Source organism: Kribbella sandramycini (assembly GCF_013131805.1).
Classification (GTDB): domain Bacteria; phylum Actinomycetota; class Actinomycetes; order Propionibacteriales; family Kribbellaceae; genus Kribbella; species Kribbella sandramycini.
In genome coordinates this window covers 861,824-975,323 of record NZ_JABJRC010000001.1, presented here as the reverse complement: position 1 = coordinate 975,323, position 113,500 = coordinate 861,824, and the positions used below count along the sequence as shown (strand labels likewise).

The 113,500-nt window shown below is 69.2% G+C and carries 103 protein-coding genes and 1 tRNA gene (1 of these 104 only partly in view); 59 read left to right on the top strand and 45 right to left on the bottom strand.

The window, feature by feature from the left end; genetic code table 11:
- The first annotated feature begins 40 nt into the window (after window positions 1-40).
- Together HPO96_RS04275 and HPO96_RS04270 are read left to right on the top strand one after the other, a co-directional pair.
- Window positions 41-763: a hypothetical protein gene (locus HPO96_RS04275; protein WP_171671157.1), complete on the top strand. Its 723-nt coding sequence runs from the start codon at window positions 41-43 to the stop codon at window positions 761-763.
- Between the two features lie 55 nt (window positions 764-818).
- The gene (locus HPO96_RS04270) at window positions 819-1,262 is read left to right on the top strand and encodes a carboxymuconolactone decarboxylase family protein (RefSeq protein ID WP_171671155.1); all 444 of its coding nucleotides are present in this window, start codon (window positions 819-821) and stop codon (window positions 1,260-1,262) included.
- 239 nt (window positions 1,263-1,501) lie between these two features.
- On the opposite strand, the gene HPO96_RS04265 is transcribed toward HPO96_RS04270, so the two are convergent.
- A complete protein-coding gene (locus tag HPO96_RS04265) occupies window positions 1,502-1,951 on the bottom strand; it encodes an Lrp/AsnC family transcriptional regulator (protein ID WP_171671154.1) in 450 nt (149 codons plus the stop codon).
- A 78-nt stretch (window positions 1,952-2,029) separates the two neighbouring features.
- Here HPO96_RS04265 and HPO96_RS04260 point away from each other — a divergent pair, with 78 nt between their 5' ends.
- From HPO96_RS04260 to HPO96_RS04240, 5 genes are read left to right on the top strand one after another with little or no spacing between them, the layout of a single operon-like run.
- The gene (locus HPO96_RS04260; RefSeq protein ID WP_171671152.1) at window positions 2,030-2,440 is read left to right on the top strand and encodes a DUF2000 family protein; all 411 of its coding nucleotides are present in this window, start codon (window positions 2,030-2,032) and stop codon (window positions 2,438-2,440) included.
- 11 nt (window positions 2,441-2,451) lie between these two features.
- Window positions 2,452-3,198 carry an alpha/beta fold hydrolase gene (locus tag HPO96_RS04255; protein ID WP_171671150.1) on the top strand — a complete coding sequence of 249 codons (747 nt, stop codon included), beginning with the start codon at window positions 2,452-2,454 and terminating at the stop codon, window positions 3,196-3,198.
- Window positions 3,199-3,208: 10 nt separating this feature from the next.
- Complete coding sequence (locus HPO96_RS04250) at window positions 3,209-3,742, top strand: hypothetical protein (RefSeq protein ID WP_171671148.1); 534 nt, start codon at window positions 3,209-3,211, stop codon at window positions 3,740-3,742.
- Window positions 3,739-4,191, top strand: a complete 453-nt coding sequence (locus tag HPO96_RS04245) for a hypothetical protein (RefSeq protein ID WP_171671147.1) — start codon at window positions 3,739-3,741, stop codon at window positions 4,189-4,191. Before HPO96_RS04250 ends, HPO96_RS04245 begins: the two co-directional genes overlap by 4 nt.
- Before the next feature lie 36 nt (window positions 4,192-4,227).
- Window positions 4,228-6,159 (top strand): TIGR03960 family B12-binding radical SAM protein, encoded by a 1,932-nt coding sequence (locus HPO96_RS04240; protein ID WP_171671145.1) that lies wholly within the window; start codon window positions 4,228-4,230, stop codon window positions 6,157-6,159.
- Window positions 6,160-6,191: 32 nt separating this feature from the next.
- Here the strand turns inward: HPO96_RS04240 and HPO96_RS04235 are convergent, their stop codons facing one another.
- The 7 genes from HPO96_RS04235 to HPO96_RS04205 all read right to left on the bottom strand — a co-directional run bounded on the left by HPO96_RS04235 (window position 6,192) and on the right by HPO96_RS04205 (window position 13,335).
- Complete coding sequence (locus HPO96_RS04235) at window positions 6,192-6,563, bottom strand: hypothetical protein (protein WP_171671143.1); 372 nt, start codon at window positions 6,561-6,563, stop codon at window positions 6,192-6,194.
- Between the two features lie 87 nt (window positions 6,564-6,650).
- Window positions 6,651-7,550 (bottom strand): M28 family metallopeptidase, encoded by a 900-nt coding sequence (locus HPO96_RS04230; RefSeq protein WP_171672365.1) that lies wholly within the window; start codon window positions 7,548-7,550, stop codon window positions 6,651-6,653.
- Window positions 7,551-7,881: 331 nt separating this feature from the next.
- Window positions 7,882-8,043, bottom strand: coding sequence for a hypothetical protein (locus HPO96_RS04225; protein WP_171671141.1), 162 nt, complete (start codon window positions 8,041-8,043; stop codon window positions 7,882-7,884).
- 110 nt (window positions 8,044-8,153) lie between these two features.
- On the bottom strand, window positions 8,154-10,361 hold the full coding sequence (locus tag HPO96_RS04220) for a DUF8189 domain-containing protein (protein WP_238354691.1): 2,208 nt from the start codon (window positions 10,359-10,361) through the stop codon (window positions 8,154-8,156).
- Between the two features lie 229 nt (window positions 10,362-10,590).
- The gene (locus HPO96_RS04215) at window positions 10,591-11,571 is read right to left on the bottom strand and encodes a GNAT family N-acetyltransferase (protein WP_171671140.1); all 981 of its coding nucleotides are present in this window, start codon (window positions 11,569-11,571) and stop codon (window positions 10,591-10,593) included.
- Between the two features lie 40 nt (window positions 11,572-11,611).
- On the bottom strand, window positions 11,612-12,490 hold the full coding sequence (locus HPO96_RS04210) for a prephenate dehydratase (RefSeq protein ID WP_171671138.1): 879 nt from the start codon (window positions 12,488-12,490) through the stop codon (window positions 11,612-11,614).
- A 38-nt stretch (window positions 12,491-12,528) separates the two neighbouring features.
- Window positions 12,529-13,335 (bottom strand): lysophospholipid acyltransferase family protein, encoded by an 807-nt coding sequence (locus HPO96_RS04205; protein ID WP_171671137.1) that lies wholly within the window; start codon window positions 13,333-13,335, stop codon window positions 12,529-12,531.
- 152 nt (window positions 13,336-13,487) lie between these two features.
- Between HPO96_RS04205 and HPO96_RS04200 the strand changes: the two genes are divergently transcribed.
- The 9 genes from HPO96_RS04200 (at window position 13,488) to HPO96_RS04160 (ending at window position 25,733) form a co-directional block, all read left to right on the top strand.
- Entirely contained in the window at window positions 13,488-15,734 is a 2,247-nt protein-coding gene (locus tag HPO96_RS04200) for a M64 family metallopeptidase (RefSeq protein ID WP_171671135.1), read from the top strand.
- A gap of 101 nt (window positions 15,735-15,835) precedes the next feature.
- Entirely contained in the window at window positions 15,836-16,333 is a 498-nt protein-coding gene (locus HPO96_RS04195) for an anthrone oxygenase family protein (protein ID WP_171671134.1), read from the top strand.
- Window positions 16,334-16,440: 107 nt separating this feature from the next.
- Window positions 16,441-17,265: a TIGR03936 family radical SAM-associated protein gene (locus HPO96_RS04190; RefSeq protein WP_337796503.1), complete on the top strand. Its 825-nt coding sequence runs from the start codon at window positions 16,441-16,443 to the stop codon at window positions 17,263-17,265.
- A 139-nt stretch (window positions 17,266-17,404) separates the two neighbouring features.
- Window positions 17,405-20,905: an Rne/Rng family ribonuclease gene (locus HPO96_RS04185; RefSeq protein ID WP_171671132.1), complete on the top strand. Its 3,501-nt coding sequence runs from the start codon at window positions 17,405-17,407 to the stop codon at window positions 20,903-20,905.
- 162 nt (window positions 20,906-21,067) lie between these two features.
- Window positions 21,068-21,382 (top strand): 50S ribosomal protein L21, encoded by a 315-nt coding sequence (gene rplU, locus HPO96_RS04180; RefSeq protein ID WP_171672361.1) that lies wholly within the window; start codon window positions 21,068-21,070, stop codon window positions 21,380-21,382.
- A 12-nt stretch (window positions 21,383-21,394) separates the two neighbouring features.
- A complete protein-coding gene (rpmA, locus tag HPO96_RS04175; RefSeq protein WP_171671131.1) occupies window positions 21,395-21,655 on the top strand; it encodes a 50S ribosomal protein L27 in 261 nt (86 codons plus the stop codon).
- A gap of 108 nt (window positions 21,656-21,763) precedes the next feature.
- Window positions 21,764-23,347, top strand: coding sequence for a GTPase ObgE (gene obgE / locus HPO96_RS04170; protein ID WP_171671129.1), 1,584 nt, complete (start codon window positions 21,764-21,766; stop codon window positions 23,345-23,347).
- Window positions 23,348-23,353: 6 nt separating this feature from the next.
- Window positions 23,354-24,466 (top strand): glutamate 5-kinase, encoded by a 1,113-nt coding sequence (gene proB / locus HPO96_RS04165; protein WP_171671127.1) that lies wholly within the window; start codon window positions 23,354-23,356, stop codon window positions 24,464-24,466.
- A gap of 22 nt (window positions 24,467-24,488) precedes the next feature.
- Complete coding sequence (locus HPO96_RS04160) at window positions 24,489-25,733, top strand: glutamate-5-semialdehyde dehydrogenase (protein WP_171671126.1); 1,245 nt, start codon at window positions 24,489-24,491, stop codon at window positions 25,731-25,733.
- Here the strand turns inward: HPO96_RS04160 and HPO96_RS04155 are convergent.
- Entirely contained in the window at window positions 25,718-26,380 is a 663-nt protein-coding gene (locus HPO96_RS04155) for a 4'-phosphopantetheinyl transferase family protein (RefSeq protein WP_171671124.1), read from the bottom strand. The two genes, HPO96_RS04160 and HPO96_RS04155, sit on opposite strands and share 16 nt — an antisense overlap.
- 5 nt (window positions 26,381-26,385) lie before the next feature.
- The gene (locus tag HPO96_RS04150) at window positions 26,386-26,838 is read right to left on the bottom strand and encodes an Lrp/AsnC family transcriptional regulator (RefSeq protein ID WP_171671123.1); all 453 of its coding nucleotides are present in this window, start codon (window positions 26,836-26,838) and stop codon (window positions 26,386-26,388) included.
- Between the two features lie 151 nt (window positions 26,839-26,989).
- Here HPO96_RS04150 and HPO96_RS38915 point away from each other — a divergent pair, with 151 nt between their 5' ends.
- The 6 genes from HPO96_RS38915 (at window position 26,990) to HPO96_RS04125 (ending at window position 29,598) form a co-directional block, all read left to right on the top strand.
- Window positions 26,990-27,115 carry a hypothetical protein gene (locus HPO96_RS38915; protein ID WP_272954507.1) on the top strand — a complete coding sequence of 42 codons (126 nt, stop codon included), beginning with the start codon at window positions 26,990-26,992 and terminating at the stop codon, window positions 27,113-27,115.
- Window positions 27,116-27,194: 79 nt separating this feature from the next.
- Window positions 27,195-27,350 carry a hypothetical protein gene (locus tag HPO96_RS04145; RefSeq protein WP_171671121.1) on the top strand — a complete coding sequence of 52 codons (156 nt, stop codon included), beginning with the start codon at window positions 27,195-27,197 and terminating at the stop codon, window positions 27,348-27,350.
- A 1-nt stretch (window position 27,351) separates the two neighbouring features.
- Window positions 27,352-27,963, top strand: a complete 612-nt coding sequence (nadD, locus tag HPO96_RS04140) for a nicotinate-nucleotide adenylyltransferase (RefSeq protein WP_171671119.1) — start codon at window positions 27,352-27,354, stop codon at window positions 27,961-27,963.
- A gap of 8 nt (window positions 27,964-27,971) precedes the next feature.
- Entirely contained in the window at window positions 27,972-28,367 is a 396-nt protein-coding gene (gene rsfS, locus HPO96_RS04135; protein WP_171671118.1) for a ribosome silencing factor, read from the top strand.
- Window positions 28,364-29,011 carry a histidine phosphatase family protein gene (locus HPO96_RS04130; protein WP_171671116.1) on the top strand — a complete coding sequence of 216 codons (648 nt, stop codon included), beginning with the start codon at window positions 28,364-28,366 and terminating at the stop codon, window positions 29,009-29,011. Before rsfS ends, HPO96_RS04130 begins: the two co-directional genes overlap by 4 nt.
- A 514-nt stretch (window positions 29,012-29,525) precedes the next feature.
- Window positions 29,526-29,598: transfer RNA gene (locus HPO96_RS04125), tRNA-Ala, on the top strand.
- A 415-nt stretch (window positions 29,599-30,013) separates the two neighbouring features.
- Here HPO96_RS04125 and HPO96_RS04120 read toward each other — a convergent pair.
- Complete coding sequence (locus tag HPO96_RS04120) at window positions 30,014-30,556, bottom strand: P-loop nucleotide/nucleoside kinase family protein (RefSeq protein WP_171671115.1); 543 nt, start codon at window positions 30,554-30,556, stop codon at window positions 30,014-30,016.
- A 102-nt stretch (window positions 30,557-30,658) separates the two neighbouring features.
- Between HPO96_RS04120 and HPO96_RS04115 the strand changes: the two genes are divergently transcribed.
- Window positions 30,659-31,321, top strand: a complete 663-nt coding sequence (locus HPO96_RS04115; RefSeq protein ID WP_171671113.1) for a DUF899 domain-containing protein — start codon at window positions 30,659-30,661, stop codon at window positions 31,319-31,321.
- Window positions 31,322-31,381: 60 nt separating this feature from the next.
- On the opposite strand, the gene HPO96_RS04110 is transcribed toward HPO96_RS04115, so the two are convergent.
- Together HPO96_RS04110 and HPO96_RS04105 are read right to left on the bottom strand one after the other, a co-directional pair.
- Window positions 31,382-31,900 (bottom strand): P-loop NTPase family protein, encoded by a 519-nt coding sequence (locus HPO96_RS04110; RefSeq protein WP_171671111.1) that lies wholly within the window; start codon window positions 31,898-31,900, stop codon window positions 31,382-31,384.
- On the bottom strand, window positions 31,897-32,640 hold the full coding sequence (locus HPO96_RS04105; RefSeq protein WP_171671110.1) for a phosphotransferase: 744 nt from the start codon (window positions 32,638-32,640) through the stop codon (window positions 31,897-31,899). Before HPO96_RS04105 ends, HPO96_RS04110 begins: the two co-directional genes overlap by 4 nt.
- A gap of 49 nt (window positions 32,641-32,689) precedes the next feature.
- Here HPO96_RS04105 and HPO96_RS04100 point away from each other — a divergent pair, with 49 nt between their 5' ends.
- Window positions 32,690-33,043 (top strand): DUF2200 domain-containing protein, encoded by a 354-nt coding sequence (locus tag HPO96_RS04100; protein WP_171671108.1) that lies wholly within the window; start codon window positions 32,690-32,692, stop codon window positions 33,041-33,043.
- On the opposite strand, the gene HPO96_RS04095 is transcribed toward HPO96_RS04100, so the two are convergent.
- Entirely contained in the window at window positions 33,034-33,414 is a 381-nt protein-coding gene (locus tag HPO96_RS04095) for a VOC family protein (RefSeq protein ID WP_171671107.1), read from the bottom strand. The two genes, HPO96_RS04100 and HPO96_RS04095, sit on opposite strands and share 10 nt — an antisense overlap.
- An 88-nt stretch (window positions 33,415-33,502) precedes the next feature.
- Between HPO96_RS04095 and HPO96_RS04090 the strand changes: the two genes are divergently transcribed.
- Both HPO96_RS04090 and HPO96_RS04085 read left to right on the top strand, forming a co-directional pair.
- Entirely contained in the window at window positions 33,503-34,435 is a 933-nt protein-coding gene (locus tag HPO96_RS04090) for an ATP-binding cassette domain-containing protein (protein ID WP_171671106.1), read from the top strand.
- Window positions 34,432-35,175: an ABC transporter permease gene (locus HPO96_RS04085; protein ID WP_171671104.1), complete on the top strand. Its 744-nt coding sequence runs from the start codon at window positions 34,432-34,434 to the stop codon at window positions 35,173-35,175. The genes HPO96_RS04090 and HPO96_RS04085 overlap by 4 nt, the downstream gene beginning before the upstream one ends.
- On the opposite strand, the gene HPO96_RS04080 is transcribed toward HPO96_RS04085, so the two are convergent.
- The 4 genes from HPO96_RS04080 to HPO96_RS04065 form a co-directional block, all read right to left on the bottom strand.
- Entirely contained in the window at window positions 35,159-38,245 is a 3,087-nt protein-coding gene (locus HPO96_RS04080) for a BTAD domain-containing putative transcriptional regulator (RefSeq protein WP_171671102.1), read from the bottom strand. The genes HPO96_RS04085 and HPO96_RS04080 overlap by 17 nt on opposite strands.
- A gap of 15 nt (window positions 38,246-38,260) precedes the next feature.
- Complete coding sequence (locus HPO96_RS04075; protein WP_171671100.1) at window positions 38,261-42,739, bottom strand: glycoside hydrolase family 2 TIM barrel-domain containing protein; 4,479 nt, start codon at window positions 42,737-42,739, stop codon at window positions 38,261-38,263.
- 63 nt (window positions 42,740-42,802) lie between these two features.
- Window positions 42,803-43,816 (bottom strand): acyltransferase domain-containing protein, encoded by a 1,014-nt coding sequence (locus HPO96_RS04070; protein ID WP_171671098.1) that lies wholly within the window; start codon window positions 43,814-43,816, stop codon window positions 42,803-42,805.
- 48 nt (window positions 43,817-43,864) lie between these two features.
- Entirely contained in the window at window positions 43,865-46,513 is a 2,649-nt protein-coding gene (locus HPO96_RS04065; protein ID WP_171671096.1) for a helix-turn-helix transcriptional regulator, read from the bottom strand.
- Between the two features lie 121 nt (window positions 46,514-46,634).
- On the opposite strand from HPO96_RS04065, the gene HPO96_RS04060 reads away from it, so the two are divergent.
- A complete protein-coding gene (locus HPO96_RS04060; RefSeq protein WP_171671095.1) occupies window positions 46,635-47,645 on the top strand; it encodes a medium chain dehydrogenase/reductase family protein in 1,011 nt (336 codons plus the stop codon).
- Window positions 47,646-47,659: 14 nt separating this feature from the next.
- Entirely contained in the window at window positions 47,660-48,208 is a 549-nt protein-coding gene (locus tag HPO96_RS04055; protein ID WP_171671093.1) for an ester cyclase, read from the top strand.
- On the opposite strand, the gene HPO96_RS04050 is transcribed toward HPO96_RS04055, so the two are convergent.
- Both HPO96_RS04050 and HPO96_RS04045 read right to left on the bottom strand, forming a co-directional pair.
- Window positions 48,186-48,587 carry a GNAT family N-acetyltransferase gene (locus HPO96_RS04050; RefSeq protein WP_171671091.1) on the bottom strand — a complete coding sequence of 134 codons (402 nt, stop codon included), beginning with the start codon at window positions 48,585-48,587 and terminating at the stop codon, window positions 48,186-48,188. The genes HPO96_RS04055 and HPO96_RS04050 overlap by 23 nt on opposite strands.
- 65 nt (window positions 48,588-48,652) lie before the next feature.
- Window positions 48,653-49,756, bottom strand: coding sequence for an NAD(P)/FAD-dependent oxidoreductase (locus HPO96_RS04045; protein ID WP_171671090.1), 1,104 nt, complete (start codon window positions 49,754-49,756; stop codon window positions 48,653-48,655).
- Between the two features lie 70 nt (window positions 49,757-49,826).
- On the opposite strand from HPO96_RS04045, the gene HPO96_RS04040 reads away from it, so the two are divergent.
- On the top strand, window positions 49,827-50,342 hold the full coding sequence (locus HPO96_RS04040; RefSeq protein ID WP_171671088.1) for an NUDIX domain-containing protein: 516 nt from the start codon (window positions 49,827-49,829) through the stop codon (window positions 50,340-50,342).
- Window positions 50,343-50,434: 92 nt separating this feature from the next.
- Here the strand turns inward: HPO96_RS04040 and HPO96_RS04035 are convergent, their stop codons facing one another.
- From HPO96_RS04035 to HPO96_RS04010, 6 genes are all read right to left on the bottom strand, one after another.
- Complete coding sequence (locus tag HPO96_RS04035) at window positions 50,435-52,495, bottom strand: PQQ-dependent sugar dehydrogenase (protein WP_171671087.1); 2,061 nt, start codon at window positions 52,493-52,495, stop codon at window positions 50,435-50,437.
- A gap of 145 nt (window positions 52,496-52,640) precedes the next feature.
- On the bottom strand, window positions 52,641-53,459 hold the full coding sequence (locus HPO96_RS04030) for a MauE/DoxX family redox-associated membrane protein (protein WP_171671085.1): 819 nt from the start codon (window positions 53,457-53,459) through the stop codon (window positions 52,641-52,643).
- A gap of 3 nt (window positions 53,460-53,462) precedes the next feature.
- Window positions 53,463-54,065 carry a cell wall protein gene (locus HPO96_RS04025; RefSeq protein WP_171671084.1) on the bottom strand — a complete coding sequence of 201 codons (603 nt, stop codon included), beginning with the start codon at window positions 54,063-54,065 and terminating at the stop codon, window positions 53,463-53,465.
- An 11-nt stretch (window positions 54,066-54,076) separates the two neighbouring features.
- On the bottom strand, window positions 54,077-54,385 hold the full coding sequence (locus HPO96_RS04020; protein ID WP_238354690.1) for a septal ring lytic transglycosylase RlpA family protein: 309 nt from the start codon (window positions 54,383-54,385) through the stop codon (window positions 54,077-54,079).
- Between the two features lie 212 nt (window positions 54,386-54,597).
- Window positions 54,598-55,065 carry an AAA family ATPase gene (locus HPO96_RS04015; protein ID WP_171671082.1) on the bottom strand — a complete coding sequence of 156 codons (468 nt, stop codon included), beginning with the start codon at window positions 55,063-55,065 and terminating at the stop codon, window positions 54,598-54,600.
- A 48-nt stretch (window positions 55,066-55,113) separates the two neighbouring features.
- Window positions 55,114-57,543 (bottom strand): glycoside hydrolase family 20 zincin-like fold domain-containing protein, encoded by a 2,430-nt coding sequence (locus HPO96_RS04010; protein WP_171671080.1) that lies wholly within the window; start codon window positions 57,541-57,543, stop codon window positions 55,114-55,116.
- Window positions 57,544-57,703: 160 nt separating this feature from the next.
- On the opposite strand from HPO96_RS04010, the gene HPO96_RS04005 reads away from it, so the two are divergent.
- The 3 genes from HPO96_RS04005 to HPO96_RS03995 are packed head-to-tail and all read left to right on the top strand — an operon-like array spanning window position 57,704 to window position 60,499.
- Entirely contained in the window at window positions 57,704-58,606 is a 903-nt protein-coding gene (locus HPO96_RS04005; protein ID WP_171671079.1) for an LLM class flavin-dependent oxidoreductase, read from the top strand.
- On the top strand, window positions 58,603-59,580 hold the full coding sequence (locus HPO96_RS04000; protein WP_171671077.1) for an NADPH:quinone reductase: 978 nt from the start codon (window positions 58,603-58,605) through the stop codon (window positions 59,578-59,580). The genes HPO96_RS04005 and HPO96_RS04000 overlap by 4 nt, the downstream gene beginning before the upstream one ends.
- 10 nt (window positions 59,581-59,590) lie before the next feature.
- On the top strand, window positions 59,591-60,499 hold the full coding sequence (locus HPO96_RS03995) for an SLAC1 family transporter (RefSeq protein ID WP_202885482.1): 909 nt from the start codon (window positions 59,591-59,593) through the stop codon (window positions 60,497-60,499).
- Here HPO96_RS03995 and HPO96_RS03990 read toward each other — a convergent pair.
- Complete coding sequence (locus HPO96_RS03990; protein ID WP_171671074.1) at window positions 60,492-60,938, bottom strand: MarR family winged helix-turn-helix transcriptional regulator; 447 nt, start codon at window positions 60,936-60,938, stop codon at window positions 60,492-60,494. The two genes, HPO96_RS03995 and HPO96_RS03990, sit on opposite strands and share 8 nt — an antisense overlap.
- A 55-nt stretch (window positions 60,939-60,993) precedes the next feature.
- Entirely contained in the window at window positions 60,994-61,611 is a 618-nt protein-coding gene (locus tag HPO96_RS03985; RefSeq protein WP_171671072.1) for a hypothetical protein, read from the bottom strand.
- A 77-nt stretch (window positions 61,612-61,688) separates the two neighbouring features.
- Here HPO96_RS03985 and HPO96_RS03980 point away from each other — a divergent pair, with 77 nt between their 5' ends.
- From HPO96_RS03980 to HPO96_RS03955, 6 genes are all read left to right on the top strand, one after another.
- Window positions 61,689-62,687, top strand: coding sequence for a TerC/Alx family metal homeostasis membrane protein (locus HPO96_RS03980; protein WP_202885481.1), 999 nt, complete (start codon window positions 61,689-61,691; stop codon window positions 62,685-62,687).
- Window positions 62,688-63,350: 663 nt separating this feature from the next.
- Entirely contained in the window at window positions 63,351-64,349 is a 999-nt protein-coding gene (locus HPO96_RS39505) for an ABC transporter permease subunit (protein ID WP_171671070.1), read from the top strand.
- Window positions 64,346-65,293, top strand: a complete 948-nt coding sequence (locus HPO96_RS03970; protein WP_238354689.1) for a carbohydrate ABC transporter permease — start codon at window positions 64,346-64,348, stop codon at window positions 65,291-65,293. Before HPO96_RS39505 ends, HPO96_RS03970 begins: the two co-directional genes overlap by 4 nt.
- 46 nt (window positions 65,294-65,339) lie before the next feature.
- Entirely contained in the window at window positions 65,340-67,001 is a 1,662-nt protein-coding gene (locus HPO96_RS03965; protein ID WP_171671068.1) for a type 2 periplasmic-binding domain-containing protein, read from the top strand.
- Between the two features lie 6 nt (window positions 67,002-67,007).
- Window positions 67,008-69,290 carry a glycoside hydrolase family 95 protein gene (locus HPO96_RS03960; protein ID WP_171671067.1) on the top strand — a complete coding sequence of 761 codons (2,283 nt, stop codon included), beginning with the start codon at window positions 67,008-67,010 and terminating at the stop codon, window positions 69,288-69,290.
- Window positions 69,291-69,322: 32 nt separating this feature from the next.
- Window positions 69,323-70,330 (top strand): ABC transporter substrate-binding protein, encoded by a 1,008-nt coding sequence (locus tag HPO96_RS03955; protein ID WP_171671065.1) that lies wholly within the window; start codon window positions 69,323-69,325, stop codon window positions 70,328-70,330.
- A 49-nt stretch (window positions 70,331-70,379) separates the two neighbouring features.
- Here the strand turns inward: HPO96_RS03955 and HPO96_RS03950 are convergent, their stop codons facing one another.
- Window positions 70,380-70,991, bottom strand: coding sequence for a hypothetical protein (locus tag HPO96_RS03950; RefSeq protein ID WP_171671063.1), 612 nt, complete (start codon window positions 70,989-70,991; stop codon window positions 70,380-70,382).
- A gap of 153 nt (window positions 70,992-71,144) precedes the next feature.
- On the opposite strand from HPO96_RS03950, the gene HPO96_RS03945 reads away from it, so the two are divergent.
- Complete coding sequence (locus tag HPO96_RS03945) at window positions 71,145-72,140, top strand: endonuclease/exonuclease/phosphatase family protein (RefSeq protein ID WP_171671061.1); 996 nt, start codon at window positions 71,145-71,147, stop codon at window positions 72,138-72,140.
- Here HPO96_RS03945 and HPO96_RS03940 read toward each other — a convergent pair.
- Genes HPO96_RS03940 through HPO96_RS03930 form a run of 3 tightly spaced genes read right to left on the bottom strand, consistent with a single transcriptional unit; the run spans window position 72,129 to window position 74,363 of the window.
- Window positions 72,129-72,770, bottom strand: a complete 642-nt coding sequence (locus HPO96_RS03940) for a response regulator (RefSeq protein ID WP_171671060.1) — start codon at window positions 72,768-72,770, stop codon at window positions 72,129-72,131. The two genes, HPO96_RS03945 and HPO96_RS03940, sit on opposite strands and share 12 nt — an antisense overlap.
- Window positions 72,763-73,881 (bottom strand): sensor histidine kinase, encoded by a 1,119-nt coding sequence (locus HPO96_RS03935; protein WP_202885480.1) that lies wholly within the window; start codon window positions 73,879-73,881, stop codon window positions 72,763-72,765. The genes HPO96_RS03940 and HPO96_RS03935 overlap by 8 nt, the downstream gene beginning before the upstream one ends.
- Window positions 73,878-74,363, bottom strand: coding sequence for a hypothetical protein (locus HPO96_RS03930; RefSeq protein WP_171671058.1), 486 nt, complete (start codon window positions 74,361-74,363; stop codon window positions 73,878-73,880). Before HPO96_RS03930 ends, HPO96_RS03935 begins: the two co-directional genes overlap by 4 nt.
- Before the next feature lie 156 nt (window positions 74,364-74,519).
- Here HPO96_RS03930 and HPO96_RS03925 point away from each other — a divergent pair, with 156 nt between their 5' ends.
- The 6 genes from HPO96_RS03925 to HPO96_RS03900 all read left to right on the top strand — a co-directional run bounded on the left by HPO96_RS03925 (window position 74,520) and on the right by HPO96_RS03900 (window position 81,018).
- Window positions 74,520-76,202 carry a sodium:solute symporter family protein gene (locus HPO96_RS03925; RefSeq protein ID WP_202885671.1) on the top strand — a complete coding sequence of 561 codons (1,683 nt, stop codon included), beginning with the start codon at window positions 74,520-74,522 and terminating at the stop codon, window positions 76,200-76,202.
- 10 nt (window positions 76,203-76,212) lie between these two features.
- Window positions 76,213-76,443, top strand: a complete 231-nt coding sequence (locus HPO96_RS03920) for a hypothetical protein (protein ID WP_171671055.1) — start codon at window positions 76,213-76,215, stop codon at window positions 76,441-76,443.
- Between the two features lie 64 nt (window positions 76,444-76,507).
- A complete protein-coding gene (locus tag HPO96_RS03915; protein WP_171671054.1) occupies window positions 76,508-77,401 on the top strand; it encodes a twin-arginine translocation signal domain-containing protein in 894 nt (297 codons plus the stop codon).
- Entirely contained in the window at window positions 77,401-79,176 is a 1,776-nt protein-coding gene (locus HPO96_RS03910; RefSeq protein WP_171671052.1) for a GMC family oxidoreductase N-terminal domain-containing protein, read from the top strand. Before HPO96_RS03915 ends, HPO96_RS03910 begins: the two co-directional genes overlap by 1 nt.
- Before the next feature lie 97 nt (window positions 79,177-79,273).
- Complete coding sequence (locus HPO96_RS03905; RefSeq protein WP_171671050.1) at window positions 79,274-80,041, top strand: phytanoyl-CoA dioxygenase family protein; 768 nt, start codon at window positions 79,274-79,276, stop codon at window positions 80,039-80,041.
- Window positions 80,038-81,018, top strand: coding sequence for a helix-turn-helix domain-containing protein (locus tag HPO96_RS03900; protein ID WP_171671049.1), 981 nt, complete (start codon window positions 80,038-80,040; stop codon window positions 81,016-81,018). The genes HPO96_RS03905 and HPO96_RS03900 overlap by 4 nt, the downstream gene beginning before the upstream one ends.
- Here HPO96_RS03900 and HPO96_RS03895 read toward each other — a convergent pair.
- Window positions 81,015-81,431 carry a DUF3574 domain-containing protein gene (locus HPO96_RS03895; RefSeq protein ID WP_171671047.1) on the bottom strand — a complete coding sequence of 139 codons (417 nt, stop codon included), beginning with the start codon at window positions 81,429-81,431 and terminating at the stop codon, window positions 81,015-81,017. The genes HPO96_RS03900 and HPO96_RS03895 overlap by 4 nt on opposite strands.
- Window positions 81,432-81,665: 234 nt before the next feature.
- Here HPO96_RS03895 and leuS point away from each other — a divergent pair, with 234 nt between their 5' ends.
- The 8 genes from leuS (at window position 81,666) to HPO96_RS03855 (ending at window position 93,027) form a co-directional block, all read left to right on the top strand.
- Window positions 81,666-84,146, top strand: coding sequence for a leucine--tRNA ligase (gene leuS / locus HPO96_RS03890; RefSeq protein WP_337796502.1), 2,481 nt, complete (start codon window positions 81,666-81,668; stop codon window positions 84,144-84,146).
- Window positions 84,146-84,550, top strand: coding sequence for a YjbQ family protein (locus HPO96_RS03885; protein ID WP_171671045.1), 405 nt, complete (start codon window positions 84,146-84,148; stop codon window positions 84,548-84,550). Before leuS ends, HPO96_RS03885 begins: the two co-directional genes overlap by 1 nt.
- Window positions 84,551-84,622: 72 nt before the next feature.
- A complete protein-coding gene (locus tag HPO96_RS03880) occupies window positions 84,623-84,811 on the top strand; it encodes a hypothetical protein (protein WP_171671044.1) in 189 nt (62 codons plus the stop codon).
- Window positions 84,812-84,938: 127 nt separating this feature from the next.
- On the top strand, window positions 84,939-87,497 hold the full coding sequence (locus HPO96_RS03875; protein WP_171671042.1) for a helix-turn-helix domain-containing protein: 2,559 nt from the start codon (window positions 84,939-84,941) through the stop codon (window positions 87,495-87,497).
- Between the two features lie 662 nt (window positions 87,498-88,159).
- Window positions 88,160-89,002 carry a DegV family protein gene (locus HPO96_RS03870; protein WP_171671040.1) on the top strand — a complete coding sequence of 281 codons (843 nt, stop codon included), beginning with the start codon at window positions 88,160-88,162 and terminating at the stop codon, window positions 89,000-89,002.
- A 97-nt stretch (window positions 89,003-89,099) separates the two neighbouring features.
- The gene (locus HPO96_RS03865) at window positions 89,100-89,741 is read left to right on the top strand and encodes a ComEA family DNA-binding protein (protein WP_171671038.1); all 642 of its coding nucleotides are present in this window, start codon (window positions 89,100-89,102) and stop codon (window positions 89,739-89,741) included.
- On the top strand, window positions 89,728-92,223 hold the full coding sequence (locus HPO96_RS38910; protein ID WP_171671036.1) for a ComEC/Rec2 family competence protein: 2,496 nt from the start codon (window positions 89,728-89,730) through the stop codon (window positions 92,221-92,223). Before HPO96_RS03865 ends, HPO96_RS38910 begins: the two co-directional genes overlap by 14 nt.
- Window positions 92,224-92,367: 144 nt before the next feature.
- Window positions 92,368-93,027 (top strand): hypothetical protein, encoded by a 660-nt coding sequence (locus HPO96_RS03855; RefSeq protein ID WP_171671035.1) that lies wholly within the window; start codon window positions 92,368-92,370, stop codon window positions 93,025-93,027.
- A gap of 176 nt (window positions 93,028-93,203) precedes the next feature.
- On the opposite strand, the gene HPO96_RS03850 is transcribed toward HPO96_RS03855, so the two are convergent.
- The 3 genes from HPO96_RS03850 to HPO96_RS03840 are packed head-to-tail and all read right to left on the bottom strand — an operon-like array spanning window position 93,204 to window position 95,378.
- A complete protein-coding gene (locus HPO96_RS03850; protein WP_171671033.1) occupies window positions 93,204-93,806 on the bottom strand; it encodes a Clp protease N-terminal domain-containing protein in 603 nt (200 codons plus the stop codon).
- Between the two features lie 13 nt (window positions 93,807-93,819).
- Window positions 93,820-94,806, bottom strand: a complete 987-nt coding sequence (locus tag HPO96_RS03845) for a DNA glycosylase AlkZ-like family protein (RefSeq protein ID WP_171671031.1) — start codon at window positions 94,804-94,806, stop codon at window positions 93,820-93,822.
- Window positions 94,803-95,378 (bottom strand): isochorismatase family protein, encoded by a 576-nt coding sequence (locus tag HPO96_RS03840; protein ID WP_171671030.1) that lies wholly within the window; start codon window positions 95,376-95,378, stop codon window positions 94,803-94,805. Before HPO96_RS03840 ends, HPO96_RS03845 begins: the two co-directional genes overlap by 4 nt.
- Before the next feature lie 73 nt (window positions 95,379-95,451).
- Here HPO96_RS03840 and holA point away from each other — a divergent pair, with 73 nt between their 5' ends.
- Window positions 95,452-96,435: a DNA polymerase III subunit delta gene (gene holA, locus HPO96_RS03835; protein ID WP_171671028.1), complete on the top strand. Its 984-nt coding sequence runs from the start codon at window positions 95,452-95,454 to the stop codon at window positions 96,433-96,435.
- A gap of 155 nt (window positions 96,436-96,590) precedes the next feature.
- Here holA and rpsT read toward each other — a convergent pair whose 3' ends face one another.
- Both rpsT and HPO96_RS03825 read right to left on the bottom strand, forming a co-directional pair.
- A complete protein-coding gene (gene rpsT / locus HPO96_RS03830; RefSeq protein ID WP_171671026.1) occupies window positions 96,591-96,851 on the bottom strand; it encodes a 30S ribosomal protein S20 in 261 nt (86 codons plus the stop codon).
- Between the two features lie 134 nt (window positions 96,852-96,985).
- Entirely contained in the window at window positions 96,986-97,450 is a 465-nt protein-coding gene (locus HPO96_RS03825; RefSeq protein WP_171671024.1) for an SRPBCC family protein, read from the bottom strand.
- A 149-nt stretch (window positions 97,451-97,599) separates the two neighbouring features.
- Between HPO96_RS03825 and HPO96_RS03820 the strand changes: the two genes are divergently transcribed.
- Window positions 97,600-100,581 carry a S8 family serine peptidase gene (locus HPO96_RS03820; protein ID WP_337796501.1) on the top strand — a complete coding sequence of 994 codons (2,982 nt, stop codon included), beginning with the start codon at window positions 97,600-97,602 and terminating at the stop codon, window positions 100,579-100,581.
- 55 nt (window positions 100,582-100,636) lie between these two features.
- On the opposite strand, the gene HPO96_RS03815 is transcribed toward HPO96_RS03820, so the two are convergent.
- Genes HPO96_RS03815 through HPO96_RS03805 form a run of 3 tightly spaced genes read right to left on the bottom strand, consistent with a single transcriptional unit; the run spans window position 100,637 to window position 103,260 of the window.
- Entirely contained in the window at window positions 100,637-101,788 is a 1,152-nt protein-coding gene (locus tag HPO96_RS03815; protein ID WP_171671023.1) for a TolB family protein, read from the bottom strand.
- A complete protein-coding gene (locus tag HPO96_RS03810) occupies window positions 101,785-102,312 on the bottom strand; it encodes an RNA polymerase sigma factor (protein ID WP_171671021.1) in 528 nt (175 codons plus the stop codon). Before HPO96_RS03810 ends, HPO96_RS03815 begins: the two co-directional genes overlap by 4 nt.
- A gap of 45 nt (window positions 102,313-102,357) precedes the next feature.
- Window positions 102,358-103,260, bottom strand: coding sequence for a phosphotransferase family protein (locus tag HPO96_RS03805; protein WP_171671019.1), 903 nt, complete (start codon window positions 103,258-103,260; stop codon window positions 102,358-102,360).
- Window positions 103,261-103,328: 68 nt separating this feature from the next.
- Here HPO96_RS03805 and lepA point away from each other — a divergent pair, with 68 nt between their 5' ends.
- The 3 genes from lepA to HPO96_RS03790 are packed head-to-tail and all read left to right on the top strand — an operon-like array spanning window position 103,329 to window position 106,826.
- Window positions 103,329-105,266: a translation elongation factor 4 gene (gene lepA, locus HPO96_RS03800; RefSeq protein ID WP_238358331.1), complete on the top strand. Its 1,938-nt coding sequence runs from the start codon at window positions 103,329-103,331 to the stop codon at window positions 105,264-105,266.
- Window positions 105,266-106,168 (top strand): aminoglycoside phosphotransferase family protein, encoded by a 903-nt coding sequence (locus tag HPO96_RS03795; protein WP_171671016.1) that lies wholly within the window; start codon window positions 105,266-105,268, stop codon window positions 106,166-106,168. Before lepA ends, HPO96_RS03795 begins: the two co-directional genes overlap by 1 nt.
- A 31-nt stretch (window positions 106,169-106,199) precedes the next feature.
- The gene (locus tag HPO96_RS03790) at window positions 106,200-106,826 is read left to right on the top strand and encodes an MOSC domain-containing protein (protein WP_171671014.1); all 627 of its coding nucleotides are present in this window, start codon (window positions 106,200-106,202) and stop codon (window positions 106,824-106,826) included.
- A 37-nt stretch (window positions 106,827-106,863) separates the two neighbouring features.
- On the opposite strand, the gene HPO96_RS03785 is transcribed toward HPO96_RS03790, so the two are convergent.
- The 4 genes from HPO96_RS03785 to kduI are packed head-to-tail and all read right to left on the bottom strand — an operon-like array spanning window position 106,864 to window position 112,312.
- Window positions 106,864-109,893 carry a glycosyl hydrolase 2 galactose-binding domain-containing protein gene (locus HPO96_RS03785; protein ID WP_171671013.1) on the bottom strand — a complete coding sequence of 1,010 codons (3,030 nt, stop codon included), beginning with the start codon at window positions 109,891-109,893 and terminating at the stop codon, window positions 106,864-106,866.
- 54 nt (window positions 109,894-109,947) lie between these two features.
- Window positions 109,948-110,697 (bottom strand): IclR family transcriptional regulator, encoded by a 750-nt coding sequence (locus HPO96_RS03780; RefSeq protein ID WP_171671011.1) that lies wholly within the window; start codon window positions 110,695-110,697, stop codon window positions 109,948-109,950.
- A gap of 20 nt (window positions 110,698-110,717) precedes the next feature.
- Complete coding sequence (locus HPO96_RS03775) at window positions 110,718-111,479, bottom strand: SDR family oxidoreductase (protein ID WP_171671009.1); 762 nt, start codon at window positions 111,477-111,479, stop codon at window positions 110,718-110,720.
- Window positions 111,476-112,312: a 5-dehydro-4-deoxy-D-glucuronate isomerase gene (gene kduI, locus HPO96_RS03770; RefSeq protein ID WP_171671008.1), complete on the bottom strand. Its 837-nt coding sequence runs from the start codon at window positions 112,310-112,312 to the stop codon at window positions 111,476-111,478. The genes HPO96_RS03775 and kduI overlap by 4 nt, the downstream gene beginning before the upstream one ends.
- A 162-nt stretch (window positions 112,313-112,474) precedes the next feature.
- On the opposite strand from kduI, the gene HPO96_RS03765 reads away from it, so the two are divergent.
- Window positions 112,475-113,500, top strand: partial view of a sodium:solute symporter family protein gene (locus HPO96_RS03765; RefSeq protein ID WP_171671006.1) — the 5' portion only. 486 nt of this gene lie beyond the right edge of the window; the window shows 1,026 of its 1,512 coding nt (coding positions 1-1,026); its start codon is at window positions 112,475-112,477; its stop codon lies off the right edge, out of view.

The window sequence follows — 113,500 nt, the reverse complement described above, 5'->3', positions numbered from 1 at the left end:
CTGTCCACGATGCGGGTGTTTCCGCCACCCAAGGAATTCCATGACCAGGTTCCTGTCGTTCCCCTTTGCGCTCACCGCCGCCCTGACGCTCACGCTGACCGCGTGCGGCGGCAGCGACTCCCCGGCGTCGACCGATTCGCCGCCGCCGTCCGTCGCGCCTTCCGATCCGACGCCCAGCGGCCCGGTCACCAGGTCCGAGGAGAGCCTCGCGAAAGGCCTGCTGGAGCTGAGCGACCTGCCGTCCGGCTTCACCCGCGAGGAGGACGACGAGCCGGACAGCGGCACCAAGCCGTTCGGCTCGTCGAGCAGCCGCTGCAAGCCGCTGGTCAAACTGATGAACGCGGCCGCGGCGCCGGCCGCGGACTTCACCGCCGGCCGGTCGTTCTCGGGCGGTCCCTCCGGCCCGTACCTGGACTTCAGCCTCGACGCGATGGGCACCGCCGAGGGCGTCGCGACGCTGCGGGCGAAGTACGCCGAGGCCGTGACCGACTGCCCGAAGATCTCGATGCGCTCCGAGGGCGGCGGCAGCACGGTGATGCAGATCGACCTGCTGACCGCCCCCGAGTTCGGCACCGAGCCGTTGGCGTTCCGGCTGATGGGCGTGGACGGGCCGCGCCGCGGTCTGGAGTACAACACGTTCCTGACCGGGATCGGCGATGTCGCGCTCTCGGTCGAGGTGATGGCCGGCGACGAGCAGATCCTGGCGACCGCCGCCGAGGCCGCCGTCGTCAAGGCGCAGTCCGGGCTCGGCTCCGGCCAGTGACCCAGGTCACCGCAGCGGCTGTCACATCCGGGCGGGCCCGTCCTGTCGAGTAGGTATGGAACAACGCATCGACATGACCAAGGCGATGCCCGGCGGCGTGAAGGCCGTCTACGGCATCGAGGGCTACCTGCAGGGCGTCCTCGACCACACCCTGCTGCACCTGATCAAGGTTCGCGCCTCGCTGATCAACGGCTGCGGCTTCTGTATCGACATGCACACCAAGGACGCCCTCAAGGAGGGCGAGACCACGCAGCGGCTGTTCGGCCTGGCCGCCTGGCGTGAGGTCTCGTTCTACGACGACCGCGAGCGGGCCGCGCTCGACCTCACCGACGTGGTGACCGAACTCGGCCCGCACGGCGTCCCGGACGACGTCTGGAACGCCGCCGTCCAGCAGTTCGGCGAGGAGGGCACGATGAACGTGCTGCTCGCCATCGGCACCATCAACCTCTGGAACCGGCTCGCGATCTCGACCCGCACCCAGCCCCCGGTCACCGCCTGACGGGATCGGGAGGATCCCGGGGACGCGCGGGGCACAGGGCGCGTCCCCGGGTATCCCGGCCACTGCGGGAGCCAGTCACCCTCGTTCCGGCCTGGACCGCTAAACTCGCACTCCCGGCTGTCAGGCACCATCGGCTCCGCTCCCAGCGAAGGAGCAGGGGTGACCTGATCGTGGCCTGCGCCTGATAGGCGTGGCTGCGGGGAGGGGTGGGCGTGTGGCGCGCCCACCCCGGCCGGGGATCAGAGCGGGAGCACCGTCGTCCGATGGTGATGCTCGAAGACCACGGAGCTGCGGATATCAGCGATCTCCTGCCGCTTGGCCAGGTCGAGAACCAGGTCGCGGAGCGCCTGGGTGTCCTTGACCGCAACATGCGCGAGGAAGTCGCTCCCGCCCGAGACCATGAACATGTCCAGCGTTTGCGGCAGCCGCACCACGTAGTCCTGGAACGCGGTCGCCTTGGCCATCGCCTGCGGCCGGAGCTTGATCGAGATAATCGCCTGGGTGGACCGGTCGATGGCCTGCAGGTCGACCGCGGCGTGGTACCCGCTGATCACCCCGCGCTCGCGCAGCCCGCGGATCCGTTCCAAGCAGGTGGACGGCGCGATACCCAGCTCGGCGGCCATCTCCCGATTGGTCCGGCGTGCGTCGTTCTGCAGGATCCGCAGCAGCGCCGTATCAAGTTCGTCCATGACCATGAGTTTCGCAGATCTGCCGAACGTCGTTCGGTTGGCCAGTGAGATCGCCGTACGCCGAGCTAGATTCTCCTCGTGCTGACGAACAAGATCGTGGTCGTGATCGCCGACACGGCACCCGTCGGGGTCGCCTTGAACACTGCCGCGCTGCTCGGCGTCGCGCTCGGCCGGCATCACGACGACACCGTCGGTGCGGATACCGCCGACGGTGCCGGTGAGCCGCATGCGGGGATGTCGGCGTACCCGATCCCGGTGTTACGCGCCTCCGCGGAGCGCCTCCACGAGCTGCGGGAGCAGGCCGCGGCGCGGGACGGTGTGACCGTGCACGACATGAATCAGGTCGCGCAGCAGGCGCGCTCGTACGACCAGTTCGCCGACACGCTGAGCGGCACCAAGCCGGCCGACATCGAGTACCTCGGTCTCGGTCTGTACGGCCCGCGCCAAGCCATCGACTCGCTGACCGGATCGCTCGCGCTCTACCGGTAATACTGGGTCGCATGCGACTCGCGTACTCCGAAACCGGTCCTGCCGACGCGCCCGTCGTCCTGTTGGGGTCGTCCCTCGGCGCGGCGAGCGGCATGTGGGCGCCGCAGCTCGACGCGTTGGGCGCGCACTTCCGGCTGATCGCATTCGATCACCGCGGCCACGGCGCCTCCGAGGCGCCACCGGGCCCGTACACGATCGACGACCTCGGCAACGACGTGATCGAACTGCTCGACACGCTCGGGGTCGAGCAGGCGTCGTACGTCGGGATCTCGCTCGGCGGCGCGGTCGGTCTCTGGCTCGCCCAGCATGCGCCGGCCCGATTCCACCGCTTCGCCATCTTCTGCCCGCCGGCCAACCTGGCGGCGAATCCACAGCCCTGGCGGGACCGGGCCGCCCAGGTCCGCGCCGACGGCACCCAGGCCATCACCGAGGCGACCTTGGGGCGCTGGTTCCGTCCCGACTTCACCGGTGAGATCGAGCCCATCCGCCAGATGCTGCTCAGCACGTCCGACGAGGGGTACGCCGCCTGCTGCGAGGCCCTCAGCGCGACGAACCTCGTCCCCGAGCTGCCGAGCATCACGGCGCCGGTCCTGCTCGTGACGACGGACTCCGACACCAGCGTCCCGCCCGAGACCGTCGTCCCGCTCGCCGCCCAGATCCCCGGCGCGCACCTCGAGATCATCGAGAACGCCGCCCATCTGGTCACCTACTCGCACCCCGACATCGTCAACCCGCTGCTGCGCACCCATCTCGGCTAGCGTTGACCGGGTGAACGCCCACCCAGCCACCCGCCCCCGCGGCAGCCTCCTCGGCCTCGCGCTGGCGGTCGGCATGTTCGCCTTCTTCATCGCTGACGGCAGCAACGCCGACGGCCCGGCCGCCTTCGTCATCGCGATCGCCGTCGTCCTCACGCTGTTCCTGCTGGCAGTCGCCGCCGCCACCGCCCGCCGGCGCGCGCTCGAAGCCCCGGCGCCTGAGGAGCGTGAGTACCGCCCGCGCAGCCTCGCAGCCGTGCCAGGCGCCAGGTCGGTGAAAGTCCCCTGGAGGCGCTCGCAGACCGACGACGACTTCCTGCGGGTGACGGACGCCTTCCTGGCGGCGATGAGCGCGGCGCCGGCATCCGAGCAACGATCCGCCGAGCGGCTCCTGCTGTCCGTGATGAGCGACCCAAAGCAGCGCGTCGCTCATCACGAAGCACAGATCCCTGAGCTGGCGGGGGTCGTCACCGCGGTCCGGAACGCGTCATCCGTGCAGCTCGGCTATTTTCGCGCCGTCCTCGAGGCACGGCAGGCGCTGCGGTGATCGACGATCTGGCGAAGGTGCTGGACCGGGTGTCCGCCCCTGGTGACCTCGCGGTGGTGCTGCTGGTCGGGCCGGTCGCGTATGCGCTGGATGCAGGGCTGGATGTGATCGGCTTCCTGCCCGCGGGGTACGTCGCGGCGGCGGCGTCGTGTCTCGGGCTGGGGGTGAAGAAGGTGGTCGATGTTCGCTGGGGCGCCAAGCGGGAGCGCGAGGCGGCTGAGCGGCGCCGTACGGAGCTGCAGACCCGCGGCCAGGACCTGTGGAAGCGCACGGTGAAGGCGGGCGGCTCGCGGTATCTCGCGATGCGGTTGAACGACGAAATGGAGCTGCACCGGGACGGGATCACCACCGATGAGCAGCTGGAGAGCGTGCTCGCGCAGTGCCTGGAGGAGTACCGCGCATGGCACCGCTCGACGCTCGATTCCGGGCTGGAGGAGTCGCGGGGCTAATCTGGTAGGCGCATCGTCGCCGACCGGAAGTGCCTGATGACTGTCGAATCGCTGTTCCCGCGCCTGGAGGCGCTGCTGCCGACCGTGCAGAAGCCGATCCAGTACGTCGGAGGTGAGCTGAACTCGGTCAGCAAGGAGTGGGACGCCGCCACCGTGCGGTGGGCGCTGATGTACCCGGATGCGTACGAGGTCGGCCTGCCGAACCAGGGCGTCCAGATCCTGTACGAAGTGCTGAACGAGCGCGAGCACCTGCTGGCCGAGCGGACGTACTCCGTCTGGCCGGACATGGAGGCCGTCATGCGTGAGCACGGCATCCCGCAGTTCACGCTGGACAGCCACCGCCCGGTGCGCGCGTTCGACGTGTTCGGGCTGTCGTTCTCGACCGAGCTCGGCTACACGAACATGCTGACCGCGCTCGATCTGGCCGGCATCCCGCTGTACGCCGTCGATCGCACCGACGAGGACCCGATCGTCCTGGCCGGCGGGCACGCGGCGTTCAACCCGGAGCCGGTCGCCGACTTCGTGGACGCCGCCGTCCTCGGCGACGGCGAGGAGATCGTGCTGGCCATCTCCGAGGTGATCCGGGAGTGGAAGGACGAGGGCAAGCCGGGCGGCCGCGACGAAGTGCTGCTGCGGCTGGCGAAGACCGGCGGGGTGTACATCCCGAAGTTCTTCACCGTCGAGTACCTGGCCGACGGGCGGATCCAGCGCGTGGTGCCGAACCGGCCCGGCGTCCCGTTCCGGACGGCGAAGCACACCGTGATGGATCTGGACGCCTGGCCGTACCCGAAGAAGCCGCTGGTGCCGCTCGCGGAGACCGTGCACGAGCGGTTCTCGGTGGAGATCTTCCGCGGCTGCACGCGTGGCTGCCGGTTCTGCCAGGCGGGCATGATCACCCGGCCGGTGCGCGAGCGCAGTATCACCACGATCGGCGACATGGTCGACAACGGCCTGAAGCAGACCGGGTTCGAGGAGGTCGGCCTGCTCAGCCTGTCGAGTGCCGACCACACCGAGATCGCCGATGTGGCCAAGGGGCTGGGCGACCGGTACGAGGGCAGCAACGTCTCGCTGTCGCTGCCGTCGACCCGGGTCGACGCGTTCAACATCACGCTGGCCAACGAGTTCTCCCGGAACGGCCGGCGCAGCGGGCTGACGTTCGCGCCCGAAGGCGGGTCGGACCGGATGCGCAAGGTGATCAACAAGATGGTCACCGAGGAAGACCTGATCCGCACGGTGGCGGCGGCATACAGCCACGGCTGGCGGCAGGTGAAGCTGTATTTCATGTGCGGGCTGCCGACCGAGACCGACGAGGACGTGCTCGCGATCGCGGAGCTCGCGAAGAAGGTCATCGCGACCGGCCGCGAGGCGTCGGGGCGGAACGACATCCGCTGCACGGTGTCGATCGGCGGGTTCGTGCCGAAACCGCACACGCCGTTCCAGTGGGCCTCGCAGCTCGGCGTCGAGGAGACCGACGCGCGGCTCGCGAAGCTGAACCAGGCCATCCGGTCGGACAAGAAGTACGCGAAGGCGATCGGCTTCCGGTACCACGACGGCAAGCCGGGCATCATTGAAGGGCTGCTGTCCCGCGGTGACCGCCGGGTCGGGCGGATCATCGAGGCGGTCTGGCGCGACGGCGGCCGCTTCGACGGCTGGAGCGAGCACTTCTCGTACGAGCGCTGGATCGACTGCGCGGACAAGGCGCTCGCCGACCACCCGGTCGACCTGGCCTGGTACACGACGCGCGAGCGCGAGTACGCCGAAGTCCTGCCCTGGGACCACCTGGACTCCGGCCTCGACCGCGACTGGCTGTGGGAGGACTGGCAGGACGCCCTCGAGGAGGACGGCGCCCTGGAGGTCGACGACTGCCGCTGGACGCCCTGCTTCGACTGCGGCGTCTGCCCGCAGATGAACACCGAGATCCAGATCGGCCCGACCGGCAAGAAGCTGCTCCCGCTGTCCGTCGTCTGAGCGCGGGGCCCGCCGCCCGCGGGCCCCTCGCCTCAGCTACAGCCGAAGTTCACGTCCGGAGTGGTCTCGGTCTGGCCCTGCCAGCGCGCCACGCCCTTCCAGTACCCGCAGTCCGTGCCCGGCCCGAACCACGCCGCGCCGCCGGAGTACGCGTACGCCTCGTCGAACTTACTGAACGGCCCACCAGCACTGTCGCTGCGATGCAGCTCGACCAACACCTCGGTCACGCTGGTCGAGCACCCATCCAGCGAAACCGCGACATACAGCATCCCCGCGCTGGAGTAGACGCCCTTCGCGATGTGCAGATCGCACGCCTGCGCGCCGGTCCCCGTGGCCTGCGCCGGCCCCGCAGCCAGCCCAACACCCGCCACCGCCGCGAGGACGGCCCCAAGAAGTTTCCTCATCCCCAGTCCCTTCGGTTAGAAAATAACAGAAGCCCTGCAGACTAGGTGATTTTATGCCTAAATTCGACCCTTTTCGCTCCGGCCGAATCAGCCGGTGGTGAAGATGTCGATCCGGCCGGGGCCCCAGGAGACGATCGGGCCGGCGGGGCGGGGGCGGGGGATGGGCTCGAGCCAGGTGGCGAGGGCGGCGGCGTTCATTCGGAGGATGTCGGCGGCGTAGGCCCAGTCGAGGTGGTTCAGGGTGTCGTTCGCGGTGTGGATGTTCGCGTTGGCGGAGTCGCCGCCCTCGATCGTCAGGACGGCGGGGATGCCGGCGTTGAGGAACGGGACGTGATCGCTGGCGAACGGGTGCAGGGAGGTCTCGACGGTCAGGCCGGTGTACGTCGCGGCCGCGTTCGCCAGGGTGGTGATGAGGCTCTGGGAGAGTGCGGCGCCTTCGAGGAGCACGGTCGGGGTGGTGGTGTTGCGGGTCGCGATCATGTCGAGGTTGAGGACGGCGCGGATTCTGTTCCGCTCGGCCGGTGGGAGGGCGGCGACGTACTGCTTGCTGCCGAACAGCCCTTGTTCCTCACCCCCGAACAGGATCAGCCGGACGCCGTGCCGCCAGCTCCCGCTCGCGAGCACCCGGCCCAGCTCCAGCACCCCCGCGGCCCCACTCGCGTTGTCGTCCGCCCCCGGCGCGGCCCCCGCCGGCCCACCCACATGGTTCACCGAATCCAGATGAGCCGTCACCAGCACCACCCCGTCGTCGGCGCCCGCGCGCTCCCCGATCACATTCTGCGAGCTCTTCGCCCCCACGCTGATCTGCTGCCGCCGCGTTTGGTAGCCCATAGCAACCATCCGCGCCGCGACCCGATCAACCGCCGTCCCGTACGCCGCACTCGTCGAATGCCGGGTCGGCAACCCTGCCAGCCACTCCACCTCCTCCCGAAACGCCGCCACATCCACCCGCTCCACCACCCCCGCATCCTCGCGCCGCCCCACCATCCCCGTCACCCGCTCAACCACCACCCCCGGCTTCAAAACCTCAACCCGCCAACAGTTGTTCGACCGCCGTCGCGGCCGATCTCCCGCCGAAATCACCAGGTGCCGCCCCCGCCGCACAATCGGCCGAACCCCCGGAAACTCCTCCTCAAAACTCCGCCCCACCTGAGTGACCAGCAACAACCCAGGCGCCGTCCTCGCCCCCCTCCCCACCCGAACCCCTTCCCCACCCCAAACCACCCCCGCCTCCCCAACCCGAGCCCAACAAACCCCTTCTTCTTCTGTAGAACTGCGGGTATGAGTGGGGATGAGGAGGTAGCGGATGGTGGGCATGTCAGGTCTCCCAGCGGATTTCCAGGCGGTCGGGGGTGGCGGTGACGATGTGGCCGTTGGTGAGGGTGCCGGTGTGGGTCCAGTGGCCGGCGGGGCTGGGGGTGGGGGTGTCGGCGGGGCCGATGGCGTAGGTGAGGAGGGTGCCGTCGGGGCGGAACTCCACCCCCCGCCGGCCGCGGGCCGGTGGGAAGGTGAAGTCGTCGCGGCGGTAGACGGTGAGTCCGTCGTGGTCCTCCTCGAAGGAGTGCGTCCACCGGCCGGGGACGTGGGTGGTCAGCTCAGGACCACCTCTCCGATCGAGAGCGGCTGTTCGGCGGGGATCTCGGTGGGGATGGTGAGTTTGAAGTCCGAGATCGTGCCGCCGAGAGCTTCGAATCCGGTCAGCGACGGGCCCCACGCCGTCCCGTCCCACCACTTGTGGAAGAGCTGTTTGTCGGTCCCGGTGACGAAGACGTCCAGCCGGTTCGGCCCCCAGGAGACGACCCGCGGCTCGTCGGTGCAGACGCCGCCCTGGTACTCCCAGCCCGACCATGTCGACCCGTCCCACCACTGGTGGTAGAGGGCCGAGTCCGTCCCGAGGACGAACACGTCGAGCCGGTTCGCGTCCCAGGAGACGACCGTGGGCGCCGTCGTACAGACGCCGCCGAGCGACTCCCAGCCGGACCACGCCGATCCGTCCCACCACTTGTGATACAGGGCCGAATCGGTCCCGATCACGAACAGATCCAAGCGGTTCGGCCCCCAAGCCACGGCACGCGGCGGCGAAGCGCAGACGCCGCCGAGCGACTCCCAGCCCGACCACACCGAGCCGTCCCACCACTGGTGGTAGACGGCGTTGTCCGTGCCGAGTACGAACACGTCCAACCGATCGGGGCCCCAGGCAACAACCTCCGGTGGGCTCATGCAGATTCCGCCCAGGTATTCGTACCCGGTTGCCGACGGTCCCCAGGCCGCGCCGTCCCACCACTTGTGGTAGAGCGCCCGGTCCGTCCCGAGGACGAACGCGTCCAGCCGGTTCGGGCCCCAGGTCGCCAGCCGCGGCGGGCTCATACACGTCCCGCCGAGGTACTCCCACCCGGTCACCGACGGTCCCCACGCGGCCCCGTCCCACCATTTGTGATAGACCGCGTGGTCGCTCCCGAGCACGAACGCGTCCAGCCGGTTCGGCCCCCACGACGCGACCTCGGGCGCGCTCATACAGATCCCGCCCATGTACTCGTACCCGGTCACCGACGGTCCCCAGGCCGTCCCGTCCCACCACTTGTGGTACGTCGCCAGATCCGTCCCGAGCACGAACGTGTCGAGCCGCCCGGAGCCCCACGACACCGTCGAGCCGGCCGGCTCCGGCGTACCGGACCCGCCGCCCGACACCGGCAGGCTGCCGCGCACCGTGTCCAGACAGGCCTCCATCCGGGCGACCTGGTCATGGGTGAACATCACCATCCCGCGGTCGTCGGTGTAGTCCATGTAGTTCACGAACAGATCGCCGTTCGGCCCGTTGCTGCACGACAGCTTCGGGAACGTCGGTACGCCGAAGTTCGGGCCGCCCTGGTTCGGGGTGTCGGCCACCTCGTCCGTCCCGCTGCAGCCCGTCCCGTCGTCACCCCAGATGTGGAACAGGTTCAGGTAGTGCCCGATCTCGTGCGTCGTCGTTCGCCCGAGGTTGAACGGCGCGGCCGCCGTCCCGTTCGTCCCGAACCCCGAGTGCAGGACGACGACGCCGTCGGTCTCGGCCGGCCCGCCGGGGAACTGCGCGTACCCGAGCAGGCCGCCGCCGAGCTGGCAGACCCAGATGTTCAGGTACCGGTCCGTCGGCCAGGGGTCGATCCCGCCGGACGCCGACGACTTCACCCCGTCGTCGGTGCCGAACGACGTCCGCGTGGTCTGCGTCCTGGTGATACCGGACGTCGGATTCCCGTTCGGGTCCTCGGTCGCCAGGAAGAACTCGATCCGGGCGTCCGCGACCAGCCCGCCGAACGGCGCCGGCACGATCCCGAGGTCGGCGTTCGTGGCCCGGAAGTCGTGGTTCAGCACGTCCAGCTGGCTGTCGATCTGCGCCTGCGAGATGTTCTGCGCGGGCGTCTTCCAGACCACGTGCACCACGCACGGGATCCGCGCGACGCCGCTGAACCGCTGCTGGCGGGACAGGTACAACGTGGTCGCGTTCTCCAGCGCCGACCGGGTCAGCGCGTACTCCGGTGAGTTCGTCAGCAGCCGCCGGTGCACGTCCATCACACCGCACTGCCGCCGCGTCGGGTACTCCGTGCGCCCCGGTCCAGTGCCGCTCATACCGGCGCTTCCGTCCATCCCGGCGCCGCCCGCCGCGCCGCCGCCGCTCATCGTGGTCGACCCGCCCGCCGGGCCCTTCATCGCATCGCCGCCGGACGCCGCGTTCATCCCCGCGGCGCCGCCGGTCGCACTGCTCATCCCCGTGTCCGGCGTGCCGTTCGCCGCTACCTTGCCGTTGGCCTTCCTCGGCATGTCCTTCCCCCTAACGCAGGGGGCACTCGATGCGGGCCCTGACCGTCGATCTCACCCCCAGCGCAAGCCCCGGCCGACGACGATCCCTAACCGTCGCCACCCACCGAACAGCCGGCCCCCAAGTCGCTGCTCTGCCTTCACCATCCTCCGCTCACGCCCCGCACACAACCCCTCGCGCACACTCCGTCAACTTCATCAAAACGCTTGCTGGGTTGACGATCCGGGCGATTCACCTGACGGCGAGTTCCCAGGTGGTGCGGATGTTGACCGGCCGGAAGCCCAAGCGGTCGTTGACCGCGATCATCGGCGCGTTCTCGGGTGCGTTCCAGGTGTGCAGGACCGCAGGGCGAGCGAGCCCTGCCTGCAGGGCGCGCAGATTGGGCGCCTTGACCGCCAGGCCCAGACCGTGCCCGCGATGGGACCGACGGACGTACGTGTCGTACTGACCGAGCCGATCGGGCGTCTCCGGCGTCCCGCCCATCTGCGTGTACGCCGCCAGCTCGCCGGATGCGCCATGGACGGCGGCGGTCGTGTAGGTGAAGCGTCCCTGGGCAAGGCGTCGCGCCTCGGCCTCGCGAATCAGCTGCGGCGTCCACAGCACGGGCTCCGTCGTCCGCTCACCGGCTGGGACGTCCTGACTCATCCCGGTCTGCAGGTCGGCGAACTGCTCGAGCCATTCCACCGGCGTGTGCTCCCGCCACTGCACCAGCTCATACCCAGGCACGGCACGTTCCTGGACGTCGATCGGCAGTTCGAGCACCTGGTGCAGTTCGGAGTGCTTCCGCACGAACCCGCGGGCCGCGGCGAACGCCGAACCAGGGCTGTCGCCCGTCACGGGATCGCCGGCCAGGTTCACCCCTGACAGCACCCGCCGGCCGGCAGACCTGGCCCAGTCGATGGCAACGTCCAGCAACCGCGTCGCAATCCCACGCCGCCGGTACGCCGGCGCGACCGCGAACTCGACGTCGACCGTGTCGGTGTTCCCCGCCAACCACCAGTCGAACCAGACGACCCCGGCCCAGACGTCCCCGTCGACCAGGCCGGCGCCGTCGGCCCGGACGTCGGTGTGCGTCCCCGCCATCAGGACGCGAGCCTCCTCGGCGCCGAGCCCGACCGGGAACTCGAGCTCCTCCTGCCGGACGGCGTACTTCACCGCGTAGAACTGCCGGAAGACCTCGGCGTCGCGCCCGTCGACGTTCACGATGTGCATTCCCGCACCCAATCAGGCGCGGCGAGCACTCGCGACAGGTTTAGTGGTGCGGGCGGAGGGCTCGGTTGGCGGCGGGTTCGGCGATCTGGGCGCGGAAGGGGTGGGCGGGGTAGACGCCGAGGAGGCGGACCTCGACGGAGAAGAAGGCGAGCTCTTCGAGGGCGAGGGCGACGTTCGGGTCTTCGGGATGGCCTTCGATATCGGCGTAGAACTGGGTGGCGAAGAACATGCCGCCGAGCTGGTAGGACTCCAGCTTGGTCATGTTGACGCTGTTGGTGGCGAAGCCGCCGAGGGCCTTGTAGAGCGCCGCGGAGACGTTGCGGACCCGGTAGATGAAGCTGGTGATGATCGGGCCGGAGCCGACCGCCGGTACGACGGGCTCGCGGGACAGGACCAGGAAGCGGGTCGTGTTGTGGTGCTCGTCCTCGACGTCGGTGGCCAGGGTCTGCAGGCCGTAGAGGTCGGCGGCGGCGCGCGGGGACAGCGAGGCGACGGTCGGGTCGTTCAGCTCGGCGACCTCGCGGGCCGAGCCGGCCGTGTCATCGGCGACGATCGTGGCCCAGCCGTGCTCGCGGATGATCTTGCGGCACTGACCGAGCGCGTGCACGTGACTGCGGACGGTCGTGATCTGGTCGATCGTCGCCCCGGGCACGGCCATCAGCTGGAAGTGGATCGGCAGGAAGTGCTCGCCGATGATGTGCAGCCCGGACTCCGGCAGCAGGTGGTGGATATCGGCCACCCGGCCGGCGATCGAGTTGTCGATCGGGATCATCGCCAGCCCGGCGCGGCCGCTGCTGACGGCGTCGAGGGCGTCCTCGAACGTCGTACAGGGCAGCTGCGCGCGTCCCGGGAACATCTCGGTGCAGGCCATCGCCGAGTTGGCGCCTGGCTCACCCTGATAAGCGATCGGTCCGTCCACGACTTCCAGACTAGACCCCGGTCATCTCAACCAGCGGATCAGGTGTCCGTCTTGCGGACCTTCTTCGGCGCTCCGGTGACCGCCCGGCCCTCCAGCGACTTCGCCTTGGTGGCGTACATGTCGAGGTACTCCTGGCCGGACAGCTCCATGATCTTGTACATGATCTCGTCGGTGACGGCGCGCAGGATCAGCCGGTCGCTCTCCATCCCCTCGTAGCGGGAGAAGTCCAGCGGCTCGCCGAACTTGACCGTCGGCGAGGCGAACGACGCCACCACCTTGCCGGGCGGGGCGACGACGTCCGTGCCGATCACGCCGCACGGGATCACCGGGACCTTGGCCTCCAGCGCCAGCCGGGCCACGCCCGTCCGGCCCTTGTAGAGCCGGCCGTCGTGCGAGCGGGTGCCCTCGGGGTAGATGCCGAACAGGTCGCCGCGCTCCAGCACCTTCATCCCGGCCCGCATCGCGCCCTCGGACGCCGAGCCGCCGGAGCGGTCGATCGGCACCTGGCCGGTGCCCTTGAAGAATCCGCGCTGGAACCGGCCCTTGATCCCGGCGCCGGTGAAGTAGTCCGATTTCGCGACGAACGTCACCCGCCGGCGCAGCGCCAGCGGCATGAAGATCCAGTCGGCGTACGAGAGGTGGTTGCTCGCGATGATCGCGGCCCCCTGCTCGGGCACGTGCTCGGCGCCGATCACGTTCGGCCGGAAGATCCGCTTCACCGGCGGTCCGACGATCACGTTCCGCAGCAACCAATAGATGCCCTTGCCGTCACCGTCGGCCGCGGCGTCGACGACCGGGTCTCCCCGGGTCGGTTCGGGCCGTGGCGACTGCGCCGGTTCCGTCATCGATGTCCTCTCCTCACAGTTCCCCGAGTGCTCATGATGCCGCACGCGGGCCCGGGATGGGCAGCAAGTCGGCACGCGGAAGGTCCTGACACAGGTCGGTGCGCGTTCGTAAGCTGCTCACGGCACAGTCGCCCGGGGCCAGGGGAGTGGGAATGCGCGCACGAGCATTGACGGCAGTGATCGGCGTTTTCGCGGCGGTCTTCGCCGGGGGAACCGTGGCCCGCGCCGAGGCGCCGCCCGGGGTCGAGGTCGTTCCGCTGCAGGTGACCGGGCCCACGGAGTCCCGGTTCAACCTGATCGTGATGGGCGACGGCTACACCGCGGCCGAGCTGCCGAAGTTCCGCGAGCAGCTCGACAAACACCTGAACGTCCTCTGGAGCATCGAGCCGTTCAAGTCGTACCGGAACTACATCAACGTCTACGCGGTCGAGATCCCGTCCCCGCAGAGCGGCGTCGACTGTGATCCGAACCTCACTTCGCCCAAGGTCGACACCCCGCTGCAGATGGGCTTCTGGGGCGGCTGCAACCCGGCCAGCGTCCAGCGCCTGCTGACGGTCAGCTCCACCGCCGCGATCCAGTACGCCGACCTGGTCGCCGGCAGCACCGCGGCCAACCGCCAGATTCTTGCTATCGGCAACAGCGACACGTACGGCGGCGCCGGGGGCACCTACGCGACGGCGTCCGGCGGTAACGCGCTCTCCGCCCTGATCACGCCGCACGAGCTCGGGCACTCACTCGGCGGCCTCCAGGACGAGTACGACTACTACGCCCGGGGCGACCGCGGCGCGCCGTACGTCGGTCCGGAGCCGGCCTCGATCCACCACAGCCTGCTCAGCACCCAGCAGATGCGCGATCAGCAGGTGAAGTGGTTCCGCTGGCTGGGGGAGCCGTCGGAGTCCGGCGGCGTGATCGGCCGCTACGAGGGCGGCATGTACGCCGGTTCCGGCGTCTGGCGGCCCAGCCGGCATTCGATGATGAAGACCCTGGGCTACTACTTCGACCAGCCCTCCCGGGAGCGGATGACGCAGCGGATCTCGTCTCGGGCCAGCCTGTTCCAGGCGAGTACACCGGCCGGTCAGGTCGCCCCGGATCAGGTCGTCTGGCTGCAGACCTTGCACCCGTCGAGTCACGAGCTCGACGTCACCTGGACGCTCGACGGCCGCGTCCTCCCGACCGCCAACCGCCGCGCGCTCGACCTGGCGACCCTCGATCTGACTGCCGGCCCGCACACGCTGACCGCGAAGATCGTCGACCCGACCGAGTTCGTCCGCGACCCCGCCGTCCGCCCGACCGCCTCCCGGAGCTGGACGGTCAACCCCGCGCTGAGCGCTCCGGCCGCGGACGCGCCGGCCACCTTCACCGGGTCGACCTCGACCGAGCATCCGGTGGCCGCCGATGAGGTCGTGTACGCCGAGACGACGCAGTCCGACGCCGAGCAGCCGGCGATCGAGTGGCGGGTCGACGGCGTAGCGGTGCCGAATTCGGGCAACGATCGTGATTTCGACCTCGAGCCGCTGCGGCTGACCGGCCGGCACACGCTGACCGCGACCGTCGGTTCGCAGACTCTGACCTGGCAGGTCGACGGCGTCGAGCCGACCGTGACGTCGATGCTCTCCAAGCCGCTGCTGACCGTGCAGAAGCCGACCGGGCCGGAGTACATCTACAACGACGCGTTCACGATGCAGCTGGCCGCGACCGACGACAGCACGGGGTACGTCGTCCCGGAGTTCCGGGTCAACGGCGACGGCTGGTTCAACTACTTCGGTTGGCCGACCGACGCCTCGGCGCCGTACAGGTTCACTGCGGAGGGGACGGCGATCGACCAGCTCGTCTACGGCAAACTCGGCGTCCCGCGGGTGGTGCCGTGGGACGACGTCCCGCCCGGCTACGGCCGGCATCAGGTCGAGTACCGGGCGATCGATGCCTCCGGCAACATTGGGACGCCGAACCGGTTCGCGGTCACCTTGTTGCGCCCGGCCCCGGCCTGTACGACGACGATCACGGACACCCGGAACGGCCCGCTGGCGGTTCGATCCGGCGTGACGTGCTTGACCGGGGCAACGATCAACGGCCCGGTCAACGTGTCGGCGGGTGCTGCGCTGGTCGCCACGGACAGCCGGATCGCCGGTCCGGTCCGGGGCGGCGACGTCCACCTGCTGCGCTCGACCGTGAGCGGGCCGGTCGTGCTGACCGGGGCCACGCAGAGCGCGGTGCTGGTGGGCAGCACGATCAACGGTCCGGTGTCGATCACGGGCGCGCGGACGGCGGAGCCCGTCGTCCTGGCCGGGAACGTCGTCCGTGGGCCGCTGGCCTGCACGCAGAACGCCGCCGTACCGACCGATCTGCAGGCGCCGAACCGCGTCGACGGGCCGCGGTCGGGGCAGTGCGCGCGGCTGTGAGTCGCCGGGACATGAAGCTGAGCCGCGGTGACATGTCCGTGACAGGCGGCGGGGCCTAGCTTTTTCGGTGCGGGGTGGTCCCGCCGTACTGGAGGAGCGACATGAACGGACTGCGGGTGGCGGCGCTGATGGCGGCCACGGTCACCACGGGGATGATGGCCGGGATCTACTTCGCGTACTCGAACGCGTTCATGCCGGGGCTGGCCAAGGTCGACGACAAGACCTTCGTCTCGACCTTCCAGGCGGTCGACCGGGCGATCATCAACCCGGTCTTCCTCGGCCTCGGGTTCGTCGGGGCGCTGCTGTTCACGGTGCTCGCGGGGCTGCTCAGCCTCAAGGAGAAGGCGCTGCCGTGGATCGCCGCCGCGCTCGTCCTCTACCTGATCACGATGGTGCTCACGGTCGCCGTCAACGTCCCGCTGAACGACGCGCTCAAGGCGGCCGGCGACCCGAACACGATCGACGTCGCCGCCGCCCGGGCCGCCTTCGACGAGGCCCGCTGGCGCACCTTCAACGGCGTCCGCGTCGTCCTCGACCTGATCGCCTTCGGCCTGCTCGGCTGGGCCCTCTACCTCACCGGCAAGGCCGCGCAGCCGTAACGACAGGAGGTGGTGGCCTGATCCGGCCCGCCGCCACCTGCGCTGAGCCTGCGCTGCCTGCGGCCGGGCCGGGTACCTCCTGTCGTTCGAGCTGGCAGAATGCGGGCGTGCCTGTTCAAGCTCCGCCGTCGCAGCAGCTGCCCGCGGTCCAGAAGCTGCGGATCCGGTTCGCCAAGCGCGGCCGGCTGCGATTCACCTCACACCGCGACTTCCAGCGCGCCTTCGAGCGGGCCGTCCGCCGGGCCGGGCTGCCGGTCGCCTTCTCGCACGGCTTCAGCCCGCACCCGAAGATCTCGTACGCCGGGGCCGCGCCGACCGGGGCCGCCTCGGAAGCGGAGTACTTGGAGATCTCGCTCACACACGAGCGGGACGCCGAACAGGTCCGCGCCGCGCTCGACGAGGCGCTGCCGCCCGGGCTGGACGTGCTGGAGACGGTCGTCGCCGGGCCGGGGTCGCTGGCCGACCAGCTGGAGGCCAGCGAGTGGCGGATCGCGCTCCCGGGCGTTGCCCCGGAGCAGGCGGACGCGGCGGTGGCGGCGTTCCTGGAGCGGGACGAAATCATGGTCGAGCGCATGACCAAGCGGGGGCTTCGCTCGTTCGACTGTCGAGCGGCCGTTCTGCGACTCACCGTAGCGCGCGAACCGGAGCCGGTTCCGACGTGTGCGATACTGCAAGTGGTGTTACGGCACGGAACCCCGGCCGTGAGACCCGACGACGTTCTCGCCGGCGTGCTCGAAGTAGCGACGCTTCCGGTGCCGGGCCCGGCTCTTCTGACCAGGCTCGCCCAGGGCCCGCTGATCGCGGCAACCGGCACAGTGGACGACCCGCTCGCTCGTGACCGCGACGCCAACCAGGCGACCGCGACCGGCCAGGCAGGTCCCCACCAGACGCATACCGCGGAGGGCGACGCCGCCGCTCCCTCTGTGCCCTGAGCGCGGGCGGAGCGGATCCAGCAGGCTTCCGTCGCCCGGGCCCCGGTCAGGAGCGGCGAACCGTGACCGCCAGGTAGCAGCGCCCGGCCCGTGACAGGGGTCGCAGGGTGCGCCGCCGGGCTTGAGGAGACCGCACCACATGCTCGACAACGAGCCGACCACCGAGGCAGCCGAGACTGCCACCGCCCCCGCCAAGAAGGCGGCCCGGAAGACCGTCGCCAAGAAGGCGGCCACCCCGCGCAAGCGGGTCGCCAAGAAGGTCGCCGACGTCCCGACCCAGTCGGACGACGCCACCGCCGACCCGGCGCCGAAGACCGCGGCGAAGAAGACGGCCGCCAAGAAGGCCGTCGCCAAGAAGGCCCCGGCCAAGGCCGCCGCTTCGGTCAAGAAGACCGCCGCCAAGCGCGCCGCGAAGAAGACCGCCGAGCCCGAGGCCCCCACGGCCCTCGCCGACGCCGGCCCGGTCACCGAGGCGGCCCCGGCCAAGAAGGCCCCCGCGCGCAAGCGCACCGCCAAGAAGGCCGCCGCCACCCTGGTAGCCACCGACACCCCCCTCACCGACGGCCCAGTCGCCGACGCCGAGCACCCCACCACCCCGGAGCCCGCGCTAACCCGCCGCACCCGCACCCGCCGCTCCACCGTGGCTGACACGACGGCGAGCGCCGTCGAGGCGACCACAACCACCGATACAACGGCGGCTACTGCCGAAGCGTCGCCCGCTCCCAAGCGTTCGCTGACCTTCACCGGCACCTCCCACGTCGTCAGCCCCACCACCGAGCCGGCTGCCCCCGCGCCCACCGCCGACCAGGCTGCCTCCGCTCCGGCTCCCGCTACCGACCAGGCTGCGCCGGCCAAGCGCTCCTCGCGCCGCCGCGGGAAGGCTGCTGACGAAGCTGCCCCCGCGTCTAACGCTGACCAGGCCGCCTCCGGTGCGGCCGCTGAGCAGGCTGCTCCTGCTGCGCGCTCTTCGCGCCGGCGGGGGAAGGCTGCGGAGGCGGCGGCCGACGAGCCTGCGGCCCCGCTGTTCCCGTCGGCGGACGAGCCGGCGGCCGAGGTCGCCGAAGAGGCCGAGCCGACCACGCGGCGTACGCGTCGCCGGGCGCCGGCTGCGGCCGCCGTCCTGTTCCAGGCGCCGACCGTCCCGAGCAAGGGCGCCCCGGCCGAGGCGGCTCCGGCCGCCGAGCCTGCCGCCGAGGACGAGGAGCAGCCGGCCACCACGCGCCGTCGGCGCAGCCGCCGCGGCCGCGACGCCGAAGAGGTCGTCGAGCCGGTCGTCGCGACCGACGAGGACGAGGAAGAGACCGAGGAGGACGCCGAGGCCGTCGAAGCCGAGGTGGACGCCGAGGAGCAGACCGACGCCGTCGAGGACGGCGACGAGTCCGGTGAGGGCAGCCGTCGTCGCCGGCGCCGTCGCGGCGGCCGCCGCCGTCGCAAGACCGGTGACGCCGACGACGAGGCCGAGGACAGCGCCGACGAGCAGGACGGCGACGACGCCGAGCCCGCCGCCGAGGACGAGTCCGACGAGCAGACCGACTCCGCCGAGGACGGCGAGGAGGGCAGCTCGTCGCGCCGCCGTCGCCGGCGCCGCCGCCGTAAGGGCGAAGAGGGCACCGGCTCGGCCGACGACCCCGACGAGACCGTCGTCCGGGTCCGCGAGCCGCGCAGCAAGAACACGGCCAACGAGGTCACCGCGATCGAGGGCTCGACCCGGCTGGAGGCGAAGAAGCAGCGCCGCCGCGAGGGTCGCGCCGCCGGTCGCCGCCGCGCGCCGATCGTGACCGAGGCCGAGTTCCTGGCCCGCCGCGAGTCGGTCGAGCGGACGATGGTGATCCGCTCCCGCGAGGACCTGACCCAGATCGCCGTCTCCGAGGACAACGTCCTGGTCGAGCACTACGTCGCCCAGGCCGAGCACACCTCGCTGATCGGCAACGTCTACCTCGGCCGCGTCCAGAACGTGCTGCCCAGTATGGAGGCCGCCTTCATCGACATCGGCAAGGGCCGCAACGCGGTCCTGTACGCCGGTGAGGTCGACTGGGCGACCCTCGGCGGGGCCAACGGGCCGCGCAAGATCGAGCAGGTGCTGAAGTCCGGCCAGGCGGTCCTGGTCCAGGTCACCAAGGACCCGATCGGCCACAAGGGCGCCCGCCTGACGAACCAGATCAGCCTGCCCGGCCGGTACGTCGTCTACGTCCCGCGCGGCGGTAACGGCGGGATCAGCCGCAAGCTGCCCGACACCGAGCGCAACCGGCTGAAGACGATCCTCAAGGACATCGTCCCCGACGAGGCCGGCGTGATCGTCCGGACGGCGGCCGAGGGCGCCTCGGAGGAGGAGCTGACCGCCGACGTCAGCCGCCTGCAGGCCGCCTGGGCCGAGATCGACAAGAAGTCGAAGAACGGCCAGGCCCCGCAGCTGCTGTACGGCGAGCCCGACCTGCTGATCCGCGTCGTCCGCGACCTGTTCACCGAGGACTTCGCCAAGCTGGTCATCTCCGGCGACCGCGCCTTCGACCAGGTCCGCGAGTACGTCACCGGCGTCGCGCCGCACCTGGCCGACCGGGTCGAGAAGTGGACCGGGGACTCCGACGTCTTCGCGAACTTCCGGATCGACGAGCAGATCAAGAAGGCGCTCGACCGCAAGGTCTGGCTGCCCTCGGGTGGTTCGCTGATCATCGACCGGACCGAGGCGATGACCGTCGTCGACGTCAACACCGGCAAGTTCACCGGCTCCGGGGGCAACCTCGAGGAGACGGTCACCAAGAACAACCTGGAGGCGGCCGAGGAGATCGTCCGCCAGCTCCGGCTGCGCGATATCGGCGGCATCATCGTGATCGACTTCATCGACATGGTGCTGGAGTCGAACCGCGATCTGGTCCTGCGCCGGCTGGTCGAGTGCCTGGGCCGGGACCGGACCAAGCACCAGGTCGCCGAGGTCACCTCGCTCGGCCTGGTCCAGATGACCCGCAAGCGGATCGGCACCGGTCTGCTCGAGGCGTTCAGCGAGAACTGCGACCACTGCGGCGGCCGCGGCCTGATCCTGCACGACGAGCCGAAGGAGTCCCGGCGTAGGGACGGCGGCCGCGGCGGGAACAACGGCGGCGGCAACGGTGGCGGTGGCAACGGGAACGGCAACGGCTCGCAGGAGCAGAAGCCGGCCGCGCAGTCCGACGAGGGCGGCCGCAGCAAGAGCTCCCGGCGGCGCCGCGGCAAGAACCGCGGTGACGACGAGCAGCCCGCCGAGGCCGACCACGCCCACCAGAACGGCGACGCCGCCCAGCGGCTGGCCGAGATCGCCGCAGCCTCGGCCAAGAAGGACGACGAGACCGCTGCCGACCACAGCGCGAACGGCTCCGCCGGCAACGGCGCGAACGGTTCGGCCGGCAACGGCGGCGAGTCCGGAACGCCGGAGCCGACCGGCTACCCGGCGTCCGACACCGAGGCCGCGACCAGCCCGGAGGCGACCGGCTTCCCGACCGCGGAGGGCGCCGGCGACGGCGTACCGGCGGCGGACGGCGACGGCGGCGAGCAGGCGGCGAAGAATGGCTCGAAGAGCACGCGGCGGCGGCGCAGCAGCCGGGGTCGCGGTAAGGCGGCCACCGACGCTCCAGAGGCTCCCGCGGAGCTCGTCCCGGCCGGTCAGTAACCCGATTTCCAGGATGCTGCGCTCGCGTAGTATCCTGGTCCTTCGGTGCGCTTGAGCGCGCCGACTTGTGTGTTGTGACTGTGAGAGTGTGAGGAAGTCTTCGCGCCTCAGACCAACGCACTGTGTACAGAACTTCCGATCCAGCAGAGAGTGAGATCCACGGTGTACGCGATCGTGCGCAGTGGCGGCACCCAGCAGAAGGTCGCCGTCGGCGATGTCATCGAGATCGACAGCCTGACGGACAAGGCGGGCGACACCGTCGTCCTGCCGGCGGTCCTGGTCGTCGATGGCGACACCGTGACGACCGACGCGGCGGCGCTGGCCAAGGTTGCCGTGTCGGCTGAGGTTCTCGGCCGCACCAAGGGCCCGAAGATCACCATCCTGAAGTACAAGAACAAGACCGGTTACCGCAAGCGCCAGGGGCACCGTCAGCACTACACCCAGGTCAAGGTCACCGCGATCGACGCGAAGAAGTGAGCTGATTACCAAATGGCACACAAAAAGGGAGCGGCCTCGACCCGCAACGGTCGTGACTCCAACGCGCAGCGGCTCGGCGTGAAGCGGTACGGCGGTCAGCTGGTGAACGCCGGCGAGATCATCGTTCGCCAGCGCGGCACGCACTTCCACCCGGGCACCCTGGTCGGCCGCGGCGGCGATGACACGCTGTTCGCGCTCGCCGAGGGCAAGGTGGAGTTCGGCACCCGGCGCGGTCGCCGCGTCGTCAACATCGTCCCGGCCCCGGCGGAGTAACACCGCCACCCGGACGTAGCAAAGCTCTTGTGAGAGGGCGGGTCGCGGAATACCGCGGACCCGCCCTTTCGCTGTCTGAAGTAGTACCCGAGAGAAAGCAGTACACCGATGGCGATTCCCAGCTTTGTCGACCGCGTGACGGTGCACGTCACCGCGGGCCGCGGCGGCCATGGATGTGCCTCGGTGCACCGGGAGAAGTTCAAGCCCCTCGGCGGTCCGGACGGCGGTAACGGCGGCGACGGCGGCAGCGTGATCCTGCGTGTCGACCCCGACACCACGACTCTCGTCGACTACCACCGCTCCAGCCACCGCACCGCGACGAACGGCGCCCAGGGCAAGGGTGACCACCAGGCCGGCAGCAACGGCGACAGCGTCGTCCTGCCGGTCCCCGACGGTACGGTGATCAGCACGGCGGACGGCGTCGTCCTGGCCGATCTGGTCGGGCCGGGCGCCGAGTTCGTCGCGGCGCAGGGCGGTAAGGGCGGCCTGGGCAACGCGGCCCTGGCCAGCAGCTCTCGCAAGGCTCCCGGGTTCGCGCTGCTCGGCGAGGACGGCGAGGAGCGCACGCTCGTCCTCGAGCTCAAGGTTGTCGCGGATATCGGCCTGGTCGGCTTCCCGAGCGCGGGCAAGTCGTCGCTGATCGCCTCGATCAGCCGGGCCCGGCCGAAGATCGCCGACTACCCCTTCACGACCCTGATCCCGAACCTGGGCGTCGTCGCCGCGGGCGAGAACATCATCACGGTGGCCGACGTCCCCGGCCTGATCGAGGGCGCCAGCGAGGGCCGCGGTCTCGGGTACGACTTCCTGCGGCACGTCGAGCGCTGCGCCGCCCTGGTGCACGTGATCGACTGCGCGACGTACGAGCCGGGCCGGGACCCGCTCAGCGACCTGGACACGATCGAGGCCGAGCTGTCCGCCCACGGCGGGCTCGAGGACCGGCCGCGACTCGTCGCCCTGAACAAGATCGACGTCCCGGACGCGCGCGAGATCGCGGAGATGGTGCAGGCCGAGCTGGAGGGCCGCGGGCTGCGCGTGTTCCCGATCTCGACCGCGTCGCACGAGGGGCTGGAGGCGCTGAAGTTCGCGATGGCCGAGATCGTCGTCAAGCGGCGCGCCGAGCAGGAGAAACCCGACACCACGCGGATCGTGATCCGGCCGCAGGTGCAGGGCGGGCCGGAGTTCAAGGTCAAGCAGCTGCCGGATGGCGAGGGCTGGCTGGTGCAGGGTGACAAACCCGAGCGCTGGGTCAAGCAGACCGACTTCGCGAACGCCGAGGCCACCGGTTACCTGGCCGACCGGCTGAACCGGCTCGGCGTCGAGAAGGAGCTGCTGGAGCGCGGCGCGCTGGCCGGTGACGCGGTCGTCATCGGCGACGGCCCGAACGCGATCGTGTTCGACTTCGCGCCCGAGGTCCAGGCGGGGGCCGAGATCCTGGCCCGCCGCGGTGAGGACCACCGCCTCGAGGAGGACCGCCCGGCCGCGCAGCGCCGGCGGCTCAAGGACGAGGAGTACCACGCGCGCCGCTCCGGGGAGACCAAGTCGGATCTCTCGGAGTACGGCCACGGCTGGATCGAGGACGAGGTCGACCTGTCCCCGGCCGAGGCCCGGCGCGCGGCCGAGAAGGCGGAGAAGCTCGCCCGCAAGGAAGCGCGCGAGCTGGCTCTGCAGAAGGAACTCGACCAGAACGGTTGACACCTGATGGACCAACGCGCGGAGGCCGTCGAGGCCACGCGAATCGTCGTGAAGGTCGGCTCGTCGTCGCTGACCCAGCGCGGCCGGATCGATCTGGACCGGCTCCGGCCGCTCGTCGACGCCATCGCGGCGCGGCGGGCGACCGGGACCGAGGTCGTGCTCGTCTCCTCCGGGGCGATCGCGGCCGGCCTGGCCCCGATGGGCCTGCGCACGCGACCGCGTGACCTGGCCACGCAGCAGGCCGCGGCGTCCGTCGGGCAGGGCGAGCTGATGGCCCGCTACAGCGATGCGTTCGCCGCGCACGACCTGCGGGTCGGCCAGGTGCTGCTGACCGTGGACGACGTGACCCGGCGCAGCCACTATCGCAACGCGTTCCGCACCTTCGCCCGGCTGCTCGAGCTTGGCGTCGTCCCGATCGTGAACGAGAACGACACCGTCGCCACCACCGAGATTCGCTTCGGCGACAACGATCGGCTGGCTGCGCTGACCAGCCACCTCGTCCACGCGGACCTGTTGCTGCTGCTCTCCGACGTCGACGGCCTGTACGACGGCGACCCGCGGAAGCCGGGGACGACGATGGTCACCGAGGTCCGCGGCGCCGCCGATCTCGAACCGCTCGCGATCGGCAAGACCGGCGCCTCCGGTGTCGGCACCGGCGGCATGCAGACCAAGGTCGAAGCGGCCGCAATCGCCACGGAGGCAGGGATTCCGGTCGTCCTGACCTCGGCCGCCCTGGTCGGGGAGGCCTTACAGGGCAAGCGGGTCGGCACCCTGTTCCACCCCACCGGCCGTCGGCAGAAGACCCGCTTGCTCTGGCTGGCCCACGCCACCTCCGGCGTCGGTGTCCTCCGCCTCGACGAAGGCGCCGTCCGCGCGGTGACAGAGCGCCGCAAGTCGCTCCTGCCTGCCGGGATCACCGCCGTCGAGGGCACCTTCGCCGCGGGCGATCCGGTCGACCTGGTGTCGCCGTCCGGTGTCGTCGTGGCCCGTGGCCTGGTCAACTTCGATGCCGTCGAGTTGCCTGCCCTGCTGGGCCGCTCCACCCATGAGCTGGCTCGGGAGCTGGGCCCGACGTACGAGCGTGAGGTCGTCCATCGAGACGACCTGGTCCTGTTGTGAACGCCGAATTTAGGATGGCACCGTGAGCGAGATCATCGAGCTGGCCCGGCGCGCGCGGGAAGCGTCGTACGCCCTGGCGGAAGCGTCCCGCGCGACCAAGGACGCCGCCCTGCGGGCGATGGCGGCGGCCCTGCGGGCCAACGCGGACGCGATCGTCACCGCCAACGCGAAGGATGTGGCGGCGGCGCGCGAGGCCGGTACGCCGGAGTCGACGGTCGACCGGCTCGCGCTGGATCCGAGCCGGGTCGACGGGATGGCCGCCGGGCTGGAGCAGCTGGCCGGGTTGACCGACCCGGTCGGCGAGGTGGTGCGCGGGTACACGTTGCCGAACGGTCTTGAGTTGCGGCAGGTTCGGGTTCCGTTCGGGGTCGTCGGCATCATCTACGAGGCTCGGCCGAATGTGACCGCCGATGCGGCTGGCATCTGCTTGAAGTCGGGTAATGCGGTGCTGCTGCGTGGGTCGTCGTCCGCGGCCGCGTCGAACGTCGCGATCATCGGCGTACTGCGGGAGGCGGCCGAGTCGGTCGGGCTGCCGGCGGACGTCGTCCAGGGCGTGCCGACGGATCGGGCCGCGGTGAAGGAGCTGATGCAGGCGCGCGGGCTGGTCGACGTACTGATCCCGCGTGGTGGTGCTGGTCTGATTCAGACCGTGGTCAGTGAGTCGACCGTGCCGGTGATCGAGACCGGCGTCGGCAACTGCCACGTGTACGTCGATGCCGAGGCCGATCTGGATCTTGCGCTGGAGATCCTGCTCAACTCCAAGACACAGCGGCCGAGTGTCTGCAACGCCGCCGAGTCGCTGCTCGTCCATGCCGCGGTCGCGGATGCGTTCCTGGCGAAAGCCCTTCCGGCGCTGGCTTCCGCGGGCGTCACCGTGCACGGCGATCCGGCAGTGGTTGCTGCGGGCAATGATGTGGTCGCCGCGACGGACGAGGACTTCGGGACGGAGTACAACTCGCTCGACCTGTCGGCCGCGGTCGTCGAGTCGCTGGAGGCCGCCGTCCAGCACATCCGGCGCTACAGCTCGGCCCACACCGACGCGATCATCACGCGCTCGCAGTCGGCTGCCCGCCGGTTCGTCCAGGCTGTCGACTCGGCGGCCGTCGTCGTCAACGCCAGTACGCGATTCACCGATGGCGGCGAGTTCGGTTTCGGGGCCGAGATCGGGATCTCGACGCAGAAGCTGCACGCGCGCGGGCCGATGGGGCTGCCGGAGATGACCTCGACGAAGTACGTCGTGACCGGCGAGGGTCAGACGCGGAACTGATGGACGTGTAGCGCAGGCGGCTCTGGGCTGAGCACGGCCAGGGCCGCCGCGTATCCGTCGTCGACGGTCAGGTCGGTCAGCTGCGCCTGCCGATCCCAGCGGATCACGGCGGCCGGCTCCTCCGGCCCACTCACCACGACGTTCTGCACGCCGGTGATGCCCTCGCCGCTCGCCTTCAGCACGGCCTCTTTCCGGGTCCAGTAGGTGGCGAACGCGCGTGCTCGCGCCGCGCCTTCGTACTGCTCGAAGACCTGGTGCTCCTCCGGGGTGAGGCTCATCCTGGCGACGCCGTCCAGGTCGTGCTCGGGAGCGATCCGCTCGACGTCGAGGCCGACGGGCGCTGTGCCTACTGCGATCCCGATCCAGTCACCGGAGTGGGTCACCGACAACTCGACGTCCTTGGCCCGCACCTTCCCGTGCGGCCGTCCGCAGTCCGCACAGGCGCGATCCAGGACGACGGCGGCCGGGGCGAGCGACATCCGGGCGCCGAGCACCCGCCGTACCAACGTCACGCCCAGCAGGAAGCGGGCCTTGTCCTCGTCGCGCCGGTAGGCGGCGTACCGCTCGCGCTCGACGTCGTTCAGGTCGGTCAGGAACTCCGGCCGGGCCTGCTCGACCCGGGCCCACCACACCTCGACGTCCGGCATGGCGCTCACTCGGCCGGGAGCGGGGCTGGGCGGCCCTCCCAGCGGGTGGAGAGGACGACGGTGGTCCTCGTCCGGACGACACCGTTCACGCGGCGCAGAGAGCCGACCACGGCCTCCAGTTCGGTGACGTCGGCGACGCGGACCTTGACCACGAGCTCCTGGTCGCCGGCGACGAACCAGCAGTCCTCGACGGCGGCGATGTCGCGGACCTGGTCGACGATGTCGTCGGTCTCGACGTCGTCGCGCTGGAACAGGCCGATCAGCGCGCTGGTGCCGAGCCCGACCTCGCTCGGCGCGACGACCGCCCGGTAGCCGAGCAGGACGCCGCGTTCCTCCAGCCGGCGGACCCGCTCCTGGACGCTCGGGCCGGACAGCCCGACCACCCGGCCGAGCTCGGCCCAGCTGGACCGGCCGTTCAGCCGCAGCGCCTCGAGCAGCTGCCGATCGATCACGTCCATAGCCGGTGAACCTCCTGTTTACCGCAGATTCGTTGGCAGTTGCCTCGATCTGCCTTCAATTCGTTTGTGTTGACCGTCAGATTGTCGTACAATTTGAGGTGTCGGCGCCAGACCGCACCGACTCCGAACCGCGCAACCCAGTGAAGGAATCATGATCTCCGACGTCGCCCGTGCCCACATCGACGAGCTGCACCGTGTCGCCGCGCAGTATCAGCGCGCCGCCGGGGTGCCGTCCTTCTGGCGCCGGCTGCTGACCCGTCACATCCGCACCAGCTGACCCCACCTCCCGCGCGACCGGATGGCCCAGGTGCCACCGGTCGCGTTCTTGTCGGTGGGTACGAGATAGGCTCTGTTCCATGCTCAAGCTTGTCGTGCCGCAGCTCGCGGCCCTCGAGGAGGCCGCCGAGGCCGCCCACATCTCGCCGTGGTGGTACGGCGGGTTCACCATGGTCGTCCTGCTCCTGCTGCTGCTCGTCACGGTGATCATGGGCAAGGGCCGGCCGCACAGCTGACATGGCTGCCGTCGAGCGGGTGCGCCGGCTGGGCGTGATGGGTGGGACGTTCGACCCGATCCACCACGGCCACCTGGTGGCGGCCAGCGAAGTCCAGGCGTACTTCGATCTGGACGAGGTGATCTTCGTCCCGACCGGCCAGCCGTGGCAGAAGTCCGACCGTGAGGTCTCCGCCGCCGAGGATCGGTACCTGATGACGGTCATCGCGACCGCCTCGAACCCGCGGTTCTCGGTCAGCCGGGTGGATATCGACCGGCCGGGTCCGACGTACACGATCGACACCCTGCGCGATCTCTCGGCGCTCTACCCGGATGCCGAGCTGTTCTTCATCACCGGCGCCGACGCGCTGGCCCAGATCCTGACCTGGCGCGACGTCGACGAGATGTTCAAACTGGCCCAGTTCGTCGGCTGTACCCGGCCGGGGACGGAGAGCCAGGAGCTCCCCCTGGACAAACTGCCGATGGACCGGATCACGCTCCTCGAAGTACCGGCGCTGGCGATCTCGTCGACCGAGTGCCGCGCCCGGGTCGCCAAGGGCAACCCGACCTGGTACCTCGTCCCGGACGGCATCGTCCAGTACATCGCCAAGCGCGAGCTCTACACCAACCGTTAGGACTGTTTATGCCTGCCAGTGAACGCGCCATCGAGCTGCTCACCGCGGCCGCCGAGGCGGCGCACGACAAGAAGGCCGAGAACGTCCTCGCCTTCGACGTCTCCGAGCAGCTCGCCATCACCGACGCCTTCCTGGTCGCGTCCGCCTCCAACGACCGCCAGGTGCGCGCCATCGTCGACGCCGTCGAGGAGAAGCTCCGCGTCGACTTCGACGCCAAGCCGGTCCGTCGCGAAGGCGCCCGCGAGGGCCGCTGGGTGCTGCTCGACTACCTCGAGATCGTCATCCACGTGCAGCACGACGAGGAGCGCAACTTCTACTCCCTCGAACGCCTCTGGCGCGACTGCCCGACGATCAAGCTGCCCTCGGCCGGCCCGGAGTCCCCGGCCGCTGGTTCCGCCGAATGAGCGCTGGCCGGCTGATCATCTGGCGCCACGGCCGGACGGCCTGGAACCTTCAGGACAAGATCCAGGGCCAGGCCGACATCCCCCTCGACGAGGTAGGCATCGCCCAGGCCCGCGCCGCGGCGTCCCGCCTCGCCGCCCTGGCCCCCACCCGCCTCTTCTCCAGCGACCTCCAGCGCGCCGCCGCCACCGCCGGCGAACTCGCCGTCCTGACCGGCCTCACCATCGAGTACGACAAAGCCCTCCGCGAGATCGACGTCGACGACTGGGCCGGCCTCACCCAAGCCGAACTGGCCGCCCAGCACCCCGAAGCCGCCGCCCGAGTGAAATCCGGCCAACCCCAGCGCCGCGGCACCGCCGGCGAAACCACCGAAGAAGTAGCCACCCGCTTCGCCGCCGCCCTGACCCACATCTCCACCCAAGGCGCCCCCGAAGACACCATCGTCATAGCCACCCACGGCATGGCCGCCCGCGTAGGCATCTGCACCTTCCTCGGCATCCCCGCCCCCCACTGGCCCTCCTTCGGCGGCCTCTCCAACTGCAACTGGGTCTCCCTACTCCCCAACCGCACCCCCGGCTGGCGCATCGAAGAATGGAACGCCGGCTCCCTCCCCGAACCAGTAATGTCCGACGACCCCCAGCCCTGAACGAACACCACTCCGCGCCCAAAGGACACCGCTCCGCGGCGACTGCCTTCCAGCGGCTCCGCCGCGGCCGCGGGCTGTGGTTTCCGCCGACCCGCCACGGCGGACAAAGCGGGTTGAGGGATAGCTCAAAGGACACCGCTTCGCGGTGACTGCCTATTGGCGGCTTCGCCGCGCCCCGAGCTGTGGTTGCGGTTGAATCGCGGCGGCGGAACGAGCCGGAGACGGGGGAGTGGGCGCGGGCTCGGTCACCCCACCGGCCGCGGTGGGGTGGATTTGCTGCCGCGAGCGGATGCCAGCCACTCACCAACTCGGTGACAGCCGGCCAGCTGACCGTGCAAACCGTCGCACGCCGCTCTCAACCCAAGGTTGTCGAGAAGCCCGCCCTGCAACCCATCCAACGCAAGCCCGACACCCCCGCCAGTCGTGTCATCTACCTCACCCACCCGCCACCCCCCTCTCGATTTTTCTTCTCCACCCCACATCAGCTAAACTTCCGGAGTCGCAAGGACAACGCGGGGCTTTGGCGCAGTTGGTAGCGCGCTTCCATGGCATGGAAGAGGTCAGGGGTTCGAATCCCCTAAGCTCCACCGCAGGTCAGAAGCCGGTTCTCCATCAGGGGAACCGGCTTTTGCATGTTCCGGGAGGCTACTCGGGAGGCTGGGCTGCGGGCTCTGGGGGAGAGGTGGGGTGGGTGTAGGTGATTGGTTTGTTGGTGGATTGGGCGTGGGCGATTTCGGTGCGGGTGGAGTCGCCTAGGTAGGCGTTGGGGTTGACCACGAGGACGGTGTCGGCGAGGTCGATCTTGTGGAGGTGGAGGGCGCTCAGGGTGGCTTTTCTGGGTGGGGGTCAGGGGGTGGGGGAAGGTGCTGGGGGTCAGGACTATGGCGCCGGAGAGGGTTAGGGCGCGGGCGGCGGCTTGGATTTCGTTGGTGAAGCGGGTGGATCCGCAGATGCAGACGATCTCTCGGCGGGTGGGCATGGGTCGTCCTTGGGGGAGTGTGGTCAGGGTTTCAGGTAGGCGTCTACTTGGGGGAGTAGGTGCGGTAGGGGGTGGCGGGTGTTTAGGTGGAGGGGGTTGGTGGGGCGTTGGGTTTGGTTGGTCGAGGTGCGGATGAAGGTTTGTGGGTCTGTTGGGGGGTTGGGGGCGTCTGCGGGGGCTTGGGTTAGTGATGGGCGTTGGCTTCTGAGGGTTGGGCGGGTGCGGAGGCGTTCGTCCGGGAGGTCGAGGTCTGTCAGGTGGCACTCGATGTATTTGTAGGGCACGTTGTGGGTTGCCGCGATCTGTTGGCCGGTGGTGAGGATCTGGGGCCAGAAGCAAGGGCTGTCCATGACGACGGGGTGGCCTTGTGTGAGTAGGTGGCGGGCTTCGGCGTACATGAGGGCGTACGCCGCTCTGGTGCTGGCGGGGAAGTCGAAGCCGGTGTCCAGGAGGGTGGATTTGAGGATGTCGTAGTCGACGACGATGGCTCGGTGGGTGGTGGCGACGTGGCGGGCGATGGTGGATTTGCCGGCGCCGGGGAGCCCGGACATCTGGAGGAGGAACATGCAGGTCGGGCCCTTCGGTCTGGGAGGCTTCCGGTGCTGAGCGTACGGCGGGGTGGGCACCGGGCGGCTGACGTGGCCGATCGTGGACCGGGAGTGGTTTGGATGTTGCCTGAGGTGGTCAGTGCGGAGGAGTGGCAGCGGGGGCGGGAAGCGTTGCTGGTGAAGGAGAAGGCGCTGACGCGGGCGTTCGATGAGCTGGCGGCGGAGCGGCGGCGGTTGCCGATGGTCCGGTTCGGCGAGTACGCGTTCGAGGGCGTGGAGGGGACGGCGGGGCTGGGGGAGCTGTTCGAGGGACGGCGGCAGCTGATCGTCTACCAGATGATGGACCTCGGCTCGGATGGGTACTGCAACGGATGCTCGAGTTTCGTCGACAACATCGGCCATCTGGCGCATCTGAACGCGCGGGACACGACGTTCGTCGTCGTCTCGGACATGCCCGCCGAGCAGCTGTTCGGCTGGCGGCGGCGGATGGGCTGGACGATGCCGTTCTACTCCTCGCGCGGGACGACGTTCGCCGCCGACTGCGGTTTCAACAGTGGCTTCGGCCTGAGCGTCTTCCTCCGCGACGCCGACCACACCTACCGCACCTACAGCACCCAAGCCCGCGGCGTCGACCGCCTCCGCCCCGACTTCAACCTGCTCGATCTCACGCCCCTCGGCCGGCAGGAGGAGTGGGAAGACACGCCGCCCGGCCGCCCGCAAACCCCGACTATGGCCTGGCTCCGCCATCACGACGAGTACGGCGACGCGAACGACAGGAGGTAGTCGGTCAATCGGCACCGCGCTGCGCCGACCTCAGGCGTAAACGCCGCTATACGTACCCATCTACGTCATGTCCTTGGCGACGCCAAAGTGCCGACCGATGCGTTCGGCAACTTCATGCGGCCGGAGCCGACTGGTGTCGATCACCAGTTCGTCCAGGTCCGCGGCCGCGAGGCGGGCCGCCAGCTCGGCGTACCGTTCCAGATGCCATTGCAGGGCTTGCGATTGGCTCGCGGAGTAGCGGCCGCGCAGGCGGCGCTCGGTCTTCGCAGGGGCGGCGGTGAGACGGACCAGGCGGAGCGGGCCGCCGAGGGCGGTCTCGTAGCGGGCTTTGGCCGCCGGGGTCGAGATCACGCCGCAGATGACCAGCTGCCGTGGGCCCGCCGACTGGTAGTTCTTCCAGACCGCGGCGAGATTGTCGGCTTCGATCTGGGCGTTGTCCGGATCGGCGGGCGGCCAGGAGCGGTGGAACCAGTCGACGTCCATCAGGCTGAAGGGGCGGCCGGCGGCGGCGAGGAGGTCGCCCAGGTGGTCGAGGGTGGACGACTTGCCTACGCCGTAGCTGCCGTTCAGGAAGATCACGCGGAGAGTTTGCCGCGGAGGACGTCGAACTCGCAGCCGGGGTCGTTGGGGTTGAAGCCGTGCTCGATCAGCCAGCGGGCGGCGGTGAGGCTGCGGAGGGACCACCAGGCGCGGATGGCGTCGTGGTCGACGTCGTGGCCGTAGCCCGCGAGGAGGTCGGGGAGGCGTTCGGCGTGGCCGAGGGTGAGGACGGCGAGGTCGAACATCGGGTCGCCCTGGCGGCCCTCGGACCAGTCGATGATGCCGGTGACCTCGTCGCCGTCCACGAAGATGTGCGTGATCTGCAGATCGCCGTGAATGAACGCCGGCGTCCACGGCCGGAACACCCCCGACGCGAGCTCCTGATTACGCCGTACCAGCTCCGCAGGCAGTACGTCGTTCGCGATCAACCACTCACACTCGCCCTCCAGCTCGGCCGCGATCTCCGCATCACTCCGCCCCGTCCACGGCGGCAGTGGCGCCTCATGCAACTCCCGCACGGCCGCCCCCGCCGCAGCCCAAGCCTGAGCCGAGGCCCACGACGGCTCCCCGAGCACCCCGAGCGCCCGCCCCGGCACCGCCCCGATCGCCAACACCGAAGGCTGCCGCCACAACACCTCCGGCGTAGGCACCGGCGCCAACCCCATCACCGCAGCCTCAACCTCCAGCCGCGCCCCATCCCCATCCACCTTCAAGAACACGTCCCCCACCCGCAAAGTCACCCGCTCACTGTGCGCCACCACCACCGAAACCTCATCCACCCACCCAGTCTCCCAACCCCACAACCACCCGTCACCGCAATAATGAGCCATGGCGAAACACCGGGTCTACGGGATCAGCTTCGCGAGTATCTATCCGCTGTATCTGCAGAAGGTGGAGAAGAAGGGGCGGACCAAGGCCGAGGTCGACGAGGTGTTGCGGTGGCTGCTCGGGTACAGCCAGGAGGGGCTGGAGGCGCAGCTTGCCAAGGAGGTCGACCTGGAGACATTCATCACCGAGGCGCCGCGGCCGAATCCGGATCGGGTGCTGGTGACGGGGGTCATCTGCGGGATCCGGGTGGAGAACATCGAGGAGCCGTTGATGCGCGAGATCCGGTACATGGACAAGCTGGTCGACGAGTTGGCGCGGGGGAAGGCGATGGTGAAGATCCTGCGTCAGCCCTGACCGCCGAGGCGGTCGCGGAGGAGGCAGAAGGTGTTGCCCTCCGGGTCGGCGAGGACGTGCCAGGGCTCGGCGCCGGTCTGGCCGACGTCGGCGTGCCGGGCGCCGAGGGCGAGCAGGCGGCCGAGCTCGGCTTCCTGGGTGCGGTCGACCGGGCTGACGTCGAGGTGCAGCCGCAGGTTCACCGGGTCCGGTGACTCGGTCAGCGCGAGGATGAGGGTCGGCTGCAGGCCGCCGAAGCCGTCCGGCGGGCCGATCACGACATCGGGTCCCTCGCGGTCGATGATGCCGAAGTCCAGGACTGCGCACCAGAACGCCGCGAGTGCCTCCGGGTCGCGTGCCTGCAGGATGAGCTCGCTGATCCGGGATGCCATCCGCCGACGGTACCCCGGCTGACAGCAGCTGACATGGGTGGCCGGGGCGTGTCAGGGCGGTGTCAGGGGGAGCGCGCACCTTGGGGGCATGACAGGTTCAGCGATTACCGCCTCCGGGCTCCGGAAGGCTTACCAGGACAAGGTCGTACTCGACGGGATCGACCTCGACGTGCCCGCGGGGACCATCTTTGCGCTGCTCGGCCCGAACGGCGCCGGCAAAACCACGACCGTGAACGTGCTCACCACGCTGACCAAGGCGGACGGCGGTGCCGTGCGGGTGGCCGGGTACGACGTCACGGCCGACGCCAAGGCGGTGCGGAAGTCGATCGGGGTCACCGGGCAGTTCGCGGCCGTCGACGAGCTGCTCACCGGCCGGGAGAACCTCCAGCTGATGGTCGACCTGAACCCGGCCGCCGACCCGGCGGTGATCGCCGGGCTGCTGGAGCGCTTCGAGCTCACCGAGGCGGCCGACCGGCAGGCCTCGACGTACTCCGGCGGCATGCGCCGCAAGCTCGACCTCGCGATGACGCTGGTCGGCAGCCCGAAGATCATCTTCCTCGACGAGCCGACCACCGGCCTGGACCCGCGCAGCCGGCGGACCATGTGGACGATCATCCGGGATCTGGTCGCCGAGGGCGTCACGATCCTGCTGACCACGCAGTACCTGGAGGAGGCCGACCAGCTCGCGCACCGGGTCGCCGTCCTGGACGGCGGCAGGATCGTTGCCGAGGGCACCCCGGACGAGCTGAAGCGCCGCATCCCCGGCACCCACGTCCGCTTCCGGTTCGGCAGCGCCGATGAGCTCGACACCGCCGTCCGCATTCTCGCCGGCGCGACCGCGGACGAGAGCGAGCTCGTCGTCCGCGTCCCCTGCGACGGCCGGACCAACTCGGTCCGCGCGCTGCTCGACAAGCTCGACGAGTGGGAGCTCGACGCCGAGGAGTTCTCCGTCCACACCCCTGATCTCGACGACGTCTTCCTGGCCCTGACGGGTCACACCACGGAGGTAACCGCGAAATGAAGTCCCATTCGATCGTGATGCTGCGCCGCAACCTCAAGCACATCGCCCGCAACCCGATGTCGGTCTTCAACGCGGTGCTGATGCCGATCGTCGTGATGCTGATGTTCGTCTACATGCTCGGCGACGCGTTCAGCGTCGGCGTCGACTACGTGGACTACGCGACGCCCGGCCTGCTCCTGCTGGCCGTCTGCTACGGCCTCGGCTCGGTGTCGCTCGCCGTGAACGCCGACAAGACCAAGGGCATCATCAATCGGTTCAAGGTGATGGACGTGCCGCCGAACGCCGTCCTGACCGGGCATGTGATCGCCAGTGTGCTGACCAACCTGATCGCGGTCGGCGCGATCATCGGAGTCGCGTTCCTGCTCGGGTTCGACCCGGCGGCGAGTTTCGCGCAGTGGCTCGCGGTGCTCGGCATCGTGTTGCTGCTCAGCGTCGCGACCAGCTGGATCACGGTCGCGCTCGGGCTGGTCGCGAAGACGCCGGAGACGGCCGGGCTGGTCGCGGTGCCGCTGATCATGCTGCCGTTCTTCAGCAGCGCGATCGTCCCGGCCGACAAGATGGGCCCGGGCGTCAAGCAGTTCGCCGAGTACCAGCCGTTCACCTCGATCATCGAGGCGCTGCGCGGCCTGCTGAACGGCGTACCGGCGGCCGGCGACCTGATCCCGGCGCTGGCCTGGTTGGTCGGCATCCTGCTGGTCGGCTACTTCTGGGCGTCGGCGACGTTCAAGAAGCAAGCGTGACGGCGGCCAGCTCCCGCCAGTCGGCCTCCGCTCCTGCCTGCGTCGCCTCGGTGAACCTCTGGTCGCCGAGGCGGCGCCGCGCCGTCTGCTCGATCCGATCGATGTCGGGCGCGGAGCGATCCCGCAGACCGCGGATCCGGTGGCTGGCCGCGAGCAGCCGGGCGGCTTGTGCGAAGTCCTCCTGCCGGACGGCGAGATCCGCGATCCCGACCAGGATCTGGGCGGCCATCAGCGGCGAGCGGTCGGCGACCGCCTCGAACACACCTGCGTAGTACCGCCGGGCCTGGTCCAGATCCCCGGTGAGATAGCCGAGCATGCTGTCGATCACGCCCTGCATCCCGGCCGCCCCGGCGGTCGTGGCTGCGTCGGCCGCCGCGATGTCGAGCTGGCGGCGCGCCTCGGCGGCATCACCGTTCCACCGCGCGAGCTCCGCCTTCGCGAGCGCCAGCTCGGCGCGTGCCTCCGGCCAGGCGACGACGCGCGCCACTCGCTCGGCCTCGGCGATCGCCGCCGAGCCGGCGGCTTGATCACCGGCCAGCCAGTAGAGCTGCGCCTGCCGCGACCGCATCCGCAGCAGATCCTCGATCGCGCCGACTTCGGTCACCACGTCGGCGGCCTGCTCGTAGTACTCCGCCGCGTTCACGAACTCACCGCGGACGGTGATCCGGTCCGCCAGCTCGCTCAACGCGAAGGCGATCCCCCACCGCTCGCCGACCGCGCGGAACTCGGCGACCGCCTGCTCCAGATAGGCATCTGCCGTCCGGCTGCCGTCGCCAAGCTGCCCGATTTGTTTGCCCAGCTGCAACCGCGCGAGCGCGCCGACCCACGGATCGTCATCGGTCAGCAACGATTCGAACGCCGGCAGGAAGGCATCCGGGTCGTGCAGCAAACCTTCGAGCGCCCCGGCGAACCGGACCGCGGGATGCGTACTCCGGACGCCGTGGCTCAGCTGGAAGAGCCGCTGGATCCACTCCGCCGCGTCGAACTGATCACCCCGCCCCGACGACATGAACCCGACCACGAACGACAACACGATCGCCTGGATCTCGTCGCTCACCTCGCCCGGTAACGCAGTCGCCGCCATCAGGAACTCACTGCCCTCGGCCCGATGCCCGGCCAGCCACCAGTACCAGCACGCTGCCGCGGCCAGCCGCATCGCGGGCTCCGCCTCCGCGGCCGCCAGCGCGCCGCGCATCGCCGCGGTCAGGTTGTCGTGCTCGGCCTCGACGATCGCCAGCCATTCCAGCTGCTCGCCGCGGCGTAGGTGCGGATCGGCGGTCTCGGCCAACTCGGTGAAGTAGGTCAGATGGGTACGCCGGGCCAACTCGGCCTCACCGGCTTCGGCGAGCCGCTGCTCGGCGTACTCCTTGACCATCCCGAGCATCCGGTACCGCGGTGCATCCTTGCCCTCAGCAACGACCAGCGACTTCTCGGTGAGGGCGGTCAGCAGTTCGAGGACGTCGATCGGGGCGTCGGCGCAGACCTGTTCGGCGGCCTCCAGACTCGCGCCGCCGGCGAACACCGACAGGCGGCGCAACACGGTTCGCTCGGGTTCGCTCAGCAGCTCCCAGCTCCAATCGATCACCGCCCGCAGCGTGCGGTGCCGCGGCAACGCCGTCCGGCTGCCACCGGTCAGCAGCCGGAAGAGATCGTCGAGCCGATGCGCGAGCTGATCGAGTGTCATCGTGCGCAGCCGGGCCGCGGCGAGCTCGATCGCCAGCGGCATCCCGTCCAGCGCGCGGCAGACCCTTGCCATCGTGGCCACGGTCTCCGCGTCGGTCCCGAGATCCTTGCGGACGGCGCTCGCCCGGTCGCGCAGCAGCTGGACGGCGGGTGACGACTCGATCACCGCCGGATCGGCGTCCGGGCCGGGGAGTGTCAGCGGGGTAACCGTCCAGAGCGCTTCGCCGGTGATCCCGAGCGGCTCCCGGCTGGTGGCCAGGATGCGCAGCCGCGGGCACTCGCCGAGCACGCGATGCGCGAACGCCGCGGCCGACTCGATCACGTGCTCGCAGTTGTCCAGAATGAGCAGCAGCTCGCGATCGCCGATCGCGGCGATGATCCGGTCGACCGATTCGGCGTCCGGGGCGCCGCCGAGCAGCGCGTCCCGATGGCCGAGCGCGGCGAGGGCGGCCGCGGCGACGTCGTCCGCGGGGCCGATCGCGGCGAGCTCGACGACGCGCGCGCCGTCCGGGAGCTTCGGGAGGAGCGTCCGCGCGGTCTCGGTGGCCAGCCGGGTCTTGCCCGAGCCGCCGGGGCCGATCAGCGTGGTGAGCCGGTGGCTCGTGACGAGTGTGCTGACGGCCGCGACATCGTCGTCCTTGCCGACGTAGGTGGTCAGCTCGGAACGCAGGTTGGTCTTCGCGCTCTCCTCGCGGCCGCCGACCTCACCGCGCAGGAGCGCGACGTGCAGCGCGGCGAGCTCAGCGGACGGGTCGACGCCCAACTCGTCGGCGAGCGTCTCGCGCGTGCGCTCGTAGACGAGTAGTGCCTCGGACTCGCGGCCGCTCGCGGCCAACGCTCGCAGCAGCGCCGCCACCAGCCGCTCCCGAACCGGGTGGGTGGCGACGAGGTCGGTCAGCTCGGTCACCAGCGGCGCACCGCGGCCGCGACTGATCTCGGCGTCGTACCAGTCCTCGGCCGCCGTCAGCCGTAGCCCTTCCAATCGGGTGACGGCGGCGTCGAAGGCGGCGCTCTCCTGCAGGCCGATCTCCTGCAGTGCCGCACCGCGCCACAGCTTCAGCGCCGCTCGTAGCTCGCCCTGCCCGACCAGCCGCTCGAACCGGACGGCGTCCACCTCGTCAGGCTCGACGTGCAGCCGGTAGCCCTCCGGCAGTCCCTCGACCGGCAGGACCTTTCGCAGCCGGGAAACCAACCGCTGCAAGGCGTTCGCCGCATCGGACGGCGGCTGCTCGCCCCAGATCCAGTCGACCAGCGTCGGCTTCGGGACGACGCGACCGGTCTCCAGAGCGAGTGCCGCCAACAGCCCGCGCAGGCGTGCACCGGGTACATCGACGGCGCTTCCGTCATCCGTACGGACTTCGAACGGCCCGAGTAACCCGATCTGCACGCACTGATCTTGCCATCACGGGGTGCAACTCAGCTTCGCGGCGGCCCAGTCGGCATGGTCGTGGGCATTCCCGTTGCCGGCGGAAGTGACCTTGAGCCGAAGCACCTTCACGCCGGAGACGTCCACGGCGACCGGAACCGCCTGGTCGTTCCCGGTCCGGACGCCGCTGCCGTACCGCCGCGTCCCGTCGGTGTAGACCTCGAACTCGACACTCCCGCCGCTGCCGACCTCGTCGTCGAGACCGACGTCCGCGCTGAACGACGTGCAGTGACCGCCCAGGTACAGCTCGACCGTGGACTCCGCATGCACGCCGAGCCCGGACGGGTACGTCGTCCCGCCGATCGTGATCGGCCCACCGTCGGCCTCGCCTTGTTCGCCGTTGCTCCGATCGCGCTCCACCGGCCCCCACCCGTTCTGCACGGTCAGGAAGTCCAGCGAGCTCACCTGGACCGCACCTCGTGGCGGCGTCGGCGCCCCGGTGAGTTGGGCCGTGGCGAAGGCCGTCGCCTGGCCCACTCGAACCTCTGCGGTGACTGGCCGGATGCCGCGGGGTGAGTCGGCGCTGCGGGTGATCTGAACGACCGCCACCACCGACTTACCCGCCGCGAGCGCGCTGATCGGCACCGTCCGCGGCTCAACCGTCCACCCTTGGGAGGTGGTGAGGGTCGCTGAACCGGCGGGAAGAGCCGTCCGGCAGGGGTTCGTCACCGTCAGTATCGAATCGACGGTCTCGTTGGGCTCGACCGTCTCCTTGCTCGGTGTCAGCGTGACGTCCGGCGTGCAGGCGACCTGGTCGTGCGGCCGACCGGCACGTACTTCGGACCGGCTGAGCGGCCGCAGCAGAACCGAGTAGGCGTACTCGCGATCGCCCTCGACCTGGTACTGCGGCAGCGTTTCGTGGAACGTCTCGCTGACGCCGGTGACCGCATGGCTGACGTGCAGCGTCGTACCGTCCTGGTTGCGTTTCAGCGCGTGCGGATAGACGGCGCGGTCGGCGTCGTCGTACTGATCGACGGCGACATTCAGATCGCCGGCCACCAGCAGACCGCCCGACTTGCCGTCCGTCAGCGTCGCCCAGCGGACGTCGCCGTGGTTGCCCTGCTCCTGTGGCTGCACATACGGGAAGTACTCGTCGGTGACTGTGGACGAATAGACCCCGATGGGGGTCGCCGCCTCCCGGTCGGGGTAGTTCTCGACCGGCCCGCGCCCGTAGTAGCTGAACTGCTGGAACTTGTCCGGCACCTTGAGCGAGAACCCGAGCCGCGGCAGATAGGGGACATTGCGCGCCTTGCCGAGCGGGTCGGCCCGATGCGAAACCCGGACTTCACCGTTCCCCGACACCGTGTAGACCATCGTCTGCCGGAACGACGAATCCGGGACGCCGGCCGCGGTGCTGCGGGCGGTCACTGTGACGGCGTCCGGCGACTGCTCGACGGCGAAGTCCTCGACGCTGGTGGTGAGGCGATCGAACCCGGCGTTGCGCCAGGTGCCCGCCTCGCCCCACATCTCGTTCGACAGCGGCGCGCGCCATACGTCCAGCTTCGGGCCGCGGTTCAGCAGTTCCTGCCCACGAACGCGCATCGAGTTGAGCGCGCCGGTCGCCTTGTCGAAGGTGTAGGTGAAATCGCGGCCTGAAACGACGGTGTTCGAACCGTCCTGCCGGACTTTGAGCTCTCCAGTGGGCTCTGGGGATGCCACACCGCGCAACTGCTTCCCGCCGACCGCGAACTGGCCGAGGGCAACCACATGCCCGGCCGGTGCCCAGTTGGTCGGCTTCGTCAGCACTGCTTGGACATTCAGCCACCGCTCCAAGCCGTCCGGGTTGGCAGGGAGCGCGGGCAACTGGACGGCGCTGGTCGTGCCCGCGGCCACGTTCAGGGGCTGCCGGCCCCTGGTCAGCGTGCGGCGGCCTTCGGTCACGGACCACCGCAGTTGCAGGTCGCTGGTGCCGGTGAAGGCTCGCTCGTTGGTGACGGTCAGGCGTCCGTCCGGCCGGGTGAAGCGGATCGGCGCGTGCACATGAGCCAGCTCGCGGGTCTCCGGCTGCAGCGTCCGATCGGCGTTCACCAGACCGTCTACGCCACCCGGTCCGGCGCCGTACGTCTCGTAGCGGCCCTTGTTCTCGATCTGGTCGAAGTCGAGCGCGAGGACGGCGGTCGTCTTCGGGTCGGCGGTGAGCTCGGCCTCGGTCAGCGCCCGGTGGTAGATCCGGACGTTGTCGAAGGTGCCGTGTGCCGGCCGGGTCGACGGGTTCTCTTGGGCATCCGGGTTGCGGCCGATGTTGAGCGGGTCGCTGGAGCCGGCGATCGTCCCGGACCACGCCGTCCGCCCGATCTCCTTGCCGTCGAGCAGCAGGCGCAGCGTCTGCCCGTCGAAGGTGCCGGTGACGCGATGCCAGTTGCCCCGCCAATCGGCTGGGACGGCGGCGCGCACGGAGTGCCAGTCGCCGTCGCCGTACACGAAGAACTCCAGGGTGTTCTGGTCGGCCATCTTCAGCGCGTACTGCCGGTTGCCTTTGGCAATCATCGTGAAGTCGCCGGTCCAGCTGTCCGGTTTGACCCAGGTGTCCAGGGTCAGGCCGTCCTGGACCTGGTCGAAGGCCCGATCGCGATACACCTCGACCCAGTCGTCGAGGCTGGAAAAGTACAGCCCGCTGCCCTGTTTGCCCTCGACCTGCTCGGGCAGCCCGGTCAGCCAGGCCATGATCTGGTTGCCGGAGGCATCCGGTGTGGTGCGCAGCGGCTGATAGAGGTTCTGGTCGGCCCAGTCCCAGATGAAGCCGCCCTGGACCACCGGGTTGCGCCGGACGACGTCCCAGAACTCGTTGAAATTGCCGAACCCGTTGCCGCTGGCATGGGCGTACTCGCCCATGATGATCGGCTTCTCGGTGATCCGCGCCATCGACTCCAGGCCTTCGGGGGAGGGATAGCGCGGGCCCCAGATATCGGCGAACGGCGCATCGCCGTCCGGGCCGTTCGACTGGTGGTAGAGTGGGCGGCTCGGGTCGTTCGCGGTGGCCCATTCGGCCATGGAGTAGTGCGCCTTGCCGAGGCCGGCCTCGTTACCGGTGTCCCAGAGGAACACGCTCGGGTGGTTCTTGTCCCGCTCGACCATGCCGACGAAGCGATCCATGAACGCCGTCTGCCACTCCGGCCGTTCGGCCAGGCAGTTGTTCGGGCAGCCGTCGTGATGGTGGGTCTCGATCTCGACCTCGTCGGCGATCCACAGCCCGCGGGTGTCGGCCAGGTCGTAGAAATGCGGGTCGCTCGGGTAGTGCGAAGTGCGGACGGCGTTGATGTTCAGCTGTTTCATCAGCGCGACGTCCTCGAGCATCCGGCCGGTGGTCGCGTGCCGGCCGGTCGCGGGGTCGGTCTCGGCGCGGTTCGTGCCCTTGATCAGGATGCGTTTGCCGTTGACCAGCAGCTGCTTGTCCTTGATCTCGATCGTCCGGAAGCCGGTCGGCTGGCTGGTGATGTGGGTGACGCGGCCGGCCGGGTCGAGGAGTTCGACCACGACCCGGTAGACGTTCGGCGTCTCGTCACTCCACTTGGCCGGCGCGGCGACCGGCGTACTGAGCAGCACTTTGCCGTCGGCAACTGTCCCGGTGCTGCTCGCGACCTTGCGCCCGGCCGGATCGTGCAGTGTCACCCGGGCCGAGTAGCCGGAGGCCGCGCCGGCGACCTCGAGTTCCGCGCCCAGTACACCGTCGCGGTACTGCGCGTCGAGCTTCGGCCGCAGCGTGACGTCCTGAACATGCACCTCTGGGGTCGAGTACATCCACACCGACCGGAAGATGCCCGCGAACCGCCATTGGTCGTAGTCCTCAAGATGGGAGCCGGCCGACCATCGGTGTACCTGCAGCGCGACCGTGTTCCGGCCAGGTTTGAGCAGCGGCGTGACGTCGAACTCTGCGGGCAGGTAGCCGCCCTGGTCGTAGCCGGCGTACTTGCCGTTGACCCAGACGAAGTACGCGCTCGTCACACCCTCGAAGCGGAGGAAGGTCCGGCGCTCGCGCCAGTCCTTCGGGACGTCGAAGTTGCGCACGTACGCCGCTGTCGGGTTCACATCCCGCGGCACCCGCGGCGGGTCGTCCGGCCACATCTCGGTCGGGATGTTCCGGAACATCGGGTGGTCCAGGCCGTCCGTCTGCCAGGTGTGCGGTACGTCGGCGGTCGGCCAGCCGCTGACGTCGTACCCCTCGGCGTGGAAGCCGGCCGGCACATCCTGCGGCCGATCGGCCATCCGGATCCGCCACTCGCCGTCGAGCGAACGCGTCCACGGGGTGTCCTTGCCGGCCCGGACGGCCTGGCGCGGATCGGCGTACGGGCGCAGCTCGGCGTGCGGCGGCTGCTGACCTTCGGCGACCAGCTCCGGATTTTCCAGATAGCTGTAGACATCCGGCGGCGGCGCGGCCGCCGGTGCCGGCGCCACCGACAGCAAAGCGAACATCGGCACGACGGCGAGCGTGGACAGGAGGGCACGGCGCAGCGACATGGTCGACCCCAGTTCGTGGGCGGAGGGAGCCAATCACCCAGGATCGAACACTACTGAACCGAATTACTCAAGGTGTCGGTGCGAATCCCGTCCGTAATCGGTCAGGAGGCCGGTGCGCAGGTGGAAGTGCCGGCCTGCGCTCAGGTGTCGCACGAACGCGCGCTGCAGGCTGGTCGCCTCGGGGATCGCGGCGAGGTCTGCCGCTGACAGCGCGCCGTCCGGCGGGTCGAGTTGGAGGGCGAGCCGCATGAGCTCGTGGTCGCCTTCGAATGCGGTGCTTGGCGGCAGGTGGGGGAGCAGCCGGAAGCGTTGCTGGAAGCGGACGATGTTGGACTCGGCCGGGAGGTGGTCGGCCAGTTGCGGATCGAGGAGCCAGGAGTGGCAGGTGAAGGCGTAGATCGGTTCGTCCGGATACCACTGCGGGAACAGGGCAGCGGCCGCGTCGATGGACTCGGCCGCGGCGGCGGCGTCGAGTGGGCCGGTGGGCGGGATGTGGATCGACAGCAGCCGGCCGGAGACGCCGTAGCCGAGCCCGAGTTCCGTTCGGGTGAAGTTGAGCCGGCCGATCTCGTAGTCCGCGCACCGGAAGCGCAACGGCGGCCCCCACAACGGCATCAGTCCGACACCCGGCCGGCCGTAGACCTCGCGGTGGCTGATCAGGATCCCGCCCAGGGCAACGATGGTTGCCTTGGTCACCTTTTCCGGGACGCCGCGCTGCGCGTGCGTGTCGAGCAATCTCGGGACGACGGACAGCAGCGCCCAGGCCCAGGCGAACATGCCGACCGCGGGTGAGTTCTCCGGGACGACCGGCCAGGACTTGAAGCCGGTCGGCGGCAGCGGCCGCTCCCAGTCGCGATCGAGACTCCCCGCGATCGCGGAGAGCACCGCCCACCACTCGGGGTGCTCGTCCGGATCCGGTCGCGCGGCAAGCATTGCTTGCTGATCGGCTTCGGCGACTCCGCAGTAGGTGAGCAGGTCGGTGGGATTGTCGGGTAGCTGGATACCGTCGGTCTGGGGGAACTCTTTCCAAGCCTGGGTTGGGAATTCGAGCCGCTCGGCTGCTTCGAGGAGGTCCATTCCCCGACCTCACCACGGGCCGGGCGGCCCATGCACGACTTCTGTGACTCAGATCACTTCACGAAGCTGCCGGCGGGAGGTGATGTCGAGTTTGCGGAAGATGTTGCGCAGATGGGTGTCGATCGTCCGCGGGCTCAAGAAGAGCGTCGCGGCGACCTCCTTGGACGTCGCGCCCCCGGCGACCTGAGTGGCGATCAGACGCTCCTGGGCGGTCAGTTGGTCGAGCGGGTTCGTCCCCTCCCGGCGGGGGCGCTGCCCGGTCGCGGACAGCTCGCGCGCGGCGCGTTCGGCGAAGGCCGCGGCGCCCATCGCCGTCAGGGATTCGTGTGCTGCTTGGAGTTCGACGCGGGCTTCCGCCCGGCGGCCGCCGCGGCGGAGCCATTCGCCGTACGCGAGCCGGGCCCGCGCATGCTGGGCCCGGACGTCGGTCTGCGCGAACAGGTCGATCGCCTCGCGGTAGTGCACCTCGGCAGCGGCCGGATCGATGAGCGCCTGGGCGAGGTGGTGTTGCGCGACGGCCCAGGGCGTGGGGTTGGTGCGGGCGAGTGCCTCGAGCTGTTCGACCGCGGGCGTCGCTTCGGCGGGTTGCCCGGCGCGTGCGGCGGCTTCGATGTACTCGGCGGCGAGGGGCCAGACGACGTACGAGCCGCGCTCCCGTTCGGCGTACGCGGTTCGGGCTGCTTCCAGCGCGGCGGTGTAGTCACCGAGGCCGTTGCGGAGGACGGCGGTCGCGTAAAGGGCGGCGACCAGCTCGTCGCGGCCGACGCGGTCGTGAATGGACGAGCGCAGCTGGTCGAAGTGCTCGGCGTTCCCGCGCCAGGCGGCGAGGATGACGTCGGCGAAGGCGAGGCTGACACTGCCGGCGGCTTCGTCGACCGCGTTGGCCTCGGCCAGCCCGGCCTCGGCTTCGGCGAAGCGGCCGAACATCGTCTTGCCGATCGCCTGGAACTTCAACGCCTGCGGGAGAATCGCGAGCGCGGACTGCCGGCGCGCCAGCTCGACCTGCCGGGCGGCGATCTCGTCGGTCGCCTCCGAGTCGTGCAGGTCGAGGGCCATCATGCAGGCGAGCTCCATCCACCACGGGTCGGCCAGGTCCGGCGTCCGGAAGGCGTCCACCGCCCGGCGCATCGCGGGGACGGCGTCCGCGACCGGCAGCATCGCTTGGTCGAGGAGGGCGTCCAGGAGCAGGTCTGACGGCCGCGGGTGGTCGCGCGGCGGGACCTGCGCGCGGATCCGGACGCCGAGTTGCCGCAACCGGCCGGGGAACCGGTCGATGAACATCGCCGACGAGAAGGCTTCGATATAGGTGCCGGTTGGGTCGTCAACCTCTCCAGCGGCCGCGACCAGAGCAGCGGTGGCCTCGGGACTGCGGGTCAGGTGGACGTCGATCTGCGCGGTCTGTAGCCGAGCCTCGGCGCGCTGCGCGGCGTCGAGTGGACGGCGGTCGGCTTCGGTGAGGAGCTCGCGGGCGCGGTCGAACGCGCCGAGCTTGAGCCGCAGCCGGGAGGCCGCGAGGAGACGGGTGGTCTGGTCGGCCGGTTCGGGGGTGAGGTCGGCGGCGCGCTCCAGGAAGGCCGCGGCGGAGGCGAAGTCGCCGCGGAGTTGGGTGCGCTCGGCGGCTCGGGTGAGCTCGGCTGCGACCTCCGCGTCGGTATCGATGACTGCGTGCGCGCGGTGCCAGGCGCGGCGGTCGGGGTCGATCTGGTCGTCGGTCGCGTCGGCGAGCGCGGCGTGCAGCGTACGACGGGTGCCGGGCGTCACGGCGTCGTACGCCGCGGCCCGGACGAGCGGATGGCGGAAGCGCAGTCGCGGGCCGAGGGTGAGTAGGCCGTCGTCCTCAGCCGCGGCGAGTGCGGCCGGGTTGAGGTCGAGTCGCTTGGCGGCGCGGCGGAGCAGGCCGAGGTCGCCGACCGGCTCGGCCGCGGCCAGGGCCAGTAGCTCTTGAGTTGCCGTTGGCAACCGGCGTACGCGGCGGGCGAACCCGGCTTGGAGCGCCTCGACGACGCCGGTGCGCGGTGCGTCGGGGAGGCCGGGCTCCGGGCCGAACTCGAGCAAGGCCAACGGGTTGCCGCGGGCCTCGGCGAGGATGCGGTCGAGGACGGCGGAGTCCAGCCCGGCGCGGCCCGTCGTCCGCAGCAGGGCCTGCGCGTCGTTCTCGTCCAGCCCGGTGAGCGGGAGCTGCGGCAGGTCGGGGAAGCCGGCGCCGTCGGGCCGGCCGGCCAGGATCATCGCGATCCCCTCGGCGGCGATCCGGCGGGCGACGAAGCCGAGCACCTGGCGGGTGCCGTCGTCGATCCACTGGAGGTCGTCGACGACGCAGCAGACCGGCTGGGGGAGTTCGTTGAGCAACCCGAGGACGGCGAGGCCGACGAGGAGTGGGCTCGGCGTCGTCCCGGCGGCCAGGCCGAAGACCGACTCGAGGGCCTGGCGCTGGACTTCGGGCAGGCCGGCCCGGGCCTCGATGACCGGGGCGCAGAGCTGATGGAGAGCGGCGTACGGGAGATCGCGCTCGAACTCGGTGCCGTCGGCGCGCAGGATCGTCCAGCCGGCCAGTTGGGCGGTGGCGGTCTCGATCAGCGTCGACTTGCCGATACCGGGCTCGCCGAGCACGACGATCGCGCCGCCGGCGCCGTCGGCGGCGCCCTGGGTGAGCGCCGCCAGGACCTGGAGCTCCTTCGCGCGGGCGACGAACTGCATACGGACGGTTCTCCTGCCTTCGCCTACCTAGGCGATCTACGTAATTCTCACCGACGCGCGCGGGGCGGCCCCGGCGGCATCGTTGACGACGTCAGCAAGACGCTCTCGAGGAGGCAAAAGGATGATCACCCAGGTCGAACTGCCGGGCATCGTCGAACCGGACGGGCTGCGGTTGCGGCAGACCGAGGTCCCGGAGCTCGGCGCCGGCCAGGCGCTGATCCGGATGGAGGCGACCGGGGTCTCGTTCGCCGAGCAGCAGATGCGCCGGGGCAAGTACTACGACCAGCCGCCGTTCCCGTTCGTGCCCGGGTACGACGTCGTCGGGGTGATCGAGGCGCTCGGCGCCGGGGACTCCGGGTTCGCGGTCGGGCAGCGGGTGGGCGCCGTCACCAAGATCGGCGGCTGGGCGGACCGGCTGGTGCTCGACACGGCCGACCTCGCGCTGGTGCCGGACGGCGTCGGCGCGGAGGAGACCGAGGCGGTGATCGTGAACGGCGTCACCGCGCGCCGGATGCTCGCGATCGCCAAGGTGGGCCGCGGCGACACGGTCGTCGTCCTCGGGGCGAACGGCGGGGTCGGCTCGCTGCTCGTTCAGCTCGCCCGGCATGCGGGCGCGCAGGTGATCGGCGTCGTCTCGAAGCGGCACTTCCCGTACGTCCGGGAGCTGGGCGCGCTGCCGATCGACCGGGCCAGTGACGTTGCCACTCAGGTCGCCACGCTGGCGCCGGAGGGTGTGAAGGCGGTCTTCGACCACGTCGGCGGCGCCGGGATCAACACCTCGTGGTCGATGCTCGGCCGCGGCGGGACGCTGGTCTCCTACGGGACCGCCGCGACCCGCGACCAGGCGGGGAATGCCCGGCTGCCTGTCCTCGCGCTGATCGGCAAGCTCGTGCTCTGGAACCTGCTGCCGAACGGCAAGTCGGCCACCTTCTTCAACCTTTGGGCCGGTCGCCGCCGCCTCGCCCAGCACCGCGCCGAACTGCGCGCCGACCTCGAAGCCGTCTTCGGCCAGCTCGCCGCCGGTGACATCACCGCCCGCATCGCCCGCGCCTTCCCGCTGGCCGACGTCGCCGACGCCGTCCGCTACGCCGAGTCCGGCTCCGCCGCCGGCAAGGTCGTCATCATCCCCTGAAAGGACCACCCGCCATGTCCCGCAGCACCCGCCTGCTCGCCGCCCTCACCCTCACCGCCGGCGCCGCCCTGGCCGCCGCCCCCGCCATCGCCACCCCGGACGGAACTTCGATGTCTCAACCCGGTCGCCACACCCCACGCATCGTCCAGCAATGGGCGAACGCCTGGAACACCGCCGACCCCGTTGCCATGAGCAAACTCTTCGCCCGCGACGGCACCTACACAGACCACGCCTTCCAGGCCTCCTTCACCGGCCCCGCCGGCGCCAGGCAATGGGGCGAGATCACCCGCCGCGCCATCAGCCCGCTCAAAGTCACCATCCACGACACCATCGTCGACGGCGACCGCATCGCCATCACCTGGACCTTCTCCGGCACCTTCACCACCCACCACCCCTTCGCCCCCTACAACCCCGCCGGCAAATCCTTCGCCGTCCCCGCCACCACCATCCTCACCCTCCACCACCACCGCCTCACCTCAGCCGCCGACTACTACAACCTCGCCGACCTCCTCCGCCAACTAAACCTCCCCGCCGGCCCCTTCACCCCACCCTCAGCCCCCTGAAAAGCCACGGTCCGGTGCAGTCGCTGAAACCGGACCGGCGATAGAACCGGGCGGCTCCGGCATCGACAGCGGAGACGAACACCACCTCGGCGTCCAGCTCCAGCAGCCATCGCTCGCACTCGGCGACCAGCGCGCGGCCGACTCCAGCCCCTCGGGCCGCCTCGTCGACGACCAGCTCCTCGAGGACGCCGTACGCGCTCAGCCCGTAATCCACGAAGGTGACCACCGCCAGCCCGACGACGGGTTCACCCGCGACGAACGTCCGGGCCTCCTGCCGGACTCGCGGCAGGCTCCCCGGGTCGAGCGCCTCCGGGTGCAGCTGACGCAGCAGTCGCGCCAGCTGCGAGCGATCTGCTTCGGTTGCGACGCGCACGGTCATACCGGCCTCCGATCAGGTGAGCTTCGAGTTCACCTTCAGCGCGCCGGAGCGGTCAACCGAGTTCGTCAGCTGAAGCGGGCGAGGACAGGGTTGCGCATGGTGTAGAGGGCGCCGCGGACTATGCGTTCTTTGTAGTACGCGGCGAGGTGGCCGGTTAGGACGGTGGTGCGGGGGGAGTCGTTGGGGTGGACGAACTGGATCAGGGCGTCGTGGCGGCCGAGGCTGATGCACTGGTTGAAGTAGCGGAAGCGGAGGGCGCGGGGCTCGCGGCCGGCCAGGCGGTCGGCGACGGCGCGGGCCGCGTGGCCGGCCATCGGGATGCCGGTTGCGCACGACATTCGCAGTTCCTCGGTGCTCTTGGGGCGGACGACGGCGGCGTCGCCGACCGCGGTCACGTCGGGATGCGAGACCGAACGCAGCGCGGGGTCGACGATGATTCGGCCGCGCTCGTCGACGGCGAAGCCGGCCTTGCGGGCGATCTCCGGGACTTCGAACCCGGTCGTCCACACGACGACATCGGCGTCCACGTGATCGCCGTCCGCGAGTTGCAGGCCGGTGCTGTCGACCGCCGCGACCCGGGCGTTCTCGACCGTCGTGATGCCGAGCCGGTCGAAGACCTTGTGCAGGTGCCGGCGTCCGCGTTCGGAGACGGCGGCGCCGAGCTCGCCCGCGGTCACCAGCTGAATCGGGCGGCCCGGAAAGGTCTCGGCGAGCTCGGTCACCGCCTCCAGTCCGGTCAGCCCGCTGCCGACGACCGCGATCGAACCCGGCCCCTGCAACCGCGCGGACAGCTCTCGCGCACTGTCCACATCCGCCACGGTGTACGCGTACTCGCGAACCCCAGGCACCGAATCCAGGTCGGCCCGGCTCCCCAGCGCATAGATCAGCACGTCGTACGCCAGCTCGCCACTCGTCAACCCGACCACACGCCGCTCGGCATCGACGTGCTCGACCCGATCCAGCACGAACTCGACCCCGGACCCCTTCAGCAACTCGGCGATCGGCCGCTCCGCCAGCACCTTCCCCGACGCCAGCTCATGCATCCGAACCCGCTCGACGAACGCCCCGCGCGCATTCACCAACGTCACCTGCGCCGTCGTCCGCCGCGCCGCCGACTGCGCCGCCACCATCCCGGAATACCCGGCCCCCAGCACCACGATCTGTGTCATCCCATGTCCTTTCGTCCCCCTCCGGACACGCGCCGACTTCCGGTCTGTGACATGACGTCAGACTGGGCGGGTGGATCGACAGGACGATTTGAATGCGGACGGGCCGCCGGAGCCGGAGTTTCATGCGGGGGTGGCGGGGCGGTTGCCGCGGAAGCGGGTTTCAGGCGGGGCGTTGATCCGGGATCGGGACGGGCGGATCTTGTTCATCGAGCCGTCGTACAAGCCGATGCTGGACATTCCCGGCGGGATTGCGGAGGCGGACGAGTCGCCGTACGACGCGTGCCGGCGGGAGGTGCTGGAGGAGGTCGGGCTTGAGCTGGCGATCGGGCCGATGTTGGTGGCCGACTGGGATCCCGCGCGCGGGGTGTGGCACGACGCGCTCGCGTTCGTGTTCGACGGCGGCGTATTGCGCGGGGACGAGGAGCTGGTGTTGCAGGCGGGGGAGGTGCGGACGGCGGTGTTTCTGACGCTGGACGAAGCGCGGCCGCAGCTGAAGCCGTCGATGTATCGCCGGCTCGGGCTGGCGCTGCAGGCCTTGGAGACCGGCGTGCCGCAGTACTCGGATTTCGGCCGGCCGCGTCCGTAAGGACAGGACGTAGTCGTCTACGTAGACCGCCCGGCACGCTCAGGGTCGGGCGTGCCGGGCGGTTTCGGAGGGACTACCTCCTGTCGTTACTGTCAGCCGAACCGGAGGCGGACGATCACGTTGTCGAGCGTGTTCGGGCTGCCGCCGTTGCGGTCGCCGTTGGTGGAGGTCAGCCAGAGGCCTCCGTCGGGCGTCTTGGTGACGCTGCGCAGGCGGCCCCAGCGGCCGGAGAAGACCGCTTGCGGGTTGCCGACGCCGTTCCCGGCGGAGTTGATCTGGGTGACCCACAACTGCGAGCCGGTGACGCCGGCGATGTAGATCCAGTCGTTGACGATCTCGATCCCGCTCGGGCCGGCCTGCGCCGTCGACCAGGTGCGCTTCGGCGCGATGAAGCCGCCGCAGCTGCCGATGGTGCCCTCACAGGACGGCCAGCCGTAGTTGCCGCCCTTCTGGATCAGGTTGAGCTCGTCCTGGCTGTTCTCACCGAACTCCGAGGCCCACAGCTGACCGCGGGAGTCCCAGGCCAGGCCCTGCGGGTTGCGGTGGCCGCGGCTCCAGACGTAGCGGGCGTTGCCGCCGCTGCTGAAGAACGGGTTGTCACTCGGCGCGGTGCCGTCCGGGTTCATCCGCAGGATCTTGCCGTTCAGCGAGCCGTTGTTCTGCGCGTTCCCGGTGTTCTGCGCGTCCCCGACCGACGCGTACAGCTTGCCGTCCGGGCCGAAGCCGATCCGGCCGCCGTTGTGGAAGCGGTTCTTGGTCAGCCCGGTGAGCACCGGCGACGAGGTGGTGGCCAGGACACCGTTCTCCAGCTTCATCCGCACGACGCGGTTGTCGTTGGCGGCCGTGTGGTAGAAGTACACCCAGTTGTCGGTGGCGAAGTTCGGCGAGACGGCGATGCCCAGCAGGCCGCCTTCACCGGTGGTCGTCACCGCGCCCGGGACCTTGCCCAGCGTCGTCTTCGCACCCGTCGAGGTCACCCGGACCACTTCGAACCGGTCCCGCTCGGTGACGAGGGCCGAGCCGTCCGGCAGGAACGCGACGCTCCAGCCGAGGTCTACCTTGGCGATGTCCCGATCGAACGCCGGGATCCCGCCGGAGCCGGACGTCGACGTCCGCACGGTCAAGGCGTTGCTCGCCGCGGACTCGTTGTTGTTCGGATCGCGCGCCTTCACCGTGAAGGTGTAGCTGGTGTTCGCGGCCAGCCCGGTCACCGTCGTGGTCAGCGAGCCGGTCGAGGCGACCTTGGTCGCGCCCTGGTAGACGTCGTACCCGGCGATGCTGCCGCTGTTGTCAGTGGATGCGTTCCAGGCCAGCGAGACGCTGTTGACCGTCACGGACGTCGAGCGCAGGTTGCCCGGCGCCGTCGGCGGCTGGGTGTCGTTGCTCGGCGGGGTCGTGAAGGCGACCACATTGCTCTGCTGGGACGCGTTGCCCGCGGCATCGTAGGCGCCGACCGAGATGTCGTACTGCGTGTTAGCGGTCAAGGTGTCCACAGTCGCGGACAGCGTGTTCGCGTCGACGACCTTCAGCACGTTACCGCCGCGGTTGATCTCGTAGCGGGTGACGCCGACGTCGTCACTGGCCGCGCTCCAGGTGAAGGTGGCGGCATTCGAGCGGATGTTGCTGACCACCAGGTTGCTCGGCGGGGACGGCGGGTTGGTGTCGTTCGTGGTCGGATTGACGGTCAGCCGGTCCGCGTTCGGGCCGCCGTCGGCGGTGGTCGCGCGGGCGCGGATCTTGTTGACTCCGGCAACGAGTTGGAGGCGGACGGTCTTGGTCTGCCAGGTGGTCCAGGCGCCGGTGCCGGGATAGGTGATCCCGACGGCGCCGGCCTGGCCGTTCACCGTCCAGTCCAGCGGCCGGTTGGCCGCCGTCCCGTTGGCGTAGCGCAGCGTCACGTCGGCGGGGCCGGCCGGGGCGCTGACGGTCCATTCGACATAGCTGCCGACGAGGTTGTCGTAGTTGACGAAGCCGGTGCCGGTGAAGCCGGCATGGTTGGATTCGACCACTCCCTGGGAGATGGTCGCGTCCTCGGCCTGGTAGTCGGTCGGGGCGGCGGTGGCGGACGGCGGAGCGGCGGCGACCAGCGCGAGGGCTGCGGCCAGAGCCGTCGCAGCCGACACGGCGGCACGCCGGAGCGAGCGAGGTGTCATCAGTTCTCCTGGGTTCCGGGGCGGAGGAGCTGCAGGGGAAACCACACATCGTTAGGAAGGCTTCCTAACGATGTGTGGTGATGACACCACCTTCTGTCGAGGGCTGTCAACAGGAGGGAAGGCGCTTTCCGAATGGCTGGTGCGATCAGGCCGGTAGTGCGACGGGCCGGTACAGCGTTTGACCGGAATCGTCGTCGACGACGGCGACGCGGACGGCGTCCCCGGTGTGCGGTACGGCGAAGACGGCGGTCGCCGGGCGGCCGTCGTACTTGGCGGTGTAGCTGACGTACCGCCAGTCCTCGTCGTCCCAGTAGTCGCGGATATCGGAACGCAGCAGTCCGGTCACCGCGCGGTAGGCCGGGCTGTGCATCAGGCGGCGCTGGGTCGCCGCGAGTGGGGTGCCGGTGGATTTCGCGCCGGCGAGGGGGTGGCTGAGGCGAACCCGGAGCCGCCGGAGCGGCAGCAGCCAATAGCGATCCAGCTCGGCCGAAAGGACGACGTACGCGGCGGCCTCCAGGAGGAGGGCGAGTGTCGCCGGGCCGGCCGACCACCAGCCTTCGGTTGTGGTCAGGGTGGCCAAGGACGTTGCTAGGAGCAACGATGCGCGCGCGATCGCGCGATAGCCGACCGGTTTGGCGGCGGCGCCCGTACAGCCGCAGGAGGCCTCCGGGACGACGAGTTTGGCGTAGATCAGGTAGCCGGTGAAACCCACGAACAGGGCCGCGGCTGCCAGTGGCTTCAGGATCGACACCGGTGGGAGGAGCAGGGCGAGCGCGAGGACGACCTCGATCCCGCCGACTGTCCGATAGACCGGCGCGGCGCGCTGCTCGCCGACCAGCCGTGGCAATGCGGTCTTCTTCGCCTGCTCGGCGACGTCCGGGCCGATCAGTTTGCCGGACGCCGACCAGAGCAGGATCAGGCCGATCAGCAACGGCTGGGCGGCCGCGAGTTGCTGCCAGGCCATCGGTCAGCCGGCCGCGTAGATCGTCGCGATGTCGATCTCGTTGGTCCCCGGCCGCCAGGCGCCGATCACCTGGACGTGCCGGCCGACCTTGAGCAGCGTCAGGTCCGATACCGCGGGGGTGCCGTTGTAGACGGCCGCGGTGATCCCCGGCTGGACGTGGCCGACGACCTTCTGGCCGTGGTGGTCGAGATTGAGACTCGATCGGCCGATCGAGTTCACCATCACGTCCAGGTTGACGATGTTGAGCCAGACCGACTCGGCGGCCAGGACGCCGTCCGGCAGTTTGACGCCGCGGGCGTACAGGCCGTCACCGATCCTGGCCTCGTCGATCGTGGTCGGCCGGAGCTTCCAGATACTGGTCACTCCGGTGAGCTGGATCTTGTGCAGCCGGCCGTCGGATCCCTGTACCTGCAGGAGATCCTTGTTCCGGCCGGTGATCAGCCCTTCGGCGAAGTTCGGGTCCGGCTGACCCGCGACCGCGAACGGCTGGTCAGCGGCGAACGCCGCCTCCGGCGCCAGCGATCCCATCGCGCTGGCAGCCACCAGCCCGGTCGCACCCAGCGCGGCGCGCGTGAGCAGAGCGCGGCGATCCATGGTCGTAGTCATCTCTGCTCACCTCATCCCACGTCGATGCCGGCCGGAATGAGACCCGCGCTCAGGCTCGCGATCCGCGTGAACGCGGCCGGCGTCAGGTCCATCACGCGGTTGGACGCGCACGTCCCACCGCAACAAGCGCGCTCCCCGCAGAACGAGCGCGTCCGCGGCCCGCAGTCCGCGATCGACGTCACCACCCGTGCGCCGTTGCACAGGTTCGTCGTCGCATGCCGGAACCCGCACGTCCGCCGGGAAACCCCGGTGACCCCGCAGTTGTCCGGCCGGGTGATCGCGTAACAAGCGTCCGACGTGTTCGTCCACGCATGTTGCATGTTCCCCGAATGACACGTCCCGCAAGCACCGGTCCCGGTACTCGCACAAGGTCCCCATGCGTTCCCGCAACAGAACCACGAAGCTTCACCGACAAGTCCGTACATCACACTCATGCGTTCCTCCAGGTCTAGGGGCGGTAAGACCTCAGACCCTCTTTGTACTCCTCCCAGCAAAAATCTCCCACCCCTCAACCGAAACAGAAACTTTTTGCCTAACTCCCGAGCCGGAGCGCTCGCTCATCGGACTCTGGCGGCTCGAAATCCAGCAGGTGCTGCTCGAACACCGCGTCGGAGACGTCCCGCCGGCCGCGGGTCAGCTGATTCGCCGCCCGGCGTTCCCGGACGGTCGTCTGGTCCACATCGACGTACAGCAAGGTGAAACGCGCGTCGGCGTCCGCCGCCAGCGCACGCCAGCGGTCCCGGAGGAACCTGCGGGAGCTGGTGTCGTCGACCAGTGCCGACCGGCCGGTCGTGAGCAACTCCCGGACCTCGGCCGCGGCGAGATCGTGGGTTCGCGCCCATTCCGCACCGGTCATCCCGTCGCCGCCCCACAGGCCGCGGCGGGCATTGATCTCGTCGAGGCTGACGATCTCGGCAGCCAGCCGCGGAGCGAGTGCCCTGGCGACGGTGCTCTTGCCGGCGAAGGTGGTGCCGCAGAGCAGCACGAGTCGAGCGCGCATGATTCAGGATCCAATCTGCCGGCTTGGGAGTTCGGCAAGGTGGTTTCGTCAGCTGGGGAGGGTGCCGGGCCAGTCGTCGGTTACTAGTTGGTTGGTGCGGGCGTTCCAGTAGCGGTGGCCGAGGGTGGCGGTGGGGGTTCGGTAGAAGGTGTGTTGTTGGTGGGGGGTGGCGTAGCCGGTGGGGTCGGTGGTGACGGTGTTGGGCGGGGTCCAGAGGTCGCGGGCGGGCGTGGTGGTTTGGGTGGGGGTGTAGTACCAGTGGGCCAGAGCGTTGGCGGGGGTGCGGGCGAAGACGTGCTGTTCGTCGCGCCAGACGTAGCCGACCGGGTCGCCGATGAGTTCGCCGGCCCAGTCTTCGGTGGTGATGGTGTTGGTGGACTGGTCCCAGTAGGTGTGGGCCAGGCGGTTGGCGGGGGTTCGGTAGTAGACGTGTTGCTGGTCGGCGTAGGCGAAGCCGGTGGGGGTGGAGGCGATGGTGTTGGGGCCGGTCCAGGTGTCGCGTTGGGGGGTGGTGGTCTGGCGTGGGGTGTACCACCAGTGCCGGAGCGAGCCGTCGGGGCCGCGGCCGAAGACGTGCTGCTCGTCGTTCCAGACGTAGGCGACCGGATTGCCTTCGAGGGCGCCTCCCCAGTCCTCGACGTGGATCTCGCCGGAGGAGCGGTCGTACGTCCGGTGGGTGAGTCCGCCGGCGGCGTTGCGGTAGAAGACGTGTTGCTGGTCGAAGTACGCGAGGGCCGCCGGCGCGGAGGTCAGCGAGCCCGGCCCAGCCAGCCAGTTGTCGAAGTGCGGCGCGTTTGCGTCACCCGGCGTCCACTGCCAATGCGCGAGCGAGCCGTCGGCGGCCCGGCCGAACGCATGATGCTCCTCGCCGTGCTGAAAGCCGATCGGCTGCCCCTGTAGTACAGGCCCGCCCCACCGGTCGCTCACCACTCCAGTGGCGTCGCTGTAAGACCAGTGCAGTACGCCGCCCGCCGCACCGGCCGCGACCAGCACATGCTGCTCCGCCCCCTTCACGAACGCCCGCCCACTCAACCCAGCCGTCTCACTCAACCACCCCTCGTTCCCCGGCGCATGCCCGAGCTGGGTGATCCGCGGGGCGAACTCGGCGTACGTCTTCACCGGCCGCACGGTGTCCCACGTACGCTGCGCGATGCTGCGCATCGGCGCGAAGATGTGCGCCGCGATCTCGGCGTCGGGCACCGGAGTGATGTCGTCGATCCATACGTGCAACTTCGCGCCGAGCAGACCGGCATGGTTGTCATCGACCTTGCTGCCATTGAAAGCCCCGACCCGAAAGTCCCGGTAGATCTCTTCCGGATCGAGCGCGAGGTCGCCGCCGACGTTGTAGTACAGCTGGTGGCGATGGCAGTTCTGCAGTTTGTAGCCCTGGGCAAGTAAATCCGCCGCGGGTACGCCGAAGTTCTCCCAGTGCTCGATGGTCACGCTCTGGTCGATCCGCACAACTGCGTTCGGGAACAGGTCGTCGTTCCAGATCCGCGCCCACTTGTCGTGCGCCCGGACGACCGCGTTCGCGTTGTTGACGAAGTCGTACACGAGGTCTCGCTCGGTCGCGTTGTCGCCGAACAGCTCGTGCGCGCGAGTGAGCAGCTCCGGGTAGTCGGCGTAGTCACCACGGTGCATGTACTCGTCTGCCCCTAGATGCCAGCTCGGTGTTGTGAAGGCGGGCAGCAACTCCGCAAGCTTCCGGCGGGCGAAATCGATGCCTTGCGGGCCTCTCAGGTCCAGGCTCTGTGGTCGCCCTGGGAGCTGCGGGTGGCCGGTGATGTTGGCCATGTGGCCGGGCATGTTGAGTTGGGGGACTACGGTGACGTGGTAGTGGGCGGCGTAGGCGGCGACTTTCTGCATGTCGGCGATCGAGGCTAGGGGGTAGCCGACGTAGAAGTAGAGCAGGTTGAGTTTCAGGTAGGCCATCTCGCGGATCCGCTCCTGCCACCAGCGCTCCGGCAGCGTGCGCAGTTCGTTCGCGATCAGCAGCCCGCGCTCGGGGTACGACGGCCAGTCGCGGATCGTTCCGCCGGGGATGGTGGTTGCCTTGCGCAACATCTGCAGTAGCGTCCGGGTGCCGTAGAAGCAGCCGCGTGCTGTCCGCGCCTCGATCCGGACGGCGTCGCCGACGATCAGCCGATAGCCCTCGTCGCCCAATGCCGCGTCGTTGACAAGAGTCAGGAACACGTCCCCGGAGGCAGGTGCGCCGGCCTGGACGACGAGCGGACGGCGGCCCGTCAGTGCGAGCAGGTCTTCGGCGACGGTCGACGTCGTCGCGCTCAACTCGGCCGAGTCAGCCACCAGTCGTGTCCCGGCGCCGTACTGGTACACGCCGCTCCCGGCGACCCACTCCCGCACTTGCGGGATGGTCACCGGCGGCGCACCGGCGACCGCGGCCGCGCTGTTAGGCCAGAGGTGAAAAGCAGCCCCGGCTCCGACGACTCCACCCAGTACTGCACGGCGAGAAATCATGGATTCAGCGTCGGCGGGCCGCGGCTGCCGCACCAACCGTTCGGGGCTGCTCGAAAGGCGCTTCGACGGCGGTGGAAGGGCCTGACATCCGGAGCTCTGCAACCTCCGATTGAATTGGTCAGGATTGGTGACTATCATAATTGGTGACTAAAGGAGCTCCATGACCGATCTGGTTCTCGGCGTCTCGATCGCACCGACGCTGAACATCGACCACGACCGCACGCTCGCGCTGACCGCCGAGCGCGCCGGCCTCGACCTGATCGGCATCCAGGACCATCCGTACGTCGCCGGCTACCTCGACGCGTTCACGCTGATCGCCGACCTGCTCGCGCGGACCGAACGCATCCACCTGTTCCCCGATGTCGCCAACCTCCCGCTCCGCCCGGCCCCGGGACTGGCCCGAGTGTCCAGCTCGCTGAGCCGCCTGTCCGGCGGCCGGTTCCAGCTCGGCCTCGGCGCCGGCGGCTACTGGGATGCGATCACCTCCATGGGCGTCGAGCGGCTGACCCCACGCCAGGCGCTCGCCGCGCAAGAAGAGGCCATCACCCTGATCCGCCGGCTCTGGCAGCCGAACGCCAAGGTGACCGCAGCGGGGGAGTGGTACGCCGTCACCGACCTGGCCGGCCAAGCGCCCGACTCAGCCGGCGTGGAGATCTGGCTCGGTTCGCAAGGCCCGCGCAGTCTGGCGCTGACCGGCCGGGTCGCCGACGGCTGGGCCGCGCCGATCCCGTCGTACCTTCCGTACGAGCGATGGGCCGAGAGCAACCGGATCATCGACCGCGCCGCGGTCGAGGCCGGCCGTGAACCGACCGCCGTCCGCCGGCTCGCTCAGCTCGTCGGCACCATCACCACCGCGCCCGGCAGCTCCGAGCTGACCGGTGCCGATCCCGTCCGGACCGACGCGAAGGGCTGGGTCGAGATCCTCACCCGGCTTGCCGAGGAGGACGGTTTCACCGGCTTCGTGCTCTGGCCCGAGCATGCGGACGACGACCAGATTTGCCGCTTCGGCGAACAGATTGCTCCCGTGATCCGGGAGCTCAGCTCAGAAGGAGAACGGCGATGAGAGCCGCCTGGTACGACAAGCAGGGCGCCGCCCGGGACGTGTTGCAGACCGGCGAGCTGCCGGCGCCGGAGCCCGCGCCGGGCGAGGTGCGGGTCCGGATCGAGCTGTCCGGTATCCATGTCGGCGATATCGGCAAGCGTCAGGGCTACTGGGGGTCCGTGATGACGTACCCGCGGGTGATCCCGCACGGCGACGGCGTCGGCGTCATCGATGCCGTCGGCAACGGAGTCGCCGCGGAGCGGATCGGCGAGCGGGTCTGGGTCTACCTGGCGCAGTCCTACCGGCCTGGCGGAACGGCCGCGGAGTACACGGTCGTTCCCGCCGATCGCGCCGTTGTCCTACCGGCGCAGATCGACGCCGCCCAGGCGGCCGGACTCGGCATCCCCGGGATCACCGGGCATCGCGCGATCATGGCCGGCGGCAGCGTTGCCGGTAGCAACGTCTTGGTCACCGGCGCCACCGGCGCGGTCGGGCGCGCGGCCCTGGCGACGGCCAGGCGCGGCGGCGCGACCGTCCTGGCCACGGTACGCCGCGCGGCCGAGCGCGACGCGGCCTTGAAACTCGGCGCACACCACGCCTTCATCGCCGGACCGGACCTACGCGACCAGATCGTCGACGCCGTCGGCGCAGAGGCGATCGACCTGGTCGCCGATCTCGCGTTCGACAAGAACATCGAGCTGGCCACCGACCTGCTCCGGTACGGCGGTTCGATCGCGACGTACGCGACCGGCGAGACCGAACCTGCCGTTCCGTTCTGGCAGCTCGCGTTCAAGAATGTCACCGTGCGCTTCCTCAGCAACGACGACTTCCCCGAGGCCGCGAACCAGGACGCGGCCCGCGACCTGACCGCTGCACTCACGGCCGGCGACCTGCACTACGACATCCGTGCGACCTACCCGCTCGACCAGATCGCGGCCGCGCACGAGGATGTCGAGCAGGGTTCCGGTACGTCGCGCGTCCTCGTCGAGATCTGAGGCGAGTCGAGTGCCCAAGATCCCGCCCAACACGTTCGGAGCGGCGTTCGGCCTGAGCGGTCTGGCCGGCGCGTGGTCCACCGCCGCGAACCACGGCCTCGTGCCGGGCGGGATCGGCCGGGCCCTGCTCGTCCTCGCCGCGGTCATCTGGCTGGTCACGCTGGTGGCCTACCTGATCGGCGGCTCCGTCCGAACCGATCTCGTCCATCCGATCTTCGCGCCGTTCGTCTCGCTCGCGGTGATCACACCGATCCTGCTGTCGGCCGGTCTGCACCCGTACGCGCCGTCCCTCAGCACGGTCCTGACGGACACCTTCATCGCGCTGGCCGTCGTCCACGGCGCTTGGTTCACCGGTCAGCTGATCTACGCCGAGTTCGCCATCGATCAGCTGCATCCGGGCTACTTCCTGCCGACCGTCGCCGGGGGCCTGGTCGCCGCGACCAGCGCCGCCCAGATCGGCCAACACGCGCTGGGCCGGGTGATGTTCGGGTACGGAATGGTCTGCTGGCTCGTTCTCGGGTCGATCATTCTGGCCCGGCTCTTCTTCCGGCCCGCGCTGCCGACGCTGTTGCTCCCGACGCTGGCGATCGAGGTCGCGCCGGCCGCGGTCGCCAGCCTGGCCTGGTTCGCGCTGAACGGCGGGGTGATCGACATGATGGCCCAGTTCCTGGCCGGGTACGGCGTCCTGATGGCGCTCGCGCAGCTGCGGTTGCTGCCGCTGTTCGTCCGGCTGAAGTTCTCGATCGGCTTCTGGGCGTTCACGTTCGCTTGGGCCGCGGTCGCGTCGGCGCTGCTGCACTGGGTGACGAACGACGTCCTGGCCTGGCTGATCCTGATCGCGATCACGGCGCTGGTCGGCGCGATCGCCGTCCGCTCGCTGATGGCGCTCGCGAAGGGGACGCTGTTCCCGGCTAAGTAGTGCTGCGCTGCGCTTCGACGACGAAGCGGAAGTCGGCGATGAAGCGGTCGTACACGGCCGGGCCGAGGGACTCGCGATGCCGTTCGCCGATCTCGGCCATGATCGCGTCGGCGGCCTGCATCTCGGCCTGTCCGCGCGCGGTCGGGACGACGAGTTTCGCGCGCCGGTCGGCCGGGTCGGGCCGGCGTTCGACGTACCCGAGCGCTTCGAGCTCGTCGAGATTCTTGCCGACCACCTGCTTGTGCTGACCCGAGAGCCGGGCGAGCTCGGTGGCCCGGATACCGTCGGCGCGCAGGTAGGCGAGGACGGCGCCGTGGCGGGGTGAGATGTCGTCGAAACCCGCGTGGTGCAGCCGCCGGAACAGCTCGCCCTGGACCGAGAAGAGCAGCCTGCCGGCCAGAACGCCCAAGTCGGACGACGCGTCCCTGCGCTCGGTCATGGCTGCCTCCTCACGTCTGTCGGATGGGGTGAAACCCTACAAGACCGGCCTACGGTCAGCGCCGGACCAACGCGCGCCCGAGCACCTCGCGCAGGTGCACCTCGACGAAGACCCGCAGGTACGGGTCCTTGGCCAGGCCTTCGAAGGACGCGGCGAGCGCGGCGTCGTACTCCTCGGTGAGCAGCACGATGCGCCACAGGTTCAGCGGGTCGTCCTCGTCGCCCGCGACGGAGTGCTCGACGTGGAAGAGCGGCTGCCCGGCGCCCGCCGTCACGACCCGGCCGTCCGGGGTCTCGAAGCGCTCGGCGCCGAGGAAGAACGCCCGCCGGTGCTGATGGTCGAGCCGGACGTGCTCGATGATCGTCGCGTACTGCTCCGGGTCGGCCCACAGGCGCTGGTCGGAGATACGGGTGAAGTCCTCGAGCTGACCGGTGTGGACGCTGGGGAACTTCTCCGCGCTCCCGGTCCGGACGACGGTCGGAATGTACTGGTCCGGGGCGGCGGCCTTCCGCGCCTCCATGTCCCAGAGTTGGGCGCCGGTGTAGCTGAACGGTGGGGTCACGTCGTACCGATCCCGCAGGACGTCGTTCACCCGGACGGCCGGCAACTCCACCGAGGTCGTGCCCGGCGCGCTCCAGGCCGCCGCGAAGACTGCTTCATGGTCAAGATTCATGACAGTCATTATAGGTGACTAATTCCATTGGTTGGCGATCTAGGCAGGTTTGCTGTATGCGGTATACGATCTTCTTCATGGTTTCTGTCATGTCCCCGCTGGTCTGGGTGCTCACGATCGTCGGCCTGCTCGCGATCGTCGCGTTCGACCTGATCGTGATCGCGCGGCGCAAACGCGCCGTGACGATCAAGGATGCGACCCGGTGGGTGCTGTTCTATGTCGGGCTGGCCGGGCTCTTCGCGGTCGGGCTGTTCCTGTTCAGTCCGAGCCAGACCGGTGGTGAGTTCGTCGCGGGGTACATCACCGAGTACAGCCTGAGTGTCGACAACCTGTTCGTCTTCGTCATCATCATGGCCCGGTTCGGTGTGCCGGCGCTCGCGCAGGACAAGGTGCTCTACATCGGCATCGTGGTCTCGATGCTGCTCCGCGCGGTCTTCATCCTGGCCGGCGCGGCCGCGATCTCGGCGGCCAGCTGGGTGTTCTACATCTTCGGCGCCTTCCTGGTCTACACCGCCGTCCGGCTGGCGATCGAGGGGGAGAATGACGACGAAGATTTTCAGGAGAACGCCGTCCTGCGCGGCATGCGCCGGTTGCTGCCGCTGGCACACGATTACGACGGCGCCAAGCTGACGACCCGCGTCGACGGCAAGCGGCTGCTGACGCCGCTGGTGATCGTGATCGCCGCGATCGGGATGGCGAACGTGATCTTCGCGCTCGACTCGATCCCGGCGATCTTCGGGCTCACCCAGGACGCCTACGTCGTGCTCACCGCCAACGCGTTCGCGCTGATGGGGCTGCGCCAGCTGTACTTCCTGATCGGCGGCCTGCTCGAACGGATCGTCTACCTGAACGTCGGCCTGTCGGTCATCCTCGCCTTCATCGGCGTCAAGCTGATCGTCGAGGCCCTGCACGGCTCGCATATCGACGACATCGGCGCGATCCACCTGCCGCACATCGGCATCATCACCTCACTCAGCTTCATCGCGGGCACCCTGTTCGTCACCACCGTCGCCAGCCTGATCAAGTCGTCGTACGACCGGCGCCAGGTGCCGGTCAAGCTCAAGATCGACGAGTAGGCGGACGCTCCTCACTCGCCAACTATGCAGAACCCGCCCGGCCCACGCTCAGCGTCGGCCGGGCGGAGGTGTTTCAGGTGAGTAGGTGAGTGCTGGCGGTCCGGCACCCGAAGTGCAGCGCCCCGGCGCGTCCGCTGCCGATTTACCCACCTGCCTACTCCGAACCGGAGTAGTATCGAAAGTGCCTGGCCCGGCCGTTCCCCCGTGATGGTCGGGTCAGGTCTTGTCTCGAACAGTCTCCGTTCGACGACCCCGCGGACACCGTCCGCGCCGCTCTCCGCCCCGCCGATCGGCAGCTCGGGTGGTTCAAGTCTTGACATAGTCGCGTGCGGGCGGTTGACTGCGACATAGTTCACAGAATCAATAAATTGTGGTGTGGTCCGGTGTCGGTGGCTCAGAGCGACCTCGGACTACCCCGTGATGTGGTGTCCAGGTCCGCCGGCGCAGCCGTCGGGCCATTCGGCGTTCTCGCCGTTAGTTGCTGAGGGCAACGCAGGATTTCCCTTGCCGGCAAGGGAAATCGATGGCTCGGTCAAGGTCGGGTATCGACACCGCCGGTGACTCTTCCGCTGTCCCGGGTTCTGTGTCATCCTCCCGGTGAGTGAGGTCCGAGATCCTATCGGATATCGGTTTCGCTCCGATCGGTGACGGAAAGGATGCGGAGTGAGTGCAACGTACGAGGTGAAACCGGCGCCGCCCGCGCCGGCCGCGGCGCCGGCGGTGCGCCGGGCGCCGATACCCCGGCCGAGCCGCTGGACCCAGGCGCGGCGCAGTCTGCGCAGGCACTGGCAGCTCTACCTGCTGGTGATCGTCCCGCTCGCGTACTTCGTGATCTTCAAGTACATCCCGATCAGCAACGCCGTCATCGCCTTCAAGAACTACTCCCCGGTGAAGGGCCCCTGGGGCAGCGACTGGGTCGGCTTCCGCAACTTCGAACTGTTCTTCCAGAACCCCGTGTTCTGGACCCTGGTGAAGAACACGTTCATCCTCGCCGCCTACACCGTCCTGGCCAGCTTCCCGATCCCGATCATCCTGGCCATCGCACTGAACGAGATCCGCAATGGCCGGTTCAAGAAGATCGTCCAGCTGGTGACGTACGCGCCGTACTTCATCTCGACCGTGGTCGTGGTCTCGATGACGATCCTGGTGCTGTCGCCGCGGCTGGGCTTCGTGAACGACGCGATCGGGTTGTTCGGCGTCCCTGCGGTCGACTTCCTCGGCAATCCGGACTACTTCCGGCACATCTACGTCTGGTCCGACGTCTGGCAGACGACCGGCTACTCGGCCGTCATCTATCTGGCCGCGCTGGCCGGGATCGACCCCGCGCTGCACGAGTCGGCCCGGATCGACGGCGCCAGCCGGTTGCAGCGGATCTGGAACGTCGACCTGCCCGGCATCATGCCGACCGCGGTGATCATCCTGGTCCTCGGCGTCGGCAACATCATGTCGATCGGTTTCGAGAAGGCCTTCCTGCTGCAGAACCCGCTGAACCAGGCGCAGTCCGAGATCATCGCGACCTACGTCTACAAGACCGGCCTGCTGAACGCCGACTTCAGCATGGCGACCGCGGTCGGGCTGTTCAACTCCGTCATCAATCTCGTCCTGCTGGTCGTCGTGAACTTCGTCGCCAAGCGGATCACCGGAAACGGACTCTGGTCATGACCATCACCATGCAGGGCTTCCGTCGTACGCCGAAGCCGGACACCTCGCAGCGGATGGCGATCGAGGAGACCCGGACCGACAAGATCTTCCTGGTCGGCGTCCGAATCATGCTCTGGATCGCGCTGATCGCGGTCGCCGTACCGATCATCTACATCATCGCGAACTCCTTCAGCAGCGCCTCGGCGGTGAGCGCCGGCCGCGTGCTGCTCTGGCCGGTCGAGCCGAGCCTGAAGGCGTACCAGACGGCCTTCGCCGACCCGCAGATCATGCAGGGCTACCTGAACTCGTTCATCTACGCGATCGGCGGCACGCTGATCAGCGTCACGCTGACGATTGCGATCGCGTACCCGCTGTCCCGTAAGACCTTCTTCGGCCGCAACGTGATCATGAGCATCCTGGTCTTCACGATGCTGTTCACCGGCGGCCTGATCCCGACCTACCTGGTGGTGCAGGACCTGGGGATGCTGAACACCCGGTGGGCGATGGTGATCCCGAGCGCGATCGGCGTCTGGCAGGTCATCATCGCGCGCACGTTCTTCCGCTCGACCATCCCGGACGAGCTCTACGAGGCGGCCACCATCGACGGCGCGAGCGATCTGCGCTTCCTCTGGTCGGTCGTCCTCCCGCTGTCCAAACCGGTGATCGCGGTGATCGCGCTGATGTACGCGATCTTCCAGTGGAACAGCTACTTCGATGCCCTGATCTACCTCAAGGATCCCGGTCTGTACCCGTTGCAGATCGTGCTCCGCAACGTCCTGATCCTGAACCAGGCGACCTCCGGCTCCACCACCCAGAACCTGGCCCAGCAGCTCGACCAGCAGCAACTGGCCAACGTCCTCAAGTACGCGCTCATCGTCATCTCGAGCCTGCCCGTACTGGTCATCTACCCCTTCGTCGCCCGCCACTTCACCAAGGGCGTGATGGTCGGCGCGGTCAAGGGCTAACCGCGCTCTATTGAGAGCAGGGCCCTTCTCAGAAAGGAACACAGCAATGCGCGTATCCGTGCGCAAACTGTCCGCGCTCGCCGCGGCCGGCTTGCTCGCCACCGTGGCGGCCTGCAGTTCGGACAAGTCCGACGGGGCGGCGAACGAGGTGAGCGCCGACGGCAAGGTCGTCATCGACACCTTCACCCCGGCCGACCAGAACACGAACATGGAGACCAACGCGGTCACCAAGATCATGAGCGACAAGTTCAAGATCCAGTTCCGCTGGCAGACCACCACGCTGGACGCCGGCCCGGCCAAGGAGAAGCGGCAGATCTCGCTGGCCAGCGGCGACTACCCGGACCTGTTCTTCCTGATCCCGTGGGTGGACGGCTTCACCCAGGCCGATGTGCTCAAACTCGGCCAGCAGGGCGTCGCCGTCCCGCTCGAGACGCTGATCAAGGAGAACGCCCCGAACATCCAGAAGTTCATCGACGAGAACAAGGACTACAAGCAGGAGGCGACCGCGCCGGACGGTCACATCTACGCCCTGCCGCAGTGGGCCGACTGCTACCACTGCAGCCGTCCGGACAAGCTCTGGATCAACTCGGCCTGGCTGAAGAAGCTGAACCTGCCGATGCCGAAGACCACCGAGGACCTGCGCAAGGTGCTGACGGCCTTCAAGACCCAGGACCCGAACGGCAACGGCAAGGCCGACGAGGTCCCGATGACCGCGGACATCCAGAACAGCGCGCTGATCCCGTACCTGATGAACGCGTTCGCCTACAACCCGGTCGGTGCGAACAACGGCGTCCGCTCGCTGCTCACGCTGAACGGCGACAAGGTGACTACGCCGGTGAACAGCCCGGAGTGGAAGGAAGGGCTGAAGTACATCGCCTCCCTTTACAAGGAAGGGCTGATCGACCAGGCGGCGTTCACGCAGAACGCGCAGGCGTTGCAGGCCCTGGGCAACGACCCGAAGGCCGTCCGGATCGGCTCCGGCCCGATGCTGCACCCGTACATCTTCGTCCAGTCCGACTCCAAGGACGGCCGGGACAAGCAGTACGACGCCGCCCCGCCGCTCACCGGCCCGGCCGGGAAGAGCTACACCGGCTACCAGTACCTGACATCGACCAACTACACGTTCCTGCTGACCAACAAGGCCAGCAAGGAGGCCCAGGTCGCGGCGATCAAGATGCTGGACTACATCTTCACCGATGAGGGCCAGATGATCGGCGGGATGGGCCCGGAGGGTGTCGGTTGGACCAAGCCCGGCCCTGGTGACGTCGCGCTGGACAAGGACACCAAGCCGCTCTACAAGCCGAAGTCGGACACTCCGAAGAACAGCAGCTGGGGTGCGCTGACGCAGTACCACAACGTGCTCGCCTACCGGAACGCGCAGGTCGTGCCGCTGGACATCTACTCCGGCGCCGGGTACGAGCGGCGGCTGTTCCAGGCCACCAAGCTGTACGAAGGTCACGAGGACAAGTCGCAGCTGTACCCGCAGGCCGTCGTCTGGCCGGACCCGAGTCTGAGCGGTGAGCTCGCGACGCTGCAGACCAACCTCGGTAGCTACGTGAACCAGAACCAGTTGGCGTTCATTACTGGGTCGAAGAACATCGACACCGAGTGGGACGCTTATGTGAAGGGGCTGGACAGCACGGGGATGACTCGGTACCTGGAGATCAACCAGCAGGCGTACGACAAGTACAAGTCGGGGAGCAAGTAGCACCTCATGTCGCATGAACTGTGGTTTCGCGCTCCTGCTCCGGACTGGTTCGAGGCGTTGCCGGTGGGTAACGGGCACCTCGGTGCGAAGGTGTTCGGGCGGGTGGGCGCGGAGCGGATCGCGCTGAATCTCGACGATGTGTGGTCCGGTGACGGGCCGCGGGAGTTGGGGGTCGCGGACGGGCCGGCGACGTTGGCCGACGTACGGCGGTTGTTGCTGCACGACGGCGACCAGCTGGCGGCGACGGAGCGGACGCGTGCCCTGCAAGGGCCGTTGGTCGAGTCGTACCAGCCGTTGGCCGATCTGTTGATCCGTACGGACGGGGAGGCCGGCGACTATCGCCGGCGCCTCGACCTGCGGACCGGGATCGTCAGTGTCGATCACACAGTGGATGGGACGCGGTTCCGGCGCGAGACCTATGTCTCCACGCCGGACCAGGTGTTGGTCTGGACTCTCACGGCCGATCGGCCGGGTGCGGTGAATCTCTCGCTGTCGTTGGATTCTCCGCACCCGGTCCGGCCGGTGGTCGATGGCGGGACGTACGGCGTGGTCGGTCACGCGCCGTCCGACCTGACGATCGAGTACCGGGAGAGCCCGGACCCGATCCGGTACGTCGACGGCCACGGCATCGGATTCGGGATCGCGCTGCGCGTGCTGTGCCACGGGGGCACCGCAGACGTCTCGACGGACGGCGTCGTCGTCCGCGGCGCCGACAGCGTGACCGTCGTCCTGGCCGCGGCCAGCACGTTCGCCGGGTGGTCGGTCCCGCCTGGCCGGGATCCGTTGGTCGCGTTGCGAGACGCGATCGACATCCTGGATGCGGTTGCTGAGGACAAGCTTCGGGATCGGCATCTCGACGACCATCGGCGGCTGTACGAACGCGCCGAGCTGCGGCTGGGTTCGGCGTCCGAGCTGCCCACCGACGAGCGGATCAAGGCGGTCGCTGCCGGAGGCAACGATCCCGATCTGGTCGCGCTCACCTTCAACTTCGGCCGCTACCTGCTGATCGCGTCATCGCGGCCCGGTACTCAAGCCGCCAATCTGCAGGGCATCTGGAACCAGGACCGCCGGCCGATGTGGGCCAGCGACTGGACCAACAACATCAACACCCAGATGAACTACTGGCCCGCGGATCTGACCGGGCTGAGCGAGTGCTTCGAGCCGCTCACCGACTTGCTCGAGAACCTCGCGGCGTCCGGGGCGAACACCGCGCGCGCCCTGTACGACGCACCCGGCTGGGTCTCGCATCACAACTCCGATCTCTGGGCCGCGACCTGGCCGGTCGGAGCGGGCGGGGACGATCCGGTTTGGGCGATGTGCGCGACCTGCGGGGTCTGGCTGACCGCGCATCTGATGGAGCACTACCGGTTCGGGCTCGATCTCGATTTCCTGCGTGACCGCGCGTACCCGGTCATCGCCGGCGCGGCCGAATTCGTGCTCGCGATGCTGGTCGAGGACGACGGCGGCCGGTTGCAGTTCATCCCTTCGACGGCGCCGGAGCATCACTTCGTGCTGCCGACGGGGGAGAAGGCATCGGTCGATCTGACATCGACGTACGACATCTGGCTGCTCCGGGAGTTGTTCGCGAACCTGGGTGAGGCGGAGGCGGCGCTCGGGTTGTCGTCGGAGCTGGCTGAGCGGGCGCGGACTGCGCGCGAGCGGTTGCCCGAGATCGGGATCACCGCGGACGGCCGCTTGCACGAGTGGCCGCACGACTGGACGCCGTCCGAGGTCAACCATCGGCATCAGTCGCATCTGTACGGGCTGCACCCGGGTGCGGAGATCGATCCGGTCCGGACGCCGGAGTGGGCCGAGGCGGCGCGGACGTCGTTGCTGGTGCGGACCGATGGCGCGACGAACGGCGGGTGGACGGCAGCCTGGCTGGTGGCGCTGTGGGCGCGGCTGTTCGAGGGGGAGCGGGCGGCGGCGGTGATCCAGGACTACCTGGCGCGGCTGGTCTCGGACAATCTGCTGCATCGCGACGGGGACATCTTCCAGATCGATGCGAACTTCGGAATGACGGGGTGCATCCCCGAATTGCTGATCCAGAGCCATACGGACGTCGTCCGGTTGCTGCCCGCGTTGCCGGCGGGCTGGCCGGACGGGTCCTTCCGCGGACTGCGGGCGCGCGGCGGGCTGGTCTTCGACGTCGAGTGGGCCGGCGGGCGGCTGACCGCGGCGACGGTCGTTGCCTCGCGCACCGGAACGCGCCGGATCGTCATGCCGGGCAGGGACATCGTTGTAAACCTGGTCGAAGGGGAGTCGGTGGACTTGGTTAGGTATGCCTAGCCAAAGTTGTTGTAAAGTCAACCTCTGTGAAGATGCGTAGCTCAATCGCTGTCGTGGCCGCCCTGCTGGTGCTCGCCGCGTGTGGTGGGAAGGACACCGGCAGTGCCGATACCGGCGTCGGTGACAAAGAGGTCGCGACCGGCGGGCGGTTGTTCAAGACCGCGGACGCCGAGACCGCGAAACTCGGGTCGGACGCGCAGCCGGGGGTGTTCCCGCGGACGGTGAAACACGCGCTCGGCGAGGCGAAGCTGGACAAGAAGCCCGAGAAGATCGTGGTGCTGGACAGCGGTGAGCTGGACGACGTGCTCGCGCTCGGCATCACCCCGGTCGGGATGGCGACCAACACCGGCCAGAACGGCGTCCCGTCGTACCTGGCGGACAAGGCGCAGGGGATCAAGACCGTCGGCGGGGTCAGCGACCTGAACCTGGAGGCGATCGCGAACCTGAAACCCGATCTGATCCTCGGCAGCAAGCTGCGCGCGAACGATCTGTTCGACAAGCTGAACGAGATCGCGCCGACGGTGATGAGTATCCGGCCCGGGTTCCCCTGGAAGGAGAACTTCCTGCTGGTCGCGGACGCGGTCGGCGAGGAGGACAAGGCGACCCAGATCCTGAACGACTACCAGAAGCGCGCCGACGAGGTGAAGGGCAAGGTCGAGGGCGCCCCGACCATCTCGCTGGTCCGCTTCCGCCCGGCCGAGATCCGGCTCTACGGCAACCTGTCGTTCATCGGCGTCATCCTGAAGGACGTCGGCCTGCCCCGGCCGAAGGTCCAGGACGTCCAGGAGCTCGCGGTCGAGGTCTCCGAGGAGAACATCGGCCAGGCCGACGGCGACTGGATCTTCTACTCCAGTTTCGGCCCGATCACCGGCACCGCCGAGTCCAAGGTCGTCAACGGCAACCTCTGGAAGGCCCTCCCCGCTGTCAAGGCCGGCCAGGCCGAACGCGTCAACGACGAGGTCTGGTTCCTCGGCCTCGGCCCCCTCGGCGCCATGGACACCCTGACCGACCTGGAAAAACTCCTGAGCAAGAAGAACTAGTAAGAGGTACTCCGAGACGGCGCTTCCCAGGTTGGGGGAGCGCCGTTTCTCAGTCGGGGACGTGGCCTCGGTCGGTGACGGGGATGTGGGGGGCGTGGCGGGCTACTGCGGCGACCAGTTCGTCGTAGGGAAGTGCGCGGCCGAGAATCTCGTGGGCGCCGGGCCAGGGGCGGGAGGGGCCCCAGGCTTTGGAGCTGTGGGGGAGGGTTTCGTCGTCGTGGAGGAGGACGACGAGGTAGGGCTCCCACCACTCGCTGTCGCCGGTGGGGCCGTGCCGCTCGACGCGGCAGATACCGCGGACGTCGGACCAGGGGACGGTGCGGGCGTGGTCGCCGCCGAGGTGGATGCCGCGGACGTCGATGGACAGCAGGACGTCGTCGGTATCGGCCTCCTGCCGCTCCTCCAGCGCGGTGATCGCGCCGATCAGCAGCAGGAACGGCATGCCGAGCGCGAAGATCAGCGGGCTGCCGCCCCAGGACAGCCAGATGGTCTCGAGCGGCTGGCGGATCGGGACGCCGCGGGTGAGCGCGACGACGACGCCGATCAGCGTGACGAGCACCTCCGCCGCGACCAGCAGCGCGCAGACGTAGAGCAAGGTCCGGGTGCTGCCGAGCCCGCGGCGTCTCACGACGAACGGCTCGGCCTGCGGCTCAGGCGGCATACCCCGCATTGTCGGCGCTGTCCGCCGAACGCACCAGAGCCTCTCACGAAGATCTAATCCGTTCGGCCGGATCGCTCGTCCCATCGGATGAAATCGCCGCTCGAACCCCCTTGCGGGCTTTGGCGCGACACGCATCTCCGCAACAATCGGGACATGTCCAGCCACACCGCCGTACGCACTCCGCCGAGGCCGCCGCAACGATCCGGGGCCCGTCGCGCCCGTTCGGGCGGGATGTGGCGGCGTGGCCGATTCATCGCGGTGCTGGCGATTCTCGCCGCGTGCGTGCTGGTCTTCCACCGCTGGGTGCCGAACGAGTTCGGCAACATGGGCAGCCTGCTCGACACCTTCCTGCCGTGGGTCGGCCTCGCCGTCCCGGTGCTGGGGTTGTTCGCGCTGGTACGGCGTTCCGCGGTGGCCGGGGTCGCGCTGCTGGTGCCCGCCTTGGTGTGGGGTTACATGTTCGCCGACCAGATCATCCCGAGCCGCAGCGGCGGCGCGCACGACCTCCGGGTCGTCTCGCAGAACGTGAATGCCGGCAACGCCGATCCGGCCCACACCGCGCAGCGCTTGCTCGCGCTGAAGGCCGACGTGCTGGCGCTCGAGGAGATCACCGCGGCGGACATGAAGATCTACAAGGCCGCATTCGCCGACGAGTACCCGTACCTGGTCGCCCGCGACACCGTCGCGCTCTGGTCGAAGTACCCGGTCGAGGAGAGCAAGTCGATCGACGTCGGCTTCGCCTGGACGCGCGCCCTGCGCGCCGAGGTGGACACCCCGGAGGGCAAGGTCGCGGTGTACGTCGCCCACCTGGCGTCGGTCCGGATCGACACCACCGGCTTCACCTCCGACCAGCGCAACCGGACGATCAAGTCGCTCGGCCGGCAGATCGCCGACGAGAAGCTGCTCGGCGTGATCGTGATGGGCGACTTCAACGGGACGGCGAACGATCGCAGCCTGGCCCCGTTGACGGCCGGCCTGCGCTCGGCCCAGGGCGCCTCGGGGAACGGCTTCGGTTTCACCTGGCCGGCCACCTTCCCGATGGCCCGGATCGACCACATCCTGGTCCGCGGCGTCACGCCCACCAAGGCCTGGGTCGGCGAGTCGACCGGTAGCGACCACCTCCCGGTCGTCGCCGAGCTACGAATCTGACGCGATCCCGTGCCGGTAGGCGTACCGGACCGCCTCCGCGCGGTGCCTGGCGCCGATCTTGGCGAACGTGTTGTTGATATGGGTTTTCACGGTCGCCTCCCCGATGAACAACCGCGCCGCGATCTCCGGGTTGCTCAGCCCCTGCGCGATCAGCCGCAGTACTTCGGTCTCCCGCGCGGTGAGCCCGTCGTCCGCCGGCCCCTCGGGCGCCAGCCCGGCGACCAGCCGCCGGGTCACCTCGGGATCGAACGTCGACTGCCCGGCCATCGTGGCGCGCAGCGCGGCCCCGATCTCGGCGCGGCCGGCGTCCTTGGTCAGGTAACCGCGCGCCCCGGCCCGTAACGCGGTCGCGATCGAGGTGTCGTCGGCGTACGTCGTCAGCACCAGGACGGCGACCGCCGGGTACTCGGCCGTGATCCGGGCGGTCGCACCGGCGCCGTCCAGGACCGGCATCCTCAGATCCATCAGCACGATGTCGACGTTGCCCTGCGCAACGAGTTCGACCGTCTCGGCCCCGTTCGCGGCCGCGCCGGTGACCTCGACGTCCGCGAGCAGCCCGAGCAGCGCGACCAGGCCTTCGCGGACGACCTGCTGGTCGTCGGCGACGATCACGCGGATCGGCTCACTCATCAGGTACCTCCGCGACCACCAGCCAGTCGTCCCCATCCGGGCCTGCCGTCAGCGTGCCACCGACCAGGGCCAGCCGCTCGCGCATCCCGGCGAGCCCGAACCCCGCGCCGTCCGTCGGGCCCGCGTTCCGCACCCGCAGCCGGACGCCGCCTGAGTACCTGAGCTCGATGTCGACCGGCTGTCCGGGCGCGTGCTTGCCCGCGTTGGTGAGCGCTTCGCGGGCCGCGCTGAGCAGGGCGACGGTCGCGCCGGGCTCGCGTCTGCTCGGCGTCCCATCGATGGTCAGACGGACGGCGACGCCGTGGTCGGCTTGGTGTTGTTCGGCCAGCTTGCGCAGGGTCGCGGCCAGCTCCGGTACGTCGTCCGATCGCAACGCGGCCACGGCATTCCGGGCCTCGGCCAGCCCTTGGACGGCGAGCCGCCGCGACCGGCGGACGCGCTCCAGGGCCCCGTCGACGTCGCGGCGTTCGGTCAGCAGCCCCTCGGCCACTTCAAGTTGCACGCTGAGCCCGCCGAGCGAGTGGGCGAGGACGTCGTGCAGGTCGCGCGCGATCCGGCCGCGCTCCTCCAGCCGCGCCGCCCGCGCCTGCTCGCGCTGCGTCCGCTCGAGCTGGATCTCGTACTGCCGCCGGTTCACCCCGAACGCGAGCAGGATCGCGGCCCACATCACCTGCGTCAGGAACCAGAGGCCGCTGCGCTCGAACCACCATGCCGACGCCCCGAACCCGGCCACCACTCCGATGCTGACAGCAACAATCACCCGGATCCCGGACCGCCGGAGATCCACCACCACAACGCTCGTGAGCGAGACCAGCACCAGGACCAGGGCGTTCGAGTCCCGCACGCCGGCCAGCAACGCTCCGCCGACCGCGACGGTCCCGAGCAGGACGAGCGCAACCCGCGGCCGCAGCCGCATCAGCAGGATGCCGCTCAAGAACGTCACCAGCGCCGCGCCGAGCACGATCCACACCCGGGAGTCCGCGGGGCGAGAGGTGGCGAGCACCCCGATCGCCACCGCGGCCGTCATCACCCGCCCGAGCGACCCGCTGTCCCCGAGCGTCCAGCGCCGCCGGCCTGCTGCGCTCCGGCCGGGCTCTTTCGAGTCGCTCAACTGGTGCTGTACTCCTCGGCTCGGTGGTGTGCTCTGGACTGGATGACGGTCGACTGGGTCAGGAGGTTCGCGCCCAGACTCAGCAACAGCGCACCGCCGCCGACACTCGCGGCCCCCACCAGATGACCGAGGCCGGCCAGGCCGAGGCGGACGACCAGATAGGCCACCATGATGCCGAGTCCGGGCAGGCCGAGCCGGTAGAACACCTTCCCGGCGCGTCGCTCCACCTGCGCGACGCGGCCGGCCAGGAATCCGGCGGCCAGGGCGACGCCGACGCCGGCGATCAGCAGCGTCAGGTCGATCGGGCCGAGCCCGAGATGTTTGCCGTACAGCTGGTAGACACCGACGCCCATCAGGATCAGCGGCCCGCGCCAGACGTCGGCGTCCGAGTTCTCCAGCTCCGACCACCGCAGCCGGCGGACGACCACCGCGGCCACGATCGCGACGACGACGAGAGCGTTGGGAAGGGTTCCGAAAGACATGCTTCGACGCTAAATGGGCACTGCCCACTCGCAGGACCGTCCTGGGGTGGAGATCCGGGTGGAGACGCGGGTCGCCCTTCTGGGTTGTTGAAAGCAGGAGTAACGTTCCAGAGCGGTACCACCACGCTGCGTCACATAGAACCCGGAGGGCCGATGCTGCCACAAGACTCCGTCCTGAGACTCGACGCCCAGGCGATCGACTACATCATCATCGCGACGTACTTCGTCTTCGTGCTCGGAATCGGGTACCTGGCCAAACGCGCCGTCTCCAACAGCCTGGACTTCTTCCTCTCCGGGCGCTCGCTGCCCGCCTGGGTGACCGGGCTGGCGTTCATCTCGGCCAACCTCGGCGCGATCGAGATCATGGGGATGTCCGCGAACGGCGCCCAGTACGGGATGCCGACCGTGCACTACTTCTGGATCGGCGCCGTCCCCGCGATGCTGTTCCTCGGCGTCGTGATGATGCCGTTCTACTACGGCTCCAAGGTCCGCAGCGTGCCGGAGTTCATGTTGCGCCGGTTCGGCAAACCCGCGCACCTGGTGAACGCGATCAGCTTCGCCGTCGCGCAGGTGCTGATCGCGGGGGTGAACCTGTTCCTGCTGGCGACGATCGTGAACGTGCTGCTGGGCTGGCCGATCTGGGTCTCGGTGATCGTCGCGGCCGTGATCGTGCTCAGCTACATCACGCTCGGCGGCCTGTCCGCGGCGATCTACAACGAGGTGCTGCAGTTCTTCGTGATCGTCGCCGCGCTGCTCCCGCTGACGCTGGTCGGCCTGCACAAGGTCGGCGGCTGGCAGGGGCTGGTCGACAAGATCAGCGCCGGAACCGGCGGCCCGGAGCAACTGAGTGCCTGGCCGGGCAACGAGTTGAGCGGCTTCAACAGCAGCTTCCTCTCGGTGGTCGGGCTCGTCTTCGGTCTCGGTTTCGTGCTCTCGTTCGGCTACTGGACGACGAACTTCGTCGAGGTCCAGCGCGCGATGGCCTCGAAGAACATGTCGGCGGCCCGGCGGACGCCGATCATCGGCTCGTTCCCGAAGATGTTCATCCCGTTCATCGTCATCATCCCGGGCATGATCGCGGCGGTCGCCGTCCCGGAGTTGCAGCAGTACAAGGCGAACGGCGGCAGCGGTGGCGAGGTGACCTACAACGACGCGCTGCTGCTGCTGATGCGCGACCTGCTGCCGAACGGCATGCTCGGCCTGGCGATCACCGGCCTGCTGGCCTCGTTCATGGCCGGTATGGCGGCCAACCTGAGCTCGTTCAACACGGTGATGACCTACGACCTGCTCGAGCGGTACGTGATCAAGGACCGCAGTGACGAGTTCTACCTGAAGACCGGCCGCTGGGTCACGGTCGGCGGCACGATCGTCGCGATCGGCACGGCCGCGATCGCCTCCGGTTACAGCAACCTGATGGACTACCTGCAGCAGCTGTTCTCGTTCTTCAACGCGCCGCTGTTCGCCACGTTCATCCTCGGTATGTTCTGGAAGCGGATGACCGCCGCGGCCGGCTGGATCGGTCTGGTCAGCGGTACGGCGACCGCCGTCCTCGTCTTCGTGCTGTCCGAGACCGGCGTCATCGACCTGCCGGGTCAGGGCGCCAGCTTCGTCGGCGCGGGCGCGGCGTTCGTGGTGGACATCCTGGTCAGCGTGCTGGTGAGCTCGATGACGCGGGCCAAACAGGAGTCCGAGCTGGTCGGGCTGGTGTACTCGCTGACGCCGAAGGAGCAGCGCACCGAGGCGGCCGGCGAAGGTGACCACGGCTGGTACCGCAAGCCGGTGCTGCTGGCCGGGATCTCGCTCGGTCTGGTCGTCGTCCTGAACATCGTCTTCGGCTGAGGGGATCGTCATGGCAGAGAAGAAGTCCGGAGCCTTCGACATCCGGGTCGTGATCGCGGCGCTGATCGGGATCTACGGCTTGATCCTGACCGTCCTCGGGCTGGTCGGGAAACAGGCCGAGATCGACAAGGCGGCCGGGATCAACATCAACCTGTACGGCGGGATCGGGATGCTCGTGTTCGCGGCGCTGTTCGTGCTGTGGGCGCGGCTGCGGCCGATCGCCGTCCCGGTCGAGGAGTAACCCAGGTCACATCTGCTCGTTGTGGGACCAGTAGCTCAACTGGTCCCACAACGGAGGGTGTTTCGTGGCCGAACCCCGAAATTTGTCCAGACGGGCGTTCCTCGCCCGGATCGGCGTACTGGGCGCGGCGCTGGGCGGGGGTGGGCTGCTGGCGCGCGGCCTGCTGAATCCGGCCTCGGGCGCGACCAACCCGCTGCTGCCGCCGGCGGTCGATCTGGTCCGCCCGGTGCTCGCGGCGCTGGCGCGCGACACCTTGAACGGGCTGACGACGTTCGCGTTGCCGGGGCCCGATCAGTACTCGCGGACGCAGCGCGCGACCAGCCGGACGCCGGGCGCGCTGGAGGCCGGCGCGACCGACTTCATGATCAGTGCCCTGGACAACTTCGTCCCGTTCCCCGATGCGCTCGCGCAGCCGATCAGCGCCGCCCTGGTGACGGGGCTGGCCGACTCCGGGGTCAGTCTGCCGGGCCTCGAAGTACTGCCGGCCGAGCTGCGCAGTCTGGATCAGGCATTCACGGCGCTGTTGCAGAGCGACGAGGCGATTCCGCTGTCGTTCCCGATCGCCGGCCTGCTGAACCTGATGGCGACCCAGGTGAACCCGGCCGCCGTGAACGGGCTGCACCTGTCGCCGTTCGCGCGGCTCACGTACGCCGAGAAGGCGCGCGCGTTCGAGTTGATCGAGAAGACCGACTCGGATCTGGTCGCGCTCCTCGACGTCCACTTCCCGGAGCCGCTGAAGGCCTCGGTGTCCGGGTTGCTGAAGTTCGTCGGCGGCGCGCTGATCGAGTTCGCGACCTTCGGGGCGTACAGCGAGTACGGCGTTCTGGATCGGGAGACGAAGACGCTGCGCAAGCGGCCCGTCGGCTGGACGCTGACCGGCTACCAGCCCGACGGCCCGGTAGAGGGCTGGGACGACTTCATCGGCTACTACCAAGGGCGCCAGGAGGTGCGCGACTGATGCGCGACGTGATCGTGATCGGAGCCGGCGGCGGTGGGCCGGTGGTCGCCAAGGAGCTGGCGGCGAAGGGGCTCGACGTCCTGCTGCTGGAGGCGGGGCCGCGGCACGCGAAGCCGCGCGAGGAGTGGTCGACGTTCGAGGAGGATGCGAACAACCCGCTGACCGGGTACTTCCGGCTCGGGCCGACGGATCGCTCGAAACCGGCCTGGTACCGGGAGTGGCCGCAGAACTCGTTCGTCTGGCAGCTGTCCGGCGTCGGCGGCACGACGCAGCACTTCTACGGCAACTACCCGCGCGCGTACCCGGGGGTCTTCAAGGGGTACGAAGGGGCCGACCGCAACGAGTACGACGTCGAGCACCGGTTCCCGTTCAGCTACTCGGAGATGGTGCCGTACTTCGAATGGGTCGAGGCGCTGATGCCGGTCCAGACGGCCGCGATGGGGCACAAGGAGCAGCTGTTCTTCAAGGGCGCCGAGACGATGGGGCTCCCGGTGCAGACGACCAAGACGACCCACAAGGCGTCGTACCGGCCGCAGGAGAACGCGATTCTGCAACCCGGCGGTACCGCTGGGAAGACGACGTCGTCCGATCTGCTGGTCTATCCGAAGGCGACCGGTTGCACCTTCTGCGGGTACTGCTTCCAGGGGTGCATGCGGCCGAAGGGGGCTCCGCGCAACCAGTACGCGAAACGCTCGACGGACAACAGCTATGTGCCGATGGCGTTGACGGCCGAGGTCTGGTCGCGCGGCGGCAAGCCGGCCGAGCTGATCGCGGATGCGTACGTGACGCGGGTGCACACCGAGAACCGGCACGGCGTCCTGACGGCGTCCGGGGTGACGTGGCGGGACAACGTGACCGGTGAGGAGCATCGCGAGGACGCCCGGGTCGTGGTGATGTCGGGCGGCTGCACCGAGAACCCTCGGCTGTGGTTCAACAGCGGCCTGCCGAACCCGAACGGCTGGGTCGGGCGTGGGTACACCGACCACTTCTTCGACTGGATGATCGGCTCGTTCGACGACTACACGGGGAACCCGAAGGGCGTCGGGTCGAGTGCGCGGCTCGACTACCCGCCGTACGGCGGTCTGGAGAACGTCGGCCTGCCGCCGGCGCTGAACGCCTTCGCGGGCACGTTGTCGGACAGCGGGATCCGCGGCCAGTACAAGAACGGCCGCGGTAAGACCGGCCCGTGGGACGGCCCGGCCGGGCGCGTCATGGGCCCGGAGCTGAAGGAGCTGGTTGCCGGCGGCATCGACAAGCTGATGACCGTGCTGGTGATCACGGACGACGACGTCGAGGCGCAGAACCGGGTGACGCCGTCCGCGCTGCCGGCCGACGAGAACGGGCCGATCCCGAAGGTCACCTTCAACCACCGCAAGCGGACCAAGCGGACGCTGCGCAACCGTGAGTTCATGGCGCGGAAGGCGGCCGAGCTGCTGCGCGGCGCGGGCGCCCGCAAGGTCTACCGGATCGACTGGGCGCCGCTCATCCTGCATGTCCAGTCCTCGATGCGGATGGGGTCCTCCGAGCGGAATTCGGTCCTCGACGCGACCGGTGAGACGCGGGCGGTGAAGCGGCTGTTCGTGGCGGACAACTCGGCCCTGTCGAACGGGTTGGGCGGGCCGAACCCGACCCTGACCTCCCAGGCGCTGGCGACGCGGACGGCGGAGAACATCTTCCAGACCTACTTCGGCGGCGATCCGTGGGTGCGTTCGGAGGCCCCGGTGATCTCGACGGACCCCCGGATCAGCGTGCGGCTGGGGGAGCTCGGCCTGTGATCGTGTCCGTTTGAGAAACATCGGCGTCCGGCCGGATCCTGCTGCCGGACGCCGATGTTTCCTACGCTCGAAGGACCCGAACAGGAGGAGCTTCGAGATGACGATCACCTCGGCCAGGCCCGAGCTGTCGAGCTATGCGCAGCAGTACGCGGACGAGGGCTTCGTGCTGGTGAAAGGCCTGCTCAGCAAGGAGGAGGCGGCGTACTATCGCGGCCGCAGCCACGACCTGCTGGCCCAGCTGAACCGCAAGGACGACCCGACGTGGCAGTCGGCGATGGGGCTGGCGGACGGGGCCACCCGGCTGCAGCACCTGCATGACGCGCAGTTCTACGACGCGGAGTTCGCGAAGCTGCTGGTGGACCCCCGGTTCACGGATGTGGCCGCTGCGGTGATGGGGGTGGACAACGTGCAGCTGCACCACACGAAGCTGTTCGTGAAGCCGCCGGAGAACGGATCGCCGTTCCCGCTGCACCAGGACCACCCGTTCTTCCCGCACCAGTACCACCGGGTCGGGGCGGCGATCTTCCACTTCGACGACGCCCCGGTCGAGAAGGGGTGCGTGCGGATCATCCCCGGCAGCCATCTCGACGGCCCCCGCGAGCACGACCCGGAGGGGTCGTTCCACCTCCTGGAGCCCGCCTTCGAGACCGCCACCCCACAGCCGGCCGAAGCAGGTGACGTCCTGTTCTTCACCTACCTGACCGTGCACGGTTCGGGCGTGAACGTGAGTGACGAGGCCCGCACCACCTGGTTGGTCCAGTACCGCGACCCGTCCGACCCGCCGACGGTCAAGACCCACGAGTGGTCACTCGGGCAGGGCATGATGCTGCGTGGAGTCGACCCCACGGGCAGGAGCAATGTTTGACCCTCGCGGACGTCGCTGACGCGGACCGCTTCGTCGACCTCGCCGGGCTCCTGGAGTCCTGCGAGGTCGACGGCTTCCGCGCGGACTTCCTGTCCTGGGGGCACTACCGCCCGGAGTACTGGCGCAACTACTGGCACACGCACTCGTTCCACGAAGTCTGCCTGGCCTACAGCGGCGCCGGCCGGTTCGACAACGGGTCCACGCGGTACGACGTCCGCCCGGGTTCGGTCTTCCTGGCGCGGCCCGGCGACGTCCACGAAATCGAGTCCAGCCACTCGGAGCCGTTGGGCATCGCCTTCTGGGGCTTCACCTTCAGACCTGTCGGCCTCGCCTCCGGCATCGGCCGTGAGGAAGAGCGGGGAGGGATGCCGGGCGTTGCCCACGGTGGTGCAGCTGGACGGCCTGCGGCCGGGTCCGATGAGCCCGGCTGGTGGTCCGGGCTCACCCGGCGAGACGGGCCGGTTGTCTCGGGGCGGAGCGGCGCGCTGCCTGCTCTGATCACCGCTCTCGCCGCTGAGGCCGCAGCGCCTGTCTCCGGCTACGCGACCACCCTGCGCGCCCTTGGCGCGACGCTCGTGGTTGAGACGGCTCGGGCGTTTGCGCTCGATGACGACCTCGCAGTGGAGCCAGTCCGGCGCGATCGTGGGTTGCTGGTGGTGGAGGCGATGCAGCGGCACCTGCGGGACAACCTGTCGCGGCCGATCACAGTGCGGGACGTCGCGGCCGTCGTACACCTCTCCGAACGGCATGCGGAGCGGCTGTTCACGCAGCAGACCGGTGCGTCGATCATGTCGACCCTGCGGCGGCTGCGGCTCGAGCTGGCCGCACAACTGTTACTGGACTACGGAGTGACGATCACCGAAGTAGCTCGCCACTGCGGGTACTCCGACGTCCGCCCGTTCTCCACTGCCTTCAAACGGCACTACGGCCGGACGCCGGGGGAGCACCGCCGTTCCGGCGGCACAGAGTTCGTTTAGAAGGAGACCGTCTCGCTGCTGTCGGCCCGCAGCACCGACTGCTGCTGGAACTTCTTCTCGTACAGGTCCCGGATCTCCTCGATCTTCTTGCTGCTTGCCTCGGCGCCGTCCACCGGATAGACGATGATCAGCACCTTCGACCGCTCCTTAACGATGCCCTTGCCGCCGTTCCACTGGCCCTGCCCGGACAGCACGGTCAGGCCGTCCGGGAAGCGCGGGGTGACGGTCGAGTCCACGAACTTCTGGAACTGGTAGTCCGTCACGTCCGGTCCTGGCTTGTCCGTCCCGAAGAACAGCTCGGTACGAACCCAGGTGTGGGCCGGGTCGTCGGCCTGCAGCGCTACTGCGGCTGGAGCGCCCAGTGCGGTCAGTACGAGCGCGGTGGTGGCGGCTGTCTTACCCAGGTTCCTCATGCCGGCGACGCTAATCGCGGTGCGGTGTGCAGAGGCGGCTCTCGGCGCACCTCTGCCCGGAGGCCTGGCAGGGAGTGCCCAATGGGTAGTGCCGGTGGTGCTATCGTGGGGTCCATGCGAGTGAGCCTGCTCCTTAGTTAGCCGTACTGGCACCAGTCGGTACGGCACCCCCTCCTGTGTGAGGGGTTTTTTCATTTCAGGGCTCAACACAGACACGAGCGGGAGAGTAGGACCGTGAGCGAGCAGGTGGAGGACACCCCCATCGACCGGGGTGGCTACGACTTCAACGCCATGCAGGCCAAGTGGCGTCCGGTGTGGGAGAAGCTGGACCCCTTCAAGGCGAAGGACGACGGCTCGGCCGAGCGGCGCTACGCGCTCACGATGTTCTCCTACCCCTCCGGCGACCTGCACATGGGCCACGCCGAGGTGTTCGCGCTGCACGACGTGCTGTCGCGCTACTGGTTCCAGCAGGGGTACGACGTCCTGAACCCGATCGGCTGGGACTCCTTCGGTCTGCCCGCCGAGAACGCGGCCATCAAGCGCAACGAGCACCCGGCGACGTTCACCTACGCGAACATCGAGACGCAGGCGGAGTCCATCCGGCGGTACGCGATCAGCTTCGACTGGTCCCGCCGGCTGCACACCTCCGACCCGGAGTACTACCGCTGGACGCAGTGGCTGTTCACGCGGTTCTACGAGCGCGGTCTGGCGTACCGGAAGGCGTCGTTCGTCAACTGGTGCCCGAACGACCAGACCGTACTGGCCAACGAGCAGGTCGTGCAGGGGCGCTGCGAGCGCTGCGGATTCGAGGTCACCAAGCGTGAGCTGACGCAGTGGTACTTCAAGACCACGGCGTATGCGCAGCAGCTGCTGGACGACATGGACCAGCTGCAGTGGCCCGAAGAGATCTTGCTGCAGCAGCGCAACTGGATCGGCCGGTCGGAAGGCGCGTTCGCCGACTTCCAGGTCGAGGGGCGCGACGAGCCGATCCGCGTCTTCACCACCCGGCCCGACACGCTGTTCGGCGCCACCTTCCTGGTGGTCGCCCCGGATGCCAAGCTGGCTGCCGAGCTGGTCACTCCGGACCAGCAGGCCGCGTTCGACGAGTACCTGCGCGCCGTCAAGGCGACCACCGAGATCGAGCGGCTGAGCACCGACCGGGACAAGACCGGCGTCTTCCTGGGCTCGTACGCCGTCAACCCGGTCACCGGGCAGCGGATCCCGATCTGGGCGGCTGACTACGTGCTGGCCGACTACGGCACCGGTGCGATCATGGCCGTCCCCGGCCAGGACTCCCGCGACTGGGAGTTCGCGGAGAAGTTCGGTCTGCCGATCGTGCGTACCGTCCAGCCGGAGGAAGGCTTCGACGGCAAGGCGTACACCGGCGACGGTCCGGCCATCAACAGCGCGAACGACGAGATCAGCCTGGACGGGCTGGGCGTCACCGAGGCCAAGGCCCGGATCAGCGACTGGCTGGAGAGCAAGCAGCTGGGCGAGCGGACGATCAACTACCGCCTGCGGGACTGGCTGCTGAGCCGGCAGCGCTTCTGGGGCGCGCCGATCCCGATCATCCACTGCCCGGCCTGTGGCGAGGTCCCGGTGCCGGACGACCAGCTGCCGGTGGAGCTGCCCGACCTGCGCGGCGCCGACCTGGCGCCCAAGGGCGTCTCCCCGCTGGCCGCGGCACGCGACTGGGTCGAGGTGGCCTGCCCCCGCTGTGGTGGTGCGGCCGAGCGGGACACCGACACGATGGACACGTTCGTCGACTCCTCCTGGTACTTCCTGCGCTACCTGTCGCCGGAGTACACCGACGGCCCGTTCGACCCGGCTGTGGCCGACCGGTGGATGTCCGTGTACCAGTACGTCGGCGGCAAGGAGCACGCCGTACTGCACCTGCTGTACGCACGCTTCTTCGTGAAGGCTCTGCACGACATGGGCCTGCTGCAGGCGACGGAGCCGTTCACCCGGCTGCTGAACCAGGGCCAGGTCATCAACCAGGGCAAGGCGATGAGCAAGTCGCTGGGCAACGGTGTGAACCTGGGCGACCAGCTGGACGAGTTCGGTGTGGATGCCGTCCGGCTGACCATGGTCTTCGCCGGTCCGCCGGCGGACGACATCGACTGGGCCGACATGTCCCCGGGCGGCGCGCTGAAGTTCCTGCAGCGCGCCTGGCGCCTGGCGGGCGCTGTGGAGTCCGCAGTGGGTGCGGACCCGGCGACGGGTGATGTCGAGCTGCGGAAGCTGACGCACAAGACGATCGCCGATGCGGCCGAGCTGATCGAGTCGCAGCGTTTCAACGTCATGGTCGCCAAGATCATGGAGCTGGTGAACGCGACCCGCAAGGCGATCGACTCCGGCCCCGGCGGCGCGGACGCGGCGGTGCGCGAGTCGGTCGAGACGGTGGCCGTCCTGCTGAGCCTGGTCGCGCCGTACACGGCCGAGGAGATGTGGGAGGAGCTGGGCCACGAGCCGACCGTCGCCAAGGCGGGCTGGCCGAAGGTGGACCCGGCGCTGCTGGTCCAGGACACCGTGACCTGCGTCGTCCAGATCGCCGGCAAGGTGAAGGACCGGCTGGAGGTCGCGCCGGACATCACCGACGCCGAGCTGGAGGCGCTGGCGCTGGCGTCGGACGCCGTCCAGAAGGCGCTGGACGGTCGGGGCACCCGCAAGGTGATCGTGCGGGCGCCGAAGCTGGTCAACATCGTTCCGGCCTGATGCATTCGGAGCTGGTCGACCTTCGCACCGGGTCTCGTGAGGTCGTGCTCGACCTCACGAGCCGGTGCGCGGAGTTCGCGGCCGGCCGCGGCGACGGGTTGCTGCACGTCTTCGTGCCGCACGCGACCGCCGGCGTGGCCATCCTGGAGACGGGGGCGGGTAGCGACACCGACCTGCTCGCCGTCCTCGAGGAGCTCCTGCCGCGCGACTTCGGCTGGCGGCATCGGCACGGGACGCCGGGGCACGGGCGCGATCACGTGCTGCCCGCGCTGATCCCGCCGTACGCGACCGTCCCGGTGCTGGACGGCCGGCTGATGCTGGGGACGTGGCAGTCGATCTGCTTCGTCGACACCAACGTCGACAACCCGGACCGGGAAGTCCGGTTGTCTTTCCTCGCAGGTTAACTTCTCGTGACGTGTCCCGGCGTTCGTTGTGACGTTACGTAGGCGAAACACGACTCCGCTTCAATGGTCGGCATGGCAGCCATCGACACCCTGCGTGATCACTGCGCCGAGCTCCTGATCCGGGCGACGCAGGGGATCTGCGACGGCAGCCGGCTGAACGCCGAGGCCGGCCATGCGGACGCGCGCGCCCGCCTCGACGACTGGGACAGCGTCCGCGACCTCTATCGCAGCGCCGAGGCGCCGGTCCGGGCGACCGCCTGAGCGACCTTTTGGTTGCCGTCAACAACTACCTGGTGTGACGCGGGACGCATCCCGCGCGCCGGTACGACCCGACGCGAAGCGCCCGCCCACGCTATGTTGTGTCGGGAACGTTTGGGGGTGACGGGCGGTGCCGGACGTGGATGGCCGGGCAGAGGGGCGTTTCGCCGATCTCCTGCTCGACTGGAGGGTTCAGGCAGGCCTCTCCCAGGAGGAGCTCGCCGAGCGGGCCGGTCTGAGCGTGCGGACGATCCGCGAGCTGGAGGCCGGCCGGGTAGCCCGCCCTCGGAAGGACTCCGTCCGTCTGCTCGCCGAAGGCCTCGGGCTCGGCGCCTCGGACGCAGAGGCGTTTCTGGCCGCGGCCGGGCACGGTGCTGCGCCCCGGCCCGTGGTGTCGGTAGCCGACCCGGCTCCGACCGGGCTGCGCTGGCGGGGCACGCGACCGATTCCGGACGGTCTGGTCGGCCGTGAGCAGGAGCTGCTGGAGATCGAGGGGCTACTGCGGCAGAACCGGCTGGTGACGCTGGTCGGCCCCGGTGGGGTCGGTAAGACCGAGCTGGCGCTCGCTGCGGCCGACCGGTTCTCCGGTGTGGACACCACGGTCGTGGTCGTCGATCTGACCACGGTGCAGCGCGACGCCGCCGTACCGTCGGCCATTCTGGATGCTTTTGGGACTGCGCCGGGGACATCTGATCTGGACACCGTTCTGTCCGGGCGGCAGCCGGGCGATCTGGTGATCGTCGAGGACAACGCCGAGCATGTGCTCGACGGGGTGGCGACGGTGGCGAACCGGATGGTGCGGAGCTTCCCGGGCATCGGCGTACTGGTGACGTCGCGGATCCCGTTGGGGCTGCCGGATGAGGTGGTCCGGCGGGTGCAGGTGCTCGGCGTACCGGCCAACGATCGCGACTTCGCGGAGATCGCACGCAGCCCCGCGGTGGAGATGTTCTGCCGGCGGGTGGCGCGAGTGCGGCCGGACTTCAAGCTGACTCCGGAGAATGCGACGACGGTCGCGCGGCTGTGCCGCCGGCTTGACGGGTTGCCGCTGGCGCTGGAGCTGGCGGCGGCGCGTGCTGGGTCGCTGTCGGTCGACACGATACTGGCCGCGCTGGATGATCGTTTCCGGCTGCTCTCGGGGCCGCGGCGGTTCGGTGCGCCGCATCAGCGCACTCTGGCCGACACCATCGCTTGGAGCGTCGATGCGCTCTCCGACGCGGCGCGGCAGTTGCTGTACCGGGCGTCGGTGCTCGGGTCGCCGTTCACGCTGGATGCGGTGGTTGGGGTGTGCACGGGCTCCCCGATCGATGCGGCCGTCGTACCGATGTTGCTCGCGGAGCTGGTCGAGAAGTCGCTGCTGCAGCCGGTGCACGAGTTCGAGGCGCTGTACGGCGCTCGGTACAAGATGCTGGAGACGATCCGGGAGCACGCGTACGCCGGGCTGTCCTCGCAGGGCGACGACCTGAGCGAGTTCCAGGACCGGGCCGTCGAGTGGTGTACGACGTACGTCGCCGGGCTCGAAGGTGCGTGGTCCTCGCCGGACCGGGAGCGCCGCTACCGAGCCGCCAACGCCAACTCGGCGATCTTCGAGGTCGCGCTGGAGCGGGCTGCGGCGCTCGGGCAGTGGGATGTCGCGGCGCGGATCGTGCTCGGTTTCCGGATCGCCTGGCAGTACCAGGCGAGTGTTGCCGAGAGCGGCATCCGGTGGGCGACGGTTTGCGCGGACAACGTCACCGACAAGGAGCTCGGCGGCATGCTGCGGGCCATTGCCGGCCGTCTGTCGAACCTGACCGGTGACGTGCGCAGTGCACGGCGGCACTACGAGGAGGCCCGGCAGCTGATCCCGGGCGAGTCCGAGATGGGGCTCGTGGCACGGGGCGGTTGGGTGTCATCCGGGTCGCACTTGCTCGATACCCAGAGCCTGGCGGAGATTCCGACGCTGGTGGCCGACGCACGTAAGCACGGCGACTTCCAGCGCTCTGCGACCGTGCAAGCCATCTGTGGGCTGGCGCTGCTGCGCTGGGGCCGCCTGCCGGAGGCCAAGGAGCTGCTGCTCGCCTGGGAGGCCGCGCTGGTCAATCCGGGCGTCTACCCGGACGAGATCGCCTACATGGCGCTCAGCCGGGTCGAGCTCGAGCTGGGCAACCTGCCCGCGGCGCGGCGCTGGGCCGAGCTGGCCCGCGACAACCAGGCCTCCGACGACCCCGAGCGCACGAAGGTGGCCGGTTCGCTCGCCATGGTCGAGTACCACGAGGGCCGGTACGACGAAGCGCGCCGGCTGCTCGACGTGGCCGACGCCGACATCCGCGGCCACCGCGGCTACTTCGACTACCTGGTCGTCCTCTACCGCAGCCGCCTGGCTCGGGATTCCGGAGACGTCGAGCAGGCGCGGATCGGGATCCGCGACGCCACGAGCCGCTTGCTGGCCGAGGGGCGCGTCGTTTACCTGCTGCAGGTCCTGCCGGAGGCTGTGGCGGTTCTGCACGCCCTGGGCCGTTCCGAGGCCGGGGACGCGCTCTGCGGGCAGCTGCTGTCCTGGCAGCGCACGATGGATCCGCCGATGCTCCCGACTGCCTGGGAGGTCCTCCAGGAGTCCTGTCATCGCGCCACCGCGGCGCCCGGCTGGCCACTGGCCGACCCGGCGGCCGCCGTACAGCAGCTCGCCAACGACGTGCTTGCTGCCCTTTCGTGACGCTGAACCGCTAAAGCTGCCGGGCAACTGCCGGTTGTTCTGCCTCGTCCGGACATGCCGTCCCGAACGAGGATTACAGCCGTAGGACAGGTTCCACGCAGCAGAGACCGACAACCGGGCAGCACAGGGCAGTGAAAGGGCGGGTGATCCGTGTGAGGCCACGGACGAACGCTGCATTGCCGTCGAGCCCGGTCAAGGCGACGCGGAGGGCATCCGGCGGCCGGACGGTGGGGGCGCCGACCGGCTGTCGAGAGCTCCGGAGTGCTGCGACGTGCGGATCTGTCCTGCCTGAACCGGTTGCCGTGCACCGTCAGGGCACCGCACCCGGGGCGAGGTCCCAGCAATGGACCAGGCACACGACACAGGGGACGAGTGCCGGTCCAGCTGACGCACACTGGCGGTGGGTCTGGTCACCCGCCGACAGGTCAGCCGCTGGGGCCTCCCGGAACCTCGACGGGCTCGCGGTCGAACCGGTTCGCACGCCGAACCGGCACGGGGAGTAGCCCGGCGAGGCACGGACGTGGCTGACAACCAGGGGGAGTCAGCACAGCCAGTGAGGTGAAGGCCCCGGAGGGGTGGCCTTCGCCTCACCGGCGTCCGGGGGCCGCATTTCTTGCCGCCGAGATCGCGCGTGTTCGTAAACTCTCCGGTAACCTCGCTGCATGTCAGCCCGCGTGCATGTCGTCACCGACTCCACGGCCGGCCTGTCCACCCACGAGGTGCTCCGGCACCCGCTGACCGTCGTCCCGCTCCAGGTCGTCATCGGCGGCACGTCGTACGACGACGGCGCCACCTCCGCCGACGCGGTCGCCGAGGCGCTCCGCACCTTCACCCCCGTCTCCACCAGCCGCCCGGCCCCCCAGACCTTCGCCGACACCTACGCCGCCTGCGCCGCCGCCGGCGCCGAGTCGATCGTCTCGATCCACCTCTCCGGCGACATGTCCGGCACCTTCGAAGCCGCCATGATCGGCGCCAAGGAGTCGCCGATCCCGGTCCGCGTCGTCGACTCCCGGTCCCTCGGCATGGGCCTCGGCTTCCCCGTCCTCGCCGCCGCAGCCGCCGCCTCCGCCGGCCAGGACCAAGCCGCCGTCGAAGCCGCCGCCCGCGCCCGCATGAACACCATCTCCGCCTACTTCTACGTAGACACCCTCGAATACCTCCGCCGCGGCGGCCGCATCGGCGCCGCCCAAGCCCTCCTAGGCACCGCCCTGGCCGTAAAACCCCTACTCACCATCAGCGGCGGCCGCATAGTCCCCCTGGAAAAAGTCCGAACCTCCTCCCGAGCCATAGCCCGCCTGGCCGATATAGCAGTCCAAAAAGCCGGCACCACCCCCGTCCAACTAGCCGTCCACCACCTGGCCGCCCCCGAAAAAGCCCAATCCCTGGCCGACGCCCTGACCCCCCGCCTGAACCTCACCACCGAAGTAGTCCTCCGCGAAGTAGGCGCCGTAATAGGCGCCCACGTAGGCCCCGGCCTCCTGGCCCTGGTAACCTCCCCGACCTGATTCGCAGGTTTTCCACAGGGTTGAGGTTCTCAAGGAAAAGCAGGCAGAAACTCGTACGTTCTCTGGCGACACCTTCCGTCCGCCCAGAGGAGCCCCCATGCCCGGCTGGATCCCCGACACCTCCCGCCTCCGCGACACCCGCTGGCGCCTCTCGGGCAAACACGTCCTCGTGCTGGTCGCAATCCTCACCATTGGCCTCGCCTGGGCCGGCTGTTCCATGCTCCGTTCCCGCCCCGAACCCATCCCCGACGCCCGCCCATCAACCACCCTCACCACCGGCACCCCAGTAACAACCCCGACAACCACACCCCGCCCGACCACAGCCCTCGTCGTCCACGTAGCCGGCAAGGTCCACCGCCCCGGCCTGATCCGCGCCCAATCCGGCGCCCGCGTCGCCGATGTCCTCACCCTCGCCGGCGGCCCACTCCGCGGCGTCGACCTCAGCGCCCTCAACCTCGCCCGCCAAGTCACCGACGGCGAACAAATCATCGTCGGCCAACCACCCACTTCTGCAGCCCCACCCGACAACCCAACCCCCACCCCCGCAGGCCCCATCAGCCTCAACACCGCCACCGCCCCCCAACTAGACGCCCTCCCCGGCGTAGGCCCCGTCCTAGCCCAACGCATCCTCGACTACCGCACCCAGAACGGCCCCTTCACCACCGTCGACCAACTTCAAGAAGTCCCCGGCGTAGGCCCCAAGAAGTTCGACTCCCTAAAACCCCATGTCCGCCTCTGACACCGCCAATCCCCACCCCAACTCCGACCGGGGCTCGGACCACCGCCCCGACCCCAGCCCCGACCCAGGCTCGGACCACCGCCCCAACCCCAAGCCCAGCCCCGACGACCGCCCCGACCCCCGTCTCGACATCCGCCTCCTGGCCCCCGCCGCCGCAGGCTGGCTCACCGCAGTCCTACTGGTCGCCTGCAACCCCACCACCGGCGCACTCACCGCCGCCATTTCCGCCACCCTCGCCATCCTCACCACCTACCTAGTCCTCCGCTCCACCCGCCGAACCAACCAACCCTCCGCCCAGCGGGCCGGCTGGGCGCTTGTCGGCGTCCTGGTCGTCATCTCCGGCATGGCCCTGGCCGCCGCACTCCAGGTCCAATCCCTCCGCGCCGGCCCCGTCCAAGCCCTCGCCGCCGACGCGACCACCGTCGACGTCCACCTCAAAATCACCGCCGACCCCGCCGTCCGCCGCAGCCCCGGCACCCACCGCCCGCCGTACGTCGTCCTCAAAGCCACCGTCGAAGAGCTCCGCCCCAAGTCCTCCGCCCACCCCGTCCGACTCCGGACGCCGATTCTCGTCATCGCGACCGAGCGCTGGCGCGACGTCCGCTACGGCGAACGCATCGCCACAACCGGCCGCCTCGAAGCCGTGAACGACGGCGACGACGTCGCTGCCACCCTCACCGTCCGCACCGCACCGACCAGCATCGGCGAGCCCGCCTGGTGGCTCCGCGCCGCCGAACAAGTCCGAGCCGGCCTCCGCGCCTCCGTCGCCGACGAGCCGGACGACGTCCGTGGCCTCGTCCCAGCGCTGGTAATGGGCGACGAGTCCGCCCTCCCCGACGACCTCATCCAAGACTTCCAAACAACCGGCCTGACTCACCTGTCCGCAGTCTCCGGCACCAACCTGACCCTGCTACTCGTCTTCATCGTCCCGTTCGCCCGGCTGATCGGCGTCCGCGCCTGGGGCCTCAGCACAGTCGGCCTGTTCACCGTCGTCGTCTTCGTCATCCTCGCCCGCCCCCAACCCAGCGTCCTCCGCGCCGCCGCCATGGGCCTGATCGCGCTCATCGCGCTGACCGCTGCCGACGGCGGACGCCGAGCCGTCCGCAGCCTCTCCGTCGCCGTCATCGTCCTGCTCCTCATCGACACCTCCCTCGCCCGCTCAGCCGGTTTCGCGCTCTCCGTCCTCGCCACCGCCGGGATCGTCCTCCTCGGCCCCGGCTGGCGCGACGCCCTCGCGAACTGGCTCCCGACCTGGCTCGCCGAAGCAGTCTCCTGCCCCCTAGCCGCCCAACTAGCCTGTACGCCGGTCGTCGCCTGGCTCTCCGGAGAGGTCTCCCTGGTCGCCGTCGCCGCGAACCTGCTCGCCGGCCCAGCCGTCGCCCCCGCCACCATCCTCGGCTTCACCGCCGCCGGCGTAGCCCTCATCAGCATCGAAGCTGCCCAACTCGTCGGCTGGGCCGCTGGCTGGCCGGCCCGCTGGATCATCCTGATCGCCCGCGAAGGCGCCGACCTCCCCGGCGCCGCCAGCCCCTGGCCTGCCACCGCGGTCGGCGTCGCCGTCCTCACATTCCTCTGCCTGATCGCCGTCCTCGGCCTGCACCGCCTGCTAGCCCGCCCTCTAGCCATGCTCATCGCAGTCGTCCTGCTCGCCCTCGCCGTCCTCCGCCCCGTCGGCTCACTCGGCTGGCCACCCCGCGACTGGCTCATGGTCATGTGCGACGTCGGCCAAGGCGACGGCATCGTCCTCAGAGCCGGTGATGCCAGCGCCGTAGTCGTAGATACCGGCCCCGACCCCGCAGCCATGGACCGCTGCCTCCGCGACCTCCGGATCAACCACATCCCGATAGTTGTCCTCAGCCACTTCCACGCCGACCACGTCGGCGGCCTGGCCGGCGTCCTCAACGACCGCCGCGTCGACGAGCTGGCCGTCACCCCCTACTTCTCCCCACCCGCCGAACACCGCCGCGTCTCCGCGCTAGCTGCCCACCACCGAATCCCCGTGAAACCCGTGACCTACCAAGAGAAACGCACCATCGGCCACCTCACCTGGACAACTCTCTGGCCCGCCCGAGTCCCCGCCCTCCCACCCCCAGGAGCTCCATCTCCCGAAAGCTCCCCGGAAAACAACGCCAGCGTCACCCTCATGGTCACCCTCGCCGGCCTCCGCATCCTCCTGACCGGCGACCTCGAACCCGAATCCCAACGCGCGATCCTCGCCACTGGCGCCGACCTCCGCGCCGACATCCTCAAAGTCCCCCACCACGGCTCAGCCCGCCAAGACCTAGCCTTCCTCTCCGCCACCCAAGCCCGCCTCGCCCTCATCTCCGCCGGTGCCGACAACGACTACGGCCACCCAGCCCCCCGAACCCTCACCCTCCTCTCCCACGTAACCACCCGCACCGCCACCACCAACACCACCGGCCCTTTAACCATCACCAACCCCCAAAACCGCCTCTCCCTAACCACTCACAACCCCCGCTAGCCGGCTAGAGCTGGACAGGTCCTGCCGGTGCTCCAACATTCGGTGGTACCAGTCGATACCAGCGTGTGGTTCGACGGCGACTGCCCGACCCTGCAGCATCCTGGACTTCTAGCCAGTACCGCACCCACGGCGGAGGAAGACGGAATGACCAGCGACTCCCGGCAGGTCCGCTTGTTCTACGTCGCCGAACTCACTGAAATGATCCGCGATGCCGAGCCGGACGAACGCAACGGCCAGCTCACCGCGGCAAGGGCGTCGCTGGCCCTGCGGCGGGCGCGGCTCGCCGGCCGAGCACTGGCCGCGTGCGCCATGCTCGCCTCTGTCGCGCTCGTCTGGACGCTAGTCACGCAAAGCCCGCGGTTGTCGCCTTGGGCGTTCGGAGCCGTCTTGCCGATCTGTACGGTCGCGCTCGGCTCGTTGATCCGGATGCGCGGCCGATGGCGGCGCCTGGTCGAGGTTGCCGACACCGACCTCGGCGTCCCGATCCTCGCCGCGATTTCCGCCGACGCCGCCCACACCGTGTTCCTGCTGAATCTCTATCTCCGCGGGGCCGGCGAAGTCGCCGGCCTACCCGAACCCATCGCAGTCCGATCCCAGCTCGCCACCATCTATTCGCCCATGGTCAACCGATCCGTGCCGTTCTTCGATGCCCTGCATCGCCTACGCGAAGCCTGGACCAAAGGCGACGAACAACACTGGCTCGCCCAGAACACCCGCCTCGCAGAGCTCTGCGCCGAAATCGATCGCCTCGCCGAACGGATCAACGCACAGATCCGAGACATAGCCCCCCACAGACGCCCCTGATCACAACTGCCCCGATACCGGGCTCACGTGCCTCACCGGCGGGGCTAGTTCTGTGCTCGTAGCCGATCTACCGCGTCGCGTAGTGCCTCAAGCTCTTCGACGACCGCCGGCAGATCGACCGACAAGGCCCATTCCCGAACCAGCTCCGCCCGTTCAGCTCGCAACGCCTGCTCGTCCTACCGGCGCGAAGCAGCTGCCTCGAAATCCTCGACATCGACCGCAGCCTCCTTCTGACGCTGGGCTTCCGCGATCCGCACGTCCAGCTCAGCGACCGCTCCGGGCAACGAGAGCCGTGCGACTCCGATCAATTCATCCGCGACCTCCGGCGCCAGCACCTCCGGACGCCCCCGATGAAACGCCGCCAACTGCCGACCCACTTCACCCCGAACGTCGTCCAACGCAACCCCCGGCACCGCCCCCTGCCGAACCAACCCGAGCAGCAGGTGCTCAGTCCCCAGATGCCCACCCCCAGCCTCCTCCGCCGCCACCCGGAGAACCTCCAACACCTCGTCCGACAGCTGCCGCCTCTCCAACTCCGCCAGCTCATCCGCAGGCGCCCAGCGCTCGTTCTTGCGATAGCCGAGCACCACCCGGCTCGGCGCCGGCAGCTCAACCCGCAGCCCCGCGAGGACCTGAACCGCTACGCCAGGCCCAGCAATCAGCAGCCCGGTCAGAAGATCGCCAACAGTTGCCGCGCCCCGCTCGTCAGCCTCCGCATAGCGAGTCGCGTAAACAACTGCCCCAGCAGCTCGCCCGGTGTACCGCTCGACCTCATCCATACGTTGACTCCTGTCAGGTGTTGGCTGTTTCGCAGGTGGTCCACCAGGTGTGGAATCTGGCCCAGGTGGCTTCGGAATCGGGAGTGAGGGGGTGCCAGGGGGTGAGGGTTGGCGGGGTGGATTTGGTGTAGGTCCAGTGGGCTGTCACGCGGCCGGATTCGAGGAGGGTGCCGGGCATGCGTTGGGGGTTGAGGCGGGGATCGCGTTTGGCCTGGTAGGGATCCGTGGTGGGGGAGCGCCTGCAGTAGAAGAGATTGTCGAACTCGGGGAGGACGAACGAGCGAGGCGTGGAGGAGCCGGTGGGCGTCTCGGGGGATGGCGACAGCAGGTCGGCTATTGCCTTGGTCTCGGACTTGTTGAGGCCCGACCAGTAGATGAAGTCGTCGAGGGTGGCTGGGCCGAAGGCCTGGGTGAAGGAGCGGGCCAGGTCGGGGAGGGCGTCGGCCGGATTGAAAGGGTGCGTGGGGGCCAGGCAATAGGTGGTTCGGGGTGGGCGCCAGGCATTGTCGGGGGCGAGTTCGACGACTGGGAGGAGCATGCGGAGGGCGAAGCCGAGGTGACGAGGTTCGGCGTTCGGGAAGTGGGTGGCGGCTTCGGCGCCGAGGTCGGCGCGAGTTCGCGGGCGGCCGTCGGACATCAGGTCGAGGCCGAAGTCGTGGAGGGCGTCGGGGTCGACGGTGTTCCAGATGCCGCGGCAGAAACCGGCCACCAGGCGGCGGAGGGTCGGAGTGAGGGCGGTTCGCCAGAGCCAGAACTGGCGGAGCGTGAGGAGATGGACGGTGCCGCGCATGACGTTCGACTTCACGAGTTCGTAGGACTGCAGCCGGTCGGTCAGCTCGCGGAGGTCGCTTCGCTCACCGCAGCGGGTCCAGATCGCGACCGGGATCGCGCGGGCGACCTGCGCGTTGATCCCGGCGATCTGCTCGACCAGATCCAGCAGGTCACCGGTGAACGGCTCGTCGAGTGCTTGGCCGCGCCAGGGGACGACGTCGTTCGTCATGAGCCGGTGAAGGTGATTGAGGTGGTGGGGGTGGTGGTGTTGGGGGTGTCGCCTAGGGAGTAGGCGGCTACTCGGGAGACTAGGTGGGCTGGGATGGCGGGGGTGGCGTTGGGGATGGCGGGGATGTTGTAGGTGGCGTGGGCGTCGTAGGGGAGGACTACGTGGTAGCCGCGGTCCAGGGCGGTTCGGGCGGTGGCTTGGACGCACATTTCGGACATGAGGCCGCAGATGGCGACTGAGCGGACGGCGGCGGCTACGAGGATCGGGCCGAGGTCGGTGCTGTCGAAGCCGTCGTCGTGGGGTTTGCGGAGGATGTGTTCGCGGGGGCCGGGTTTGGTCGGGAGGTAGAGCTTCCAGCCGGGGGTGCCGGGTTCGTCGTCCGCGCCGGGTGGGCCGTCGTTCTGTAGGTGGACAACGACGGCGCCGGCCGATCGGGCTTTGGCGAGGAGCTCGGTGATGCGGTCCAGCAGGACCGCGGCGCCGGGGACGGCGTCCGGTCCGGAGACGAATGCGGTCTGGACGTCGACGACGATCAGCGCGTCCACGGGGTCGAGGGGAGGGTGGTCGGCCATGCGGACCATCTTGGCTGATGTGGGTGCCGGGGCTCGATCGGGTTTTGTCGGGTGGACGTGGGATGCTGGCGCCGTGGCTGCTCGTAGAGGTTCTGCGCCGAAGCTCGGCGATGTACTGCTGGTGACCGGGGCCGAAGGGTTTCTGGCCGACCGGGCGGTGCGGTCGGCGATCGCGGCGGTGTCGAAGGAGCATGCGGACGTCGAGGTGACCGAGCTGGATGCGTCGACGCTGGATGTCGGCGTGTTCGCGGAGCTGACCGGGCCGTCGTTGTTCGCGAGCGAGCGGGTGCTCGTGTTGCGGATGCTGGAGAATCTGCCGGCCGAGATGGCGCCGCATCTGATCGAGTACGCCGGCGCCGCGGCGTCCGACGTACTGGCGGTGCTCGTGCACTCGGGTGGGCAGAAGGGGAAGGGCGTCCTCGACAAGCTGCGGAAGGCGTCGGTCACCGAGGTGGTGGCGACGGCGCCGAAGGCGTGGGAACTGCCGCAGTTCGTGGCGGGGGAGGTGCGGCTGCTCGGCGGGAGTATCGACGAGGGGGCGGCGTCCGCGCTGGTGGATGCGGTCGGCCATGACCTGCGGGCGCTGGCGGGGGCGTGTTCGCAGCTCGTGTCGGATTCGGGCGGTCAGGCGGTGACGGCCGAGCTCATCGGGCAGTACTTCGGCGGTCGTGCGGAGGTGACGAGTTTCGCGGTCGCTGACGCGGCGATGGCTGGGCGGACTGAGCCTGCGCTGGAGCAGTTGCGCTGGGCGCTGGACTGCGGGGTCGCGCCGGTGCTGGTGACGAGCGCGATGGCCGGTGGGTTGCGCGGGCTGGCGAAGTTCGCGAGCGCGCCGAGCGGGATGCGCGAGGCGGATCTCGCGCGGGAGGTCGGCGTACCCCCGTGGAAGCTGAAGCAGCTTCGCCAGCAGGTGCGCGGCTGGACTCCGGGCGGTCTCGCGACCGCGATCAAAGCCGTCGCCCAAGCGGACGCCGACGTCAAAGGCGCCTCCGGCGACGCCGGCTACGCCCTCGAACGCATGGTCATCACCGTCAGCCGCTCCCACGGCCGCCGGTAAGCACTCCTCCAGGCGACACCGAGGAAGAAAGCTTCAGGCGACGCCGAGGAAGACGCCTGCGCGGTCAGCGGGGGGAAATGCGCGTACGCCGGTGAGGGGTGGGCATACGAAAACGATCGGCCGGTCCTGGGGACTGGCCGATCGTTGGGGGTGCCTCAGAGCGAGGCGGCCTTCTTGAAGATGGCCGACTTGCGGTTGGCAGCCTGGTTGGCGTGGATGACGCCCTTGCTGGCGGCCTTGTCGAGCAGCCGGCCGGCCTTGCGCGCGGAGTCGGCGGCCTTCTCGGCCTCGCCGGCGTCGACGGCCTCGTGGAAGCGGCGAACAGCCGTCTTGAGGGTCGACTTCACCGACTTGTTGCGAAGTCGCGCAGCCTCGTTCTGGCGGTTGCGCTTGATCTGGGACTTGATGTTCGCCACGGAGCAGAGCCTCGATCGAGTGTGTGCGGTCATTACAGGAAAATTGTCGCGCGCAGGGCTGAACGCCACCCGTAGGCACGCGAAGGAACAGATTACCAACAAGCCGCCCCCAGCTCCAAACCAGCCTCGGCGGCTCAGGACGGGGCGTGGGCCGACTCGGCGGTGGATCGGAGGCGTTCGAGGGTGGTGCGCATGCCGCGGCGGTTGAGGTCGGCGCGGTCGCCGAAGGCGGCATTCATGGCCAGGCGGAGGGGAGCGGGACGGCGGTCGGTCCAGGACTCGGTGACGAGGACGCCGGCGTCCAGCGGGGTGAAGGTGTAGGACCAGAGGGCGATGGGGATCGGGCCGAAGTGGATGGCGAAGGTGAAGGTGCGGGCGGGGGTGGCTTCCAGGACGCGGCCTTGGGTCAGCCAGCGGGCGGCGCCGGCGCGGTTGCGGCCGGTGAAGCGGGCGCCGACGGCGGGGCCGGGGGTGCGGGCGGACCAGGTCACGCCGGTGCACTCGGGGGACCATTCGCCCATCCGGGGCAGGTCGCTGACCAGGGCGTAGAGGGCCTCGGGGGAGGCGGCCACGGTGATGGTCTCCGTCACATCGGGCATCGGGTTTTCCCTTGCTGTGGGATGACACGAGTGTGCCGAGCGTGACACCTGTGAAGGTCGCCCGGCATACTCAGGGCCCCGTGACGCTGATCACCACCGGCGCCGGGTCAGTCGCGAGCCCTGGCTCCCCACCGTCCTGGAGGATCTTCGTGCCCCGCCGTACCCCGATCGTTCTGGCCACCGCGCTCGTCGCGTCGCTGGCCGGGCTGCCGCTGGTTCAGGCCGCGGCCGCCGACACGCCGCCGCCGGCGGATCCGCAGGTCAAGGAGTCCGTCACCGGCTCGTACGTCGTCCAGCTGGACGACGCTCCCGTCGCGGAGTACGACGGCGACATCGCCGGTCTGCCCGCGACCCGCGTCGCCGCCGGCAACAAGCTGGAGAAGGGCGCCAACCAGGTCGTCGGCTACGTCAACCACCTGGCCCGCGAGCGCGCCGAGGTCCTGCAGAAGGTCCCGCAGGCCAAGAAGCTGTACGACTACAGCTACACGTACGCCGGTTTCTCCGCCCAGATGTCGCACGACGAGGCCGTGAAGCTGGCCAAGCAGTCCGGCGTGAAGAGCGTCGAGCCGAGTGAGCTGCAGCATCAGGACACCGTCGACACCCCGCGCTACCTGGGCATGTCCGGCAAGGGCGGCGCCTGGCAGCAGGCCGGTGGTATCGACAAGTCCGGGGACGGCGTGATCGTCGGCGTCCTGGACACCGGTTTCGTGCCGGAGCGGCCGAGTTTCGCGCCGATCAAGACCACCAAGAAGTCCGACGCGCTGATCGCGAAGAAGTGGAAGGGCGTCTGCCAGGCCGGTGAAGAGGCCCCGGCGGTGACCTGTAACAACAAGGTCATCGGCGCCCGCTACTTCGACAAGGGCATCGGCACCCGCCCGATCCCCGAGGAGTTCAAGTCCCCGCGCGACTACGGCGGCCACGGCACGCACACCGCCAGCACCGCCGCCGGTAACTACGGCGTCGACATGAAGGTCATGGGCCGCGACTACGGCAAGGGCTCCGGCATGGCGCCGCACGCCCGGCTGGCGATCTACAAGGTGCTGTGGACGGTCGACCAGGCCGGCGGCGGCAGCGGTACGGACGCCGACATCGTGGCCGCGATCGACGCCGCCGTCGCCGATGGCGTCGACGTGATCAACTACTCGATCTCCGGCTCCGGCTCGACGTACGTGAACGCGACCGGCCTGGCCTTCCTGCGCGCCGCGAAGGCGGGCGTCTTCGTCGCCGTCAGCGCCGGCAACACCGGCCCGGGCGCCGCGACGGTCGGCAAGACCTACCCGTGGGTGACGACCGTTGCCAACGGCACCCATGACCGCGACATCCAGACCACCGTCACCCTCGGCGACGGCCAGAAGTTCACCGGCGCCGGTATCGGCTCGGGTGTCCCGAAGGCCCCGGTCGTCCTGGCGAAGGACGCCGGGCTCCCGGGCGCGAACCCGACGAACCTGGTGCTCTGCCAGGCCGGCACGCTCGACCCGGCCAAGGTGGCCGGCAAGATCGTCGTCTGCGACCGCGGCGGCAACGCCCGTGTCGACAAGAGCGCCCAGGTCAAGGCCGTCGGCGGCGTCGGCATGATCCTGGTCAACATCACCCCCGGCACGCTCGACTCCGATCTGCACACGGTCCCGTCGGTCCACCTGGACGACAAAGCCGCCCCGGCGGTGAAGGCGTACGCCGCCGGCGCCGGCGCGACCGCCGAGATCAGCGCCGGTACGGCGGTTCGCGTCACGGCTCCGAAGGTCGCCTCCTCCTCCAGCCGGGGCCCGTCCCCGGCCGGTAACGGCGACCTGCTGAAGCCCGACTTCATGGCGCCCGGCACCAACGTCCTGGCCGCGACCACCGCGTTCAGCGCGGCCGGCGGCGAGTACGCGTTCATGAGCGGTACGTCGATGTCGACGCCGCACGTCGCCGGGATGGCGGCCGTCCTGAAGAGCAAGAACCCGACCTGGTCGCCGATGGCGATCAAGTCCGCCCTGGCCACCACGGCGACCACGAAGGACACCGCGGGCAAGCCGATCCAGAACGACAGCGGCACCCCGGCCACCCCGTTCGGGTACGGCGCGGGCCAGGTGCAGCCGAAGAAGGCGATGGACCCGGGCCTGGTCTACGACTCGGGCTACACCGACTGGGCGAAGTTCGTCTGCGGATCGGGTGAGGTGGCCGGCACGCACGAGCTCTGCGCGGGCGGCAAGATCGACCCGAGCGACCTGAACTACCCGACCATCGCGATCGGCGACCTGGCCGGTAAGCAGACCGTCACCCGGACGGTGAAGAACGTCGGCAAGCTGCCCGAGGTCTACTTCCCGAAGGTCGAGGGCCTGACCGGTTTCAAGGTCACCGTCTCGCCGAAGCTCCTGGTCACGCTGCCCGGTAAGACGGCGACGTTCAAGGTCACCTTCGAGCACAACGGCGCGCCGCTGGAGCAGTACTCCTACGGCTCGCTGACCTGGAAGTCGGCGTTCCACACCGTCTCCAGCACGCTGGTGGTCAAGCCGCTGACCGTGAAGGCGCCCGTCCAGGTCAAGGGCACCGGGGTGAGCGGTTCCGTGCCGGTGCCGGTCACCGCGGGCTACACCGGCTCGCTGCAGAGCACCGCGGTCGGTCTGACCGCGGCGACCGTGGCCGACACGCAGATCAAGAAGGCCGGCGCGGTCTCGTTCCCGACCGCCAACCCGCAGGTCAACGACCACGTCGCGAAGGTGACCGTGACGGTCCCGGCCGGTACGAAGTACGCCCGCTTCTCCACCTTCGACGCCGACTACCCGGCCGGCACCGATGTCGACGTGTACGTCTACAAGGCCGGTACGACGACGCTGCTCGCGAACAGCGGCGGCGGCTCGGCCGAGGAGGAGGCCAACCTCCAGGCGCCGGCCGCGGGCACGTACGACGTCTACCTCGACCTGTTCGCCGGTGCTGACAACTCGACGGTGAAGCTCAACCACTGGGCGCTGAACACGGCCGAGTCGAACCTGACCATCACGCCGGCCACCCAGTCCGTCCAGACCGCCGCCCAGGTGAACATCACGGCCACCTGGTCCGGCCTCAACCCGGGCGGCCGCTACCTCGGCCAGCTCCAGTTCACCGACGGCGGGCCCGGCTCGGGCTTCACCGTGCTCCGCGTCGACAGCTGAACCACAGCACAACGAAAGGGCGGCTCCGCACGACGGAGCCGCCCTTTCGGCCTGTTCAGGGCTGGAGCAGCTTGATCTGGGTGTCGTCCTTCTCGGTGCGCAGCAGCTTGCAGTCGCCGGTCGTCACATCACAGCGGTAGAGCCGCTGTGGCGACTTCTTCTTGCTGTCCCACTGCTGGGTGACGACGAGCAGCTTGGTCTCGTCCTCGAACACCGGCGTGGGGTAGCTCTCGATCGGCTCCGGCAGGCGCAGCTGGGTCGTTTTCCCGGAGGCGACGTCGATGGCGAGTTTGCGCTCGCTGAACACCATCGTGCGTCCGTCGCGGGAGCCGACCGGGTAGACGGCCCGCTCCACCCCCTGCTCGCAGTGCGTCCGCAGGACGTCAAGCTTCCCGTTCCGCAGTTCGGCGGCGTGCAGACACTTTTTCCCCGCGGAGCTGGTGGTGTAGACGACGGTGTCCGACTGGGGGCTGGTGGCGAAGGAGGCGGTGAGCCCGCCCACCGCTACCGGCCGGAACGTCTGCTCGCCGGCCCGCAGCACGAACAGCTCGACCTTGCCGGAGATGTCAGACATGACCCAGATGCCGGCGCGGTTCCAGCCCGTCACCAGGGACAGCTTCCGCGGCATTGCGATGTTCAAGTCCTCGGCGCCGGTGCCGGCGTCCAGGACCACGAGGCGGTCTCCGGTCTCGTTCCGATTCGGCCGGTGTGCGATGGCGATCTGCTTCCGGTCCGGTGAGGCAACCGGCATATCGGCCCGCGACGGCCCGAGCTGACGCACCTTGCCACTCGCACCCAGGATTCCGACGCGGAAGTTGCGGCCCGTCCGGGTCCAGGCCAGCCAGCCGTCCCCCATCCGAGGCCCCGTGACGCGGACATCCTCCGGTAGGCGGACCGTGCGGGTGCCGTCGTACAGCGTGGACGGCCCCATATTCGGGATGTCTGTGTCCTCGGTGACGACGTACGGAACCTGCGGTGGCCCGTCGGCAGCAGGGGAGGCGGCCGGAGCCGGCTTGTCGGGGTCGCTGGTGATGAAGGTGATGGTCAGGGCCAGGACGACGGCCACCGCGGCCGCGGCCAGGACAGCGGGCCAGGCTGCGCGCCGGCGGGTCAGCTCGGCGTCCAGGCCGGGCCCGTGCGCGGTGGGCGGGACGGACGCCGCCTTGGTGTCGAGGTAGTCGCGGAGGCGCGATTCGGTGTCGTTCATCGGAGTTCCTTCAGCCGGTCGGTCAGCGTGGCGAGGCCGCGGGTGGCGCTCGAGCGGGCGCTGGATTCGCCGATGCCCAGGAGCTGGGCGATCTCGGCGAACGGGAGATCGAGGTAGTAGCGGAGGACCAGCACCTGGCGGGTCCGCGTCGGCAGGGCCTGTAGCGCCCGTTGCACCTGCAGCCGTTCGTCCCCGAGGACGGCGTCGCTTTCGGCGGACGCGTTCGGCGCCTCGTGCGGCGGGATGTAGAGGCGAGCGATCCGGCGCCGCCGAAGCACCGAGCGGCTGCGGTTCAGTACGGCGGTCCGCAGGTAGCCCAGCGCCGCATCAGACTCGCGCAGCGGCCAATTCCGGTACAGATTCGCAAACGCCTCCTGTACGACGTCCTCCGCCGCCTGCCGGTCGTCCATCACCAGCACCGCCAGCCGGACCAGGCCCGCCCAGTGCTGCTCGTAGAGCGCCGACACCACGGTCTGCGCCTGATCGCGCGCCAGCGCCCGGCGGGGGCCGCTGATGCTCACCATTTGATTCGTCACACCCCCAGAGACGCCCAACCCACCGAAACGCTGCTACCCGATTCGCTCCCGCAGCAAATCCAGGTGGACGAGCGCCTGTTCCCGCTGCCAGCCCCGCATCGTCGGCAGGTTCGGAGGCGCCGGCTGGGCCGCGCCCCACCACTGTCCGCCCGCCACCGCTGCGATGAACCCAGTGATCGCCGGGTCGTCCGGCAACGCGGGCAGCCGGACCGGACTGTCCCGCATATCCGCCTGCAGGATCACAGTGTCGGTCCACCGAGGGGCAAGCGCCGGATGCGCCCAGTCGATGAAGTAGACCCGGTCCTCGGTCAGGATCAGGTTGTCCGCCCGCAGATCCCAGTGCGACAGCGCCTTGCCCGCCGCCATCACCGCCACAGCCGCCCTGGACAGCTCAGCCAGCTCGTCGACTCGCCCGGCAACCCACTCCGGTACGTCGAGGCCGTCCGCCAGCACGTTGTCCCACCGGCTCAGAAACTCGATGCTCCGGACGGCGGCCACCGGCGCATCCGGCCACGGCGACGGGTCGAGCGCCTCGGTCAACGTGTCCAGCGCGTCCAGAACGCGGTCGGCGTCGTACTGGCGCCACGGATGGGCCGGTAGCCGGCCGGAGATGTCCTCGAACAGCAGAGCGACCCAGCTGCCGTCGTCGTACACGTCGAGCAGCCGCGGGGCCGCCGCGAGCGGTCCGATCGCCTGGACGGCGGTGATCTCGTTCCGGAACAGCGACGGCGTCTTGGGGTTCAGCTCCGGGCCGACGGCCTTGACGAAGGCACGCCGCCCGGACGCCGTGACCAGGCGCGCGGCGGCCCCGGGGGAGAAGCCGCCACGCTGAGTGGTCGCGGAGACGACGGCGGATCCGAGGGCGCGGTCGACCCAGGCCCGCACGGCCGTGGGCGCTTTTTCGAAGGACAATCGGAGCCCCGCAGCGTGTGCCATGCGTCACCACGGTAGAGACCGGGAGCGCGGTCCGCCCGGATTTTTCTAATCCGCTGGTCCCGCATGGGATGATTGACCAGTTCACCAGGTATCACCTCGAGACGAACTGGATCCTCTCCGTGCCCGTTGGCTCCCCGAATGTTCCGCAGCCGGGTCAGACTGACCCGTCGCTGATCCGGAACTTCTGCATCATCGCTCACATCGACCACGGCAAATCGACGCTGGCCGACCGGATGCTGCAGATCACCGGCGTGGTCGACCCACGGCAGATGCGCGCCCAGTACCTCGACCGGATGGACATCGAGCGCGAGCGCGGGATCACGATCAAGTCCCAGGCGGTCCGGCTGCCGTTCACCCCGCAACCGGACACCCCGGGCGGCCTGCTGGCCCCCGACGGGACGACGTACATCCTGAATATGATCGACACCCCCGGTCACGTCGACTTCACCTACGAGGTGTCGCGGTCGCTGGAGGCGTGTGAGGGCGCCGTCCTGCTGGTCGACGCCGCGCAGGGCATCGAGGCGCAGACGCTGGCCAACCTCTACCTCGCGCTGAACGCCGACCTGCACATCATCCCGGTGCTGAACAAGATCGACCTGCCCGGCGCGATGCCGGACAAGTACGCCGCCGAGCTGGCGCACATCATCGGCTGCCGGCCGGACGAGGTGCTCCGCGTCTCGGCCAAGACCGGCGTCGGCGTCGAGGACCTGCTGAGCGAGATCGTCGCCCAGATCGAGCCGCCGAAGGGTGTCAAGGACGCGCCGCCGCGGGCCCTGATCTTCGACTCGGTGTACGACACCTACCGCGGCGTGGTCACCTACGTCCGGGTCGTCGACGGCGAGCTGAACCACCGCGACAAGATCAAGATGATGTCGACCGGCGCCGTCCACGAGATGCTCGAGGTCGGGGTCATCTCGCCGGAGCCGATCAAGGCCGGCAGCATCAGCGTCGGCGAGGTCGGCTACCTGATCACCGGTGTGAAGGACGTCCGCCAGTCCCGGGTCGGTGACACCGTGACGGCGTCCGTGAACGGCGCGACCGAGGCGCTCGGCGGCTACAAGCACCCGCAGCCGATGGTGTACTCCGGCCTGTTCCCGATCGACGGCGACGACTACCCGACGCTGCGCGACGCGCTCGACAAGCTCCAGCTGAACGACGCCGCCCTGCAGTACGAGCCGGAGAGCTCGGGCGCGCTCGGCTTCGGCTTCCGCTGCGGTTTCCTCGGCCTGCTGCACATGGAGATCGTCCGCGAGCGGCTCGAGCGCGAGTTCGACCTCGACCTGATCTCCACCGCGCCGAACGTGGTCTACCGGGTCGAGATGGAGGACGGCAAGGAGCACGTCGTCACCAACCCGAGCGAGTTCCCCGAGGGCAAGATCGCCGATATCTACGAGCCCGTCGTCCGGGCCACGATCCTGTCCCCGAAGGATTTCATCGGCACGATCATGGATCTGTGCCAGACCAAACGCGGCAACCTGCTCGGGATGGACTACCTCTCCGAGGACCGCGTCGAGTTGCGCTACACGCTGCCGCTGGCCGAGATCGTCTTCGACTTCTTCGACCAGCTGAAGTCGAAGACCAAGGGTTACGCCTCTCTCGACTACGAGCCCACCGGCGAGCAGGCGGCGAACCTGGTCAAGGTCGACATCCTGCTCCAGGGCGAGACGGTGGACGCGTTCTCCGCGATCGTGCACCGCGACAACGCCTACTCGTACGGCGTCGCGCTGGCCGGCAAGCTCAAGGAGCTGATCCCGCGGCAGCAGTTCGAGGTACCCATCCAGGCCGCGATCGGCTCCCGGATCATCGCCCGCGAGTCGATCCGCGCCATCCGCAAGGACGTCCTCGCCAAGTGCTACGGCGGTGACATCACCCGGAAGCGGAAGCTGCTCGAGAAGCAGAAAGAGGGCAAGAAGCGGATGAAGATGGTGGGCAGGGTCGAGGTCCCGCAGGAGGCCTTCATCGCCGCCCTCAAGACCAACGAGCCCGCGGAGAAGGCCAAGAAGTAGTGCCGGCCGTCGACATTCCGGCCGGTCTGCAGGCAGTCGCCGCACGCGGGCCGGAGTGGGCCGGCTGGCTGGATCGGCTGCCGCGGCTGACCCGCGAGCTGCTCGAAGAGTGGAAGTTACGCGTCGACGGCGGCTCCCGGCACGGCGAGTGCGCGCTGGTCGTCCCGGTGCTCACCGCGGACGGGCAGCGCGCCGTCCTGAAGGTCCAGTTCCCGCATTGGGAGGCCGAGACCGAGCATCTCGCCCTGCGGGACTGGGCGGGCGACGGCGCCGTCCAGCTGCTCCGGGCCGATCCGCGCCGGTTCGCCCTGCTGCTGGAGCGGCTGGAGCCGCGCGATCTCACGACCGTCGACGTCTACGAGGCCTGCGAAATCGTCGGTACGGCGTACGCCCGGCTGCACGTGGAGGCCGGCCCGCAGTACCGGACGCTGTCGGGCGAGCTGAAGCGCTGGCTGGAGCGGTTCCGCCAACTGCCCGCCTCGGCCCCCGTCCCGCACCGGTACGTCGAACAGGCGATCTCCCTCGCCGAGGACTTCAGCACCGACCCGGCCACCGACGGCCGCCTCATCCACACCGACCTGCACTACGAGAACGTCCTGGCCGGCACCCGCGAGCCCTGGCTCGTCATCGACCCCAAACCGCTCTCCGGCGACCCGCACTACGAGGTCGCCCCGCTGATCTGGAACCGCTGGGACGAGATCACCGGCGACCTCCGCTTCGCCGTCCAGCAACGCTTCTTCACCACCATCGACGCCGCCGGCCTCGACGAGGAGCGCGCCCGGCGCTGGGTCGTCCTCCGGCAGATGCTCAACGTCCTCTGGACCCTGGAGAGCGCTGACGCCCTCCTCCCGCAGGACTGGCTGACCCGCAACATCGCCATCGTCAAGGCCATCCAGGACTAATCGGGTTGACCGCCGGGAGACCATGGAACGTATGCGGCTGCTGACGGTGAATGTGGTGGAGGAGCTTCTTCCGGGTCCTAAGCAGACTGGCTTCACGGCGATCGACAAGCGGCCGCAGCCGGGGCGCGTCCCGGTGGGGGAGCGCGGGCTGGCCAGGGATCGGGTCTGTGACACCAAGAACCACGGGCGGCCGGATCAGGCTTTGTATGTGTACGCCGAGGAGGACGCCGACTGGTGGGCCGGTGAGCTCGGTCGGGAGATCCCGAGCGGGTTGTTCGGTGAGAATCTGCGCACCGAGGGGCTGGATGTGACCGGCGCGCTGCTCGGGGAGGTGTGGCGGCTGGGCGACGAGGTCGAGGTGTTGGTGACTGCGCCGCGGATCCCGTGCATCACGTTCCAGGAGCGGATGGGGGAGCAGCGCTGGGCCAAGAGGTTCCACCAGGCCGGGCGGCCGGGCGCGTATCTGCGCGTACTCCGGACCGGGTCGATCGCCGCTGGGGACGAGATCGAGATCCTCAGCCGGCCGGATCACGAGGTGACGATCGGCCATTTCTTCGGCGCGCAGGAGCCGGCCAAGATGCGGGTGATGCTCGACTCCGAGGTGTTGCTCTGGGACGAGATCCGCGCCGTCGCGGAGCGGATCGCGAGCCGGGGGTAGACCGGGCTGCCGCCTGGTGAACGGCAGCCCGGCCGGTTCAGGAGACGGTGACCTTGTCCACGTTCGGGCCGCCGTTGGCCGTCGTCGCGACCGCCTTGATCTTGTTGCTACCGGCAACCAGGTTGACTGTGATCGTCTTGGTCTGCCAGTTCGTCCAGGCGCCCGTCCCCGCGAACGCGAGGGCGGGGGAGACGACCGTGCCGTTCACCGACACGTTCATCGCCCGGTTCGCCGTCGTACCGTTCGCATAGCGCAGCTCGACCGTGGCCGGGCCGGCCTTGGCTGCCGTCACGGTCCACTCGACGGCGCTACCGACCGCGTTGTTGTAGTTGACGAAGCCGCGCCCGGTGAAACCGGTGTGGTTCGACTCGACGACCCCAGCGGTGATGGCGGCGTCCTCGGCCTCGTAGACCACCGGGCCCGGTTCACTCGGCCCGCCGTTGCCAGGAACGGTCTGGGTGGCCGTGTTCCAGCCGGTGATCCGCACCGACGGCGTAGCACCCTTCAAATCAGAGGTCCGGTACGTCGCGCGCAGCGTCGTCGACTCACCCGGCCACAGCGACACCGCGTTGTCGTTCCACTGAATCGGCAGTACGGGCTTGCCGGCCGTTCCGACGACGTGAGCGTCCAGATAGAACGCAGGTGTCTTCGCAGTGGAGGTGTTCTTCAGCGTCACCGTAGTGGTCGTGGTGTCACCGGACGCCGTAGTCGTGGCGGACGCCGACACCGGAGCCTGCGCCAGATTCGACAGCCCCTTCAGGTCGCCGTAGCTGGTGGTCGGCGTGGTGTACCAAGTGGTGTTGTTCCAGTCGAGCGTGTCGGCCTTGGTGGATAGCCAGTACACGTTCCGGCTCACCTCGACCCCGGCTGCGTTCATCAGCACCAGCTTCGCCAGGTACGTCGTCGACAACCCGCTCACCGACGGGATCGTCAGCGCCGTCGCCTTACCGCCCTCACCCGGCACCGACACCGACGCCGTCTGGGAGAACTTCTCCGTGCCGTCGACGTTGAACAGCTTCACCGACGCCGTCAGCCCGGACGCCGTGCCGCGGTTCTGATTGACGACCACGACCGACTTGTTGTCGTAGGAGTACTGGATGTGCAGCGGCTCGTTCGCCTTCTTGGCGCCGTAGTACGCGCCGTTCTGGTCGAAGTACGCGTCGAACAGCTGCCAGTGCAGCGACGTCCAGCCGCTGTTAAGCATCCAGTAGATCAGCCCGGTGGAGGGGTTCGTGCTGTCGGTGAAGTTCCGGTTGTGCGACTCGAACTCGGCCCGGACGTTCTCGTACGCCGCCAGCTGGGCCTTCTTCACATAGTCGTTCAGATTCACCGGAGCGCCGTACCGGGCGGCCAGCGCGTCGCCGAACAGCTTCAGGTTGCCGAACGTCGTCGACTCGGACCGGTGGTACTGGTTGGCCGACGGGTTTTTCCAGAGCACCTCGAGCTCGGCCGGCGTCATCATCCGGTTCAGCGTGTCCAGGGTCGGGATGTCCGGCCCGGCCGAGGTCTCGGAGTTGAAGTTCCACGCGCCGCCGGCGTCGTCGTGCGCCTTGTCGTACCAGTAGTTCGGCGGGATCCAGTCGTACGGCCCGTTCATCTTCATCCCGGAGGTGCCGAGCTGCGGCGAGGACCGCTTGGCCGCGGCCGGGACGACGGGAGTCGGCCAGTCGGCGGCGGTCAGCGCGTCGAGATAGCCCTTCTCGATCCGGGCGTCCGGCGCGTAGTCGCTGCCGATCAGGAACGTGAACACACTCGGGTTGTTGCGCAGCCGCTCCGCTTCGCCGGTCATCGAGCGCTTGGCGGTCTCGTAGTCCTCGGCCGTCCACGGGAACTTCCCGTTGACCTGGCCCTCCCACTTGTCACAGCATTCCCAACCGGGCATGGTCAGGACGCCGAGCTCATCGGCCAGGTCGAAGAACTCGTCCGGCTCGATGTGCCCTTCCAGCCGGACCGTGTTCAGGCCCAGGTCCTTCACGTACTTCAGCTTGTCGGCCGCGGCCGTCGCGTTCCAGCGCAGGAACAGGTCCGGCGAGTAGCCGCCGCCCTTGATCAGCAGCGGGCGGCCGTTGATCGAGAAGATCCGCCCGCCGCTGCTGTTCAGCGGGGCCTTGACGTCCCGGACGCCGAACTTGTCCGACGTGCTGTCGGAGACCGCGCCGCCGACCGAGGCGTTCAGGTCGATCGAATAGAGCGGCTGGCCGCCCATCCCGGCCGGCCACCAAACGTTCGGGTTGTCCAGCCCGATCGTCGCGAACGTGACCGTCTTCTTCTCCTTGGCCGCCAGCGTCACCGTCTGGCTGACCGGTACGCCGGCCACCGTGCCGCTCACCGTCGTCGTCACCGCGGCGGCCGAGTCGTTGCGGACGTCGACCTTCGGCGTCAGATCCACGTGGTTCAGCGACGGCACGGTCAGCTTGGTCAGCACGTGCGCGCCGCGCAGGGCGACCGCGCCGCTGCGCCGGACGACGACGTCCCGCACGATGCCCATGTTCTTGTCCGGCGGGGTCTGCGCCCAGTCGATCCAGCCCATGGTCAGATCGCGGTTCGGGTCGTTCGGGTAGACCTTGAACGCGATCGAGTTGCTCCCCGGCTTCACCTGCGCTGTGATGTCCAGGTCGTGCCGCGTGTAGGCGCCGACGACCTGGTTCTTGTCGGCGACGCGGACGCCGTTCACCCAGACGTCCGCCCGCGACATCACGCCGCTGAAGTCGAGGTACGTGCGCTGGCCGGTGTCGGCGAGCTGCAGCTCCGTCCGATACCACCACGGGACGTTGAACTGGGCCTTGTCGACGTTCTTCATATTCGTCGAGAAGAACGGATCCGGGTACTTGTCGTTCTCCAGCAGACCGGCGAACACCGTGGACTTCGGCGACACCGGCAGCCAGCCGGTGGTCGGGAAGCCCGGCTTGGTGACCGCGGCGTCGTCGGAGACCTGGGCCGAACTCTGTAACAGGAAGCCGGGAATCGGACTGGCCGAGGCGGCCGCGGCGGCGACGCTCGAACTCGTCGGGGTCAGGGTCCCGACGATCAGAGCTCCCGCCAGCAGCCAGCGCAGCGTTGGTTTCATGGGGCGGTCCTTCGGGCTTAATGGTTAGGAAGGTTTCCTAACTATAAGCAGACCTTACGGCTCCCGGTAACCCAGTGCGGCCGAGATCTTACGGGCTGCTTCGATCGCGGCCGGCGCCATCAGGGCCACCTGGGCGATCGATTGTTCCAGGGACAACGTGGAAATACTGACCGCGGCGATGGCCAGTCCGGTGTGGTCGTGAATGACGGACGCCACACACCGGATCCCCGGTTCGTTCTCCTCGTCGTCCAGCGCGTAGCCGCGGGCGCGGACCTGGGCGAGGTCGGATTTCAGCGACGCCGCCGTCGTGTGGGTCAACGGCGTCCGCGCGGGCAGGCCCGTCCGGGTGATGTGCGCGTCGAGGGCGTCGTCGTCCTTCTCGGCGAGCAGGGCCTTGCCGATCCCGGTGCAGTGCAGCCAGAAGGCCTTACCGACCCGGGACGGCATCCGGTACGGCTTGGGGCCGTCGAGACGGGCGACGTAGATCGCCTCGTCTCCGTTCAGCAGGCCGACATGCACCGTGCAGCGGGTCTGCGCGACCAGGTCGGCCAGGACCGGCCGGGCGACCGTGGCCAGGTCGACGTTGGTCAGGGCGTGCCCGGCGAGCCGCAGCGCCTTGGGCCCCGGGTGGTACGAGCCGTCGTCGGACTGCGTGACGAACTCGTGCTCCACCAGCGAGGCCATGATCCGGTGCACGGTCGACTTGGCCAGACCGGTCGCGTTCACCACGTCGGTGAACCGCGAGTGTTCCAGGACGGCATCCAACACCATCAACGTCTTGTCGATGGCCGAGGGCGAACTCATGTCGGACATCCTGCCACTCCTTATCTGGCCAGCCAGCCACCGTCGACCGCGAGCAGATGGCCGTTGACGTAGTCGGACGCCGCCGAGGCGAGGAAGACCGCCGCGCCGACCAGGTCGTCGGACCGGCCCCAGCGGCCGGCCGGGATCCGGCTCCGGATCGCGGTCTCGCGGTCCGGGTCGGCTCGCAGTTCGGTCGTGTTGTCGGTACTGATGTACCCGGGAGCGATCGCGTTCACCTGGACCCCGGCGGGGCCCCACTCGTTGGCCAGCGCCCGCGTCAGCCCTGCGACCGCGTGCTTGCTGGCAGTGTAGGCCGGAACCGTGATCCCGCCCTGGAAACTGAGCAACGACGCGATCGTCACGATCTTGCCGGCGCCGCGCTCGGCCATCGCCGCGCCGACCGGGCGGGTGACCGCCCAGGCCGAGTTCAGGTTGACGTCGATCACGTGCCGCCAGTCCGCCGTACTGGTGATCGCCGCGGGCGCGCGCCGGATGGTGCCCGCGTTGTTGACCAGGATGTCGACCTGCCGGTCCCGGACCAGCTCGATCGCCGTCTGCTCGACGGCGTCCGGATCGGCGAAATCCGCGAGGACGACGGTGGCGTCGCCGCCCCCGGCCTGTTTGATCGCCTCCAGCGTGTCCTCGAGCGCGGCGTCCCGGGCCATCAGGATCAGCTCGGCGCCGGCCGCGGCGTACCCGGCCGCGATGGTCGCGCCGATTCCCCGGCGGGCTCCGGTGACGAGCGCCGTCCGGCCGCGCAGGCTGAACAACTCAGCCGTCACCGCAGGTCCCGGACGTCGACGCCGTCCATATCCGTGAACGCCTGGTTCTCGCCGGCCATCGCCCAGACGAAGCTGTACGACGCCGTGCCGACCCCGGAGTGGATCGACCAGCTCGGCGAGATGATCGCCTGCCGGTCGGCCACCAGCAGGTGCCGGGTCTCGGCCGGCTCGCCGAGCAGGTGCACGATCCGCTCGGTCTCCGGGAGGCCGAAGTACAGGTAGCACTCGGTGCGCCGGTCGTGGGTGTGCGCGGGCATGGTGTTCCAGGTGCTGCCGGCGTGCAGCGTGGTGACGCCGAGCACGACCTGGCAGCTCTGGACGCCGCCGGCGTGGATGTACTGGTCGATCGTGCGCCGGTTCGCGGTCTGCTGATCGCCGAGCTCGAGCCGGTTGCCCTCGCCGGGGTTGACCAGCGCGGTCGGGAACTCGGTGTGCGCGTTCGCGGAGAAGAGGTAGAACGCCGAGTCGGCGCCTTCGAAGACGACCTCGCGGACGCCGCGGCCGACGTACAGGCAGGCGCCGGTGGTGAGCTCGTACTTCGTGCCGTCCGCGGTCACCGTGCCCGGTCCGCCGACGTTGACGATGCCGGCCTCGCGGCGTTCGAGGAAGAACTCGCTGCGCAGCTCGGGCCAGGTGCCGAGTGTCAGCGGCCCGGACGCCGGGACGGCGCCGGCCAGCACGATCCGATCGTGGTGGGTGAGCACCGCGGTGATCGCGTCCGGCGTGAACAGGTCGTCGACCAGGTACTGCGCGCGCAGCCCGGCGGTGTCGAAGCCGGGCACCTGGGCGGGGTGGGTGGCGTGGCGGATCTGGAGCGGCGAGTGAGCAGTCACAGAACAAGGTTCTATTCCACGGAACCGTCTGTCAAACGCTCGGGACCGCTTTTCCGGCGATGGAACTGGGGTGGAGATTGTTCCGGGTTCCGTCTCTTGACACCGGGTTCTGTTCGATGGAACCTTCCACTCACTCGCCCGTTGTCCCTGGGAGGTATCCCCATGACCGCACTGGACTGGTCAGTCCTGGTCGGCTATTTCGTGCTGATGGTGGTGATCGGACTCTGGTCGCGCACCAAGATCAAGACGGTCGTCGACTACTTCACGACCGGCGGCCGGATTCCCTGGTGGCTGTCCGGCATCTCGCACCACATGTCCGGCTACAGCGCGGTCATGTTCGTCGCGTTCGCCGCCGTCGCCTACAACTACGGCATCACCGTCTACGTCTGGTGGGCGATGTCGATCGGCGTCGGCGTCGGGATCGGCGCCTTCGTGTTCGCCGCCCGCTGGAACCGGCTGCGCGCCAAACACGGCGTCGTCTCACCGCTGGAGTACCTGGCCCGGCGCTACAACCTGCCCACGCAGCAGGCCCTCGCGTACTCCGGCGCCGCGCTCAAGGTGGTCGACATCGCGTCCAAGTGGGTCGCGATCGCCGTCCTGCTGAACGGTTTCACCGGCGTCCCGATCCGCTGGGGCATCCTGCTCACCGGCGTCGTGACGATGCTCTACGCGACCCTCGGCGGTCTGTGGGCCGACGTGCTCACCGACTTCGGCCAGTTCGTCATCCAGGCCGGCGCCGGGATCGCGATGTTCATCGGCGTCCTGGGTCACCTCGGTGGGATCTCGGGCCTGTGGACGATGTGGGACAAACTGCCCGAAGGCCACGGCGACGCGCTGAACGGCCCGTACACGCCGATCTTCCTCATAGCGTTCCTGTTCATCAAGACGTTCGAGTACAACGGCGGCATGTGGAACCTGGCCCAGCGGTACATGGCCGCGCCGTCCGGTTCCGCGGCGAAGAAGTCCGCGCTGCTGTCCTCGGCGCTCTGGCTGGTCTGGCCGCTGATCCTGTTCATCCCGATGTGCGCCGCGCCGCTGCTGGTGCAGCCGGGTAAGGCCGAGCAGTCGTACGTCGCGCTCTCGCAGCTGCTGCTGCCGAGCGGCCTGATCGGGCTCGTGCTGGCCGGCTTCTTCTCGCACACGATGGCGATGGTCGCCTCCGACGCGAACGCGATCTCCTCCGTGATC

Coding starts and splice junctions, on each gene's coding strand:
- HPO96_RS04275 (WP_171671157.1), top strand. CDS start 41: ATGACCAGGTTCCTGTCGTTCCCCTTTGCGCTCACCGCCGCCCTGACG.
- HPO96_RS04270 (WP_171671155.1), top strand. CDS start 819: ATGGAACAACGCATCGACATGACCAAGGCGATGCCCGGCGGCGTGAAG.
- HPO96_RS04265 (WP_171671154.1), bottom strand. CDS start 1,951: ATGGACGAACTTGATACGGCGCTGCTGCGGATCCTGCAGAACGACGCA.
- HPO96_RS04255 (WP_171671150.1), top strand. CDS start 2,452: ATGCGACTCGCGTACTCCGAAACCGGTCCTGCCGACGCGCCCGTCGTC.
- HPO96_RS04240 (WP_171671145.1), top strand. CDS start 4,228: ATGACTGTCGAATCGCTGTTCCCGCGCCTGGAGGCGCTGCTGCCGACC.
- HPO96_RS04235 (WP_171671143.1), bottom strand. CDS start 6,563: ATGAGGAAACTTCTTGGGGCCGTCCTCGCGGCGGTGGCGGGTGTTGGG.
- HPO96_RS04230 (WP_171672365.1), bottom strand. CDS start 7,550: ATGGTGGGGCGGCGCGAGGATGCGGGGGTGGTGGAGCGGGTGGATGTG.
- HPO96_RS04220 (WP_238354691.1), bottom strand. CDS start 10,361: ATGCCGAGGAAGGCCAACGGCAAGGTAGCGGCGAACGGCACGCCGGAC.
- HPO96_RS04215 (WP_171671140.1), bottom strand. CDS start 11,571: ATGCACATCGTGAACGTCGACGGGCGCGACGCCGAGGTCTTCCGGCAG.
- HPO96_RS04205 (WP_171671137.1), bottom strand. CDS start 13,335: ATGACGGAACCGGCGCAGTCGCCACGGCCCGAACCGACCCGGGGAGAC.
- HPO96_RS04200 (WP_171671135.1), top strand. CDS start 13,488: ATGCGCGCACGAGCATTGACGGCAGTGATCGGCGTTTTCGCGGCGGTC.
- HPO96_RS04195 (WP_171671134.1), top strand. CDS start 15,836: ATGAACGGACTGCGGGTGGCGGCGCTGATGGCGGCCACGGTCACCACG.
- HPO96_RS04185 (WP_171671132.1), top strand. CDS start 17,405: ATGCTCGACAACGAGCCGACCACCGAGGCAGCCGAGACTGCCACCGCC.
- rpmA (WP_171671131.1), top strand. CDS start 21,395: ATGGCACACAAAAAGGGAGCGGCCTCGACCCGCAACGGTCGTGACTCC.
- obgE (WP_171671129.1), top strand. CDS start 21,764: ATGGCGATTCCCAGCTTTGTCGACCGCGTGACGGTGCACGTCACCGCG.
- proB (WP_171671127.1), top strand. CDS start 23,354: ATGGACCAACGCGCGGAGGCCGTCGAGGCCACGCGAATCGTCGTGAAG.
- HPO96_RS04155 (WP_171671124.1), bottom strand. CDS start 26,380: ATGCCGGACGTCGAGGTGTGGTGGGCCCGGGTCGAGCAGGCCCGGCCG.
- HPO96_RS04150 (WP_171671123.1), bottom strand. CDS start 26,838: ATGGACGTGATCGATCGGCAGCTGCTCGAGGCGCTGCGGCTGAACGGC.
- HPO96_RS38915 (WP_272954507.1), top strand. CDS start 26,990: ATGATCTCCGACGTCGCCCGTGCCCACATCGACGAGCTGCACCGTGTC.
- HPO96_RS04145 (WP_171671121.1), top strand. CDS start 27,195: ATGCTCAAGCTTGTCGTGCCGCAGCTCGCGGCCCTCGAGGAGGCCGCC.
- nadD (WP_171671119.1), top strand. CDS start 27,352: ATGGCTGCCGTCGAGCGGGTGCGCCGGCTGGGCGTGATGGGTGGGACG.
- rsfS (WP_171671118.1), top strand. CDS start 27,972: ATGCCTGCCAGTGAACGCGCCATCGAGCTGCTCACCGCGGCCGCCGAG.
- HPO96_RS04130 (WP_171671116.1), top strand. CDS start 28,364: ATGAGCGCTGGCCGGCTGATCATCTGGCGCCACGGCCGGACGGCCTGG.
- HPO96_RS04120 (WP_171671115.1), bottom strand. CDS start 30,556: ATGTTCCTCCTCCAGATGTCCGGGCTCCCCGGCGCCGGCAAATCCACC.
- HPO96_RS04115 (WP_171671113.1), top strand. CDS start 30,659: ATGTTGCCTGAGGTGGTCAGTGCGGAGGAGTGGCAGCGGGGGCGGGAA.
- HPO96_RS04100 (WP_171671108.1), top strand. CDS start 32,690: ATGGCGAAACACCGGGTCTACGGGATCAGCTTCGCGAGTATCTATCCG.
- HPO96_RS04095 (WP_171671107.1), bottom strand. CDS start 33,414: ATGGCATCCCGGATCAGCGAGCTCATCCTGCAGGCACGCGACCCGGAG.
- HPO96_RS04090 (WP_171671106.1), top strand. CDS start 33,503: ATGACAGGTTCAGCGATTACCGCCTCCGGGCTCCGGAAGGCTTACCAG.
- HPO96_RS04085 (WP_171671104.1), top strand. CDS start 34,432: ATGAAGTCCCATTCGATCGTGATGCTGCGCCGCAACCTCAAGCACATC.
- HPO96_RS04075 (WP_171671100.1), bottom strand. CDS start 42,739: ATGTCGCTGCGCCGTGCCCTCCTGTCCACGCTCGCCGTCGTGCCGATG.
- HPO96_RS04070 (WP_171671098.1), bottom strand. CDS start 43,816: ATGGACCTCCTCGAAGCAGCCGAGCGGCTCGAATTCCCAACCCAGGCT.
- HPO96_RS04065 (WP_171671096.1), bottom strand. CDS start 46,513: ATGCAGTTCGTCGCCCGCGCGAAGGAGCTCCAGGTCCTGGCGGCGCTC.
- HPO96_RS04060 (WP_171671095.1), top strand. CDS start 46,635: ATGATCACCCAGGTCGAACTGCCGGGCATCGTCGAACCGGACGGGCTG.
- HPO96_RS04055 (WP_171671093.1), top strand. CDS start 47,660: ATGTCCCGCAGCACCCGCCTGCTCGCCGCCCTCACCCTCACCGCCGGC.
- HPO96_RS04050 (WP_171671091.1), bottom strand. CDS start 48,587: ATGACCGTGCGCGTCGCAACCGAAGCAGATCGCTCGCAGCTGGCGCGA.
- HPO96_RS04045 (WP_171671090.1), bottom strand. CDS start 49,756: ATGACACAGATCGTGGTGCTGGGGGCCGGGTATTCCGGGATGGTGGCG.
- HPO96_RS04035 (WP_171671087.1), bottom strand. CDS start 52,495: ATGACACCTCGCTCGCTCCGGCGTGCCGCCGTGTCGGCTGCGACGGCT.
- HPO96_RS04030 (WP_171671085.1), bottom strand. CDS start 53,459: ATGGCCTGGCAGCAACTCGCGGCCGCCCAGCCGTTGCTGATCGGCCTG.
- HPO96_RS04025 (WP_171671084.1), bottom strand. CDS start 54,065: ATGACTACGACCATGGATCGCCGCGCTCTGCTCACGCGCGCCGCGCTG.
- HPO96_RS04020 (WP_238354690.1), bottom strand. CDS start 54,385: ATGCAACATGCGTGGACGAACACGTCGGACGCTTGTTACGCGATCACC.
- HPO96_RS04015 (WP_171671082.1), bottom strand. CDS start 55,065: ATGCGCGCTCGACTCGTGCTGCTCTGCGGCACCACCTTCGCCGGCAAG.
- HPO96_RS04010 (WP_171671080.1), bottom strand. CDS start 57,543: ATGATTTCTCGCCGTGCAGTACTGGGTGGAGTCGTCGGAGCCGGGGCT.
- HPO96_RS04005 (WP_171671079.1), top strand. CDS start 57,704: ATGACCGATCTGGTTCTCGGCGTCTCGATCGCACCGACGCTGAACATC.
- HPO96_RS04000 (WP_171671077.1), top strand. CDS start 58,603: ATGAGAGCCGCCTGGTACGACAAGCAGGGCGCCGCCCGGGACGTGTTG.
- HPO96_RS03990 (WP_171671074.1), bottom strand. CDS start 60,938: ATGACCGAGCGCAGGGACGCGTCGTCCGACTTGGGCGTTCTGGCCGGC.
- HPO96_RS03985 (WP_171671072.1), bottom strand. CDS start 61,611: ATGAATCTTGACCATGAAGCAGTCTTCGCGGCGGCCTGGAGCGCGCCG.
- HPO96_RS03980 (WP_202885481.1), top strand. CDS start 61,689: ATGGTTTCTGTCATGTCCCCGCTGGTCTGGGTGCTCACGATCGTCGGC.
- HPO96_RS03970 (WP_238354689.1), top strand. CDS start 64,346: ATGACCATCACCATGCAGGGCTTCCGTCGTACGCCGAAGCCGGACACC.
- HPO96_RS03965 (WP_171671068.1), top strand. CDS start 65,340: ATGCGCGTATCCGTGCGCAAACTGTCCGCGCTCGCCGCGGCCGGCTTG.
- HPO96_RS03960 (WP_171671067.1), top strand. CDS start 67,008: ATGTCGCATGAACTGTGGTTTCGCGCTCCTGCTCCGGACTGGTTCGAG.
- HPO96_RS03955 (WP_171671065.1), top strand. CDS start 69,323: ATGCGTAGCTCAATCGCTGTCGTGGCCGCCCTGCTGGTGCTCGCCGCG.
- HPO96_RS03950 (WP_171671063.1), bottom strand. CDS start 70,991: ATGCCGCCTGAGCCGCAGGCCGAGCCGTTCGTCGTGAGACGCCGCGGG.
- HPO96_RS03945 (WP_171671061.1), top strand. CDS start 71,145: ATGTCCAGCCACACCGCCGTACGCACTCCGCCGAGGCCGCCGCAACGA.
- HPO96_RS03940 (WP_171671060.1), bottom strand. CDS start 72,770: ATGAGTGAGCCGATCCGCGTGATCGTCGCCGACGACCAGCAGGTCGTC.
- HPO96_RS03930 (WP_171671058.1), bottom strand. CDS start 74,363: ATGTCTTTCGGAACCCTTCCCAACGCTCTCGTCGTCGTCGCGATCGTG.
- HPO96_RS03920 (WP_171671055.1), top strand. CDS start 76,213: ATGGCAGAGAAGAAGTCCGGAGCCTTCGACATCCGGGTCGTGATCGCG.
- HPO96_RS03910 (WP_171671052.1), top strand. CDS start 77,401: ATGCGCGACGTGATCGTGATCGGAGCCGGCGGCGGTGGGCCGGTGGTC.
- HPO96_RS03905 (WP_171671050.1), top strand. CDS start 79,274: ATGACGATCACCTCGGCCAGGCCCGAGCTGTCGAGCTATGCGCAGCAG.
- HPO96_RS03895 (WP_171671047.1), bottom strand. CDS start 81,431: ATGAGGAACCTGGGTAAGACAGCCGCCACCACCGCGCTCGTACTGACC.
- HPO96_RS03885 (WP_171671045.1), top strand. CDS start 84,146: ATGCATTCGGAGCTGGTCGACCTTCGCACCGGGTCTCGTGAGGTCGTG.
- HPO96_RS03880 (WP_171671044.1), top strand. CDS start 84,623: ATGGCAGCCATCGACACCCTGCGTGATCACTGCGCCGAGCTCCTGATC.
- HPO96_RS03870 (WP_171671040.1), top strand. CDS start 88,160: ATGTCAGCCCGCGTGCATGTCGTCACCGACTCCACGGCCGGCCTGTCC.
- HPO96_RS03865 (WP_171671038.1), top strand. CDS start 89,100: ATGCCCGGCTGGATCCCCGACACCTCCCGCCTCCGCGACACCCGCTGG.
- HPO96_RS38910 (WP_171671036.1), top strand. CDS start 89,728: ATGTCCGCCTCTGACACCGCCAATCCCCACCCCAACTCCGACCGGGGC.
- HPO96_RS03855 (WP_171671035.1), top strand. CDS start 92,368: ATGACCAGCGACTCCCGGCAGGTCCGCTTGTTCTACGTCGCCGAACTC.
- HPO96_RS03850 (WP_171671033.1), bottom strand. CDS start 93,806: ATGGATGAGGTCGAGCGGTACACCGGGCGAGCTGCTGGGGCAGTTGTT.
- HPO96_RS03845 (WP_171671031.1), bottom strand. CDS start 94,806: ATGACGAACGACGTCGTCCCCTGGCGCGGCCAAGCACTCGACGAGCCG.
- HPO96_RS03840 (WP_171671030.1), bottom strand. CDS start 95,378: ATGGCCGACCACCCTCCCCTCGACCCCGTGGACGCGCTGATCGTCGTC.
- HPO96_RS03825 (WP_171671024.1), bottom strand. CDS start 97,450: ATGCCCGATGTGACGGAGACCATCACCGTGGCCGCCTCCCCCGAGGCC.
- HPO96_RS03815 (WP_171671023.1), bottom strand. CDS start 101,788: ATGAACGACACCGAATCGCGCCTCCGCGACTACCTCGACACCAAGGCG.
- HPO96_RS03810 (WP_171671021.1), bottom strand. CDS start 102,312: ATGGTGAGCATCAGCGGCCCCCGCCGGGCGCTGGCGCGCGATCAGGCG.
- HPO96_RS03805 (WP_171671019.1), bottom strand. CDS start 103,260: ATGGCACACGCTGCGGGGCTCCGATTGTCCTTCGAAAAAGCGCCCACG.
- lepA (WP_238358331.1), top strand. CDS start 103,329: ATGATTGACCAGTTCACCAGGTATCACCTCGAGACGAACTGGATCCTC.
- HPO96_RS03790 (WP_171671014.1), top strand. CDS start 106,200: ATGCGGCTGCTGACGGTGAATGTGGTGGAGGAGCTTCTTCCGGGTCCT.
- HPO96_RS03785 (WP_171671013.1), bottom strand. CDS start 109,893: ATGAAACCAACGCTGCGCTGGCTGCTGGCGGGAGCTCTGATCGTCGGG.
- HPO96_RS03780 (WP_171671011.1), bottom strand. CDS start 110,697: ATGAGTTCGCCCTCGGCCATCGACAAGACGTTGATGGTGTTGGATGCC.